The organism is Mixta mediterraneensis (genome assembly GCF_014946725.1).
GTDB classification, from domain to species: domain Bacteria; phylum Pseudomonadota; class Gammaproteobacteria; order Enterobacterales; family Enterobacteriaceae; genus Pantoea; species Pantoea mediterraneensis.
In genome coordinates this window covers 57,339-144,624 of record NZ_JACFXY010000012.1, presented here as the reverse complement: position 1 = coordinate 144,624, position 87,286 = coordinate 57,339, and the positions used below count along the sequence as shown (strand labels likewise).

Below are 87,286 nucleotides of genomic sequence, written 5' to 3'. Positions count from 1 at the left end.
GCTGGCGACAGCGCTGAAGCAGCGACGTTTTCCGCGCGATGTGACGCCGGACCATTCGATGTCCGGCGTCACATCGCGCGGAAAACGTCGCTGCTTCAGCGCTGTCGCCAGCCAGCGGGTGAGAAAAAGGTTTTCCTGTGCCGGCGAGAGAACGCCACCATCCTGTCTGGCCAGCGCAAGCGCCACCAGGGTGCACCATGCCAGGTAGTCCGATTTTCTGTCAGCATCACGCTGGCTCACTTCCTGTATCAAAAATTCATTTCACGAGGCAGCTGGCGTGGGCGGCCCCGGGTACTGCCCCCCGAACTGGAGCATTACTGTGAGCTAAATGTGTGTCTGACAAATGTACCTGCGACCGCGATCAATTTCTTCACACCCTTTCGCGATTCAAACGTCATTCCGGTAGATACTTAGCGCGTAATCATTCTATGCAAGCAAGGAGTCAGCGATGTTTATCGGCATCGATCTTGGCACATCAGGTCTTAAAGTCGTGTTGGTTAATGCGCACGGCAAAGTTTTAGCCAGCCAAACGGAAAAACTCAGCGTGTCGCGGCCTAAACCGCTGTGGAGCGAACAAGACCCGCAGGCGTGGTGGCAGGCATTAGACCGTGCGATGCAGACGTTAAGCCATACACATAATCTACGCGAGGTTGAAGCCATTGGATTGAGTGGGCAAATGCACGGCGCGACGTTACTGGATAAAGAAAATCGCGTGTTACGTCCGGCGATTTTATGGAACGATGGCCGCTGCGCGGATCAATGCCGGGAACTGGAACAGAAAGTAGCTGATTCGCGCCGCATTACCGGTAATCTGATGATGCCTGGCTTTACCGCGCCAAAACTACTCTGGGTGCAGCAACACGAAGCAGAGATATTCCAGCAAGTCGCAAAGGTATTGCTGCCAAAAGATTATCTGCGCTGGCGCCTGAGCGGTGACTTTGCTACCGATTTGTCAGACGCAGCAGGCACCCTGTGGCTGGATGTCGCGCAGCGTGACTGGAGCGATCAGATGCTGAATGCCTGCGGTCTGATGCGTGAACAGATGCCACGCCTGTATGAAGGCAACCATATCACCGGCACGTTGAATGCCGGACTTGCAGCGCGCTGGAAGATGAATGCGGTGCCGCTGGCGGCGGGCGGGGGAGATAATGCAGCGGGAGCGATCGGTGTTGGCATGACAGAGCCGAGGCAGGGTATGTTGTCGCTGGGTACATCGGGCGTGTACTTTGTGGTAAGTGACGGCTATCTCAGTAATCCTGAACGCGCAGTGCACAGTTTCTGTCACGTCCTGCCGCAGCGCTGGCATTTAATGTCAGTCATATTAAGCGCGGCATCGTGTCTGGATTGGGCAGCACAACTTACGGGCTGCGACGATGTGTCCCAGCTGTTGGCCGAGGCAGAACAGGCAAAAGCAGATGTACCGCCGCTGTGGTTTTTACCTTACCTTTCTGGCGAGCGTACACCGCATAACAATCCTGAAGCCAAAGGCTGTTTCTTTGGTTTTACCCACCAGCATGGTCGTGCTGAACTGGCTCGTGCGGTTCTGGAAGGGGTAGGATTTGCCCTGGCGCAAGGCATGGATGCGGTACACAGCTGCGGACTTAAGCCAGACAGTATTATGCTGATCGGAGGCGGTGCGCGCAGCGCATGGTGGCGACAAATGCTGGCAGATATTAGCGGGCAGACGCTGGATTATTGCTATGGCGGCGAAGTAGGGCCAGCGCTTGGTGCAGCACGTCTGGCACAGCTGGCGCTGAACCCCAGCGCCAACGCCCCCGCTCTGAAGCTGGCGCAACGCCATCAGCCGGATGCGCAGCGTTTTGAGCATTACCAACCGATGCGCGAGACATTTGCCCGGTTGTATCAGCAGTTGCTGCCGCTAATGGAGTAAATGTCCGGCTGTCTGTACATGCTGTACGCCGGTTAAGGGAAGATTTGCCCCCCTTAACCGGGAAATTCCGGTAAAAATCAAAAGGCAGAAGCGCCCGCCTTAGCCGATCGCGCCTAGCGCATCTTCCCTGCTCTGCTTCTTTGGCAATAAAAACAGCGTGGCAAGAATATCCAGCAAATAGATCAACGCCAGTAAGGTAATCGCCGCGACAAAAGAGTATTGGCTCGCCAGCAGACCAATCACGACCGGACCAAAACCGCCAACGCCTCGTCCCAGGTTGAACAACACGTTTTGCGCCGTGGCACGCGCCTGCGGCGGAAAAGTGTCAGAGATTAGCGCACCGTAGCCGCCAATCATGCCATTCACAAACATGCCCATCAGCGCGCCGGTAAACAGCATCACGGTGGGATCCCGCAGTTGCGCATAGATGATGACCATTGCCACCGCACCAAACTGATATAGCAGGAAAATTTTCCAGCGCGCGAAGCGATCCGCTAATACGCCGAACAACCCAATGCCAAACGTCATGCCAACCATGGTAACGGCGGTCCACAAACCTGATTTAGTCAGGCTAAAGCCGAAGTTAGAGGAGAGATAGCTCGGCATCCAGATCATTAATCCGTAATAACCAAAGTTCTGCACCGAGCAAAGAATAAAGATGCCGAGGCTGGCTTTTGCCGTGGTGCGATCGCGCACCAGCAGCCTGAGTCGTGCTGGAAACGACAGCGACGGCACATGTTTAACCCGCTGGGTATAACCTTCCGGCTCCCCCATACTGCGGCGAATAGCAAATGAGACAATCGCCGGTAGCAGACCAACCAGGAACATACCGCGCCAGCCAATCAGGCTCAGTAATGGCGGTGTGATAAGGGCTGCCAGCAATACGCCAAACTGCCAGCCAATGCCCACCCATGCCGAGGCGCGATTGCGCTTCTCTTCAGGCCAGGCTTCGGCAATCAGCGCCATGCCGATGCCAAATTCTCCGCCCAATCCCACCCCTGCCAGGGTGCGATAAATCAGTAAATCCCAGTAACCTTGCGCCACAGCACACAACCCGGTGAACACAGAGAACACCAGAATGGTAATGGTTAACACGCGAACGCGGCCAAACCGATCGCTGAGATGACCAAATACAATGCCGCCGATAACCGCGCCAATTAACGTCCAGGTCACTAGCGACCCGGCTTGCGAAGGATTGAGCGCCAGCGACACGCTGATGGCGGGCAACATAAAACCCAGGATCAGCAAATCGAATCCGTCCATGGCGTAACCGCTAACGGCAGCCAGCATCGCTTTCGCAGGCGTGACGCTCTGCTTAGGGTGGGGGGAAGGAGACATTAATCAGCACCTGATAGTGAAAAGTGCTGCAAGTATAAAGAGGCGGGACAGCGAGCTGCAACGGGAAACCCATGCGCCGGAACAGCGCATGGGGCAAATCTTATCAGAACGGCTTGTTGCTGCCGTCATCGCCAGACAACAGTTCATCCAGCCGATCGCCGCCCACGTGACGGAAATCCTGACCTTTAACGAAGTAAAAAATGATTTCACAGATATTCTGGCAGCGATCGCCGATACGCTCAATGGCGCGGGCGCAGAACAGCGCGGTCAAAACGCTTGGGATAGTTCGCGGGTCTTCCATCATGTAAGTCATTAACTGACGTACAATTCCCTCGTACTCTTTATCCACCTTTTTATCCTCGCGGTAGATATGGATCGCTTCGTTGAGGTCCATACGCGCGAAGGCGTCAAGCACGTCATGTAGCATTTGCACGGTATGACGGCCTAACGATTCCAGGCTTACCAGCAGCGGCATATGCTGTTGACCAAACTTCTCCAGTGCGGTGCGGCTGATTTTTTCTGCCACGTCGCCAATCCGTTCCAGCTCAGAAATGGTTTTGATGATCGCCATCACCAGACGCAGATCAATGGCGGTTGGCTGACGTTTGGCGATGATGCGTACGCAGGCTTCATCAATCTCCACTTCCATCATATTGATCTTCTGGTCGCCGTCGATCACGCGCTGCGCCAGTTCGCCGTCCAGATTGTGCATCGCGGTGATGGCATCAGTTAGCTGCTGCTCAACCATGCCGCCCATAATCATGACCTGGGTACGAATATGCTCAAGCTCCGCATTGAACTGACCGGAGATATGTTTATTCAGATTCAAATTGTCCATGACAATCTCCTGACAATCAGCCGTAGCGGCCAGTAATGTAATCTTCAGTTTGTTTCTGTGCTGGCGTGGTAAACAGCGTGTCGGTATCGCTGAACTCAATCAGTTCGCCCAGATACATAAATGCAGTATGGTCAGAGCAACGAGCCGCCTGCTGCATGTTGTGCGTTACGATCACCACAGTGTAATCCTGTTTCAGCTCGGTGATCAGCTCCTCAATACGTCCGGTGGAGATCGGATCGAGCGCCGAACAGGGTTCATCCAGCAATAACACCTCCGGGCGAATAGCGATGCCGCGTGCGATACACAGGCGCTGTTGCTGACCGCCGGAAAGACTGTAGCCGCTCTGATGTAGCTTGTCTTTGGTTTCATTCCACAATGCCGCTTTGGTCAGCGCCCACTGCACGCGCTCATCCATATCCGCTCGCGATAACTTCTTGAACAGGCGCACGCCAAAGGCGATATTGTCATAGATAGACATCGGGAACGGCGTGGGCTTCTGGAACACCATGCCGACGCGGGCGCGCAGCAGTGCGATGTCCTGATGCGAAGCCAAAATATTATCGCCGTCCAGCAGGATGTCGCCTTCAGCACGCTGCTCCGGATAGAGCGAATACATTTTATTGAAAGTGCGCAACAGCGTGGATTTGCCGCAGCCCGATGGCCCGATAAACGCCGTTACCTGATTCCTGGCAATATCCAGATTGATGTTTTTCAGCGCGTGGAACTTACCGTAATAGAAGTTCAGATTACGGACCTGAATTTTACCGGAAGATGAAGTCGCGATACTCATTGCTCGTCTCTCTTAAACGATGCCGCGCAAGGCAGCACCGGAAGTTAACCGTGTTTACCCCTGGCGAAAACCATACGTGCTACGATATTCAGCAGCAGTACGCACAAGGTAATAATCAGAACGCCAGCCCAGGCCAGGTTCTGCCATTCGGCAAATGGGCTCATAGCGAACTTAAAGATAGTGACCGGCAGGTTAGCCAGCGGCTGCATCATGTCGGTGCTCCAGAACTGGTTCGACAGTGCCGTAAACAGCAACGGTGCGGTTTCACCGGCAATACGGGCGATTGCCAGTAGCACACCCGTGATAATCCCCGATGCCGACGCCTTCAGCGTGATGGCCGAGATCATCTTCCATTTTGGCGTGCCAAGTGCGTAAGCCGCTTCACGCATGCTGTCTGGCACCAGACGCAGCATATTTTCGGTGGTGCGGATCACAATCGGAATCTGTAACAGCGCCAGCGCAATCACCCCGGCCCAGCCAGAGAAGTGCTGCATCTGCGCCACTACGATGGTGTAAACAAACAGCCCTACCACAATGGACGGCGCTGACAGCAGAATGTCATTAATAAAGCGGATCACTTCTGCCAGCCATTGTTTGCGTCCGTATTCCGCCAGGTATACGCCCGCCATAATGCCCAGCGGCGTACCGAAAAAAGCTGACCAAAAAATCAGCAATCCGCTGCCCGCTAACGCATTGGCTAAACCGCCGCCTGCGGTATTAGGTGGCGGCGTAGATTCGGTAAACAGCTCCCATGACACGCCCGTAAGGCCGCGTGAAACGGTGGTGTAGAGGATCCAAATCAGCCAGAACAGCTCAAAAGCCATCGTCAGTAGCGACAGCGTCAGCGCTATCTTATTTTTGGTACTGCGCCAGGCCCGCATTTTGCGGCGTGACTGTTCAAGCTCAGCACGCGCCTGCAATTCAATCGTTGTCATGAACGCGCTCCTTCACTTTTTGCCAGACGCATAATCATCAGCTTCGAAAATGCCAGCACAATAAAGGTGATAACAAACAGGATCAGCCCCAGCTCCATCAGAGCAGCAACGTGTACGCCCGATTCCGCTTCAGCGAATTCGTTTGCTAACGCTGAGGTGATACTGTTGCCTGGCATGAACAGCGATGCGCTGTCGAGTTGGTAGGTGTTGCCGATGATAAATGTCACCGCCATGGTTTCACCCAGCGCGCGGCCCAGCCCTAACATAACACCGCCAATCACGCCGTTTTTGGTGAACGGCAACACGATACGCCAGATCACTTCCCAGGTTGTACAGCCGATGCCGTAAGCAGACTCTTTCATCATTACCGGCGTTTGCTCGAATACGTCGCGCATTACCGAGGCGATGTAAGGAATAATCATGATGGCAAGGATTACCCCTGCGGCGAGGATACCAATACCGAAAGCCGGGCCGGAGAACAGCTCGCCAATAAATGGAATAGCGGACAGCACGTCACCGACGGGCGTCTGGAAGTATTCTGCGAACAGCGGGGCGAAAACAAATAATCCCCACATGCCGTAAACAATACTCGGAATGGCCGCCAGCAGCTCAATGGCAGTACCGAGTGGACGGCGCAGCCAGTTCGGCGACAGTTCCGTCAGGAATAAAGCAATCCCAAAACTCACCGGAACCGCAATAATCAGCGCAATAACAGACGTTACGATGGTGCCGTAAATCGGTACCAGCGCACCAAATTGTTCGTTTGGCGCATCCCAGCTTTTGGTCCATAAAAAAGAGAAACCAAATTTCTGTATGCCTGGCCAGGAGGAGAAAATCAGGGAGACGATGATGCCGCCCATCAGCAGCAGCACAATGAGCGCGGACAGTTTGACCAGCGCGCCAAAAATTCTGTCGCCTTGTTTGCCTGGGGCTTTGAATGCCGGCTTCGTTGCAGCCATAGAAGTCTCAGTCTTCAGAGGTTATCAGGGCGGCTTAACGCCGCCCAGGATGTCTGACCAAATCGGGTGTCGGGTCAGGGTCGTTCACTTACTGGTAAAGCGCTTTGCCAGAATCATCTTTGATGTTGGCTTTCCAGGCAGAACGGATCTGCTCGGTTACGCTGTCAGGCAACGTTGCGTAATCCAGGCTGGTGGCTGTTTTTCCGCCGTTTTTGTACGCCCAGTCGAAGAACTTCAGCACTTCGCTACCTTTACTGGCATTCGCCTGATCTTTGTAAACCAGAATGAAGGTAGTGGAAGAGATCGGCCATGCATTTTCGCCTTTCTGGAAGGTCAGGTCCTGCGCAAAAGATTTGCTCCAGTCTGCACCCTTAGCTGCGTTGCTGAAGCTGGTTTCGCCTGGCTCAACGGCTTTGCCATCGGCATCCATCAGCCTGGTGTAAGTCAGGTTATTCTGTTTGGCATAAGCATACTCAACGTAACCGATTGAACCTGGCAGACGCTGCACGAATGCTGCTACACCGTCGTTACCTTTACCGCCCAGACCGGTCGGCCAGTTAACGGTATTGCCTTTACCAATTTTGCTGTTCCACTCTTCATTCACTTTCGCCAGGTAGCTGGTGAAAACAAATGACGTGCCGGAACCGTCAGCACGGCGAACCACGTTAATGTTAGTTGCAGGCAGTTTTACGTCAGGGTTCAGCTTAACAATCGCAGGATCGTTCCACTTTTTGATGTTGCCCAGATAGATGTCGCCTACGGTTTTGCCATCCAGCGTCAGTTCGCCAGATTTAATACCCGGCAGGTTAACCGCCAGCACAACACCGCCGATCACGGTTGGAAACTGGAACAGGCCATTTTTTTGCAGGTCTTCATCTTTCAGGGGTGCATCTGACGCGCCAAAATCGACGGTTTTAGCGATGATCTGTTTTACGCCGCCAGAAGAACCAATGCCCTGGTAGTTGATTTTGCTACCTGTGGCTTGCTGATATTCTGCTGCCCACTTGGCATAAACCGGCGCCGGGAATGTCCCGCCTGCGCCAGTCAGATCGGTGGCTGCATAAGCAGATACCGCGCTTACGACGAAGGTGGCGGCAAGAATTCGGGCTACGGTGCTACGCATCAGTGTCATGTTCCCTCCAGGGGAGTTTATCTCAGGCTCAAAGCCGTTTTAGAAAGAGTCAGTGATTGCTGCAGGAGGGAAAATAGGACAGTTTGATGACAGCTAAATGTAGAAAATATGACAGTTGTATGACAGCGCGTAAAACTGAAGCGGGCCCTTACCGGGCCCGTTTTTTTATTCTACCGTAACCGATTTTGCCAAGTTACGCGGTTGGTCAACGTCAGTGCCTTTAATCAGCGCGACATGATAAGAGAGTAATTGCAACGGAACGGTGTAGAAGATGGGTGCAATGACCTCTTCTACATGCGGAAGTGGGATAATTTTCATCCCTTCGCTGTCACTGAAACCGGCATCCTGATCGGCAAATACATACAGCAAACCGCCGCGGGCGCGCACTTCTTCAATATTCGACTTCAGCTTTTCCAGCAGTTCATTGTTCGGCGCCACGACGATAACCGGCATATCAGCATCAATTAGCGCCAGCGGGCCGTGCTTCAGTTCGCCCGCCGCGTAAGCTTCCGCATGAATGTAGGAGATCTCTTTGAGTTTCAGCGCCCCTTCCATGGCAATGGGATATTGATCACCACGACCGAGGAACAGCGCGTGATGCTTATCAGAGAAACCTTCCGCGAGATTTTCAATCAGCGTATCCTGCGCCAGCATCTGTTCGATGCGACCTGGCAGCGCCTGTAAACCGTGCACAATGTTATGCTCAATTTCAGTCGCCATACCATTCAGACGTCCCAGTTTCGCCACCAGCATCAGCAATACCGTGAGCTGCGTAGTAAAGGCTTTGGTGGACGCCACACCGATTTCTGTGCCCGCTTTGGTCATCAGCGCTAAATCGGATTCACGCACCAGCGAAGAACCCGCTACATTGCATATCGCCAGCGAGCCGAGGTAACCCAGCTCTTTAGACAGGCGCAACGCCGCCAGCGTATCAGCGGTTTCACCGGATTGTGACAAGGTAATGAGCAGGCTGTTTTTACGCACCGCCGATTTGCGGTAGCGGAATTCAGAGGCAATTTCTACATCACACGGAATAGCAGCCAGCGATTCAAACCAGTAACGCGCTACCATACCGGAATTGTATGAAGTCCCACAGGCAATGATCTGAATGTGCTCAACCTGGCTCAACAGCGTTTCGGCCTGCGTCCCCAGCTCGCTGAGATCGACTTCGCTGTGGCTAAAACGACCGGTTAAGGTGTTTTTGATCGCTATCGGCTGCTCGTAGATCTCTTTCTGCATATAGTGGCGATAAATACCTTTGTCACCAGCATCGTATTGCACGTTTGATTCAATCTCTGGGCGGGACACTGGCTGGCCTGCACGATCCACGATAGTGACTTCGCGACGGGTGATTTCAGCAATATCGCCCTCTTCCAGATAGATAAAACGACGCGTCACTGGCAGCAGCGCCAGCTGATCGGAGGCAATAAAGTTTTCACCCACGCCGCGCCCTATCACCAGTGGGCTACCCGAGCGCGCGGCCACCAGCAGCGAGGGATCGCGGCTGTCCATAATCACCATGCCATACGCACCGCGCAGCTGGGGGATCACACGCAGAACCACTTCACGCAGCGATCCGCCCTGCTTCTGTTCCCAATGTACCAGATGCGCCACCACTTCGGTGTCTGTTTCTGAGGCAAACTGGTAGCCACGCTCAATCAACGCTTCGCGCAGCGGTTCATGATTTTCAATAATACCGTTGTGCACGATGATGATGTGCTCAGAAATATGCGGATGCGCATTGGCTTCTGAGGGTTCGCCGTGGGTCGCCCAGCGCGTGTGTGCGATCCCGCAACCACCAATCAGCGGTTGCTGTTCTGCGGCTTCCGCCAGTTTTTGTACTTTTCCTAAACGACGCAGGCGCGTGATGTGCCCTTGACGATCGACCACGGCCAGACCTGCCGAGTCATAGCCGCGGTATTCCAGACGGCGCAGACCTTCCAGCAGAATTTCTGCAATATCGCGTTGTGCTACTGCACCAACAATTCCACACATAATATTTTCCTGACGGTATGGCGCTTCGCCACTTTCGTTGTCATACAACCTGATTTCCGGCTTTGCCGGTTCCCCGAGCCTTGTAGAGAGTGGGGATTATAGTTTTGGTACTGCAACGGCTCGCACAGGGCGAGCCGTAAAAATTACTTTTTCTTTTGCGGACGTTGCCAGCCGGCTTTTTGATTCTGTTCTTTACGGTTATACACCAGCTCAGCGCCAGTAACGTCTTTCATTATTGTGGTGCCTGCGGCGATGGTGGCGCCAGACGCTACCGTTACCGGTGCCACCAGTTGCGTGTCGGAACCGACAAACACATCGTCACCGATAATCGTTTTGAATTTGTTCACGCCGTCATAATTACAGGTAATGGTGCCCGCGCCAATGTTCACGCTGGCGCCTATTTCAGCGTCGCCCAAATAGGAAAGATGTCCGGCTTTAGAGCCTTTCCCCAGCCGGGCTTTTTTCATTTCGACAAAGTTACCGACATGCGCAGCTTGTGCCAGCTCGCTACCGGGGCGCAGGCGGGCAAACGGGCCAACCGTACATTCCTGGGCGAGGTTTGCATCCTCGATCACCGAATAAGGACTGATGACACAATCATCACCGATCACGCTGTTTTTGATAATGCAGCCGGCGCCAATTTTGACACGATTGCCCAGCGTCACCTGGCCTTCAAAAATCACATTCGTGTCAATTTCAATATCGCGACCGTGCTTCAGCGTACCGCGCAAATCAAAACGCGCCGGGTCGCGCAGCATGACGCCCGCTAACAGCAGTTTTTCAGCTTGTTCGGCCTGAAAAGTGCGCTCTAACTTCGCGAGTTGCAGACGATTATTTACACCATCAGTCTCACTGATGCGCGCCGGATGGACTGCATTGATCGTCCGTCCTTCCTGATGCGCCAGCGCAATCACGTCGGTGATGTAATATTCACCCTGGGCATTATTGTTGGTGAGCTGCGCCAGCCAGCGTTTTAGATCGCCGCCGTTAGCAATCAGGATGCCGGTGTTAATTTCCGTAATCACAAGCTGTTCGGGGTTGGCGTCTTTTTGTTCAATGATACCGGTGATTGTGCCATTTTCTCGCACAATGCGGCCATATCCCGTGGGATTGTCTAATACGACGGTAAGTAATCCGATGCCGCCTTCTGGTTTTGCCTCACACAAACGCTGCAAAGTGGCTTCTGAAATTAATGGCACATCGCCGTAAAGCATCAGAATGTCTTCATCGTCGGCAAAAAAAGGTGCCGCCTGCTGCATCGCATGTCCTGTACCAAGCTGTTCTGCCTGTAAGACCCAGTTTAATGCGCTATCGGTTAACGTCGCTTTGAGTTGATCACCACCATGACCATAAACCAGGTGGACCTGCTGCGCCCCAAGGCCCCTGGCGGCGTCAATTACATGCTGAACCATGGGTTTACCTGCCAGCGTATGCAGAACTTTCGGCAGATCGGAATACATACGTGTACCCTTGCCGGCTGCAAGGATCACGACACTCATTGCGCAATTAGACATAACTATCCTGACTGAATTTTTACGGGTGAAAGTTAAACGGTTTAGTTCTGAGATTACTACATTTTTCTCAGGTCGAAATTAGGCGCACGCTTACTCAGGGCGTTCAGACAAAAAAAATGCCAACCCAAAGGGCTGGCATTTCATGACGCATAAAGCCGGATTACATCGCTTTTTTGGTCAGCTCGATCACGCGCAGTTTTGCAATGGCTTTCGCCAGCTCGGCAGAGGCTTGAGCATAATCCACGTCACCGTGGCTGCTGTTCATGTGCTCTTCTGCTTTACGTTTTGCTTCCAGCGCACGCGCTTCGTCAAGTTCGCTACCGCGAATGGCAGTATCGGCCAGAACGGTGCTGCTGCCCGGCTGCACTTCCAGCACGCCGCCAGAGAGATAAATAAACTCCTCTTCGCCGTGCTGTTTCACGATACGGATCATTCCAGGCTTAATGGCAGTCAGAAGCGGGGCGTGTCCTGGAAAAATACCCAGTTCACCTTCGCTACCTGACACCTGAATTTTCTGTACCAGACCAGAGAACAGTTGCTTCTCCGCGCTGACCACATCCAGGTGATAAGTCATAGCCATATCTTTCCTCCCGGGAAACCGTTATTACAGTTTCTTCGCTTTTTCCACGGCTTCTTCGATGGCACCAACCATGTAGAAGGCTTGCTCTGGCAGGTGGTCGAACTCACCTTCCATGATGCCTTTAAAGCCACGGATGGTGTCTTTCAGCGTCACGTATTTGCCTGGAGAACCGGTAAATACTTCGGCTACGAAGAACGGCTGAGACAGGAAGCGCTGAATCTTACGCGCACGTGCCACCAGCAATTTATCTTCTTCAGACAGCTCGTCCATACCGAGGATGGCGATGATGTCTTTCAGTTCCTGGTAACGCTGCAGCAAAGACTGCACGCCACGAGCAACGTCATAGTGCTCTTGACCCACAACCAGTGGATCCAGCTGACGGCTGGTGGAGTCCAGCGGGTCAACAGCCGGGTAGATACCCAGAGACGCGATCTGACGGCTCAGCGTGACGGTTGAGTCCAGGTGGGCGAAGGTGGTTGCCGGAGAAGGGTCAGTCAGGTCATCCGCAGGCACGTAAACGGCCTGTACGGAGGTGATTGAACCCGTCTTGGTGGAGGTAATACGCTCCTGCAACACACCCATCTCTTCTGCCAGCGTTGGCTGATAACCTACCGCTGAAGGCATACGACCCAGCAGAGCAGAAACTTCCGTACCGGCAAGGGTATAACGATAGATGTTGTCGATGAACAGCAGAACATCACGACCTTCATCACGGAATTTTTCCGCCATGGTCAGGCCGGTCAGGGCGACGCGCAGACGGTTACCCGGCGGCTCGTTCATCTGACCATACACCAGCGCAACTTTGTCGATAACGTTGGAGTCAGTCATTTCATGGTAGAAGTCGTTACCCTCACGAGTACGTTCACCTACACCGGCAAAAACCGAATAACCTGAGTGCTCAGCCGCAATGTTACGGATCAGCTCCATCATGTTTACGGTTTTACCTACACCCGCACCACCGAACAGACCGACTTTACCGCCCTTAGCGAACGGACACATCAAATCGATAACTTTGATGCCGGTTTCCAGCAGTTCCTGCGAGTTTGACTGCTCTTCATAAGAAGGCGCGGCGCGGTGAATAGAGGCAATTTCTACAGCGCTGCCGTCTTCTTCTTTCAGCTCACCTTTCATGTCGATAGGCTCGCCCAGCACGTTCATAATACGACCCAGGGTCGCTTTACCGACGGGAACCTGAATTGGCTTCTGCAGGTCAGTCACTTCCAGACCACGCTTCAGGCCGTCAGACGTACCCATTGCGATAGTACGTACAACACCGCCACCCAGCTGCTGCTGAACTTCCAGCACCAGACGAGCATCACCATTCTGAACCTCGAGGGCGCTGTACACTTTCGGTACCGCGTCCTGAGGGAATTCGACGTCAACAACGGCGCCGATAATCTGGACAATCTTTCCAGTTGCCATCTTGAATCCTCTACCTAATTCCAAACCTGGTTAAACCGCGGAGGCCCCCGAGACGATCTCGGTAAGTTCCTGGGTGATGCTGGCCTGACGAGCTTTGTTGTAAACCAACTGCAGCTCTTTGATCAGATTTCCGCCGTTATCGGTTGCGGCTTTCATTGCCACCATACGTGCGGCCTGCTCACTGGCCAGATTTTCCACCACACCCTGATAAACCTGCGATTCGACATAACGACGCAGCAGGGTATCCAGCAGCGCTTTCGGATCGGGTTCGTACAGGTAATCCCAGGTCTTCGCCTTCATCTCTGCTTCACCTTCCGCTGGCGGTAACGGCAGCAGTTGGGTAATAGTCGGAGTCTGAGACATGGTGTTATTAAATTTGTTGCTGACGACATACAGCTTGTCGATGCGGCCTTCATCATAAGCCTGCAACATCACTTTTACCGGGCCAATCAGTTCTGACAGAGAAGGGTTATCTCCCATGCCGTTGACTTGCGCCACGATGTTGCCACCAACAGAGCCGAAGAATGACATCCCTTTAGAACCGATAACCGCCAGATCGCTCTGAACGCCTTTATCAGACCAGGATTTCATATCTGCCAGCAGTTTTTTAAACAAGTTAATGTTCAAACCACCACAAAGCCCGCGGTCAGTAGAAACGACCAGGTAGCCGACGCGCTTGACGTCACGCTCTTGCAGGTAAGGGTGCTTGTATTCCAGATTACCTAACGCAAGGTGACCAATCACTTTGCGCATGGTGTCTGCATACGGACGGCTGGCCGCCATGCGTTCCTGCGTTTTACGCATTTTGGAGGCGGCGACCATTTCCATCGCTTTGGTGATCTTCTGCGTATTTTTTACGCTTCCGATCTTGTTACGTATCTCTTTTGCGCCGGCCATTAGCTTCTCCTCAAAGCCTTGCGGCTTGCCTTTTCAGACAAGCCGCCAGACATTACCAGGACTGGGTTGCTTTGAACGTGTCGAGGAGACCTTTCAGCTTCTCTTCGATCTCGTTATTAAAGTTGCCAGCCTGGTTGATTTCCTGCATCAGCTCGGCATGATCGCGCTCAGCAAAGGCCAGCAGTGCAGCTTCAAAGCTGCCGATTTTTGCAATTTCAACGTCGTTCAGGTAACCGCGCTCAGCTGCAAACAGAACCAGACCCTGCTGCGCGACAGACATCGGCGCATACTGTTTCTGCTTCAGAAGCTCGGTCACTTTCTGACCGTGGTTCAGCTGCTTACGAGTTGCATCGTCCAGATCAGAAGCGAACTGCGAGAACGCCGCCAGTTCACGATACTGTGCCAGCGCGGTACGGATACCACCGGACAGTTTCTTGATGATCTTGGTCTGCGCTGCACCACCCACACGGGATACGGAAATACCAGGGTTAACTGCCGGACGAATACCGGAGTTGAACAGGTTGGATTCCAGGAAGATCTGACCGTCGGTGATGGAGATGACGTTGGTCGGAACGAACGCAGAAACGTCACCCGCCTGGGTTTCAATGATTGGCAGCGCGGTCAGAGAACCGGTTTGGCCTTTCACTTCACCTTTGGTGAAACGCTCAACGTAATCAGCGCTTACGCGTGATGCACGCTCCAGCAGACGAGAGTGGAGATAGAACACGTCGCCAGGGAAGGCTTCACGGCCTGGTGGACGACGCAGCAGCAGTGAAATTTGACGGTAAGCAATAGCCTGCTTAGACAGGTCATCGTATACGATCAGTGCATCTTCACCGCGGTCACGGAAGTACTCGCCCATTGCACAGCCTGCGTAAGGAGCCAGGTACTGCAGTGCAGCAGACTCAGAAGCAGAAGCCACAACCACAATGGTATTCGCCAGCGCGCCATGCTCTTCCAGCTTGCGCACGACGTTAGAGATGGTTGAGGCTTTCTGACCAATCGCAACGTAGACACATTTAATGCCTGAATCGCGCTGGTTGATGATGGCATCGATTGCCATCGCGGTTTTACCGGTCTGACGGTCACCGATGATCAGCTCACGCTGGCCACGGCCGATTGGAATCATCGCATCGACAGATTTATAACCCGTTTGAACTGGCTGATCGACTGACTGACGGTCGATAACACCAGGTGCAATCACTTCAACTGGCGAGAAGCCGTCGTTGTCAATTGCGCCTTTACCGTCAATAGGTGCACCCAGCGTGTTCACCACGCGGCCCAACAGGCCACGACCAACCGGCACTTCCAGGATACGGCCAGTACACTTAACCTTCATGCCTTCGGCAAGGTCAGCATACGGACCCATCACCACCGCACCTACAGAGTCACGCTCAAGGTTCAGGGCGATAGCGTAACGGTTGCCCGGCAGGGCAATCATCTCACCCTGCATCACATCGGCCAGGCCGTGTACACGGATGATACCGTCACTTACAGAAACAATAGTACCTTCGTTGTGAGCTTCGCTCACGACATTGAACTGAGCAATGCGCTGCTTGATCAGTTCGCTGATTTCGGTGGAATTCAGTTGCATATGCTCCAGTCCCCTTAAGACTGCAAGACGTCTGCCAGACGCTCAAGACGGCTGCGTACGCTGCCATCAATCACCAGATCACCCGATCGGATGATCACGCCTGCCATCACAGACTTATCAATTTTGCAATTCAGCTTAACTTTGCGTGACAGACGTTTTTCCATCGCGGCGCTGATTTTAGTCAGCTGGTCGTCACTCAGCGTACTGGCAGAAATTACGTCAACTTCCGCGATCGCTTCATAGGCGTCACGCAGTTGAATAAATTGCTCCAGTACAGCCGGAAGCGCTGTCAAACGTCCGTTTTCCGCCATCACCTTAATCAGGTTCTGCGCGGGTTCATCCAGTTGATCACCACAGACTGCATTAAACGAAGCAGACAAAGCAACCGGCGCCAAAGCACCGGAAAGGAGATCTGCCATTTGTTCATTGCGAGCCACTTCTGCGGCAAACGCTAACATCTGTTGCCAGCGTTCAATACTTTGATGCTCAACAGCAAAGTCAAAAGCTGCTTTGGCGTAGGGGCGAGCTACAGTAATCAGATCAGACATCAGCCCCTCCCTCCTTACAGTTCAGCGACCAGTTTATCAACGATGTCGCTGTTAGCAGCTTCATCCACGGAGCGTTCGATGATCTTCTCGGCGCCAGCCATTGCCAGCAACGCGACTTGCTTACGTAATTCCTCACGGGCACGTTTACGCTCAGCTTCGATTTCGGCCTGCGCTTGTGCAACGATGCGATTACGTTCGTTTTCAGCTTCGGTTTTGGCTTCGTCCAGAATCTGCGCGCGACGCTTGTTCGCTTGCTCGATAATGACCTGGGCTTCTTCTTTCGCTTTTTTCAGCTGGTCGGTCGCATTAGCCTGCGCGAGATCCAAATCTTTCTTCGCGCGTTCAGCAGAAGCAAGGCCTTCAGCAATTTCTTTCTGGCGCTTTTCGATGGCAGCCATAATCGGCGGCCATACGTACTTCATGCAGAACGCGACAAACAGGATGAACGCGATGGCCTGGCCGAGGATTGTTGCATTAATGTTCACAGCACAATGCCTCTAATTAAGTATTTAACTTTTCTGCCGTTATCAGCGATAAGCGGCAGAATCCGTTCACCCGTGCACATAAGGCAGTGAGTGAACAAAGGGCTTTAGGCGACAGCAAACATCACGTAGAGACCCAGACCAACAGCGATCATCGGGATTGCATCCACCAGACCCATTACAACAAAGAACTGCGTGCGCAGCAGAGGAATCAGGTCAGGCTGACGAGCAGCGCCTTCCAGGAATTTACCTCCGAGGATGCCGATACCGATCGCAGCACCGATTGCCGCCAGACCCATCATCACAGCGGCAGCCATGTACAGCAGATCCATATTCAGGTTTTCCATGACAGTCTCCAGTTTGTTTCAGTTAAACGCTTAAGTTGTTGAGAAAAAAATCAATGTTCTTCAGATGCCATCGACAGATAGACAATCGTGAGGACCATGAAAATGAAAGCCTGTAGCGAAATGATCAGAATGTGGAAAATGGCCCACGGCACATTCAGAACCCACTGCGACCACCACGGCAACAGACCGGCAATAAGGATAAAGATCAGCTCACCCGCATACATGTTGCCGAACAGTCGCAGACCAAGAGAAACCGGTTTAGACAGCAGGCTCACACCTTCCAAAATCAGGTTGATAGGGATGAAGATCGGGTGATTAAAAGGTTGCAGCGTCAGCTCTTTCGTAAAGCCGCCTACCCCTTTCATTTTGATGCTGTAGAACAGAATCAAAATAAATACGCCCAACGCCATAGACAACGTGATGTTCACGTCTGCAGACGGCACGACGCGCAGCGCCGGCAGGCCTAAGAAATGCTCGCCGATATAGGGCAACAGATCGATAGGCAGCAGATCCATGAAGTTCATCAGGAAGACCCAGACAAAAATTGTCAGAGCCAGCGGGGCGATAAGTTTGCTCTTACCGTGATACATGTCATGCACGTTGTCATCAACGAAGCCGACAACCAACTCGATAGCCGCTTGTAATTTCCCTGGCACACCGCCGGTGACGGTCTTCGCCACTTTACGGAACAACACCAGGAAAACCAGCCCCAGCACCAGAGAGAAAAACATGGAATCGATATTTAATACCCAGAACGTCGCGGGAGCGTCGTGGGGATTCACTAACTCGAAAGTACGCAGGTCCAGCTGAAGGTTATTCAGATGGTGACCTATGTATTCTTGCGGAGTAGAGATTTCTCCTGCAGCCATGATGCCTCTTACCCTTTGTTGTTAATTACCGCCGGTGCCAACATCTGTATCACCAGCACCGATAACCAGGTTATGCCGAGAGGCCAGAAGGCCGCTCTGAACACACCTAACGCCACAATGAGCAGAGTAATGGTCGCAAACACTTTGGCTATTTCACCCAAAGCGAAGCTCCATGCAACTCGTCCCGAAGCCGGGGTTTGCCCTTGCAGGCGCCAGGCTAAAAACAAAAACAACACATTTGGCAGCCAGGCTGCCGCTCCGCCAGCGAGAGCTGAAACGCCCCAGATGACATCTTTCAGGGCAAAGAGTGCGCCGATGATGACAAACGTCACCAGCTGAATAATCAGCACGGTTCGGGCGTATTTCACACTGTAAAGAGACACTGACATGACGCTAATACTCTCCTGCCCCGTTAGGGGTATGTCGCGTGTCGTATAAGACTGCCTTTACTCATTTGAGTCAAGCAGCAAAAGCCGTGCAAATTATACGGGCCGCACCTGCGATTTCAATCGCTAAGTAGCGAAAAGGTGAATAATTATTTAAATTTCTTTCCGGACGGCTATTTTTCCAAACCTCTGTCCGACGGAATGTCCAGGCAGGCAGCCGAAAACAGGCTTGTATGTGGCTTTTAAAGCGTGCTTTAGATCACATAATAAGCATTTATTCCGCTCATACTTTTACGACTGAACAAGAATTGTCATTTTTGATATTAGAACAATATATTAACAATCAAATATTTAAATATAATACTCGCTTTCACGCAGCTTATTATCGATGAAAACACGCTATTGACACCAAAGAGGACAATAAAAGTGTGTAATTGATATTACGCACGTCAGGTTATTACTGAGATATATTTACGGGCGTGATTATCTGTATTCCAATAAACAGGACTATAAGTATTTTTTCTGATAAAAAATTGTGAATTAAAAGTTAAATGTAACAGACTTTTTCGGATAATTTCCGTCGGTTTTTTTACCTTATTTCTTCGCAGGTGTAATAAAAAAAGCATGAGACAAAAAAACTAACTGCTGTTTTTTTAGCCGGTGATTTTGCTAAGCCAAATCGTGAACCGGCTCTTAATCCACACTGTTTAAAAGATTATTCGCGGCCGATGATCACCAGATGGCGTTCACCGTCCAGCTGTGGCACCTTCAACTCAACAAGGGCATTCAGGTGATACCCTGATGTCAGCGTAGCGATCTCTTCATCAGGACGAACGCCTTTTAACGCAAAAAAGTGGCCTTCTGGCGCGGGCAAATGATGACACCAGTTAATCATGTCCTCAAGTGAGGCAAATGCGCGGCTAATGACGCCGTCAAATAGTGGTTCAGCAGAAAACGCCTCTACCCTACTCTGCACGGGCGTAATATTTTCCAGTCCAAGTTCATGCTGGACCTGACGCAGAAAACGTACCCGTTTACCCAGGCTGTCGAGCAGTGTGAAATGGGTATCAGGCATCACAATTGCCAGCGGTATACCAGGCAGGCCGGGGCCGGTGCCGACATCAATAAAGCGTGAACCTTTGAGATGTGGCGCGACAACAATGCTGTCGAGAATATGACGTACCAGCATCTGCTGTGGATCGCGCACGGAGGTCAGGTTGTAGGCTTTGTTCCACTTATCCAGCAATGCAACGTAAGCGAGCAGTTGCTGTTTTTGTTGATCGGAGAGGGTAATATTGGCCGCTTGCAGCAGCGTGGTGAGTTTGTTAATCACAGCGTGAGTCCAGTCAGCGGGGGCGAGCTGCCTCGCCCCGTTCCAGGTCAGGCGCTTTTGCGCAGCAGCCCTTGTTTTTTCAAATAAATAAGCAAAATAGAAATCGCAGCCGGTGTGATACCGGAAATGCGCGAAGCCTGACCAATGGTTGTCGGTTTATGATCGTTCAGCTTGGCGATTACTTCATTCGACAGGCCATTGACCTGACGATAATCCAGATCGACAGGCAACAAAGTACTCTCATTACGCTGCTGGCGATCAATTTCTTCCTGCTGACGCGCAATATAACCTTCGTATTTTACCTGAATTTCAACCTGTTCCGCCGCCTGTTGATCAGCCAGTGCCGGGCCAAAGCCGTCCAGGGTCATCATTGCCAGATAAGTCATTTCCGGGCGACGCAGCAAATCTTCGCCGTTGGCTTCTTTGGTTAACGGCGCGCTCAGTGCAGTATTCACGTTAGCAACATTGTCAGATTTTGGATGAACCCAGATGTCGCGCAGACGCTGACGCTCCTGCTCAATGGCTTCCAGTTTCTGATTAAATCGTGTCCAGCGAGCATCATCGACCAACCCAAGTTCACGACCGGTTTCCGTCAGACGCAGATCAGCATTGTCTTCACGCAGCATCAAACGGTATTCCGCGCGCGAGGTAAACATGCGATACGGTTCTTTAGTGCCAAGGGTGCAGAGATCGTCAACCAGCACCCCGAGGTAAGCCTGATCGCGGCGCGGTGCCCAGCCTTCTTTATCGGCAGACTGACGCGCTGCATTCAGACCCGCCAGTAAGCCTTGCGCAGCGGCTTCTTCATAACCGGTGGTGCCATTGATCTGCCCGGCAAAGAACAGACCGTGGATATATTTACTTTCCAGCGTTGGCTTAAGATCGCGCGGATCAAAGAAATCATACTCAATGGCATAGCCCGGGCGAACGATTCTGGCATTTTCCAGGCCCTGCATTGAGCGAACAATTTGCATCTGTACATCAAACGGCAGGCTGGTGGAGATGCCATTCGGATAAATTTCGGTGCTGGTCAAGCCTTCCGGCTCAAGGAAGATTTGATGCGCATTGCGATCGGCAAAACGCATCACTTTATCTTCTATCGATGGACAATAGCGCGGACCGATCCCTTCAATGATCCCGGCATACATCGGGCTACGATCAAGGTTATTGCGGATCACATCATGCGTCTTTTCGTTAGTGTGGGTGATCCAGCATGGTACCTGTTGTGGATGCTGCGCGCTGTTACCCATAAACGAAAAGACCGGCATTGGGTTGTCGCCATGCTGTGGCGTCAGCACGCTAAAGTCGATAGAACGGGCATCAATACGCGGTGGCGTCCCGGTTTTCAGGCGATTTACGCGTAGAGGCAAAGCACGCAGACGCTTTGCCAGCGGGATGGATGGCGGATCGCCAGCCCGGCCACCGCTGTAATTATCCAGCCCGATATGAATTTTTCCGTCAAGGAAAGTCCCGACTGTAAGCACTACGGTTTTAGCACGGAATTTCAGTCCCATTTGCGTCACCGCACCCACCACACGATCATTTTCAACAATCAGATCGTCAACCGCCTGCTGGAAGATCATCAGGTTCGGTTGATGTTCAAGTGCGGTACGCACTGCCTGGCGGTAAAGCACGCGATCGGCCTGTGCGCGGGTCGCTCGAACCGCAGGGCCTTTGCTTGCGTTTAGTATCCTAAACTGAATACCGGCCTGGTCGATCGCACTGGCCATCAAACCGCCTAAGGCATCCACTTCCTTCACCAAATGTCCTTTCCCAATACCACCGATCGCCGGATTACAGGACATTTGTCCAAGCGTATCAATGTTATGGGTGAGTAAAAGGGTTTGCTGACCCATTCGGGCAGCGGCCATTGCGGCTTCTGTACCCGCATGACCACCACCGATTACGATGACGTCAAAAGGATCTTGATAAAACATGGAGTGGTACCTCGTTGATGAACGGTCAGGGATCGTTGTCCTTGGGCCGTGGATTCTACTTAAATTCAGGACAGGGTGAAAGCGGTGGGATCGTCAGGGGTTAAAAAAAAAGATCTTTATTCTGTATATGATCTTTCTGTTAGATCTCTTATTAGGATCGCGCTCTCTTGTGGGTATCTGCCAAAAAGAGTGTTAAAACAAAAGCATGGTAACGATCGTTAGCTGTGAATGATCGGTGATCCTGATCCGTATAACCTGAGATCAAAACTGCACCTTATCCACAGCTCAAAAAACATACCTGGGTTGTTCGTGGGATAACTACCGGTTATACGCAGGAATAAAGAGGAGTTACCCACAACTGATCCGCTTTCAAATGGATTAAATCAGCATTTTCCACCAGGGATCGCAGATATTTCCCGATCCTCTGTCGGATCAAATCAGCGTTTTCCAGCCTGCGACCCACTCTTCTGCTGGATCTTCAGGAATCTCATGCTCTAATACATCAATTTCCAGTCGATCGCCGATACGTTGAGCACCACGTGCGATCAGTAACGCGTCTATATTACGGATCGCGCCACAAAACAGATCGTATTCGTGATTGCCAATACCAACAGCGCCAAAGCGCACCGCAGAGAGATCGGGTTGGCTTTCATTAATAGCATCGTAAAACGGAATCAGGTTATCCGGCAGCTCACCTGCACCGTGGGTAGATGACACAATCAGCCAGATACCCTTCTGCGGCACGTCATCCAGTTCCGGTCCATGCAGCAGCTGCGTTGAGAAGCCAGCTTCCTGCAACTTTTCTTCCAGATGTTCAGCAACGTATTCGGCGCTGCCCAACGTGCTCCCACTGATTAACGTAATATCGGCCATCATGCTCTCCCGAACTAAAGGCGAGCATTGTACGCTGTGATCAAGCCGTGATCCACCTGTGGAAAACAGGGTTAATAGATCAAATAAAGTGAACACAACCATTGGGAGACGGCGAGTTCACGTGGGATAAGGTTATACACAGGGCGGGCGAATAATCAGGGTTTGATCGTGCGCATGATCGGATTTTGCAGAGAAATCAGCGTTTCGGTGGACTGAATTTCATCGATGGTCTGGATCTTATTAATTAACACCTGCTGCAACGCGTCAATGGAGCGACACATTACTTTGATAAAGATGCTGTAATGGCCGGTGGTGTACCAGGCTTCTACCACCTCATCCAGCGCATTGAGTTTGCTAAGTGCAGCAGGATAATCACGGGCGCTTTTCAGGATAATGCCAATAAAACAGCACACGTCGAAACCCAGTTGTCGTGGATCGATTTCAACACGCGTACCCAAAATAATCCCGGCCTGCTTCATCTTCTCCACGCGGACATGAATAGTACCGGGGCTTACGTTGAACTGTTTTGCCAGCTCAGCATACGCGGTGCGTGCGTTATCGAGCAGCGCATTTAAAATGCCGCGATCCAGATTATCCAGTTGCAGATGTTCGGCCATTTTCACCCTCGTTATGTTTATTCTTCATTGAACAGAGGAGAATGTGCAGTAAAATGCGGGATTAGGCAATGTATCGGCAGCGGCGAGTGCCGCTGCCTGATCGGTTAACGCTTACGCCAGATCGTCACTTGTGCCTGCGTATGCTGGAATTTACGCGCGGTTTCACGAATGACAAAAGGCACATCCTGCGGCATACCGGTTTGCTCGAAATCGGCAGCCAGTAACCGTTGTAGCGCTTGCAAAGTGGTCAGCGCCTCGCCATTTTCGCGTATGCCACCAAGCCAGTTTTCCTTTGGCGTAAACTCTTCCAGCCAGGTATAGGGTGAAGAGAGCAACAGGATACCGCCCGAACGTAGCATTGGCGTAATGTCTTGCAGGAAACGCTTTGGCTGGCGCAGGCGATCAATCAGGTTAGAAGCCAATACCAGATCGTAGCATTGTGGCTGCGGTTTCAGGTTGCAGGCATCGCCCTGAACAAACTGGATCCGCTGCGCTATCTCGCTATTCAGTTTAAAATCTTTCAGCCGGACCTGACGGTATTCCACCAGCTCGCCTTCTTCCGGCACTACATAGCGGAAGTCTTCGCCAGTGGTAAGTTGAAGTGCGACATCAATGAAGCGAGCTGAATAATCCATGCCGACTACACGGTCAAAATGCCGTGCCAGCTCAAAACTGGCGCGACCGGTAGCACAGCCAATATCTAAGGCTGTGCCGCGCTGTGTCGTATGCTGCAGCGCCAGTTTTACCAGCGTTTCGGCGTAGTTTTCCACCCCGAAATAGCGCGGACCATACTGAAAATCAAGGTACTGGGACACCATGCTGTCGGTTTCATAAGGATTCAGCATCATGGTTTCTTCATGAGAAGACACGACATAACGGAAACCTGCATGCTGAAAGAAGTGACGACGGAAAGCGTAACGCGCTGATTTCAGAGCTTCATTACCCGTGGAAATCCAGCTGCCACCTTTAATGAGTGAATGTTTACCGTCAAAGGTTGGCGTAGAGAAGTCATCATATAAAGGATGGACTTTGAAGCCTTCGAAACCGTTGGTTGGCGTGGTTGTCCATTGCCAGACGTTGCCAACCACATCGAAAAAATCACCTTGTGGAAACTGATCGACAGGATTTGAAGAGGCCCAGTACGCCAGATTGACGTTGCCGGGCGCACTTTCCCAGTTTGGCTGATCGCCTTCGACCTGTTCGCGCAGTTGGACCCATTCTGCTTCGCAGGGAAGCTGGATAGATTTTCCTGTCTGATCGGCTTTCCAGCGGCAGAAAGCCGAAGCTTCCAGCTGATTGACTTCAGCGGGCCAGTCCCATGGCATCATCACTTCTTCAGTCATCAGACGTAGTTTTAGCTGATCGGGTAACTCTGGATTACCGACCCAGAAGGTTGGCCTATCTGCCTGGGCAAATTCACGCCAGCCCCAACCTTCCTCATCCCACCAGCGCGCATCCTGATACCCACCCGCACTGATAAATTCATAAAACTCAGCATTACTTACCAGCATTTTGCTGGCTTTGAACGGTTTCAGCTCCACATACTGCATGCCGTATTCGTTATCCCAGCCGTAGGTATCATCGGTTTTTCCTAAAGCGATACGACCACCAGGCATGTTTACCAGGGTATTAGCGGGAACGTCACTGCGAAGGTGGCGCGCATCTGGACAGACGGGCCATTGCGGTTGTGGTTTGACCCATTCAACCGGCAACTGGCGTATCAGTACGCTGGAGGTTTCCAGATGAATACGCTCATGCTCAATACCCATTAAAATCACCCATGCCGGGCTGTCCCAGTCAATGGGCAATTCCAGCGGCATGGTTTGGATAAATTCACTGACCAGCGTTTTGACGCTGCCGCGATAATCACGGACCGCTTCAACGGTCGGCCATTCATAATGGCTGTCATCAAGATCATCCCAGCTCATCTCATCAACACCGATCGCCATCATTGCTTCAATACGATCGTCTAAGCGTGAATCAATAAAACGGCCAGCCATCAGCTTATTAATGAAGAAAGTGGCGGTATGACCAAAATAGAAGATCAGCGGATGACGCAGCGGGATTGCTTTGGTGAACCAGGCGCGTTGATCCGCGAGACAGGTAAACAGATTTTCGTACAGTTCCCAGGTTTGCGTAAAATATGCCAGCAGCTCGGCACGTTTTTGTTCGACATTATGACCAGACAGCAGCAAAGTACGCGTCGGTGCAGGCAGATCGCGATGAGATTGGACCATTGTCACAAGGAGCTCCAGATTGCTGAGTGAGTAAAAGCAATTATTCACTATAGCAAATAAGGGTTTCTGCCAGATGACTTAGCGACGCCAGTGACGCAGCAGGCGGCTTTTCATGCCAGTATCGAAACGCCAGATATGATCAAAGATACGCAAAATGCCGGGCTTGCCGTGAGTGGACATCGCGACGGCATGAAAACGCTGCTGATGATGGCGCTGGCGCTGTTTAATGGCGCTGACGACCTCTTCCGGCAAACGCTGGGCGATAAAGTCAGAAACGATCACCGCGTCGGCTTCCTGCCAGGCAGGGCCTTCCATACGCTTTACGGTTGACGAAAGGCAAGCGGCGAGATCGGTGCCACCACGAAAACGCTGGCTGAGAAAGCGAATAGCCTGCTCCAGACCATCGTCCCCCGTTAATTCATATCCGATCACGTCATGGGCGAACAGCATAATGTAGCAACGACGGCGATCGGCCAGCGCGACTTTCAGTAATGCCAGACAAAAAGCTTTCGCGCAGCGTTCATTAAAGCCTCCCATCGAGCCGGATGTATCAACGCAGACAATGAACGGGCCGCGTGGCTGCTCCTCATGATGCTGGTGGGCAAACGGACGCATCGACACTTTTTCATGCCAGACATCGCCTTGCAGCTTGTAAGTCAGCAGCCGTTTTTCTACCAGACGGCGATAAAATTCCAGTTCCAGCTCGCTAATGCTAAGCGCTGCCAGTTCGGGAGGAAGCAAACGCAGCATGTCATCGCTTTGATGAATACCGCTAACTTCTTCTGGTACTGCAGCCGGTTCATGCACTAGATAATGAAAGGCTTCCACAGGCGCATCTTTCGACGGCACCGATTTAGCCTCGCGGCTGCGGCCCAGCTGCTGAGCCAGCTTCATCAGCTCCGGCTGCTGGGCCAGAAATTCACCGTATTGCAGCATTAACTGATAATCACTGGGTTGCAGCGACGTTTTGCTCATGTCCCACAAGCGGCCCGCTGCCGTTTCATCGTCACTCAGTATCGGTGCAAGTTGACCACTCAGCGCCATGCGCTGCTGCAATTCAGTCATCAGGCGCTCACGCTGCTGTTCCAGCAATTGCTCATTTAACGTCAGGGTCTGGAGCGTAAGGCTGAGCCGCCAGCGCTGCAAAAAAAGCGTATATTGCGCCGGGCTGAGTTGCTGAGCGTTGGTGTGATGGAGAAGTCGGTTTGCTTCATCAAGGAACGGGGAGGAGAGCTGCTCCAGCGTAGTCAACGTATCAGCGAGTTGGTGATTAAATTCAGCATGGCTGTATAACTGCACACGCTGAAAAAGCTGAAATTCCTGTGACAAGTTTTCCGGTACTGGCGTGGCCTTTAATTCTGCAATGATTTCTGTTTTCCAGCGTGGCACATCCCGTAGCAGCGCCTGCTTCAGACCCGGAAATTTTTTAAAAAACAGCGTTAATTGTGGCGTTGCCAGCAGCGCGATAATCAATTCTTCAATTAATTCGGCTTCCCCGATGGAAAGCAGTGTGCTGAGCGCTTCCAGAGAAATCATTTACGCGCCTGTTGCAGCTGTTCCGCGACATCCTGCAGGCTGGTCTCAACCCGTGCCAGCCAGTCGTCGCTGATAAATAAACAGCGTTGATGCTGGCTAAAAAGGTGACGCTGGGCGCGTAACTGGGCATCAAGCTCGTCCAGCGCGCTGATAATTTCCTCCGGCAGTTCGTTGCTGCTGCTGGCTCCTGGTAACGTCAGGCGTACGGTCTGCAAGCTAACGTCGCGTACCGCCAGGCAATGTTGGTTATCGACCAGTAAATCCAGCGACTGGGCAAAACCTATCCCATTGAGTTTGCCGCGAATATCGCCGCCTTTTTGTAGCCATTGATTCAACGCGTCACGGGCAATAACAAGGTGCGTCACCTGCATGTCATGTAGCGTCAGCGGTTGTTGCAGCATTAACGTTAAATGTTCATCAGTGAAGCTTTCGGGCAAATCGTAATGGGGCTTACGACTGAACATACCGCTGTGTTTTTCAAGCGTGATCGCTTGCGCCACGCTTTGCTGCTGTAATGCCATACGGCGCGCTTTAATTTGTTGCAGTTTGAGCAATAGGGATTGCTGCTGCCATGCGTGCTGCGTCATTAACTGGTCGATCTCACGATCCAGCAGCTGCATGGAGGCGACATCGTGCCACAGGCAATCCTTCAGCAGAATAAGATCAATGGGAGCAATGGTGCTGCGGCCGCTGTAAAACGCGCTGGCCTGCAACAAATGAATGGCTTTTTTCCAGCGACGATCGGAGATATAAGGCGCTTCCGGATGATTTTCTAACTGCTGGCGCAGCTGGTAAATCAGCTCAAAGACATTATCCGGCAAATTGACCTGGCTGATGCTCTGCTGCCATTGCCGGTATTCATCGTCGCTGATACGCAGCGATTCCGCGACGGGATTGGCATTTTCATCCTGCTGGTGGGTTAACATGCTGCGGAAGTTTTGCTTCTCATGCACGTTGTCCAGCCACAGGCGGATTAACATGCGATCATAGAGCGCCTCCAGCCCGCTGTCGGCTTCTGGCAGTTCGTTGGACGCAGCGACCAGCAGGCGCATGGGAATTTTTTCTTCGCTGTCGCCATTGCGGAAACGGCGTTCGTTAATCGCGGTTAGCAAGGTATTTAAAATTGCCGGACCGGCTTTCCAGATCTCATCAAGAAAAACGATTTCAGCGTCAGGCAAATAGCCTTTAGTAAGCCGCTGATAGCGTCCTTCATCTTTGAGTGCCTGAATCGATAGCGGGCCAAACACTTCTTCCGGTGTGGAGAAACGGGTCATCAGATATTCAAAGGCGCGGGCATTCTGGAAAGCATATTTCAGGCGGCGAGCTATCAGGCTTTTAGCAATGCCTGGCGGCCCCAGCAGGAACACGCTTTCACCGCTCAGAGTGGCCAGCAAACACAGGCGAATGGCGTGATGGCGTTCATACAAGCCTTTTTCTAACGCGTTGCTGAGGCGAGAAATTCTTTCAGCCAAAAGATGGGGTTGAACCATAATCACATCATTGTCCTTACGATCGTCGAGCCGCCGTGCTTTAGCGAACGCAATACTTTATAGATTATGATGCGTGAAAGCGTTGATAGCTGTCAGCTTTTTTGTTTCAGAAGGTTCTACCGCGTTAAAAACGCCCTTAAGTCACTATTTTTACGAGAAAAACAGCCAGATGGTGGATGACCATACGGTTTACAGGGATAGGATTTTTTGCGAATAGGTGCATACTGTGCGCTTTTTGATGGCTTGAGCGAGAGGTTTTATGCCTCTCAGGCTCCAACAAAAGACAACTCTATGAGCTCGGAAAATAAGCAGTCGCTCGGTGGATTAACGCTGGCCGCTATTGGTGTGGTTTATGGCGATATTGGTACCAGTCCGCTGTATACCTTGCGTGAATGCCTGTCAGGTCAGTTTGGTTTCGGGGTAGAACACGAAGCCATATTGGGTTTCTTATCATTGATTTTCTGGCTATTAGTGTTGGTGGTTTCACTTAAATACATCAGCTATGTGATGCGTGCCGATAATGCCGGCGAAGGTGGAATTTTAACTTTGATGTCGCTGGCGGGCCGCCATACCGGCGCGCGTGCTACGGCGGTGCTGGTGATTATGGGGCTGGTTGGCGGCAGCTTCTTCTACGGTGAAGTGGTGATCACGCCCGCTATTTCTGTGATGTCAGCGATTGAGGGGCTGGAAATTGCCGCGCCGTTACTTGAGCGGTTTATCGTACCGCTTTCCATCGCGGTGTTAACCCTGCTGTTTATGATTCAAAAGCACGGCACCGGCATTGTCGGTAAGCTGTTTGCGCCGGTGATGTTGCTATGGTTTTTGGTACTGGCGGCGCTTGGCATCAGCGGTATTATGAAGAATCCCGAGGTGTTGCAGGCGTTAAATCCAGCATATGCGGTTAATTTCTTTATCCACTACAAGTCTATTTCATTCTTTGCGCTCGGTGCGGTAGTGCTGGCCATTACCGGTGTAGAGGCGCTGTATGCGGATATGGGCCATTTCGGCAAAATGCCGATTCGTCTTGCCTGGTTCTCGGTAGTGCTGCCATCGCTGGGACTGAACTATTTCGGTCAGGGTGCATTATTGCTCACCGATCCTGCCGCGATTAAAAATCCGTTCTTTCTGCTGGCACCTGAATGGGCGTTAATTCCCATGTTGATCCTTGCCACGCTGGCGACGGTAATTGCCTCGCAGGCTGTGATTTCTGGCGTCTTCTCGCTGACGCGCCAGGCGGTTCGTCTCGGTTATCTTCCGGGTATGCGCATTATCCACACGTCAGAGAAAGAGTCTGGCCAGATCTATATCCCGACGATTAACTGGGCGCTCTATTTTGCGGTGGTGATTGTCATCGTTAGCTTTGAACACTCCAGTAATCTGGCTGCGGCGTATGGAATTGCGGTGACCGGCACTATGGTCTTGACCTCGATTCTGTCTTGTACGGTGGCGATTAAAAACTGGCACTGGCAGAAGCTGATGGTTGGATTGATCCTGTTACTGATGCTGTGTATCGATATTCCGTTGTTTACCGCTAACCTGATTAAGATTTTCTCAGGCGGCTGGTTGCCGCTTTGTCTTGGACTGGTGATGTTTATCGTTATGACGACCTGGAAAAGCGAGCGTTTTCGTCTGCTGCGTCGTCTACATGAACATGGTAATTCATTAGAGGCGATGATTGTCTCGCTGGAGAAATCGCCACCGGTTCGTGTACCAGGCACGGCGGTGTATATGTCGCGTGCGCTGAACGTCATTCCATTTGCGATGTTGCATAATCTTAAGCACAACAAAGTGTTGCATGAACGCGTCGTGTTACTGACTTTGCGCACCGAAGATGCACCTTACGTGCATAACGTGCGTCGCGTGACCATCGAACAGCTGTCGCCGACCTTCTGGCGCGTGGTAGCAAGCTACGGCTGGCGCGAAACCCCGAATGTAGAAGAAGTGTTCCATCGCTGTGGGCTGGAAGGGCTGAATTGTCGCATGATGGAAACCTCATTCTTTATGTCGCACGAGTCGCTCATCATGGGTAAACGGCCCTGGTATCTGCGGTTACGCGGCAAGCTGTTCCTGGCGCTGCAACGCAATGCGTTGCGCGCGCCGGATCAGTTTGAGATACCACCGAACCGTGTCATTGAGCTAGGCACCCAGGTCGAGATTTAACCGGATTCGCCTGCACGCTGGACGCCTCGGACTCGCGCAAGGTGGCGCATAACCACCGCCTTGCCGCGGGTAAAAAAACAACCTGCCTGCCATACAATGGCACGATGTGACGCACAAAAGGTAATCTCGTGCCGCAGCCGTTAAGGACTGATCCCGCTTCGCTGGTGATAAACCCATTAATGCTTCATCCCGGCTGGTTCAGCCCCGCTTTGCAGCCATCGCCGGTTACGTGATCGCCTTCAGTGAATAAAACATTTATCGATTTTTCGCAGTTGGAAAGCGTTTTATACGAAGTACCGCGCAGCTTATAGCGCGGCTTTCATTAACTTCGCCTGTTTTTAATCGATACGATCCTGCTAAGAACCTTGTGCTTAACTGTATACATCAAAAAAACTGTTCATGGAAAAAAGGAAACTGTATGAAAAAACAAGCCGTACTATTAGCCGTTGTGATGCTGACATCTACCTCCGTTCTGGCTGCACAAAATGGCGGATTTGTTGATCCTGATGCCCCGGCCGCCCAGGTCAAAAAAGGTGGATTTAGCGCCGATCACACCAGTGTAGTGACTGTTAAGCAGGCTGAAGAGATGAAGGATGACAGCTGGATCACCGTGCGCGGCCAGCTGGTAAAACAGCTTGGTGATGAAGATTACCAGTTCCGCGATCAAACCGGCACGATGAAGGTAGAAATCGACCACAAGCGTTGGGACGGGCAAACCATTTCGCCAAAAGACCATGTAGAGCTAACCGGCGAGCTGGATAAAGATTTCAACAGCATTGAGCTGGACGTTAAACACGTCAGGAAACTGCCTTAAAACCTGGATTCAGGGCCGCTTCGGCGGTCCAGTTTTTAATTTCAATCCTTCCCTAAAGCCAAATTCTCTCCTGCGGAAGCGAAACGTTTCGATAGCGATCACACTTCTTTTATCTGGTGATTGAGTTGCTTCTTACTTTTTATACACTGCCGCCAGCGAAACGTTTCGCTGTGGAGTGAATAGATGAAAAAAGGTCGCTTGTTAAACGCTGAACTCTCTCATGTGATTGCCCGTCTGGGACATACGGATACGCTCACGATCGCCGATGCTGGCTTGCCGATTCCGGCGGGGCCGCAGCGTGTCGATTTGGCGCTTACGCCGGGTATGCCCGATTTTATCCACGTGGTCAATGCTGTCACGCTTGAGATGCAGGTAGAAAGCGCCCTGATTGCAGAAGAGATTAAGCTGCACAATCCGCAGCTCCATAGTGCGCTGCTCGCCGTGCTCGAAGCCTTGCAACAGCACCAGGGGAATACCATCGCTGTACGTTACACCAGCCATGAACAGTTCAAACAATATACTCAGCGTAGTCAGGCGGTCATTCGCAGCGGAGAGTGTTCTCCGTATGCGAATGTCATCCTGAGCGCCGGTGTAACCTTCTGAGGGCGCTATGCAACCATTATTGCAACTCATTGGGATTGAAAAATCGTTTCCTGGCGTAAAAGCGTTAAAAGGTGCGTCGCTGGCAGTTTACCCTGGGCGCGTAATGGCGCTGGTAGGTGAAAACGGCGCGGGTAAATCTACCATGATGAAAGTGCTGACCGGCATCTACAGCCGCGATGCCGGATCGCTAAAGTGGCTCGGTGAAGAAACCACATTTAGCGGACCGAAAGCGTCGCAGGATGCAGGCATCGGTATCATTCATCAGGAACTGAATCTGATCCCTCAATTAAGCGTGGCGGAGAATATTTTTCTCGGCCGCGAATTTGTCAGCCGTTTTGGCCGCATTGACTGGAAACGTATGCATGCCGAAGCGGACGCGTTACTGAAACGGCTTAACCTGCGCTTTAACAGCCACAAGCTGGTGGGCGAGCTTTCCATTGGCGATCAGCAAATGGTGGAAATCGCCAGAGTGCTCAGTTTTGAGTCGCAGGTAATCATTATGGATGAGCCGACCGATGCGCTCACCGACACCGAAACCCTCTCGCTATTCAATGTGATTAACGAGCTGAAAGCGCAAGGCTGCGGCATCGTTTATATCTCGCACCGTATGAAAGAGATTTTCGAGATTTGCGATGACGTCACGGTATTTCGCGACGGCCAGTTCATTGCCGAACGTGCAGTCAACGATCTGACAGAAGAGAGCCTGATCGAGATGATGGTCGGACGCAAACTGGAAGATCAATATCCACGTCTTGAACAAGCGCCAGGCGATGTGCGTTTAAAAGTGGAAAATCTGTGCGGGCCGGGGGTGCATAACGTCAGTTTTACGCTGCACAAAGGCGAAATTCTTAGCGTGGCTGGATTAATGGGCGCTGGCCGCACCGAATTAATGAAAGTGCTGTACGGTGCTTTGCCACGTAGCAAAGGCAAAGTATGGCTGGATGCCTGCGAAGTGGTGACGCGCTCGCCACAGGACGGGCTGGCAAATGGCATCGTGTATATCTCTGAAGATCGTAAGCGTGACGGTTTAATTTTGGGCATATCGGTAAAAGAGAACATGACGTTGACTGCGCTGCGCTATTTCAGTCGCGGCAGTGGCAGCCTGAAGCATGCCGAAGAAGCGTTAGCGGTAGACGATTTTATCCGCCTGTTTAATGTAAAAACGCCGTCAATGATGCAGCCGATTGGCCTGCTGTCTGGTGGTAATCAGCAAAAAGTGGCGATTGCGCGCGGATTAATGACGCGGCCTGACGTGCTGATCCTTGACGAGCCGACGCGCGGCGTTGATGTCGGCGCGAAGAAAGAAATTTATCAGTTAATTAATCAGTTCAAGGCCGAAGGGCTGAGCATCATTTTGGTGTCGTCGGAAATGCCGGAAGTGTTAGGCATGAGCGATCGCATTCTGGTGATGCACGAAGGTTATCTAAGCGGCGAATTTACCCATGAACATGCTACCCAGGAAAACCTGATGGCGGCAGCCGTTGGCAAGCAACACAGCGAGGATTTAGTTGTATGAGTACCCAAACCTTACCTTCCAGTCGCCGCTGGTTTAGCAAAACCTGGCTGCTGGAACAAAAATCGTTGATTGCGTTAATTGTGCTGATTGCCGTGGTGGCAAGCCAAAGCCCGAATTTCTTCACCGTGGCCAATCTGTTCAATATTCTGCAGCAAACCTCGGTGAACGCCATTATGGCGGTGGGTATGACGCTGGTGATTTTAACGTCAGGCATTGATTTGTCGGTGGGGTCGTTACTGGCGCTTACCGGCGCGGTAGCCGCCTCGCTGGTGGGGCTGGAAGTCAATGCGCTGGTAGCAGTGGCCGCTTCGCTGGCGCTGGGCGCAGCCATTGGCGCGGTGACCGGCACGATTGTGGCCCGCGGCAAAGTGCAGGCCTTTATCGCAACCCTGGTAATGATGCTTCTGTTGCGCGGCGTTACCATGGTTTATACCAACGGTAGCCCGATCAATACCGGCTTTAATGACAACGCCGATCTGTTTGGCTGGTTCGGTATTGGCCGGCCGCTGGGTATTCCTACGCCGGTCTGGCTCATGGCGATAGTGTTTATCCTTGCCTGGTACATGCTGCATCACACGCGTCTGGGTCGTTATATCTACGCGCTGGGTGGCAACGAAGCCGCGACACGCTTATCCGGAATTGATGTAAATCGTGTCAAAGTCATTGTTTATTCTTTGTGCGGCATGCTGGCGGCGCTGGCCGGCACCATCGAAGTAGCGCGGCTTTCTTCGGCACAACCGACGGCGGGCACCGGTTATGAACTGGATGCTATCGCTGCCGTGGTCCTGGGCGGAACCAGCCTGGCCGGTGGCAAAGGGCGCATTATGGGCACGCTGATCGGTGCGCTGATCCTCGGCTTCCTGAACAATGGCCTTAACCTGATGAGTGTTTCTTCGTACTACCAGATGATCGTTAAAGCGGTGGTAATCTTGCTGGCGGTGCTGGTGGATAATAAAAGCAGTAAATAACTCTGACCTATACACAGGATGATTAGATGAAAAAGTTGACCGCATTGGCCGTCATTCTTGGCGCCACATTAAGTGCCAGCGCAATGGCAAAGGACACTATCGCGTTGGTGGTTTCTACGTTGAATAACCCATTCTTTGTTTCTCTGAAAGAAGGCGCCCAAAAAGAGGCCGATAAGCTGGGTTACAACCTGGTGGTGCTGGATTCGCAGAACAACCCGGCAAAAGAACTGGCTAACGTGCAGGATTTGACGGTTCGCGGCACTAAGCTGCTGCTGATCAACCCAACTGATTCCGATGCGGTCGGCAATGCGGTAAAAATGGCGAATCAGGCTAATATCCCCGTTATCACCCTGGATCGCGTTGCGACACAAGGCAGCGTGGTGAGCCACGTCGCGTCAGATAACCATTTTGGCGGTAAAATGGCTGGCGATTATATCGCGAAGAAAGTTGGCGAAAACGCAAAAATCATTGAACTGCAAGGTATCGCTGGCACATCTGCGGCGCGCGAGCGTGGTGAAGGCTTTAAGCAAGCTGCCGATGCCCATAAATTCCAGATACTTGCCAGCCAACCGGCTGATTTTGATCGCACCAAAGGGCTGAACGTAATGCAGAACCTGTTGCAGGCGCATCCTGATGTGCAGGCGGTGTTTGCCCAGAATGATGAAATGGCGCTGGGTGCACTTCGCGCGCTGCAAACCGCCGGTAAAACAGATGTGATGGTGGTCGGCTTTGACGGCACCGCTGATGGCGTTAAAGCCGTTGAATCAGGCAAACTGTCAGCAACCGTTGCGCAGATGCCAGACAAAATTGGCATGATCGGCGTGGACACCGCTGATAAAGTGCTGAAGGGTGAGAAAGTACAGGCTATCAACCCCGTTGACCTGAAACTGGTTATCCAGTAACACAAAGAAAAGCAGGGCATTGCGCCACCCTTCCGGTGGCGCACTCTTTCCGGATTATTTCCTATGAGCAAAAACGCAAAACTGGCCGTTCTTGGTAGCATCAATGCTGATCACATCCTTAATTTGACGCACTTTCCTCGCCCTGGCGAAACGGTGATCGGGAAGCAGTATCAGGTTGCATTTGGCGGCAAAGGCGCGAATCAGGCGGTCGCCGCCGGCCGCGCAGGTGCGGATATTGCATTTATTGCCTGCGTAGGAGGAGATGATATTGGCGAGCGTATTCGTCGACAATTAACCCTGGACAATATTGACGTTGCGCCAGTCGAATGTATTGAAAATGAATCAACCGGCGTGGCGATGATTTTCGTTAATGGCGAAGGCGAAAATAATATTGGAATCTATGCAGGAGCTAACGCGTCATTAACCCCGACTTATGTGGAACGCCATCAATCAGTGATTGTTCAGGCTGATGCGTTACTCATGCAACTTGAATCCCCCCTGGAAAGCGTGTTGGCGGCCGCGACCATTGCCAGCCAGCACCAAACGCAGGTGATCCTTAACCCTGCGCCGGCCACAACCTTGTCAGATGAACTGCTGGCGCTGATCGACATTATCACCCCCAATGAAACCGAAGCGGAAATTCTGACCGGTGTTGCGGTTAATAGCGACGAAGATGCGGCCCGCGCGGCTGAAGCACTGCATGCTAAAGGCATCAAAACAGTCTTGATCACGCTGGGCCGTCGCGGCGTATGGCTGAGTGAACAGAACAATGGTCAGCGTATCGCGGGGTTCAGCGTGAAGGCAGTGGATACTATTGCTGCGGGTGATACCTTCAATGGTGCGTTTATTACGGCACGTCTGGAGGGTAAAACGATGCACGACGCGGTGCGTTTTGCTCATGCCGCTGCGGCGATTGCGGTGACGCGTCCGGGTGCGCAGCCTTCCGTGCCGTGGCGCCCGGAAATCGACGATTTTTTGCAACAGCAGGATTAAGCGCTTGACCACCATGAAAGATGTCGCCCGTAAAGCGGGCGTTTCGACTTCCACTGTTTCCCACGTCATTAATAAAAATCGTTTTGTTAGCGTCGGTGTACGAGAAAAAGTTGAACTGGCAATTCGGGAATTGAACTACGCGCCATCAGCACTGGCGCGTAGTTTGAAGATCAACCAAACCCACACTATCGGGATGTTGATTACTGCGAGCAGTAACCCTTTTTATGCAGAAATTGTGCGTGGCGTTGAGGATAGCTGCTATGAGCGTGGCTACAGCTTGATTCTTGGGAACACGGCAGGCGATGAGGATCGCATGAACCGCAGCCTGGAAACGCTGTTACAAAAGCGCGTCGATGGCTTGCTATTAATGTGTACGGAAAGCCATCTGCCCTCCGCAGATATTCTTAATCGTTATCCTTCTATCCCTACCGTGATGATGGACTGGGCACCGTTCGAAGGACGGGGTGATATTATACAGGACAATGCCTTGCTCGGTGGTGAGCTGGCAACACAGCATTTGATCGACAGCGGCTATACGCGTATTGCCTGTATTGCAGGCCCGCTGGATAAAACGCCGGCACGTATGCGTCTTGAAGGTTATAAAAATGCCATGGAAAAAAACGGACTGGATGTTTTGCCTGGTTACGTGGTGGAGAGCGACTTCGAATTTCAGGGCGGTTACAACGCTATGATTGAACTGCTGGCGCTGAAAACGCCGCCACAGGCTGTTTTCACCAGTAATGATGCGATGGCAGTTGGCGTTTATCATGCATTGTATCAGGCAGGTTTACAGATTCCGCAGGATATGGCGGTGATGGGTTATGACGATATTGAACTGGCGCGCTATCTGTCACCACCGTTAAGTACGATTCATCAGCCTAAAAATGAACTGGGCGAGCTGGCGATTGATACGCTGATTCATCGCCTGCGCCATCCCGACGTCAGTCAGCAAACGTTGGTGCTGACGCCGGAACTGATTGTGCGCGGTTCTGCTTAAGACGCCTTCTTCTTTTTATCGCGATTGCTGATCAAATTGCGACCATCGCCATGACGCAACATCATGAACATCAGCGCCGACAACACCGTCACCACGCCCATGGTCAGGAAGGTAGAGTGAAATTGCTGTACCGTGCTGGTCTCAAACGCCTGATAGAAACGCAGCACCGCAGCGCTGACGGCCACGCCAAAACTGATCGCCAGCTGCTGCGTCACCGCCAACACGCTGTTCCCGCCACTGGCGTTATCATCATTCAGATCGGCCAGGGTGATGGTATTCATAGCCGTGAACTGTGTCGACATGGCCATTCCAAGAATAAATAGCGGTATGAGTAAAACGAAAATGTTTTCTGTGGGAGACTGCAGCGAAAATGTGGCGATCAACAAACCAATAATAACGGTAATGCTGACGAGCAAGCGGCGATAACCAAACCAGCGCAATAGTTGCGTCACCGTTGACTTTGCCAAAATCGAACCTACGGCAATAGGCGCCATCATGCATCCAGCAATAATCGCTGAATAGCCAAAACCGACCTGCAACATTAATGGCATGAGAAACGGTACGCAGCCGGTGCCGAGGCGCGAAGCGATATTGCCAATAATGCCAACAGAGAAAGTGCGGGTTTTAAACATTGGCAGGTTGATGAGCGGCGAAGAATGGCGGCGCGCATGCACTATACAGAGAAGAAGCAAGACTACGCCGGCAAACAATACGCCTGCTGCCAGCCAGGCAGAAACAATGCGCTCGCCAAACAACTCAATCCCGATCGAAATCATTACTAGCCCAACGCCAAACAGCAAAAAGCCCAGGAAATCAAAACGACGTTTAGGTGTAGTGAAATCCGGCATGTATTTACGTGCGTAAAATATGCCGAGAATGCCGATAGGAATATTAATCAGGAAAATCCAGTGCCAGGTGGCGTAGGTCACCATCAATCCGCCAAGCAGTGGGCCTAATATCGGTCCGACTAATCTCGGCATGGTGACGAAGTTAAGTACCGGCAACAATTCACTGCGGGGATAAGCGCGTAGCAAGGCAAGGCGCGCTACCGGCATCATCATCGCTCCACCGACACCCTGGATAACGCGCGAGATCACTAATATCGAAAGTGTCGGCGATAAGGCGCACGCCAGCGAACCTAAAGTAAAGAGAGAAACCGCGAGAATAAATATTTTGCGTGTGCCGTAACGGTCGGCGAGCCAGCCGCTGACCGGAATTAACATAGCGACGGTGAGCGTGTAACTAATAACGGCGGATTGCATGGCAAGCGGGGAGCGCTCAAGGCTGGTGGCAATAGCCGGTAAAGCAGTGTTGAGGATGGTGGCATCCAGTGCCTGCATAAAAAATGCCATGGCAGCTATCCATGGCAGACCGGCCATACTGCGCGCGGATCGGATCATTGAGTGTCCTTTTAATAGTTATCCAGCGGTAAGAGTAAAAAGGATAGCATTGGCTATAGGGTGCGGTATGCGGCTTTTTACTGTGTGGCTGGCTTTTCTGGGCGTTATTTCGACAAGAAACGCCTGCTTTTAACGCGTTCGGTTAAAAAAAAGACGCTCGGTAAATTTATTTAAAGAAATGCTTGTCAGCCCGTAAGAATTCCCTATAATGCGCCTCCACTGACACGGCACACCGGCTTACGGTATGACGTGCTGGCAGGTTCGGGAGACTGAGCCGCCGGAGAAAAACTTCTCAGAAAGAGGTTGACTCTGCAGGAGGAAAGCGTAATATACGCCACCTCGCGACAGCCGGTTAAGCCGCTGTACGCACTGCTCTTTAACAATTTATCAGACAATCTGTGTGGGCACTCGCAGGATTGATATCAGCGTCTCCGGACGTAAAAAATATCAAGTCTCTGCTGAGTGAACACGTAATTCATTACGACGTTAAATTCACAGAGCATCGCTGCGCCGTTCTTTAATGAACGGTGTCAGCAAATCAGACTTTTAATTGAAGAGTTTGATCATGGCTCAGATTGAACGCTGGCGGCAGGCCTAACACATGCAAGTCGGACGGTAACGGGAAGAAGCTTGCTTCTTTGCCGACGAGTGGCGGACGGGTGAGTAATGTCTGGGAAACTGCCCGATGGAGGGGGATAACCACTGGAAACGGTGGCTAATACCGCATAATGTCTTCGGACCAAAGTGGGGGACCTCCGGGCCTCACACCATCGGATGTGCCCAGACGGGATTAGCTGGTAGGTGAGGTAAAGGCTCACCTAGGCGACGATCCCTAGCTGGTCTGAGAGGATGACCAGCCACACTGGAACTGAGACACGGTCCAGACTCCTACGGGAGGCAGCAGTGGGGAATATTGCACAATGGGCGCAAGCCTGATGCAGCCATGCCGCGTGTATGAAGAAGGCCTTCGGGTTGTAAAGTACTTTCAGCGGGGAGGAAGGGATGAGGTTTAATACGCCTCGTCATTGACGTTACCCGCAGAAGAAGCACCGGCTAACTCCGTGCCAGCAGCCGCGGTAATACGGAGGGTGCAAGCGTTAATCGGAATTACTGGGCGTAAAGCGCACGCAGGCGGTCTGTTAAGTCAGATGTGAAATCCCCGGGCTCAACCCGGGAACTGCATTTGAAACTGGCAGGCTTGAGTCTCGTAGAGGGGGGTAGAATTCCAGGTGTAGCGGTGAAATGCGTAGAGATCTGGAGGAATACCGGTGGCGAAGGCGGCCCCCTGGACGAAGACTGACGCTCAGGTGCGAAAGCGTGGGGAGCAAACAGGATTAGATACCCTGGTAGTCCACGCCGTAAACGATGTCGACTTGGAGGCTGTGCCCTTGAGGCGTGGCTTCCGGAGCTAACGCGTTAAGTCGACCGCCTGGGGAGTACGGCCGCAAGGTTAAAACTCAAATGAATTGACGGGGGCCCGCACAAGCGGTGGAGCATGTGGTTTAATTCGATGCAACGCGAAGAACCTTACCTGGTCTTGACATCCACGGAATCTGGCAGAGATGCCTGAGTGCCTTCGGGAGCCGTGAGACAGGTGCTGCATGGCTGTCGTCAGCTCGTGTTGTGAAATGTTGGGTTAAGTCCCGCAACGAGCGCAACCCTTATCCTTTGTTGCCAGCGGTTCGGCCGGGAACTCAAAGGAGACTGCCGGTGATAAACCGGAGGAAGGTGGGGATGACGTCAAGTCATCATGGCCCTTACGACCAGGGCTACGCACGTGCTACAATGGCGCATACAAAGAGAAGCGACCTCGCGAGAGCAAGCGGACCTCATAAAGTGCGTCGTAGTCCGGATCGGAGTCTGCAACCCGACTCCGTGAAGTCGGAATCGCTAGTAATCGTGGATCAGAATGCCACGGTGAATACGTTCCCGGGCCTTGTACACACCGCCCGTCACACCATGGGAGTGGGTTGCAAAAGAAGTAGGTAGCTTAACCTCCGGGAGGGCGCTTACCACTTTGTGATTCATGACTGGGGTGAAGTCGTAACAAGGTAACCGTAGGGGAACCTGCGGTTGGATCACCTCCTTACCTGAAGATACCTTCCTGCGAAGTGCTCACACAGATTGTCTGATGAAAACGTAAAGAAGCAGTAAAACCCCGGCAGGCTTGTAGCTCAGGTGGTTAGAGCGCACCCCTGATAAGGGTGAGGTCGGTGGTTCAAGTCCACTCAGGCCTACCAGATTTTTCCTCATTCTGCGTTATGGTTCCGGCCCGCATACGTCAGTATGTTTCGTGAAACCACGCCTTACCTGAGAAAGAATTGTGGTCACGGGTTTTACCTGTTCGGGGCTATAGCTCAGCTGGGAGAGCGCCTGCCTTGCACGCAGGAGGTCAGCGGTTCGATCCCGCTTAGCTCCACCATCAACGCACGTTGATGCCCGAAAAAACGTCAGAATGCATTTTCGAGTGCATTGCGACGTTTTACTGCTCTTTAACAATCCGGAACAAGCTGAAAATTGAAACGACACGCCGTGTTCATTCTCCGTAATAAGAGTGAAATTAACGGTGTGTCCGGGTCTCAGCTTTGCAGTCTGCATGCGTAAAACGCCTGTGGGTTGTAAGGTTAAGCGACCAAGCGTACACGGTGGATGCCCTGGCAGTCAGAGGCGATGAAGGACGTGCTAATCTGCGTAAAGCGCCGGTAAGGTGATATGAACCGCTACAGCCGGCGATGTCCGAATGGGGAAACCCGGTGCACTCTGTGCATCATCGTAACATGAATACATAGTGTTACGAGGCGAACCGGGGGAACTGAAACATCTAAGTACCCCGAGGAAAAGAAATCAACCGAGATTCCCCCAGTAGCGGCGAGCGAACGGGGAGGAGCCCAGAGTCTGAATCAGCGTGTGTGTCAGTGGAAGCGTCTGGAAAGGCGCACGGTACAGGGTGACAGTCCCGTACACGAAGACACACAGGCTGTGAGCTCGATGAGTAAGGCGGGACACGTGATATCCTGTCTGAAGACGGGGGGACCATCCTCCAAGGCTAAATACTCCTGACTGACCGATAGTGAACCAGTACCGTGAGGGAAAGGCGAAAAGAACCCCGGCGAGGGGAGTGAAACAGAACCTGAAACCGTGTACGTACAAGCAGTGGGAGCACCTTCGTGGTGTGACTGCGTACCTTTTGTATAATGGGTCAGCGACTTATATTCTGTAGCAAGGTTAACCGTATAGGGGAGCCGCAGGGAAACCGAGTCTTAACCGGGCGACAAGTTGCAGGGTATAGACCCGAAACCCGGTGATCTAGCCATGGGCAGGTTGAAGGTTGGGTAACACTAACTGGAGGACCGAACCGACTAATGTTGAAAAATTAGCGGATGACCTGTGGCTGGGGGTGAAAGGCCAATCAAACCGGGAGATAGCTGGTTCTCCCCGAAAGCTATTTAGGTAGCGCCTCGTGAATTCATCTCCGGGGGTAGAGCACTGTTTCGGCTAGGGGGCCATCCCGGCTTACCAACCCGATGCAAACTACGAATACCGGAGAATGTTATCACGGGAGACACACGGCGGGTGCTAACGTCCGTCGTGAAGAGGGAAACAACCCAGACCGCCAGCTAAGGTCCCAAAGTCATGGTTAAGTGGGAAACGATGTGGGAAGGCCCAGACAGCCAGGATGTTGGCTTAGAAGCAGCCATCATTTAAAGAAAGCGTAATAGCTCACTGGTCGAGTCGGCCTGCGCGGAAGATGTAACGGGGCTAAACCATGCACCGAAGCTGCGGCAGCGGCGCGTAAGCGCCGCTGGGTAGGGGAGCGTTCTGTAAGCCGTCGAAGGCGGACTGTGAGGTCTGCTGGAGGTATCAGAAGTGCGAATGCTGACATAAGTAACGATAAAGCGGGTGAAAAGCCCGCTCGCCGGAAGACCAAGGGTTCCTGTTCAACGTTAATCGGAGCAGGGTGAGTCGACCCCTAAGGCGAGGCCGAAAGGCGTAGTCGATGGGAAACAGGTTAATATTCCTGTACTTGGTGTTACTGCGAAGGGGGGACGGAGAAGGCTGTGTCAGCCGGGCGACGGTTGTCCCGGTTTAAGCGTGTAGGCGTGTGTGCCAGGCAAATCCGGCACACTCTACGCTGAGGCGTGATGACGAGGCACTACGGTGCTGAAGTGACAGATGCCCTGCTTCCAGGAAAAGCCTCTAAGCTCCAGGTAACACGAAATCGTACCCCAAACCGACACAGGTGGTCAGGTAGAGAATACCCAGGCGCTTGAGAGAACCCGGGTGAAGGAACTAGGCAAAATGGTGCCGTAACTTCGGGAGAAGGCACGCTGGCGCGTAGGTGAAGGGACATGCTCCCGGAGCTGAAGCCAGTCGAAGATACCAGCTGGCTGCAACTGTTTATTAAAAACACAGCACTGTGCAAACACGAAAGTGGACGTATACGGTGTGACGCCTGCCCGGTGCCGGAAGGTTAACTGATGGGGTTATCGCAAGAGAAGCTCCTGATTGAAGCCCCGGTAAACGGCGGCCGTAACTATAACGGTCCTAAGGTAGCGAAATTCCTTGTCGGGTAAGTTCCGACCTGCACGAATGGCGTAATGATGGCCAGGCTGTCTCCACCCGGGACTCAGTGAAATTGAACTCGCTGTGAAGATGCAGTGTACCCGCGGCAAGACGGAAAGACCCCGTGAACCTTTACTACAGCTTGACACTGAACCTTGAGCCTTGATGTGTAGGATAGGTGGGAGGCTTTGAAGCGTGGACGCCAGTCTGCGTGGAGCCATCCTTGAAATACCACCCTTTAATGTTTGATGTTCTAACGTAGGCCCGTGATCCGGGCTGCGGACAGTGTCTGGTGGGTAGTTTGACTGGGGCGGTCTCCTCCTAAAGCGTAACGGAGGAGCACGAAGGTCAGCTAATCACGGTCGGACATCGTGAGGTTAGTGCAATGGCATAAGCTGGCTTGACTGCGAGCGTGACGGCGCGAGCAGGTGCGAAAGCAGGTCATAGTGATCCGGTGGTTCTGAATGGAAGGGCCATCGCTCAACGGATAAAAGGTACTCCGGGGATAACAGGCTGATACCGCCCAAGAGTTCATATCGACGGCGGTGTTTGGCACCTCGATGTCGGCTCATCACATCCTGGGGCTGAAGTAGGTCCCAAGGGTACGGCTGTTCGCCGTTTAAAGTGGTACGCGAGCTGGGTTTAGAACGTCGTGAGACAGTTCGGTCCCTATCTGCCGTGGGCGCTGGAAAACTGAGGGGGGTTGCTCCTAGTACGAGAGGACCGGAGTGAACGCACCGCTGGTGTCCGGGTTGTCACGCCAGTGGCACTGCCCGGTAGCTAAGTGCGGAAAAGATAAGTGCTGAAAGCATCTAAGCACGAAACTTGCCCCGAGATGAGTTTTCCCTGACCCTTTAAGGGTCCTGAAGGGACGTTGAAGACGACGACGTTGATAGGCCGGATGTGTAAGCGCAGCGATGCGTTGAGCTGGCCGGTACTAATGACCCGTGAGGCTTAACCTTACAACGCCAGAGGCGTTTTAGAGAGACCCGGTTTTCAGCTTGGTTCACGGACTGGTTCACGTGGTTGCCTGAGGGTGATGGCGTGAATAAAACAGAATTTGCCTGGCGGCCGTAGCGCGGTGGTCCCACCTGATCCCATGCCTAACTCAGAAGTGAAACGCCGTAGCGCCGATGGTAGTGTGGGGTCTCCCCATGCGAGAGTAGGGAACTGCCAGGCATCAAATAAGAGAAAGCCCTTTGCATATGCAAAGGGCTTTTTTACGTCCGGTTCCCGGACCGTTTTAACGCGATAAAAGCCAGTTGATAATGAAATCAGCAATAAGCTCAGGCTCGTTAATATCCAAAACAGGCAGGTGAAGCGAGATAGGTTGATCGCTCGCGACAGCAATGACCTGCTCATCAAGCAGGTCCTTAACAGATCCGTTAATACTCGAACGATATAACGCAATCTTTGGCACAGCTTCGTTTTTAAACCCTTCAACCAAAACCAAATCCAGCAAAGATGTCTCCATACGATCCACGAGATAATGCAGATCTGTCTTTTCTGTGGTTGTTTCACACATCAATGCCCAACGCTGTGAGCTGGCGACTATCACTTGATCGGCGCCCGCCTTTCTCAAAACGTAGCTATCCTTACCTGGCGTATCAATCTCCATATTGTGATGAGTATGCTTAATCAACCCGACACGCACGTCACGCGAGTTAAGTAAAGGAATCACTTTCTGCAATAGGGTTGTTTTTCCTGTGCCGCTCCAGGTGTCAATACCGATCGAATTCTGACCCACCCTGCCAAAGTAAAACTGACCCACCCCCTTTGAATCATTCGAGCGTTGTTGCTTTCGTTTTCTTCTGGAGTTGACCGCTTTTCAGCTTATCTTTCAGTCGATAGCTTTGGCCGCTGATTTGGGCGATATGCGCATGGTGAAGCAGCCGATCCAGCATCGCTGCCGTCAGTGTCTCGTCATCACCAAACGTTCCGGACCACTGCGTAAACGGCAGGTTGCTGGTCAGGATCACGCTGCCTGACTCATACCGTTTAGCGACTACCTGGAAGAACAGGTTCGCCTCCATTTTACCGAACGGCAGATATCCCACTTCGTCGATGATCAACAGCTTAGGTTTACCTACGACGCGGTTCAGGTAGCCCTTCAGGTCACCCTGACGATGTGACGCCATCAGTTGCAGCATCATGTCGGCGGCGGTAATGAACCGAATGCTTAAACCCGCCATCGCGGCCTTATAGCCAATGGCGGTCGCCAGGTGCGTTTTGCCGACGCCAGAAGGCCCGAGCAGGACAACGTTCTCCTGACGTTCGATAAATGTCAGACCCGCCAACTCCTGGATCTGACTTCGTGGAACGCCACTGGCATAGGCGTAATCGAACTGCTCCAGTGTTTTTATCACCGGCAGGCCTGATAACCGCAAAATGGTCTGGCGACGCCGTTCGTTCTGGCCATCATGCTGGAGCTGCAAAACGGCTTCCAGGAAGTCGGCATGCGTGCCGCTGTTGTCGATGGTCGCCTGTGCCACACCCGGCCACTCTGCCGGCAGGCGGTCGAGCTTGAGTTGCTCGCAGAGCGCGGCAATACGATCATGTTGAAGGTTCATGCTGGCACCTCGAGCAAGGCCTGGTACGTTGCCAGAGGATGTTGCAGGCTCTCGGTCGGCACCGGACGCTGGCTGAGCGCTGGGACAGGTGCAGGCAATGCCAACGTGACCTTCGGTAACGGCAATAGCGCAGCACGCTCGCGCGGCATGCGCTGCTCAGGCGGTACGCCTGTGGTGCCATGCACTCGTGTGTTCGCGACGGTGACCAGCCACTCGCCGATGCGTGTGTTGGCAGCAGGTACATCCAGTACCAGCCCGGCCTGCCGGAAGGTCGCGGTAAGAGGCACGATAAAGCTGTTCTTGAGGTAATGGTTAAACCGCTCAACCTTACCCTTGGTCTTGGCGCGATAGGGTCGGCAGACCTTGGGAGTAAAGGCATACTTCTCGGCGACGTGCATCAACTGCGGGTTCCAGCGATGCTTACCGGGGCCGTAGACATCGCGCTCAATGATGATGGCCTTGGCGTTGTCGAACAGCAGCTGATGCGGCGTCCCGCCGAAGAACCTGAGCGCAGACTCAATGCCGTCACACCAGGCAGCGGAGTCCTGGTTGCTGTAAAACTTGACGAAAGTCGCGCGGCTCCAGCCCAGCGTGGCGACAAAGGCCAGCAATGGGTTATGACCGAGTCTGATGATGGTGAAATCAACTTGCATCTGAAAGCCAGGCTCGGTCTCGAAGCGTGTTACCTCTTCAGTGACGGGCTGCTTAATGGGGTGCAGGAAAGCGGTCAGCATGCTGTAACCACCCTCGTAACCACGCTGACGGATCTCGCGCAGCAGCACACTGGCGGGGATCCAAAGGGGCCTGGCAGCTGCCACGCGCCCAAGGATATAGGTCTTGAACGGGTCAAGCTTGCAGGGTCTGGGTGCGCGAGGCTTGTAGCGCCTATCCGCCACGGGCAGCGGGCTACGAATATATCTGCGAACGGTCTCACGAGAGCATGAAAGCTGGCGCGCGATGGCGCGTATCGACATGCCCTGACGGTGTAAAACACTAATCTCCACTCTGGTCTCCAATGTCATCATTGGCAGTGCCTTAAAACTGCCATTTTTACCCTAGGTGGGTCAGATTTACATCGGCAGGTGGGCCAGTTTTACATCGGTAGCGACACCAGGCGGTAATCGCAAGTAAAGGAAGTGTCATTTCAGAAGATCTTCTGGCGTATTAATGTTCCGGAAAGCCAGTTCATTGTCGCTGAACTGAACCGCATGACCACCCTGTTCAAGAAGAAACGACATTAACCGCCGTTCGCCACGTTGCAGATAATCGGTGAGCGCCTCCACGACATCCTTGTGTATAAGCGATAATGTGGGATGATCACGTTCCTGTGAGCGTACCCATACGGCAGGCGCATTTCCTTTTTGCTGCCATAATTGCTGAACGTAATTAAGAGGGACGTCGGGTGTGTCGCAAGGGCAAAAAACAGCCCAGTCCCCAGAAATAACGCTGAGTGTACTCAGCATGCCGCCCAACGGGCCTAGATAATCTGCAACAGAATCTTTTACGACCTGATACCCCTTCATCTGATAGCGATCAATGTTACGGTTGGCGCTAACCATGACAATATCGACTTGCGGTTCAAGCCGCTGAAGGACATGCTGATAAAGCGGCACGCCATTAAGCAGCAGCAATCCTTTATCCTCACCACCCATACGGCGACCCTGACCACCGGCCAGAATAACACCGGTTAATGCTGCCATACTGTTGTCCTCGCTTTTGGTTTGCTGTTAATACTATTTTGAGGAGCCTGAGATGAAATGCCATCGCCTAAACGAGTTAATGGAATTGCTTCAACCGGCCTGGCAAAAGGAACCCGATCTTAATCTGGTTGTATTTTTACAGAAACTTGCGCAAGAGTCTGGCTTCAGTGGTCCATTAAGTGAATTACCGGATGACGTATTGATTTACCATTTAAAAATGCGCGACTCTGCCCAGTACGATGAGATTCCTGGTTTAAAAAAGGTTTACGAAGCTGATTTTAAAATGGCTTTACTGCGCGCGCGTGGTGTCATTAAGGATGGTGAGTAATGTATCCTTGCTGGCTAACAGCATAAGGCTACACAGGTAAGAAAATGAGCGACGCTGCTTTTAATTTTCAGACGCTGAATCCCGATATGATCCTGGATGCGCTTTGGGATGTAGGAATCCGTGTTGAATCGGGGCTGACGGCTCTTAATAGCTATGAAAACCGTGTCTATCAATTTGCTGATGACGATAAACGTCGCTATGTAGCAAAATTTTATCGGCCACAGCGCTGGCAGTCAGAACAAATCAACGAAGAACATCAGTTCGCGCTGGATTTACAGGCTGACGAAGTTCCTGTTGCGGCTCCCCTCGTCCTGCAAGGCAAAACCTTGCAGATACATGCGGGCTTCTGTTTTGCCGTGTTCCCAAGTCTGGGTGGACGACAGTACGAAACTGATAATGAAGAGCAAATGGAGTGGGTTGGACGCTTTTTAGGTCGCATTCACCAGACAGGGTGTAAGGCGTTATTTAAGCATCGCCCTTTGATAGGACTAGAGGAGTATCTTTATCAACCTCGACAGGTGCTGGAACAGACCAGCTTAGTGCCTGCTAAGCTCAAAGCTGCTTTGCTACAGACAATTGATAAATTGAGCGCCACGCTACAACAACGTTGGCACCACGCCTGGCAGCCGCTACGTTTACATGGCGACTGCCATCCCGGCAATATTTTATGGCGCGATGGCCCCTTATTTGTTGATCTGGATAATGCCCGAAACGGCCCTGCTGTACAGGATCTATGGATGCTAATAAATGGCAATCGTCAGGAACAGCGTATTCAGTGGAACATTTTGCTGGAAGCGTACAGTGAATTCAGCGATTTCGATATTAATGAATTGTCACTGATTGAGCCTTTACGCGCCATGCGCATGGTTTATTATCTGGCCTGGGTAGTGCGCCGCTGGCAGGACCCGGCTTTTCCACGCGCATTTCCGTGGATGACCGATGAAGATTTCTGGCGCAGACAGATTTCACTATTTACCGAGCAGGAGAAGCTGTTACAGGAACCGCCTTTGCAGCTCACTCCGCAATTTTAATGAAGAAGTCAGGAGAGTTTTTCACGATGAAAAAAATTTGGTTTGCATTGATAGGATTAACGCTGGCATTTAGCGCATCGGCTGCACAATTTGATGACGGAAAACAGTATGTCAGTTTGCAGAAGCCAATCGCAGGTGAACCACAGGTGATGGAGTTCTTCTCCTTTTTCTGCCCCCATTGCTATCAATTCGAACGTATTTATCACGTAAGCGATGCCGTGAAAAAGAATCTGCCAGCCGATGTGAAAGTAGTGGCATACCATGTTGATTTTCTGGGCGGCGAACTGGGTCCGATCACGACCCACGCATGGGCTGTTGCAATGGCGTTAGGCGTTGAAAACAAAGTGATTGCGCCAATTTTTGATGGCACCCAAAAAAGCCAAACCATCACGGATGCTGCCAGCTTAAAAGCGACATTCATCCAGGCTGCGGGCATTTCATCTCAAGATTACGATGCTGCCTGGAACAGCTTTGCGGTTAAAGCGCTGGTTGCTCAACAGGAAAAAGCCGCGGCAGACGTTAACCTACAGGGTGTGCCCGCCATGTTCGTTAATGGTAAATATATGGTGAATAATGGCGGTTTAGATACCAGCTCAATGGATAACTTCGTAGCGGATTATGCCAACGTAGTTAAATTCCTGGTTAATAAAAAGTAATTTCTGCCTGTTTGTGTGAACGCCAGCTAAGCTGGCGTTTTTTATTGGTAATAAATTCAGAACGGTATTCGCTATTTGTTAAGGCATAAATTTAATATCCACACAAGGGATCGCATAATTAAAAACCGCGATCGAGTCACGGATTTTATGTAACTCACTGTATTTATTGGATTAAGATTTAAGTGTAGACTTTATTTTGTGTAAATAACAATATGTTATGATTTTTACGCACAAAGTTATCCACAAGACGATCACTGCGATCCTTCCCCCAAATCCGTTAAATGCTGCTGTCATAGGCGGCCAAAATTCAACATTCCTCTCAAGCTGTGGCATCCTTATAGACCAACCCATGGCAACGAAGAATAGACAGACTTATGGCGCAAATAGCAGAAAATCCACTGATTCTGGTTGATGGCTCATCATATCTTTATCGCGCATACCACGCCTTCCCACCGCTGACCAACAGCGCTGGTGAGCCAACTGGTGCCATGTATGGTGTGCTTAACATGCTGAAAAGCCTGTTAACCCAGTACAAACCAGATCGTGTTGCTGTGGTCTTTGACGCGAAAGGCAAAACCTTCCGGGACGAGCTGTTTGAACATTATAAATCTCACCGCCCACCGATGCCTGATGACCTGCGCGCTCAAATCGAGCCGTTACATGAAATGGTTAAAGCGATGGGGCTCCCCTTGCTGGCGATCAGTGGCGTTGAAGCGGATGACGTAATCGGCACTTTAGCGCTTGAAGCAGAGAAAAAAGGCCGCGCAGTTTTAATCAGTACCGGTGATAAAGATATGGCGCAACTGGTCACGCCTGCCATCACGCTCATCAATACTATGACGAACACCATTCTTGGCCCGGAGGAAGTGGAACAGAAATACGGTGTCCCTCCCGCTCTGATTATTGATTTCCTTGCCATGATGGGTGATAGCTCGGACAACATTCCAGGCGTGCCGGGCGTTGGCGAAAAAACCGCACAAGCTCTGCTGCAAGGCTTAGGCGGCATGCAGGCGATTTATGACAATCTGGATAAAGTTGCCGATTTGCCATTCCGCGGGGCGAAAACTATGGCGGCGAAGCTGGAACAGAATCGTGAAGTAGCGTTTCTTTCTTATCAGCTGGCTACTATCAAAACCGATGTAGAGCTGGAGTTAACGTGCGAACAGCTTACGGTGAATGAACCGGATGTGGTTGCGTTGCAGGCACTCTTTAGCCGCTATGAATTCAAACGCTGGTTAGTTGATCTTCAGGATGGCAAATGGCTACAAGGCAAAAAAAGTAACCAGCAGGCGCAAAAGGCGTTGTCCGACGAGCCAGCCCAGCAGCAGAAGGAGACTGAGAGTATGCTCTCCGCTGATGGCTATGTCACCATCCTGGATCAGCAAACCTTTGAAAGCTGGATCGATAAGCTTAAAAAAAGTGACGTATTTGCTTTTGATCTGGAAACCGACTCGCTTGACACCTTAAGCGCCAGTATTGTCGGGATTGGCTTTGCTGTTGCGCCCGGCGAAGCCGCATATTTGCCTGTCGCTCATGATTATCTTGATGCGCCTGAACAGCTTGATCGTAATGCTGTACTTGAACAGCTCAAACCGCTGCTGGAAGATGACAAAGCTTATAAAGTTGGACAGAACCTGAAATACGATCGTGGTGTGTTGAAGAATTACGGTATTGAACTGGCGGGCATCCGGTTCGACACCATGCTGGAGTCCTATATTCTCAACAGTGTGGTTGGCAAACATGATATGGATAGCCTGGCAGCACGCTGGCTGAAACATAAAACCGTGACGTTTGAAGAAATTGCTGGCAAAGGTAAAAATCAGCTCACTTTTAATCAAATCGCTCTGGAACAGGCTGCACATTATGCGGCAGAAGATGCAGACGTCACGCTGCAATTGCATTTGAAAATGTGGCCGCAACTGGAAAAAGAAGCCGGTCCGAAAAATGTTTTCGAGCAAATTGAAATGCCCCTGCTGACGGTAATATCGCGTATTGAGCGTAATGGGGTGCTCATTGACCAAAACATTCTGGCGCAACATTCGAAAGAGCTTGCTGCTCGGCTGGCAGAACTGGAGCTAAAAGCCCATGAGCTGGCGGGCGAGCCGTTCAATCTCTCTTCAACTAAACAGCTGCAGGTCATTCTGTTTGAAAAGCAGGGCATTAAGCCAACTAAAAAAACACCAGGCGGTGCGCCTTCTACCAGTGAAGAGGTGTTAGCCGAACTGGCCCTGGATTATCCGCTGCCAAAAGTCATCCTTGAGCATCGTGGCTTATCCAAACTTAAATCGACTTATACCGACAAGCTACCGCTGATGATTAATCCGCTAAGTGGCCGCGTTCACACCTCTTATCATCAAGCGGTCACCGCCACAGGCCGTCTGTCGTCTACCGATCCTAACCTGCAAAACATTCCGGTGCGCAACGACGAAGGTCGCCGTATCCGGCAGGCTTTTATTGCCGCTAAGGGTAATCGCATCGTGGCAGCTGACTATTCACAAATTGAGCTGCGCATCATGGCCCATCTGTCCCAGGATAAAGGTCTATTAGACGCGTTTGCTCAGGAAGAGGACATTCACCGTGCTACCGCTTCAGAGGTGTTTGGCGTTGCTTTAAGTAAGGTGAGCGGTGAACAACGTCGCAGCGCAAAAGCCATCAATTTTGGTCTGATTTATGGCATGAGCGCTTTTGGCCTGTCGCGGCAGCTCAATATCGGGGCTGGCGAAGCGAAGAAATATATGGATTTATACTTTGAGCGTTATCCAGGCGTACTGCGTTATATGGAGAATACGCGTCAACTGGCAGCCGAAAAAGGTTACGTCGAAACTCTGGATGGACGCCGCCTGTGGCTGCCTGATATTAAGTCCAGTAACGCAATGCGGCGCAAAGCGGCTGAACGTGCTGCGATCAACGCCCCCATGCAAGGGACTGCGGCAGACATCATTAAGCGAGCGATGATTGCTGTTGACGGCTGGCTTGAGCAACAAAATAACGATTCGGTGAAGATGATCATGCAGGTACATGATGAACTGGTATTTGAAGTTAAGGTCGATGCGGTTGAGTCTGCAAGTCAGCAGATCCGCACATTGATGGAAGGGAGCATGAAGCTGGACGTGCCGTTACGGGTAGAGGTTGGCGTTGGAGATAACTGGGATCAGGCTCATTAATCTGACATAGACGTTGGCCGATGAAGACATTTTCATCGGTCATGTCAGCATCATAAGTAAATTGTTTACTTAAACGTTTCAGCCATGAAGTTATTGCTTCGGTGAAAAGCGTGCGGACTAACTGTCTCACGCCTAAGCATTTTTTTAATAATTAAACTACATCAGATGCTTGTTTTTGTGACGAGTCTTGTAAAAAAAATACCATTTAATGTAAGGCAGCAACAAAAAAACCTTTGTTGCTCAGCAAAAATCAGGTAAAGTTCAAGGCGTAGGGTACAGAGGTAAGATGTTCTATCTTTCAGACCTTTTACTTCACGTAATCGGATTTGGCTGAATATTAGCCGCCCCAGTCATCATGTGACTGGGGCGTTTTTTATTGGGCTTTTTGATCTGCGATACAGCGATCGCGAAGCCATTTTTATTTATTCTGCAACATCGCTATCTTCGTCTGTAGACGCAACGTCTGGTTTATTGAACCAGCTATCCAGCTTGTGGCGCACTTTATCCACACCTAACTTTTTCAGCGATGAGAATACTTCAACCTGCACATCGCCCATAAATGCCATTGATGCTTCCCGAACCCTATTTAGCTGCGTCTTGCGCGCGCCTGACGCCAGTTTGTCGGCTTTCGTTAATAACAGCAGCACTGGAATACCGCTTTCAACTGACCACTGAATCATCTGCTGATCGAGATCTTTTAGCGGATGACGAATATCCATCAGAACCACCAGGCCTTTTAGCGCCTGACGTTTTTGCAGGTATTCACCCAGTGCACGCTGCCATTTCAGCTTCATCGCTTCCGGCACTTCGGCGTAGCCGTAACCTGGCAAGTCAACCAGGCGTTTGCCTTCGCTCACTTCAAACAGATTGATCAGTTGAGTACGACCAGGCGATTTACTGGTACGTGCCAGGCTTTTTTGGTTGGTCAACGTATTGAGTGCGCTTGATTTACCGGCATTTGAGCGTCCGGCAAACGCGACTTCAATGCCGGTATCAGACGGCAAGTGGCGGATGTCAGGCGCGCTAAGTACAAAGCGGGTAACGTGATAATTCAGTTCAGACAAGGTAACACTCCAAAAATACGTATTCAGGCAATAGCGCTGATTATACGCGTTATGGCGCTAAAGTACTCAATGATGTCTTTTCTCACGCTTTTGTAAGATATTTGCCATAAATAATGGTAGTTATGTCGTCTTTTATTTTATTTTTAAAAATAAAATTAACTTACTATTCAATGCATTAAATAAAAAAATTGAACTTTTCGCAAAAATAGTAAATAAGTCTGGCTTGAGGGTTTTACTAATTGGACTACATTATTGAGCAGTGCATGGCAGCACCCATCAGGATGATGCGCTCAGGGAACTCAGGATGATGAAGAGCGAAGGAGGGGAAATGGCCAGGGATTGCGGGCCAGACAAGGAAAAGGAGAGGCTCAGGCGTTGAGCAGGCGCAGGATTAACCGGGACGTTACCAGCCAAAAAGGATTTAAAACACGATTCCTTCACATGAAGGTGTGAAATAAGGCGACAGCTTGAGCTGTCGCCTTTTTTCTTTGCCTGCTTTCTGCTAGATTTCGCCGCAATTCTATACTGAATAAAAAACGCTGAGATAAAACACTATGAAGCAACCTGCACGAGCTGCGAACGGCAAACCTGCCGCCAGGGCCAAACGCAAATCGCGTGAAGAAATAAACATGGAAGCACGTGACCGCAAACGCGATAAAAAGCATCGCGGCCATGCGTCAGGCAGTCGTGCCAATCCCGAAACCAGGACCAGTAAAGGCGGACGCCAGAACGATACCGTCAAAGATCCGCGTATCGGCAGCAAAAAGCCGATTGCTTTAGTTGCTGAAGACCAAACCGCACCGGCTAAAGTTAAAAAAGCCGTAGCCAAATCTGCGGTTGAGAAAGCCCGTCTGACTCCCGAAGAAGAGCTGGCGAAGCTGGAAAATGATCCTCGCCTGGATAATCTGCTTGATCGTCTTGAAAGTGGCGAAACGTTGTCCGCCGAAGATCAAGGCTGGTTAGATGCGGCGCTGGATCGTATTGACGAGCTGATGGAGCAGTTAGGTATCGCCATGGATGACGACGAAGATGAGCAGGCCGAAGAAGATATGTATCGTCTGCTGAAAGGTAGCTGAATCTTTTTGATCGGCATGCGTGAAAACGCATGCCGTACTTAGCAGATAAACAATAATGCTTTGGCCTGGATCAATTTTCGCGCTGCTACTGACATGTTATCTACTGTGGTTATTGATTAAACTACGACGCCTGTCGCGTTTGAAGCAACGTATACGTCGGGTTTCAACCCGCTCATCTTTCTCCTCTTCTGCATCGCGACCTTCTATCAGACGACGTCACCGGAAGGAGTAAGCATGTCATCGCAGCAGATTAAGTGGGAGCAGGCGTTAATTGAAAAATACAATTATGCCGGTCCGCGTTATACCTCCTATCCCACCGCGCTGGAGTTCAGTGAAAGCTACGTTGAAGCCGATTTCCAGCGTGCGGTGATACGCTACCCCGATCGCCCATTATCGCTCTACGTCCATATTCCGTTTTGCCACCGACTTTGCTACTTCTGCGGCTGCAATAAAATTGTGACGCGCCAGCTACACAAGGCTGATCGCTATCTGGATGTGTTAGAACAAGAAATCTGCCAACGCGCGCCGTTATTCCGTCAGCGCCGAGTGACTCAGCTGCACTGGGGAGGCGGTACGCCAACGTTTCTGAATAAAGCACAAATTACCCGTCTGGTTACCTTGCTGAAGCAACACTTTGACGTAGCGGATGATGCAGAAATGTCGATCGAGGTTGATCCCCGCGAAATTGCGCTGGACGTCATCGATCATTTACGTGCGCTGGGCTTCAGTCGATTAAGTATGGGCGTACAGGACTTCAATAAAGCGGTGCAGGAACGTATCAACCGCGTACAGGACGAGGACGTCATCTTCGGTCTGATGGAAAGAGCACGTCAGCAAGGCTTTAGCTCAACCAGTATCGATCTGATTTATGGCTTGCCGCTACAAACGCCAGACAGCTTCGCTTATACCTTAAAACGCGTTATCGACCTGAGTCCCGATCGTCTTAGCGTCTTTAATTACGCCCATATGCCTGCACTGTTTGCTGCCCAGCGCAAAATTAAAGATGAGGAGCTACCTACAGCGCAGCAAAAACTGATTATTCTGCATGACACTATCGCGACGCTGACGCAGCAAGGGTATCAGTTCATTGGTATGGATCATTTTGCAAAGCCGCAGGATGAGCTGGCAATCGCTCAACGTGCTGGCCTTCTTCACCGCAATTTTCAGGGCTACACCACCCAGGGAGACAGCGATCTGCTTGGGCTTGGCGTATCAGCGATTAGCATGATCGGCGACAGCTATGCGCAAAATCAAAAAGCGCTAAACGCGTGGTATGAAAACGTGACCCGTAAAGGGCATGGTTTATGGCGTGGCCTGACGCTAAGCGAAGATGACAACTTACGTCGCGACGTGATTAAACAGCTGATCTGCAATTTCTCATTAGATTTTAAAACGGTAGAAGCGCAATGGGATATTCGTTTTAGCGACTATTTCGCGGAGGATCTGGCGCTCCTGAAACCACTGATTGCCGATGGGCTGGTGGAGCAAAGCGCAACGGGCCTGTATGTGACGGGAACGGGGCGTTTACTGATTCGTAATATCTGTATGTGCTTTGATGTGTATCTGCGCCAGAAAGCACGTCAGCAGCAATTTTCTCGCGTTATATAAAGCAAAACGGCCGGAACAAAAATTATGCGCCGGCCGTTTATCTCTACACTACTCCATGCCGAGTTCTTTCAGTTTGCGCGTCAGCGTATTTCGTCCCCAACCCAGCAAACGTGCGGCTTCCTGTTTGTGACCTTGCGTATGTCGCAGCGCGGTAGTGAGCAGCGTGCGTTCCATCTCCGGTTGTGCTTCTGACAGCAGGTTTTGATGACCGGAACGTAGGGCGCGATCGGCCCATTGCGCCAGCAGGGTTGCCCAGCTATCAGGTAGCGACTGAACGGGATTTTCTGGCGTGCTGGATTCGAACAGCTCTGCGGGTAAATCCTGAATCAGTACTTCCTGGCCCGCCGCCATCACCGTTAACCAGCGGCAGGTATTCTCAAGCTGGCGCACGTTACCTGACCAGTGCAGACGCGTCAGCGCTGTTTCGGTTTCAGGATGCAGGATTTTCGCTTCAACCCCCAGTTCACGTGCGGCAATCTGTAAGAAATAACGCGCCAGGCGTGGAATATCTTCGCGGCGTTCGCGCAATGGCGGCAAATGAACGCGAATCACATTCAGGCGGTGAAATAAGTCCTCACGGAATTTACCTTCCTGCACGCGTAACTCAAGATTCTGATGCGTTGCTGCAATGATGCGTACATCGACCTTCACGGGTGCATATCCACCTACGCGATAAAACTGGCCATCCGCTAATACACGCAGTAAGCGGGTTTGCACATCTAAAGGCATATCGCCGATTTCATCTAAAAACAGCGTGCCGCCATCGGCCTGCTCAAAACGGCCCTGGCGAATTTGATTTGCGCCGGTAAAGGCCCCTTTTTCGTGGCCAAATAGCTCTGACTCAATCAAATCTTTGGGAATGGCCGCCATATTTAATGCAATAAACGGAGATTTGGCTCGCGGGCTGTGACGATGCAGCGCATGCGCCACAAGTTCTTTACCGGTACCCGATTCACCGTTAATCAGCACGCTAATTGACGAGCGGGACAGCCGACCAATAATGCGAAAGACGTCCTGCATCGCTGGTGCTTCACCAATAATATCGGTGGTCGGTCCGCTAACGGGCTGATTACGCGGCTGCTGCTGTTCCTGATAATGGCTGATTGCACGTTCGACCAGCGCGACCGCTTCATCAATATCGAAGGGTTTTGGCAGGTAATCAAACGCACCTTGCTGGTAAGCACTGACGGCCGCATCCAGATCGGAGTGCGCGGTCATGATGATTACGGGCAACATCGGATGACGCTGTTTAATCTGTTTCAGCAGCGTCAGCCCATCCATGCCCGGCATGCGAATATCTGACAATAAAACATCTGGGGTTTTGGTCGAAAGCGCATCCAACACTTCGTTAGCGCTGTCAAACGTGGCGCAGCTTAAACCGGCTCCAGTGAGCGCGCGTTCAAGCACCCAGCGGATGGAGCTATCGTCATCGACGATCCAGACTATCCCTCGTTGCATAGAAACCTCACTGGCGAATAGGCAAGTAAATCGAGAATTCGGTATGGCCAGGCCAACTGTTAAATTCTATTTTTCCTGAATGCTGATCGATCAGACTACGGGCGATTGAGAGGCCCAGGCCGGTGCCGCCCTCGCGTCCGCTTACCATGGGATAAAACAGCGTATCCTGCAGTTGGGCTGGAATACCCGGGCCGTCATCTTCAATATCGATGCGTGCCACAAGGCGATAGCGCGTGCCGTGCAGCGTTAACTGAAAGGCTGTGCGGGTGCGAATAATGATTTTCCCCCCTTCATCACCCAAGGCCTGAAGCGCATTACGTACGACGTTGAGTAAGACCTGTTCGATTTGATCCGGGTCGTGTGGCAACTCCGGTAGACTGGGGTCGTAATCCCGCACCAGCGAGATATTATCCGGCAACTCCATCGACACCAGATTCACTACACGCTCAGCGACCTGATGAATGCTTTGGGTTATGTGCATGCCCGGCTGCTGTGGCCCTAACAGGCGATCCACCAGGTTTCGCAACCGATCCGCCTGCTCAATAATGACTTTGGTATATTCATTCAGGGAGGGATCGGGCAGCGCGCGCGACAAGAGTTGTGCAGCACCGCGTAAGCCTCCCAGTGGGTTTTTAATTTCATGCGCCAGACCGCGAACCAAATCGCGAGCGGCTACCTGCTGGGCATGCTGTAATTGTTCCTGACTGAGGCGTCGTTGATTATCCATCGGCGCCATTTCCAACAGGATAAAGCCGTCAGGCAAGCGTTGCGCCGTCAGCGACATGATATGCGCACGACCATCCACAACCAGCGTAACTTCACTGTCGGTAAATCCCTGGCCTGCCTCAAGACTTTCGCGCATTACCTCAATATTCAGCGAAAAGTAGCCAGTTAATTCAGGTAACGGCGTGCCGAACAATTTACGAGAGCTTTGCGCCAGTAATTGCTGTGCTGCCGGATTGGCGTAATGAATAACCAGACCGTTATCCACCAGCAAAATACTGTTGATTAAGGAATTGAGAATCTGCCCTGCATCGGGCAGCGAACCAGTTGCCATACAGCGATCCTCTGCACTAATTAAGTGCATTGTAGTCTTTAAGCCAAATTTAAGGCGTATAAGCGGTGAATTCGCGGAGAAAAAAGCCCATCCGAAGATGGGCTGAAAGTTTCCACGGCAACATAAAACCTAAAATTGATTAAACGCTGTAGTAAAGCTCGAATTCTACTGGGTGTGGAGTCATACGAACGCGGTCATCGTCTGCTTTGCGCAGGACGATGTAGGCGTCAATCGTGTCGTCAGTGAACACGCCACCACGGGTCAGGAATTCACGGTCTTCGTTCAGTGCGTTCAGGGCTTCTTCCAGTGAACCGGCTACTTTTGGAATCTCAGCTTCTTCTTCCGGCGGCAGGTCATACAGGTTTTTGTCCATGGCATCGCCTGGGTGGATCTTATTGATGATGCCGTCAAGGCCGGCCATCAGCAGAGCGGTAAATGCCAGGTATGGGTTAGCCGCTGGATCCGGGAAGCGTGCTTCGATACGACGTGCTTTCGGGCTGGCAACAACCGGAATTCGGATGGAAGCCGAGCGGTTACGGGCTGAGTAAGCCAGCATAACCGGCGCTTCGTAGCCTGGAACCAGACGCTTGTACGAGTTAGTGGTTGGGTTCGCCAGGGCGTTAATCGCTTTAGCGTGCTTAATCACACCGCCGATATAGAACAGCGCCATTTCAGACAGGCCGCCGTACTTATCGCCAGAGAACAGGTTCTCGCCACCTTTAGACAGTGACATATGGCAGTGCATACCTGAACCGTTGTCGCCAAACATTGGCTTCGGCATAAAGGTGGCTGTTTTGCCGTAAGCGTGCGCGACGTTATGCACGACATATTTGTAGATCTGAATTTCGTCAGCTTTTTTGGTCATGGTGTTGAAGCGGGTTGCCACTTCGTTCTGACCGGCTGTTGCCACTTCATGGTGATGCGCTTCTACTACCAGGCCCATTTGTTCCATGGTCAGACACATGGCAGAACGGATGTCCTGTGATGAGTCAACGGGTGGAACCGGGAAGTAGCCGCCTTTCAGACCTGGACGGTGACCTTTGTTGCCGCCTTCGTATTCTTTACCGGTATTCCATGCTGCTTCGATGTCATCAATAGCAACGTGTGAGCCGGAAGTAGAAGAGCCGAAGCGGATGTCATCGAACAGGAAGAATTCGGGTTCTGGTCCGAACAGCACGGTGTCCGCGATGCCAGAAGAGCGCAGGAAATCTTCAGCGCGCTTTGCAATTGAGCGCGGGTCACGATCGTAGCCCTGCATCGTGCCTGGTTCAAGGATGTCACAACGGATGATCAGCGTAGAATCTTCGAAGAACGGATCCATTACCGCTGTGGTCGCGTCAGGCATCAGCACCATGTCTGATTCGTTAATACCTTTCCAGCCACCGATGGAGGAGCCATCGAACATTTTGCCTTCTTCGAAGAAGTCAGCGTTAACCTGGTGAGCAGGGATAGTAACGTGCTGTTCTTTACCTTTGGTATCGGTAAAACGCAGGTCAACAAACTTAACTTCATGCTCGTTCATCATCGAGAGAACGTGTTCAGCGGACATACTCAACTCTCCTGGAAATGGTCATTGTCTACATGGTGAGAGAACTTTGTTGCCTGAAATGCGTCTCTTGATACATCCATCCCTAACCAACAGATCTCGGCAAGCTCTTCAACCGTTGTCTAACTGTCGTTTTTGCTTAATTCATATAAAGCGAATTCTGTGCCAACTTTATCTTATCGCGCTAAATCGCGCTGTAACGCATTTTGCAGGCTTGGCGGACTGCACCATTATGGATGATATGCACTAAATTGGTGCTACAGGCTTAAATATAAGCACTAATTTGGTGCAATCTGCCAATTTAGTGCATTTTCTACACCGGGAACAGTGCGAGTTTCCGTCAATGCAATAATCTTTCAGTGAAAAGTGTGATCATGTTCAGTATTCCGCTTAATCCGTGTACAATAGCGCGCTATTTCTAATGCCTGAGGCAAAGCTGTGATCGAAAATTTGCGTAACATCGCCATTATCGCGCACGTTGACCATGGAAAGACCACCCTGGTTGACAAACTGTTGCAACAATCCGGTACCTTCGACGCCCGTACCGAAGCTACTGAGCGGGTGATGGACTCAAATGATTGGGAGAAAGGGCGGGGGTTTACCATCCTCGAAAAAAACACCGCCATTAAATGGAATGACTACCGTATCAACATTGTTGATACCCCAGGACACGCCGACTTCGGTGGTGAAGTTGAGCGCGTTATGTCCATGGTGGATTCGGTGCTGTTGGTTGTAGATGCGATGGATGGCCCTATGCCGCAAACCCGCTTCGTGACCAAAAAAGCGTTCGCGCATGGTCTGAAGCCGATTGTGGTTATCAACAAAATTGACCGTCCTGGCGCTCGTCCAGACTGGGTTGTGGACCAGGTCTTTGACCTGTTCGTAAATCTTGATGCCACTGACGAGCAGCTTGATTTCCCAATCATTTATGCTTCTGCGCTGAATGGTATCGCGGGTCAGGAATACACGGATATGGCAGACGATATGACTCCGCTGTATCAGGCAATCGTTGACCACGTTTCTCCACCACAGGTTGAAGTTGAAGCGCCGCTGCAGATGCAAATTTCTCAGTTGGACTACAACAACTATCTGGGCGTGATCGGCATTGGCCGCATTAAGCGCGGTAAAATTAAGCCAAACCAGCAAGTTACTATTATCGACAGCGAAGGCAAAACCCGTAACGGGAAAGTCGGTAAAGTGCTGGGCCACCTTGGTCTGGAGCGTATTGATACCGATCTGGCTGAAGCTGGCGACATCGTTGCGGTTACCGGCCTGGGTGAGCTGAACATCTCTGACACCATTTGCGATCCTCAAAACGTGCAGGCGCTGCCAGCGCTGAGCGTTGATGAGCCAACCGTAACCATGTTTTTTAACGTCAACACCTCACCGTTCTGCGGTAAAGAAGGTAAGTACGTGACTTCACGTCAGATCCTTGAGCGTCTGAATAAAGAACTGGTTCACAACGTTGCGCTGCGTGTTGAAGAAACCGAAGACGCTGACGCGTTCCGCGTATCAGGTCGTGGTGAGCTGCACCTTTCCGTATTGATCGAAAACATGCGTCGTGAAGGTTTTGAACTGGCGGTATCTCGTCCGAAAGTTATCTTCCGTGAAATCGATGGTCGCAAACAAGAGCCGTTCGAGAACGTAACGCTGGATATTGAAGAAACGCACCAGGGCTCGGTAATGCAAGCCATGGGTGAGCGTAAAGGCGATCTGAAAAACATGGATCCGGATGGTAAAGGCCGCGTACGTCTCGACTACGTGATCCCAAGCCGTGGTCTGATCGGCTTCCGTAACGAATTCATGACCATGACTTCGGGTACTGGTCTGCTTTATTCCACCTTCAGCCACTACGACGATATTCGTCAGGGCGAAGTGGGACAGCGTCAGAACGGCGTGCTGATCTCTAACGGGCAGGGCAAAGCGGTAGCATTTGCCCTGTTCAGTCTGCAAGATCGCGGCAAGTTGTTCCTGGGTCACGGTGCGGAAGTCTATGAAGGCCAGATCATCGGTATTCACAGCCGTTCTAACGACCTGACGGTTAACTGTCTGACCGGTAAGAAGCTGACTAACATGCGTGCTTCCGGGACTGACGAAGCCACCACACTGGTTCCACCTGTCAAGATGACGCTTGAGCAGGCCATCGAGTTCATTGATGATGACGAACTGGTAGAAGTGACACCACAGTCAGTCCGTATTCGTAAACGTCACCTGACTGAGAACGAGCGTAAGCGCGCCTCACGCGGTAGCAAAGAAGTTTAATTTTTCTGCTACAGCTACTCAGCAAAAAGCCTCGCACTGCGGGGTTTTTTTTCGCCTGCCATAATCTGAATTTTGCCCTGTTTCAGTCCTCCCCGCCAGTAAGGACATAACCCGCGTAGCGCTTGCTCATTGCTTTCTTGCACCCGCTTCCACTTCAAACTTTTCTCTTGGAGGTTGCCTGTTCAGCCTTGCCTTTTGCCGCTAGAGTGAATGATCCAGGGAACAGAAGGAGGCTTTATGCTGTACATATTTGATTTAGGCAATGTGATTATCGACATTGATTTCAACCGCGTGTTAGGCGTCTGGAGCGACTTAAGTTGTGTACCGCTGGCATCGCTGCAAAGTCATTTCCGGATGGATGAGGAGTTTGAGCAGCACGAACGCGGTGAAATCAGCGATGAGGCGTTTGCTGCTGCGCTGTGCGAGAAGCTGGAGATCTCCCTGAGTTATGAACAATTCACTGCGGGCTGGCAGGCGCTATTTGTTGGTGTGCGGGCTGATACCCTGGCGTTATTGAACAAGCTGCGTGCCAAAGGCCATCGCGTGGTGATTTTGTCTAATACCAATAAGCTGCATTGTGCTTTCTGGCCAACGCAATATCCCGATGTCCAGCAGGCGGTGGACAAGCTTTATCTGTCGCAAAATTTAGGTATGCGTAAACCGGAAGCGCGCATCTACCAGCATGTGCTGGATACAGAAGGTGTCGCTGCCGATCAGGCAATATTCTTTGATGACAACGCACAAAATATCGAAGCGGCGCGCGCGCTGGGCATTGAAAGCGTATTGGTAACCGACAGCAAAACCGTGCCGGACTGGTTTGCGAGCCAGCACTAAGCCATGATGTCACGACAATTCCGCCCTGGGCTACATGCTTTCTGGCTGTGGCTCAAGCTGCTTTGGAAGCGCATTAACGACGACAACATGACAACGCAGGCAGGGAACCTGGCTTACGTTTCGTTGCTGGCGCTGGTGCCGCTGGTAGCGGTGGTGTTTGCGCTGTTTGCGGCCTTTCCGGTATTTTCTGACGTCAGCGTTCAGCTAAAAAACTTCATCTTCACCAACTTTATGCCTGCCGCTGGGAATACGCTACAACGTTATATGGAGCAGTTTGTGGCTAATGTCAATCGTATGACGGCGGTTGGTGCAGTCGGCTTGATTGTCACCGCGCTGCTGCTGATGCATTCGGTCGACTCCGCGCTCAATACCATCTGGCGTAGTCATAAAAAGCGTCCGCTGGTCTATTCGTTTGCCGTCTACTGGATGATCCTGACACTGGGACCGCTACTGGCGGGAGCTAGCCTGGCGATCAGCTCGTATCTGCTGTCGCTACGCTGGGTAAATGTTAGCGGTGTAACCAGCCTGATTGATCAGATGCTGCGTATTTTTCCGTTATTACTGTCGTGGTTTGCGTTTTGGTTGCTGTACAGCATTGTGCCCACCAGGCGTATACCGCCGCGCGATGCGCTGATTGGTGCATTGGTTGCCGGTGCACTTTTTGAACTGGGTAAAAAGGGCTTCGCTCTGTATGTTACGATGTTTCCTTCGTACCAGTTGATTTACGGCGTGCTGGCCGTGATCCCAATCCTGTTTCTTTGGGTGTACTGGACCTGGTGCATTGTGTTGTTAGGCGCTGAAATTACTGCCACCCTGGGCGATTATCGCCAGTTAAAACAACAAGAACGAGAAAAATAACGAGAGGAAGTATGATTGCTTTGATTCAACGTGTACAACGCGCCAGCGTCAGCGTCGATCACGCTGTGACAGGGGAAATAGGTGCAGGTTTACTGATTCTGTTGGGCGTTGAAAAGGGCGATGACGAGAAGCGGGCAGAGCGTCTCGCTGAACGCGTATTAGGCTATCGTGTTTTCAGTGATGAGCAGGGCAAAATGAACCTGAACGTCAAGCAGGCGGGCGGCAGCGTGCTAGTGGTGTCGCAGTTTACGCTGGCGGCAGACACGCAAAAAGGCATGCGGCCATCGTTTTCCGCTGGAGCTGAGCCCGCTGTAGCGGAACGGCTTTACGAATACTTTAGCGACTGTTGCCGTCAGCAGGCGGTCACCACAGCAAATGGCCGTTTTGCTGCTGATATGCAGGTTGCGCTGGTGAATGATGGTCCTGTATCGTTTTGGTTGCAGGTGTGAGGTCGTTAGCCGAGCGGCAAGGGAACAGCCACGCAAGCTCCGAACGAGAGAAACATTTTATGTATCATCTTCGTGTGCCGCAAACAGCGGAAGAACTGGATATGTACTATCAGTTCCGCTGGGAAATGTTACGAAAACCGCTGCGCCAGCCGCAGGGTTCGGAACGTGATGCCTGGGATGCTCTGGCACACCATCAAATGGTCGTGGATGAGCATGGCGATCCCGTCGCCATCGGTCGGTTGTATATCAATGCGGATAACGAAGCCGCCATCCGCTTTCTGGCGGTTCATCCCTCTGTCCAGGGCAAAGGCTTAGGCACGCTGGTGGCGATGACCCTGGAGTCAGTGGCGCGTCAGGAAGGCGTGAAACGAGTCACCTGTAGCGCCCGCGAAGATGCAGTAGCGTTCTTTGCCAAGCTGGGTTACGTCAATCAGGGTGAAATCACGGCACCTCAAACTACCCCGGTACGTCAATTTTTGATGATCAAACCGGTGGTTACGCTAGATGACATTCTGCATCGAGCCGACTGGTGCGGACAACTGCAGCAAGCGTGGTATGAACACATTCCGCTCAGTGAAAAGATGGGGGTGCGCATCCTGCAATATACCGGGCAGAAATTCATTACGACCATGCCGGAAACCGGCAATCAAAATCCGCACCATACGCTATTTGCGGGAAGTTTATTCTCGCTGGCAACGCTGACCGGCTGGGGCTTAATTTGGCTGTTGCTGCGCGAACGGCACTTAGGCGGCACAATTATTCTCGCCGATGCGCATATTCGCTATAGCTATCCGATCAGTGGTCGTCCCGGCGCTACCGCCGATCTTGGTTCGTTGAGTGGCGATCTCGATCGCCTGGCACGCGGTCGTAAGGCACGTGTGCAGCTGGAAGTGGAATTGTTTGGCGATGATGGATGTGGCGCGGTGTTTGAAGGCGTTTATATCGTATTGCCCGCCGATCCTGACGGGCCGCTGGAAGAAGGTGGCTCAGGCGCTCGTATCAACTGACGTAAATTATAGAAGGGCCGAAATTTCGGCCCTTCTGGCTATCTTAGCTGGCCGGCCTGCATGGTCTGCTGCAGCTGCTGGCTGTCGGTGGTGACCGACAGCTTACCATGCACAGTTGGACGCAGCGGCGCATTCGCTTTTAGCGCAGCGTTCAACTGTAATTGCAAATTACTGTCGCCGTTCAGAGGAAGTACGGGCCAGCCCCAGTTTTGCAGCACGTTTACCGGAACGGCGCGCCCGGTCAGATTCAGCGATAAGGGACGAGCCGCTTGCTGTCCCACGCTGGCGGTGCCTTCCAGCAAACCTTTCCCGTTAAAGGCGCTCAACTCAGTCACCTGAATGTGTTGATCGTTAGCCGATAAGGTAATGGAGGGATGACGTAAATCGGTGCGATTAAACGTTGCTTCCGCCGCCGTCAGACTGACTTTGCCGCCCCAGATGCCCCATTGATGCCGCTGCGCCAGCAACAGGTTTTCACCGCTACCGTCCAGTGATGTCATCTGGAACGGGAACGACGGATTAATATCGATGATCAGGTTGCGATTTGAAGTCAAACGCGTCACTAACACACTATCCAGCCAGTCCGGTAGTGCGGCCTGCCAGCGGTCACGCCAGTCGCCAGGTAAGGTATATTCCAGCCCGGCGATGGCCAGGTTGTTCAGAGTCAGACGCTTATCGCTACGCGACCAGTTGCCGTCGGCACGAATGACGCCATTGACCCAGCGTGAGCTGAACTGAGTTAGCGCCACGCCTTGGGGCGAGAAATCCATATTAACGATCGGATCGTTTAGCTCGAAGCGGCCATGAATAAAGTTACCCGCATTCATTGCCAGCGATCCATCCTGGCTTTGCCAGTCATCCCCTTTCCAGGTGACATTTTTCAGCGTCAGGTCGAGATCGGTGACCGCCCAGTCCGGGCCCTGCAAACGCGCATCGGTCATATCCAGACGTTTAACAGAAATAGACGGCACGCGCTGTAAAGGTTGCAGGAAATCTCTCAGGCTGCTGGCAGTTTGCAGGCGAATGTCGTTCAGGCGCAGCTGGTTAATCTTCCAGTTGCCCTGCGCATCGCGTTCACCGTTACCGGTCATCGAACCGCGCGCCAGATCGACGCCAATATTGTTAAATAACAGACGGCCTTGCGTCACGCTGCCCTGAATTAATACGTTTTCGCCCGGCACACCGTTTAGCGTCATGGTGCTGGCGCTCATCTGGAACTGCGCATCGCGGCCCAGCATATCGCTGGAGGTAGGTTTCCATGGCACAATGCCGCCATTAACCTGCTGCGCAAATAGCGGCAGCGTGCTTTTCGGGCTATCAATGCGCATATTGTTAAGCTGCAGGCGATTTGCCTGAACCGGCAGCGCACTGCCTGAGGTCAGGTTTGCCAGGTTAATTTCACCGTCGCGTAATTCGACGCTGCTAAAATGCAAGGGATCGCTAAATTGCACCAGCGACAGGCCTAGATCGACCCGCTTTGCCACCAAAACCGCAGGCTGACCATCATGGCCAAAGCTGAAATTATCAAGGCTGATATGTGAAGGGGCAGAGAAATTGTGCTCAATTTTGCTCAGGGAGAGATGCCAGTCCGTTTTATCACTGACCCAACGGCTAAACCAACCCGCACCCCATTGTGTCTGCAGCAAGATATAAATAATCACCAGGCCGAGCAGTAGCAGCAACGCTAAGGTGAGGAAAAACTTTCCAAGAAATTTCATCGCATCCATCCCGAGTTATATCCGGTCAGAGGTTGTTATGCCTGAAATACCGTTACAGCTCAACCGGCTGGATGTAAATCTGAATAAATAGCAGGCAGGTTATAACCTGCCTTAAGGCTTATTTTTCCTGGGGAAAAATCAGGTTCAGTAAAATAGCGGTAATCCCGCCTGCTGCGATGCCGGAAGAAAGCAGGGTTTTTAGCCAGGCAGGGGCAAACTGAAGGATCAACGGCTGCTGAGAAACGCCCAGACCAACCGCCAGCGACAGAGCAATAATCATAATGGCGCGCCGGTTAAGCGGCTCACGAGAAACAATGCGCACACCAGACGCGGCGATGGTGCCGAACATTACAATGGTTGCCCCACCCAGTACCGGTTCTGGAATATGTTGTACAAAGCCGCTGACAGCCGGGAACAAGCCGAGCACGATCAGCATCAGCGCGACAACAAAGCCCACATAACGGCTGGCCACGCCGGTCAGCTGGATTACGCCATTATTTTGACCAAAGCAGGAGTTCGGAAACGTGTTGAATAGCGCCGAAACAAATGAATTCAGACCATTTGCCAGCACACCACCCTTGAGGCGTTTCATATAAAGCGGGCCGCTGACCGGTTGTTCAGAAACATCAGAGGTTGCGGTTATGTCACCAATGGTTTCCAGCGACGTTACCATAAATACCAGCATCAGCGGGATAAGCAGGTTCCAGTCAAAGCCTAAACCGTAATAAAGCGGGCTGGGTACAGCGATCAACTGCTGGCTGGCGGGAGCTGAAACCTGGGGCAGCATATCCATTGTCCAGGCAAGCAAATAGCCAACCGCCATGGCAATGACCAACGATGCCACGCGCAGATAGGCATTTTTTTGTCGATTCAGCAGAATGATCACCAGCAGCACTGCGCCTGCCAGCAACAGATTCTTAGGTGCGCCAAAGCTGTGATCGTTCATCGCGGCAAAACCGCCGCCAATGGAAGTCAAGCCGACCTGAATCAGCGAAAGGCCGATAATCATCACTACAATGCCGGATACCAGGGGCGTAATGATGCGGCGCGCCAGATGCAATACGCGTGATAAAACCATTTCGGTGCAAGAGCTACCATCAACGTACCAAACAGCGCTGCCATCATCGTTGGCACATCGGCGCCGCCATTTTTCAGCGCCATGCCGCCCATAATAAGCGGTGTGACAAAGTTAAAGCTGGTCCCCTGAATCGACAGCAAGCCGGAACCGATGGGCCCCCAGGTCTTGATTTGCAGGATTGATGCCACGCCGAAAGCAAAAAGCGACATGCTAATAATGTGCTGCGTATCCTGAGCGGGCAGACCGAGCGCCTGACAAATAAGCAGAGCAGGGGTGATAACCGCAACAAACATTGCCAGCAAATGCTGGCAAGCGGCAAACAGCGTTTGCGGCAGCGGTGGACGATCTTCAAGACGATAAATCAGCTCACTTTGGCTGGCGGGAAGGGGGTTTTGCTGCGACTTGGTGGACATCTTTTACTGTTCCCAGAAAAATAGTGTGGCGATTGTAATCATCCGCGAGGCAAAAGCAATCGTTTGCCTCGCGGCGATAAAAATACAGATTAGACATTGGTATAACGGGCATTTTCCGGCAACCAACGTTCAATCAGGGCGCTGGCCTGTTCAGGATAATGCTGGTGGAGATGACGCGCTACACGCTGTACTTCTGGCACCATTGCCTGATCGCGTAGCAGATCCGCCACTTTAAATTCTGCATTGCCGGTCTGACGTGTGCCTAATAATTCGCCGGGGCCGCGAATTTCTAAATCGAATTGAGCAATAACAAAGCCATCGTTGCTGTCGCGAAGCACCTGTAAACGCTTCTGCGCGGTTTTGCTGAGGGGCGCTTTATAGAGCAATACGCAATGTGAAGCGACTGCGCCACGTCCTACGCGACCGCGCAACTGGTGCAGCTGGGCTAATCCTAAACGTTCCGGGTTTTCAATAATCATCAGGCTGGCATTTGGTACATCAACACCGACTTCTATAACTGTGGTGGCAACCAGCAATTGCAACTCGTTAGCCTTAAAAGCCTGCATCACAGCCTGTTTTTCTGCTGGCTTCATGCGGCCATGCACCAGACCAATATTTAAATTGGGCAAGGCCTCCTTCAACGCTTCCCAGCTCGCTTCTGCTGCCTGTGCCTCCAGCAAATCAGATTCTTCAATAAGCGTACACACCCAGTATGCCTGACGACCTTCACGACAGGCGTGTTCGACACGGGCCATGATTTCATCGCGCCGGCTATCGGGAATCGCTACCGTGGTTACCGGTGTGCGGCCTGGGGGCAGTTCGTCAATGGTGGACGTATCAAGATCGGCGTACGCAGTCATCGCCAGGGTACGCGGAATGGGGGTGGCAGTCATAATCAGCTGATGCGGATGAAAGCCTTGCTCTTCGCCTTTCTCCCACAGCGCCAGCCGTTGATGAACGCCAAAGCGATGCTGCTCATCAATAATCACCAATGCCAGGCCGTTAAACTGCACCTGCTCCTGGAACAGGGCGTGAGTGCCGACTACCATTGCCACCTCACCACGCGCTATCGCATCCTGTTGCGCCTGACGAGCTTTACCTTTCTGCTTCCCTGCCAGCCAGCCAACTTCAATGCCGAGCGGCGCAAACCACTGGCGGAAATTATTCGCATGCTGTTCAGCCAGTAATTCAGTGGGTGCCATCAGCGCTACCTGCTTGCCGTAAGCAATGACGTTGAGCGCAGATAAGGCGGCAACCAGCGTTTTACCCGATCCGACATCGCCTTGCACTAAGCGCATCATCGGAAAATCATTCGCCAAATCTTGCTCAATCTCGGCGACGACCCGCTTTTGCGCGTGGGTGGGCGAGAAGGATAGCGCCGCTAGCAACCGATCGCTTAAATTATGGCGGGCGGGCATGGGCAAGGCGTAATAACGCTGAGCCCCGGCGCGGACTGCCAGCATGCTGAGATTGTGCGCTAAAAGTTCTTCAAGGATGAGGCGACGCTGCGCAGGATGGCGTCCGGCTTCCAGTTCACTGAGTTTCAAATCCGGCGGCGGACGATGCAAGGTACGTAATGCATCTGGCAGGCTGATCAATCCACCGCTTAATGCCTGCGGCAAAAGTTCGGCAATGGGGCAGCTTTCCAGCAAAGTTAACGCCTGATCGGTCAGGTTACGTAAGGTAGCTTGCCGAATGCCTTCGGTAGTGGGATAAACCGGCGTCAGCGTTTCTTCCAGCGCTACATTACTGTGTTCACCCTGGATACGATATTCGGGATGGATAATTTCAGCGCCGCGCTGTCCGCGTTTGATTTCGCCATAAGCGGTAACACGACGGCCCGGCGCAAGGCCATTTTTCATACCGGCATTGAAATTAAAGAAGCGCATTGTTAACACGCCGCTGCCATCGCTAATCTGACAAACCATCATACGGCGACGCCCGAACGTAATATCGGTGTGCAGCACTTCGCCTTCTACCGTAGCCCAGATACCGGGTAGCAAATCATCAATGGCATAAAGTTGAGTACGATCTTCGTAGCGCAGCGGCAGATGCAGCAACAGATCCTGGAGGGTGTGCAACCCCATTTTGGCCAGCTTCGCTGCCTGACTGGCGCCGACACCGGTCAGGATGCTGAGCGGAATGGCATCCAGCAGGCGGCCTTTCATTTTTTACCTTTGGCTTGCATGGCGGCCCACCAGCCAAAATCAGCTTCGACTTCGCCCTGGGAATTGATGTGTGGATAAGGCAAACCTTTCTGGTTAGCTACCCGGGCTAAGACCGGATAACCCCCTTCGAACAGCAGGCGCTGCTGTTCCGTTTCATCCAGCACGCTGTAATCGCGCTGATACAGGCCAGCGTTCTGTCGTTGACGCTGTGCTTCGTAAAGGATCAGGGCTGAAGCCACAGAAACATTGAGCGACTGTACCATACCGACCATAGGAATAATGATGTCCTGATCGGCCAGGGCCAGCGCTTCTGCGGTAATGCCGGTTTTTTCCTGTCCCATCAAAATGCAGGTCGGTTTGGTGTAATCAATGTCGCGGAAATCTACGGCGCTGTCAGAAAGGTGGGTTGCCAGCACCTGCATCTTCTGGGCTTTTAGCTGTTTTACCGCTTCGTTTATGTTGCGATGCGTGACCACTTTAACCCAGCTATTACTGCCTGCCGAAGATGAGGCCTGGGTGCGCATACGTTGGCCTGGCCAAACGGCGTGTACTTCATGAATGCCAACCGCATCGGCGGTACGGATCACCGCTGATACATTATGTGGTTTATGCACCTGTTCCATACAGACAGTCAGATCGTGCTGGCGTAAGGCCAGCATTTCCTGAATACGAGCAAAACGTTGAGCGTTCATGCACTAATTACGGTTGCGGTGAACTTTGATAACATCTGGCATCACGCGGATTTTACGCATGATATTGGCCAGATGGACGCGATCGCGCGCGGTCAGGCGAATAAAGGCGCTATAAACACGGCCATCACGCTCTTCGGTATTCAGGCTTTGAATATTGGAACCTGCAGTATTAATTGCCGCTGTCAGGTTGGCCAGCGCCCCCTGATGATTGAACATGTCGACCTTAATCTCAGCAACAAATTCCTGTTCGGTAACTTTGTCCCACTCAACCGGCATGAATTTTTCCGGTTCTTTCTGATAACCGCGAATGTTTCGACATGATTCGTGATGCACCACCAGCCCTTTTCCTGGGCTGACGTGCGCGACAATCGGATCGCCCGGAATGGGACGGCAACATTTTGCAAAGGTGATTAGCACGCCATCGGCACCTTTGATCGGTAATTTGCCACGCTTGCTGCTGCTTAGCGGCGTCATACCGGATTGCGTCAGATTTTTCGCGACCACCACGCTCATGGCATTGCCGAGACCAATTTCTGCCAGCAAGTCATCAAGCGAGGTCAACTTCATACGATCGATCTCTTGCCTGAAGTTCTCAGCAGGGACTTCCGCCAGCTTGCGGCTGCCGCCGAGCGCGTGGCTAAGCAAACGGCGGCCAAGGTTAACTGAGTCCTCGCGTTTGAGATTCTTCAGAAGCTGACGAATCTTGGCGCGTGCTTTCGAGCTGACGACAAAATTGAGCCAGGCGGCATTCGGACGCGCGCCCGGAGCGGTAATGATTTCGATAGTTTGACCGCTGCTCAGCGGCTGAGACAGTGGATAAGGCTGTCGATCAACGCGTGCGCCAACGCAGGCATGGCCAATATCGGTATGTACTGCATAGGCAAAATCCACTGGCGTGGCACCGGTCGGTAATTCGACGATGCGTCCTTCAGGCGTGAACACGTAGATCTCATCCGGGAAGAGATCTGATTTCACGCTTTCGATAAATTCAAATGAACTGCCTGCGCTCTGTTGCAGTTCCAGCAGGCTTTGCAGCCAGCGTTGAGCGCGGATCTGGGCAGTAGTTCCGCTTTCACCCGCCTGTTTATAAGCCCAGTGCGCAGCGACGCCCATTTCTGCCATCTGATCCATATCTTCTGTACGGATCTGTACTTCAACCGGCACACCGTGTGGGCCGATCATTGACGTATGCAACGATTGATAGCCGTTAGCTTTGGGAATGGCGATGTAATCTTTGACGCGTCCAGGACGCGGTTTGTACAGGCTGTGCATCTGCCCGAGCACGCGATAGCAGGTATCCAGATCTTTCACGATAACGCGAAAGGCATAAATATCCATAATCGAGTGAAATCGCTGCTCCTTCAGGTGCATTTTGCGGTAGATCGAATAGAGATGCTTTTCGCGGCCGCTGACGCGGCAGGGAATACCGGCTTCCTGCAGGCGACCATCAATTTCAGAAAGTATCTTCTGGATCATCTCCTTACGATTACCGCGCGCCGCTTTGACGACTTCTTTAATCACCCGATAGCGATTAGGATATAAGGCTTCAAAGCCCAGCTCTTCCAGTTCGGTTTTAAGGTGATGAATACCCAGACGGTGGGCCAGAGGGCTGTAAATCTCTAATGTTTCCAGCGCAATGCGGCGACGTTTATCTGGGCGCAATGAACCCAGCGTGCGCATATTGTGCGTGCGGTCAGCCAGCTTGATAAGAATGACGCGAATATCCTGCACCATCGCCATTATCATCTTGCGGAAGTTTTCTGCTTGCGCCTCTTTCTTGTCGCGGAACTTCAGCTTATCCAGCTTTGAAACGCCTTCCACCAGTTCGGCAACACTTTTGCCGAACAGCTGTTCCATATCCTGATAGGTTGCGGGCGTGTCTTCGATTACATCATGTAAAAGCGCGGCCATGAGCGTTTCATAGTCGAGCTTCATTTCAGCCAGAATACAGGCTACAGCGACCGGGTGGGTAATGTAAGGCTCGCCGCTGGAGCGTGTCTGTCCCTCGTGGGCATCACGCGCAACAAGATAAGCTTGCTGGAGGCGCTTGATATGCTCCTCTGGCAAGTATTTTTCAATCAGTTGATTGAGGCTTTCAAACAGATACAAGGTTGACCTGCAGCTTGCTGTTAACGACGACCTTCAGCGATAGCGGTAACAGCTTGTAATTCAGCGGCTTCCTGCTCTTGCTGTTCCTGACGATCACGCACATCCAAAAGCTGATTAGTGACCAAACCTTCTTCGATTTCGCGCAGTGCGATAACCGTCGGTTTATCGTTCTCTTCTGGAACCAGCGGATCTTTACCGCCTACCTGCATCTGACGTGCACGACGTGCAGCGACCAACACCAGGTCAAAACGATTACCAACTTTTTCTACTGCGTCCTGAACGGTTACGCGTGCCATAGGTGTGCTACTCCACAGATGAAGAAATGACTGGGCATCATACTGAAACTGTATTCAGACTGCCAATAGTTTGCTGATTAAAGCATCATGACGCGCCTTCTGACGCGCCATGCGCAAACGTTCTGCGCGAATGATGGTTTTCAGATCGGACAGCGCCAGATCAAAATCATCATTCACAATTAAATAATCGTATTCGGCGTAATGGCTCATTTCTGCCACCGCCTGCGCCATGCGACGTGTAATAACATCTTCGCTGTCCTGACCGCGGCCACGCAGGCGGCGATCCAGCTCGTCTTTCGACGGAGGTAACACGAAAATGCTGCGCGCGTTGGGCATTTTGGCACGAATTTGCTGTGCGCCTTGCCAGTCAATATCAAGGAAAACATCCACGCCAGTGGCAAGGACTTGCTCAATTGCTTTGCGCGATGTGCCGTAATAATTGCCAAACACGTTGGCGTGTTCGAGGAAAGCGTCTTCAGCAATCATCTGCTCAAATTCATGTTTTTCAACGAAAAAATAGTGTTCGCCATGGGCTTCGCCTGGTCGCATGCCGCGGGTGGTATGCGAAACAGACACCTGCGTATCATAAAGCGGCTGTGTCTTTAACAGTGCCTGAATCAGGCTGGATTTACCTGCGCCACTGGGGGCGGAAACAATATAGAGCGTGCCTTGAGCCATGGTTTTCTTGAACTGGATAATTGCGGAGTCGATTTCCTGCACAGTATACACAGCTTACTGTCAGCACGCAGCGTTTGCGCAGCGGTGGCGATAAATTTTTGCGTAGCGGCGCGCAACGAGAGGCTTTCATGATGTAACAGAAGGAGAACGCCTGCGTGGCATCCTTCATATCCGGTCATCACGCCTGGTTAAATGAAAAATAAAAGCGTTGAATGATGAAAACCGTCAGGAGACAGTGAATGAAACGGATTTTTATAATTTTTTTGGCGCTAATAACCCTCACATTTCCCGCCTTAAGTGCCGTATGTCCTGCCTGGACACCCATGCGTGCGCATAAGGAAATCAGCAGTCTGCAACAGCAATTACGCCAATGGGATGATGCCTACTATCGACAAGGTCTTAATTCAGTGACTGATGCTGATTATGACAGTCTGCAATACCGACTAACGCAATGGCAGCAGTGTTTTAAAGGGCCTGATTACCAGCCACAGCTCCCTTCCAGTGGTGCCACACTCCATCCTGTCGCACATACCGGTATAAAAAAGCTACGCGACAAGTTAGCCGTGGCGTACTGGATGCGGAACCATAATGATCTCTGGGTCCAGCCCAAGGTAGATGGCGTCGCTGTTTCGCTTGTATACCGCCATGGAAAACTGGTTTCGCTTATCAGTCGTGGCGATGGCTTGCGCGGCGAAGAGTGGTTGATGAAGGCGGCATCGATCCCAGCCATTCCGCTAAATATTGACAGCGAACAAGACGAAGTCATTTTGCAGGGCGAACTGTTTTTGAAGATGTCTGGTCATCAACAGGACAGCGCTGGTGGAAAAAATGCCAGGGCACAGGTTGCAGGCGCAATGATGAGTAAACAATCCAGCCCATTGTTGAACGACATTGGCATTTTTATTTGGGGCTGGCCGGACGGACCAGCAGATATGGCGGATCGTTTACACCAGCTTACTCAATGGGGATTTACCCTGGCGGGCGAGTGGAGCAAAAGCGTCAGGAATGAAGATGACGTTGCTGACTGGCGTGAACGCTGGTTCCGTTCGCCGCTGCCGTTTGTCACTGATGGCGTGGTCGTTCATCAGTCATCTCGTCCTGCCGGTAAAAACTGGTTACCCGGAGAAGGTGACTGGGCGGTAGCCTGGAAGTATCAGCCACCAGAAGTCAGCAGTGAGGTGCTTTCCGTTGATTTTTCGATTGGGCGAACCGGAAAAATAGCGGTGGTGCTTAATCTGCAGTCAGTTCAACTGGATGATAAAACTGTCAGGCGCGTAAATATTGGTTCGCTGCGTAGCTGGCGCGAACGCGATGTCATCGCGGGAGACCAGGTTATTATCAGCCTGGCGGGACAGGGCATTCCCCGGCTGGAGCGTGTGATCTGGCGGGTGGCGGAGCGTAATTACCCGCAACCGCCAGATGCAGCATCTTTCACCCCGCTGAGCTGTTATCAGCCGACTCCTGATTGTCAGAAGCAATTTCTGGCAAGACTCAGCTGGCTCAGCCAAAAGTCCGTGCTGGATATTCCGGGGGTGCAACGCAGCACCTGGCTGCGCTTGATGAAAATTCCTGACGTGACACACCTGTTTGCATGGCTGACATTAACTTCCGATCAAATTGCCGCCACGGGGATTTCTTCCGAGCGGGCACAGCAGATTTGGCGCAGCTTTAATCTGACACGGCAACAACCTTTACGGCGCTGGATCAGTGCATTAGGCATTCCAGTGCCGCGCAAGGCGCTTGATGCGCTGACGGATAACAGCTGGGATACATTGCTTCAGCGCGATAGAGAAGCATGGCAGAGGTTGCCGGGTATTGGTGCGGTATTAGCGCAGCGCATTGTCTTCATGTTGCAGGATACCGGGCTGCGATCGCTTATCGCTTTTTTGCAGCAACAAAGTATACCTGCAACGTCATCAGTGTTCGGGGTGGGGATAATTGAAAATAGGCAGGCCGAGTCGAAAACGCAGCGCCAGTAAGCGGGCCAGGAAACCGAACAGAAGCGTAATAATGACTACGGCCTCATGCGGCAGCGGGGTTTTTAACAGCAAGATATACATCCAGCCAGCAGCAAACGCGATACCTGCATACAACTCTTTCTGAAAAACCAGCGGGATACGGTTGCAGAACATATCGCGGAGTACACCGCCAAATACGCCGGTAATCACTGCACTAATCGCAGCGATTATCATAGCGTGACCGGTATCTAACGCAACCTGAGCACCAATGATCGAAAATACAACTAAACCAAGCGCGTCCAACACCAGGAACACTTTACGTAAATGGGTCATCAGCGGTGCCACCACTGTCGTCACTACCGCAGCGGTGGCAACAATCATAATATATTCAGGATGTTTGACCCATCCGAGCGGATAATGGCCCAGCAGAATGTCGCGTACCGAGCCGCCGCCAATGGCAGTTACGGAAGCGATGATTATCACGCCAAACAGATCCATTTTTCGTCTTCCGGCAGCAAGCGCACCGGTCATCGCTTCTGCCGTAATACCAATAATATAAAGAACAGTAAGTAACATAACGGGCTCCAGAAAGCCGGCGGCAAGGCTACGGCGTTCACTACTTAACAGCTACTGATTTTTTTGGCATTTAATGAAATGATTAAAATTTTCTTATGCAAAAAGCAAAAAATATTTTTAAATTTAACGAGATAAACATCTCCGTATCTGCATTGGCTTAAAAAAATTGTATGTTTGATAAGGAGGGAAGGTTATGGCGTATAGGCAAATTAAGCCAGGCGTTTAATGTATTGCTCACAGATACAGCGTTTGGCTGACGATCCATCCTTTGGCTTGCATCATCATGTTTCCAGCAAACGAATGAAAAATGATACACCCGGTTTTTCAGATCGCTTTGCGGCTGTCAGTACACCAACGCGCCTGCGTCGGTTTCTCTCGTGCTGCTGGCGTAAACTGATCGTTAAACGATGCGTTTATATAACGCTATTTACGCCAGCCTTGACGGGTAACCTTCATTTTTATGCAAATATATCGCTCATAGCCACGTTAACATAACGTATAAACTGCATACGCATTTCCCGCAATGCGATTAGTTGCCTGACATATCGGCTATTTCCAGACGATATAAGCCAATTTTCGCAGGGAAAGATTTTCTTGATTCGAACATTACCCTTGCGGCGGGATGTCAAAAAATGCTGTTAAGGCCAATGTGCTGCCGAGTCAGAAGGAAGGTTGAGTCGTTTTTACCAGACCACCAGCTCACTAATGTACCGCTTATGACATAAGCCTGCAGTAAGGGGGAGTAACAAGGTATTAAGCGTGATCGATAAAATGGTTAAGGCTTATAAGTTAAAGCTTTTACGTTGACTAAACATCGCGGCAAGAAAAATCGAGGATTTTTATAGGATTAACAGGCTGGAATGGTCTTAGCTGAATTAAAAACGTAGCGCTGTGAAAAGCCTCATACTCCGACATCAACCAGGGGTAAAAAGAAAAAGCGTGCTGATTAACAGCACGCGAACGCATCGTTTAGATGCCCAGAGCCCACCATACAGACTTGCTTTTATTATCCGTTTCTTGCGCGAATTTGAGAAAATGACTTTAGGCTAAAACGGTATTCAGGCTGGAACCATGAACGACCGTAGTAGCAATAGATCAACATACGTATTGAGGCCATCGCCATGTAACCCCAGATTGCGCATAATACCGAGGGTGTTAACCAAACAGTAAATAATGTTACACCAAGCCCTGCTAATACTGACGATGTTTCAGTAAAAGCAATGCGGGTATATTGTTTCTCACGCTGTAAAATTGCACGATAATGCTGACCCTGTGGGATAATAATAAATATCACTGAAACCATCTCTAGCATGACTGCCAGTTCGGGCTGGTTAAACATGCGGTTCAACAAATCGCCGCCGAGAAACAACACGGCACAAATTAACACGCCCAGCAGCATATTGCCCCAGTACAGGGTTGAAAGATCGTTTATCGACAACATACGATGGCGAATGAGCGAGTTAGAAAAGCCGCGGTCAGCCAGCGTATCGATAGCCAGTAATCCAGTAACAGCAATGGCAAGCAGGTTTAATTCATTCGCCTGTAGAATTTGTGCTAATAAAGAAAGTTGTAATACGCCAATGCCAATTATTTTAATAGAAGAGAGAAGTGACCATTTTGCACTTGTGAGATTTCTTTCTCGTATCGCCATCATATGCTCGTTATGGTACATGTACCAGTGCGGAGTTATTCTTTGTGTCACGGCAAGCTGTGATTGCCGTGACACCGTAAATTAGTGCAATTTTTCTGGCCGAAGTCCTGAAATACCTTGCCAGGCTTGCCATGTTATTATTGATTCAATCAAATGGTGCTCAGATAAAAAATAAATATCCCTGGAATATTCACGATTTCGTGTAATGGCAGAGTCTCCTGCAGTTAACAAAAAATCTGACAAATCACGAATAAATCCTGTTGTAGTTGTGTAGTCTCCTGCCAGCATCCTTCCGGCTATCTCAACAAACTCTTTTTCTGTTAACAAAGGATAGGTTGAGCGGTCCATTATTATTTCCTGCTGTTATTTTTATGGATATTGCTGTGTGTGAAATGATTTATACCGTTTTTTATTTAAATTAACACCATAAGAAAATTCTGATTGCGCAAACTCAGGAAAAAATGGTTTCACGCTATTCATGCTATTTATTAATTACTATAAAAATCCTTTATTAAATTTTGTGGGGATTTTTAACGTTAAAGGAAGAGGTTCCTTTTCATAAAATATGAAAAAGCACGCCAAATCAAACGATGCGGTTTACATCATGGGCAGGAACGCCAGGAATTTTCCGGGCGTCCATGCTTAAGCAGAACTGGCGAGAGGGTGAAAAACAGAAGGTAAGACTGATGATGTGTTAATGCATTTTTAAGTTAAAAAATTGAATTTTTTTTATTAACAACCAGAGAAAATTCAAGACTGGAAACGCATAGCCAACTGGTTTTATTGAGTAAGAATCGTATTAAGTTGCGCAAGATCCTGCTTAATTTGTTGAATAGATTGTGAAAATTTTTCATCAGACATTAATGGCAGACAGTAAACCGTGCTCAGCACTTCTGCGCCGTGCGCGTTGGCGATTACCCGCATCGGTATGTAAAGTTCTTTGCCTGTTCCGCTGTCTACCCAGTGATCCATCACCCCGAATGGGTTATGAGAGGTGAAGCGAATCCTGACGTTACCGGATGGTCCTCGCGCCCGCCAATGATTACCCTCCGGTTCCGGCGTGCCGCTGCATAATCCAGTAGCCCATCTGGAAAAAAATTCCGGCTTCCAGATAGTTTCATAAAGATCTAACCAGTTACGCGCGATAGTGATGCTAATGGTTTGTGAGGGCAGCATGGTATCTCCTGACACGGACAGAAAAAGCCATTAAAGCATGAGGAGGATAAAGGGAAAATGTCACAACGGTAGAAGTGTAGAACTGGCATAGTTTTGCGTAAAGTACGAGCAAGCAGGAGCGCTGCCCGTCAGCAATAAATCAGGTAAAGTTGCCGCGAGCCGAAACAGATTCAACCTCGCCACAGCCATCCGCGTGACGTAAGACAAAACTGTCAGATTGCGCCATCACTGCACAACTGTGATTGGGAAAAATACGTAGCAGGCTGCCAATAGCAGGCCGAACGTTTTGCCAGACAAGAAAGCCATGCTCTTCAGAAAGCTTACTAACATCATAGGTATTTCCCATCTCATCTACTGCTACGCCGAATCCGCTGGCGTTAGTGCCGTGCGGCCCTTTATCAGAGCTCAACATTTTTGATCCGGCATCAACAATGACGAAATGTTCATTTACTGCCACCACACGTGTAATGACGCTAAGCGCCAAATCATCTACCTGGCACAATCCCAGACGACAAGCGGTAAGATCGAGTAATGCATAATTTCCTGGACGGATTTCGTCTGTGCCTGGGACAACATCGGCAGCCAGCGCGGTGGGTGTTGACCCCACAGAGATTGGGCAAAAATCGAAACCAGCATTGTGAAGTTTTACCTGTAACGCATGCATCAGCTGTGCTTCTTGCTGCGCGATTATGCAAATCGCCGCAGCGTTCCCAGCCCCATAAGCGTGACCGGCGTGTGACACTAATCCGGCAAAGCGCAGCCCATATTTCCTAAGCGATTGTGCCAGTTGCAGCGCGTCATTGTTGTGTGGATTAACACCGATACGATGCAAACCTACATCGACCTTAATCATGATGCTAAGATCGCAATCGGGTTGCTGGCGCTGTGCTTCAGCTATCGCCGCGACGCCTTGCAACGCATCGACAATCAAAGTGATTTTCGCCTGATATTTCGCAGCCGTAAGCAATAGTTCAGCGATGCTCTCTGCCCGCACCACGGGGTAGGCCAGCAGCAGATCGCGCTCTCCGCCCAGTAAAAAACTAACGCCTTCACTTGGCTTCGAAACGGTTATGCCATGCGCACCTAATTCTCGCTGTCGGCGTGCGATGAACACACTTTTATGCGTTTAAATATGAGGTCGTAACGCTACGCCAGCCTCATCGGCTTTTGCCTGCATATGTCGAAGATTCAGTTCAAGCTGTTGTGCATTAATTTCGATGTAAGGCGTAAGACGATCGTCAAAGAGGGGGCGTTGCCAGTTGGCTGAGCTGTTCATATCCATACGATATTCCTGCATTCGCTAATGAAAAACAGCCATCATTCATTAATTCTGGCTTAAACACCAGTAAGCCTTTGGGCGCCGTTTTCTGCCAGCCGCCACCTAAACTTTCCATTAAAAAATTATCACCAGAGCGATAACTGAGCAGAACTTCTTTTTTTGTGGCGATGCGATACCTGTTGCCTTCTGCTAATGATCATTCTTCCACGCGACGTATGAGCAGGCATCTAATAACGTACCTTCCGGCATAAAAGGCGGCGCTGTTTTTGTCAAAGCTGTTTTTCGTTAATAATTACAGGCAACATGTTGAGAATAAAAATAAAAAGCAGGCACCGGGCCTGCTTTCGGATTAAACATAAAGTGATGCTTCGCCTGGCGGACGCGTTTTAAAGCGGCGATGCAGCCAAAGATATTGCTCTGGCGCACGCAGAATTTGATTTTCAATAACCTTATTCATGTAAGCCGCAGCCGCAGTTTCGTCATTGTGGGGATAATTTTCTAATATCGGCTCAATGATCAGCTGATAACCATCATTATTCGGATTACGAATGAGCACGATGGGAATCATCGCTGGTTTCGCCAGACGTGACAGAACAAACGTTCCGTTGGTGGTAGCGGCTTTTTCAACGGCGAACAGCGGTGCAAACGTACTGCCTTTCGGACCATAATCCTGATCGGGCGCAAACCACACGGATTCACCTTGTTTCAGAGCATGCACCATGCCGCGTAAATCGCGACGATCAATCATTGCCTTATTGGAACGCATTCGACCTTTAGTCTGTACATATTCCATGGCGCGATTATTGTGAGGACGATACATCGCCATCATGGGCTGGCACAAACCGCTAATACGGCCACCCAGCTCAAGTGACATAAAATGAACGCCAATCAGCATCACGCCACGCCTTTCATTCTGCGCAGAGTGCAGATTCGCGAGGCCCGACACATGAAAAAGCCGCTTTACTGCGCGATCCGACCAGAACCAGGCGATACCGGTTTCTGCCAGCGCCATGCCTAGCGAGGCGAAATTCCCGGCGATCATGCGTTCGGTTTCTTCTTCGCTGATGCGAGGAAAACAGAGTTGAATGTTGCGGCGAGTGATACGTTCGCGGCGCTGCAAAAAATGACGAGAGAGCTTACCTGCACCCGACCCAAGGCGGATTAAAACAGGATAAGGGAGCTGGACTAATAGCCAAAGCAAGCCAAGCCCGAACCAGGTGAACCAGTAACGTGGATGCAGCAGCGAGGTGCTAAATTTCCCGGTGATTTTCATTGCTAACCTTTATGAGATAAATGGATGTATCGCATAAAGAGCATTTCCCTAAGTCCCCAAGCGTTACAACTGTACTGATTTTTGACCAGCACTTTATCAAAAAGTGCCTTCAAAAAAAGATAAACTCCAGAATCTTCAGGATTGAGCAGATTCATGGATGAAACATTAAAGAGTTATTAAAGTGAAAGCTTGAAATTAAAAATGATAAAAAACAGCGAGTTAAGCGGGTCCGCGGTGATGTTTAAAACGTAAGAAATTATTTTTTAAGACCTGTCTGGAAATTATTTTTCATGAAAGCTTACGTGTTATTTACTTTTCTGAGAAAAAAGCAACTTAAATGAGAAGTAAAAATAAGCTGGACGTTTAATAAACAAGCCATCTGGGCGGCCTGACGCCGAAGCAGCCGTAAATAAATGTGCCGTATGCAAGAAGAAAAATGATAAAAATGCAATCTCTCCCGGTTTTTCAGAAAAGGTCAGAAATTATCATGCGCGGGAGGAGTATCATAAAATCGATTATTGTGGGCTAGTTTAATTTTTCTGGCCTAATTATTTAACTATAAGAACCTATCCCAAAAGGAATTGTCAGATCGTAAATATTGGCAATTTTTGAGGGCGAAGTATGGCGGGCAACAAGTGGCAGATCAGCGATGAACTCTGGGAGAAAATGGCTCCACTTCTCCCGGAACATAAAACCCACCATCCGCTGGGCACGCATCGTAGACGTGTTGATAATCGTGCCGCAATGAACGCCATTTTCTTTGTGCTCAGAACCGGTTGCCAATGGAATGCCCTGAATGCCACGGATATTTGCTCATCCAGCTCAGCCCACCGCCGCTTTCAGGAATGGCGGGATGCTGGAGTATTTGAACGCTTCTGGCAAAACGGGCTGCTTGCCTGCGAGAAGCGGGATGCCATTGACTGGTCATGGTTGTCGATGGATGGCTGCATGACAAAATCGCCCCTTGCAGGCTCAAAAAAACAGGTCGCAACCCGACTGACAGGGGGAAGCAGGGAGTAAAGCGGAGCCTGATGACCGACGGGAACGGGCTTCCGCTCTCGCTGGCTGTCGCAGGGGCAAATACCCACGACATAAAACTGGTTGAAGATACGCTGGACGCGCTACAGACCGGCAGGCCGGGTCGCAGGCTGCATCTGTGTATGGACAAAGGCTATGAGGCTGAATGGGTGGAAATTTGTTTGAAAGCTCGTCGTTATGAACCTCATATCCAGTCGGGGAAAGAGGAGTCTGAGGCAATTAAAAACAGCGAGTTCAGGGCTCATCGTTGGGTTGTGGAAAGAACGCATAGCTGGATGAATCGCTTTCGCCGCATACTGACGCGATGGGAGAAGAAAGTCGAAAACTACGAGGCGATGCTGCATTTTGCTTGCAGCATCATTGTCTGGAATAAAATCCTTTTGGGATAGGTTCTAAAAGTATAACACAGAACCTCCAGTGGATGGGAAGAAAAGAGCTCATAATGCTTATCACTGTTGGGCCGATTTGATAAAACTGTTAAATAACAAAAAGATCCTGGAATCTTGATAAATTTAATCAATATTTCCCACGACCATAGTCTTTCTGTTTTGCATAAAGCAGTGGAAACTCCCGATTTTTCCAGAGAGAAATGTTCTGTCAACGTTTATCCAGTATTACACTATTCTGTTATTTATTAGGCTGAATATTTGGATGAAGAGATTTTTTATTGGATTTATTTTAGCTATGGACTCGCGTCAGACAGATTGATTATTTTAACTATAAATTTATTAAAAATAAGCCAGGTTATTGAAAAGTCGCATGGCAAACCTAAGAAAATCAGCATACTTGTACAACGCATTAGTATAACCATGATTATCATTCAGGTTGGCGTTCATGGTATATTTCTTCTTTTTTATCATGTAGGTAGCCTTTGCGGAGTATCGATTAAAGAATACGCTGTTTATGGTAATTAAATAAATGTCTGCGTATCGGACGTTGCTAGCATATTGAATTGCGGCGGTAAATATTAATAGTACCGTTATTTTTAGCGTATTTACGGTTTCGTCTAAGAAAAAATACTGAATGATTACACTGGGCGATAAAGCTGAGCGAATATTCGCGTGCGAGTAAATTTATTCTCAGGGTAAAAATTTTAGCCATATGCCTGGAATAACGGGATAAAAACCTTGTGGGTTAACTGTCATTTTCTGCATCTTTATGCTAGCTCCTTATAACAAAAAAGCCCGACTAGGTGCGGGCTTTACTGATGATTTGCTGCTTAGCGATTTTTAGTGCGTCGTTACTCGATATTGAATCTGATTATTGAGTATCTCACCTGAAGTCTTTTTGCTTTTGGATAATGGTTTTGGCTAATGATCGAGGGGTACACACTTGTGTACACCCAAAAACCGGGTGCCCATTGGTGGTGATGATGTCGCTACCGATGTAAAACTGGCCCACCTGCCGATGTAAATCTGACCCACCTAGGGTAAAAATGGCAGTTTTAAGGCACTGCCAATGATGACATTGGAGACCAGAGTGGAGATTAGTGTTTTACACCGTCAGGGCATGTCGATACGCGCCATCGCGCGCCAGCTTTCATGCTCTCGTGAGACCGTTCGCAGATATATTCGTAGCCCGCTGCCCGTAGCGGATATGCGCTACAAGCCTCGCGCACCCAGCCCCTGCAAGCTTGACCCGTTCAAGACCTATATCCTTGAGCGCGTGGCCGCTGCCAGGCCCCTCTGGATACCCGCCAGTGTGCTGCTGCGCGAGATCCGTCAGCGTGGTTACGAGGGTGGTTACAGCATGCTGACCGCTTTCCTGCACCCCATTAAGCAGCCCGTCACTGAAGAGGTAACACGCTTCGAGACCGAGCCTGGCTTTCAGATGCAAGTTGATTTCACCATCATCAGACTCGGTCATAACCCATTGCTGGCCTTTGTCGCCACGCTGGGCTGGAGCCGCGCGACTTTCGTCAAGTTTTACAGCAACCAGGACTCCGCTGCCTGGTGTGACGGCATTGAGTCTGCGCTCAGGTTCTTCGGCGGGACGCCGCATCAGCTGCTGTTCGACAACGCCAAGGCCATCATCATTGAGCGCGATGTCTACGGCCCCGGTAAGCATCGCTGGAACCCGCAGTTGATGCACGTCGCCGAGAAGTATGCCTTTACTCCCAAGGTCTGCCGACCCTATCGCGCCAAGACCAAGGGTAAGGTTGAGCGGTTTAACCATTACCTCAAGAACAGCTTTATCGTGCCTCTTACCGCGACCTTCCGGCAGGCCGGGCTGGTACTGGATGTACCTGCTGCCAACACACGCATCGGCGAGTGGCTGGTCACCGTCGCGAACACACGAGTGCATGGCACCACAGGCGTACCGCCTGAGCAGCGCATGCCGCGCGAGCGTGCTGCGCTATTGCCGTTACCGAAGGTCACGTTGGCATTGCCTGCACCTGTCCCAGCGCTCAGCCAGCGTCCGGTGCCGACCGAGAGCCTGCAACATCCTCTGGCAACGTACCAGGCCTTGCTCGAGGTGCCAGCATGAACCTTCAACATGATCGTATTGCCGCGCTCTGCGAGCAACTCAAGCTCGACCGCCTGCCGGCAGAGTGGCCGGGTGTGGCACAGGCGACCATCGACAACAGCGGCACGCATGCCGACTTCCTGGAAGCCGTTTTGCAGCTCCAGCATGATGGCCAGAACGAACGGCGTCGCCAGACCATTTTGCGGTTATCAGGCCTGCCGGTGATAAAAACACTGGAGCAGTTCGATTACGCCTATGCCAGTGGCGTTCCACGAAGTCAGATCCAGGAGTTGGCGGGTCTGACATTTATCGAACGTCAGGAGAACGTTGTCCTGCTCGGGCCTTCTGGCGTCGGCAAAACGCACCTGGCGACCGCCATTGGCTATAAGGCCGCGATGGCGGGTTTAAGCATTCGGTTCATTACCGCCGCCGACATGATGCTGCAACTGATGGCGTCACATCGTCAGGGTGACCTGAAGGGCTACCTGAACCGCGTCGTAGGTAAACCTAAGCTGTTGATCATCGACGAAGTGGGATATCTGCCGTTCGGTAAAATGGAGGCGAACCTGTTCTTCCAGGTAGTCGCTAAACGG

The 87,286-nt window shown here is 51.3% G+C and carries 70 protein-coding genes, 2 tRNA genes, 3 rRNA genes and 3 pseudogenes (1 of these 78 running past the window's edge); 31 read left to right on the top strand and 47 right to left on the bottom strand.

Going from position 1 to position 87,286, the window contains the following annotated elements:
• Positions 1–240 (bottom strand): DUF2913 family protein (locus H2P46_RS18680; RefSeq protein ID WP_338103661.1); only part of this gene is annotated, 240 nt, incomplete at its 3' end.
• Positions 241–448: 208 nt separating this feature from the next.
• On the opposite strand from H2P46_RS18680, the gene xylB reads away from it, so the two are divergent.
• On the top strand, positions 449–1,891 hold the full coding sequence (xylB, locus tag H2P46_RS18675; RefSeq protein WP_193406354.1) for a xylulokinase: 1,443 nt from the start codon (positions 449–451) through the stop codon (positions 1,889–1,891).
• 99 nt (positions 1,892–1,990) lie between these two features.
• Here xylB and H2P46_RS18670 read toward each other — a convergent pair whose 3' ends face one another.
• From H2P46_RS18670 to ravA, 24 genes are all read right to left on the bottom strand, one after another.
• Positions 1,991–3,229: an MFS transporter gene (locus tag H2P46_RS18670; protein ID WP_193406353.1), complete on the bottom strand. Its 1,239-nt coding sequence runs from the start codon at positions 3,227–3,229 to the stop codon at positions 1,991–1,993.
• Positions 3,230–3,332: 103 nt separating this feature from the next.
• Positions 3,333–4,067, bottom strand: a complete 735-nt coding sequence (phoU, locus tag H2P46_RS18665) for a phosphate signaling complex protein PhoU (protein ID WP_193406352.1) — start codon at positions 4,065–4,067, stop codon at positions 3,333–3,335.
• A 16-nt stretch (positions 4,068–4,083) separates the two neighbouring features.
• On the bottom strand, positions 4,084–4,857 hold the full coding sequence (gene pstB, locus H2P46_RS18660; RefSeq protein WP_193406351.1) for a phosphate ABC transporter ATP-binding protein PstB: 774 nt from the start codon (positions 4,855–4,857) through the stop codon (positions 4,084–4,086).
• Between the two features lie 44 nt (positions 4,858–4,901).
• Positions 4,902–5,792, bottom strand: coding sequence for a phosphate ABC transporter permease PstA (gene pstA, locus H2P46_RS18655; protein ID WP_193406350.1), 891 nt, complete (start codon positions 5,790–5,792; stop codon positions 4,902–4,904).
• The gene (gene pstC / locus H2P46_RS18650) at positions 5,789–6,751 is read right to left on the bottom strand and encodes a phosphate ABC transporter permease PstC (RefSeq protein ID WP_193406349.1); all 963 of its coding nucleotides are present in this window, start codon (positions 6,749–6,751) and stop codon (positions 5,789–5,791) included. Before pstC ends, pstA begins: the two co-directional genes overlap by 4 nt.
• A gap of 88 nt (positions 6,752–6,839) precedes the next feature.
• Positions 6,840–7,883, bottom strand: a complete 1,044-nt coding sequence (gene pstS / locus H2P46_RS18645; protein ID WP_193406348.1) for a phosphate ABC transporter substrate-binding protein PstS — start codon at positions 7,881–7,883, stop codon at positions 6,840–6,842.
• Between the two features lie 165 nt (positions 7,884–8,048).
• Positions 8,049–9,878, bottom strand: coding sequence for a glutamine--fructose-6-phosphate transaminase (isomerizing) (gene glmS, locus H2P46_RS18640; protein ID WP_193406363.1), 1,830 nt, complete (start codon positions 9,876–9,878; stop codon positions 8,049–8,051).
• Positions 9,879–10,021: 143 nt separating this feature from the next.
• Positions 10,022–11,392: a bifunctional UDP-N-acetylglucosamine diphosphorylase/glucosamine-1-phosphate N-acetyltransferase GlmU gene (glmU, locus tag H2P46_RS18635; RefSeq protein ID WP_193406347.1), complete on the bottom strand. Its 1,371-nt coding sequence runs from the start codon at positions 11,390–11,392 to the stop codon at positions 10,022–10,024.
• Positions 11,393–11,552: 160 nt separating this feature from the next.
• Positions 11,553–11,972, bottom strand: coding sequence for a F0F1 ATP synthase subunit epsilon (locus H2P46_RS18630; protein WP_193406346.1), 420 nt, complete (start codon positions 11,970–11,972; stop codon positions 11,553–11,555).
• 24 nt (positions 11,973–11,996) lie between these two features.
• Positions 11,997–13,394, bottom strand: a complete 1,398-nt coding sequence (gene atpD, locus H2P46_RS18625; protein ID WP_193406345.1) for a F0F1 ATP synthase subunit beta — start codon at positions 13,392–13,394, stop codon at positions 11,997–11,999.
• 30 nt (positions 13,395–13,424) lie between these two features.
• Positions 13,425–14,291 (bottom strand): F0F1 ATP synthase subunit gamma, encoded by an 867-nt coding sequence (atpG, locus tag H2P46_RS18620; RefSeq protein ID WP_193406344.1) that lies wholly within the window; start codon positions 14,289–14,291, stop codon positions 13,425–13,427.
• A 52-nt stretch (positions 14,292–14,343) separates the two neighbouring features.
• The gene (gene atpA, locus H2P46_RS18615) at positions 14,344–15,885 is read right to left on the bottom strand and encodes a F0F1 ATP synthase subunit alpha (RefSeq protein ID WP_193406343.1); all 1,542 of its coding nucleotides are present in this window, start codon (positions 15,883–15,885) and stop codon (positions 14,344–14,346) included.
• A 14-nt stretch (positions 15,886–15,899) separates the two neighbouring features.
• Complete coding sequence (gene atpH / locus H2P46_RS18610) at positions 15,900–16,433, bottom strand: F0F1 ATP synthase subunit delta (RefSeq protein WP_193406342.1); 534 nt, start codon at positions 16,431–16,433, stop codon at positions 15,900–15,902.
• 14 nt (positions 16,434–16,447) lie between these two features.
• Positions 16,448–16,918 carry a F0F1 ATP synthase subunit B gene (gene atpF / locus H2P46_RS18605; protein ID WP_193406341.1) on the bottom strand — a complete coding sequence of 157 codons (471 nt, stop codon included), beginning with the start codon at positions 16,916–16,918 and terminating at the stop codon, positions 16,448–16,450.
• Positions 16,919–17,022: 104 nt separating this feature from the next.
• Positions 17,023–17,262 carry a F0F1 ATP synthase subunit C gene (atpE, locus tag H2P46_RS18600; protein ID WP_003849523.1) on the bottom strand — a complete coding sequence of 80 codons (240 nt, stop codon included), beginning with the start codon at positions 17,260–17,262 and terminating at the stop codon, positions 17,023–17,025.
• 50 nt (positions 17,263–17,312) lie between these two features.
• Positions 17,313–18,131, bottom strand: coding sequence for a F0F1 ATP synthase subunit A (gene atpB / locus H2P46_RS18595; RefSeq protein ID WP_193406340.1), 819 nt, complete (start codon positions 18,129–18,131; stop codon positions 17,313–17,315).
• A gap of 8 nt (positions 18,132–18,139) precedes the next feature.
• Positions 18,140–18,520 carry a F0F1 ATP synthase subunit I gene (gene atpI, locus H2P46_RS18590; RefSeq protein WP_193406339.1) on the bottom strand — a complete coding sequence of 127 codons (381 nt, stop codon included), beginning with the start codon at positions 18,518–18,520 and terminating at the stop codon, positions 18,140–18,142.
• A 712-nt stretch (positions 18,521–19,232) separates the two neighbouring features.
• Positions 19,233–19,850, bottom strand: coding sequence for a 16S rRNA (guanine(527)-N(7))-methyltransferase RsmG (gene rsmG / locus H2P46_RS18585; RefSeq protein WP_193406338.1), 618 nt, complete (start codon positions 19,848–19,850; stop codon positions 19,233–19,235).
• Between the two features lie 47 nt (positions 19,851–19,897).
• Complete coding sequence (gene mnmG, locus H2P46_RS18580) at positions 19,898–21,787, bottom strand: tRNA uridine-5-carboxymethylaminomethyl(34) synthesis enzyme MnmG (RefSeq protein ID WP_193406337.1); 1,890 nt, start codon at positions 21,785–21,787, stop codon at positions 19,898–19,900.
• 432 nt (positions 21,788–22,219) lie between these two features.
• Complete coding sequence (mioC, locus tag H2P46_RS18575; protein WP_193406362.1) at positions 22,220–22,660, bottom strand: FMN-binding protein MioC; 441 nt, start codon at positions 22,658–22,660, stop codon at positions 22,220–22,222.
• A gap of 155 nt (positions 22,661–22,815) precedes the next feature.
• On the bottom strand, positions 22,816–23,277 hold the full coding sequence (asnC, locus tag H2P46_RS18570; protein ID WP_193406336.1) for a transcriptional regulator AsnC: 462 nt from the start codon (positions 23,275–23,277) through the stop codon (positions 22,816–22,818).
• Positions 23,278–23,381: 104 nt separating this feature from the next.
• Positions 23,382–25,520 carry a 5-histidylcysteine sulfoxide synthase gene (gene ovoA, locus H2P46_RS18565; protein ID WP_193406335.1) on the bottom strand — a complete coding sequence of 713 codons (2,139 nt, stop codon included), beginning with the start codon at positions 25,518–25,520 and terminating at the stop codon, positions 23,382–23,384.
• A 72-nt stretch (positions 25,521–25,592) separates the two neighbouring features.
• Positions 25,593–27,050 (bottom strand): ATPase RavA stimulator ViaA, encoded by a 1,458-nt coding sequence (gene viaA / locus H2P46_RS18560; protein WP_193406334.1) that lies wholly within the window; start codon positions 27,048–27,050, stop codon positions 25,593–25,595.
• Positions 27,047–28,540, bottom strand: coding sequence for an ATPase RavA (ravA, locus tag H2P46_RS18555; RefSeq protein WP_193406361.1), 1,494 nt, complete (start codon positions 28,538–28,540; stop codon positions 27,047–27,049). Before ravA ends, viaA begins: the two co-directional genes overlap by 4 nt.
• Positions 28,541–28,831: 291 nt before the next feature.
• Here ravA and kup point away from each other — a divergent pair, with 291 nt between their 5' ends.
• The 8 genes from kup (at position 28,832) to rbsR (ending at position 37,493) form a co-directional block, all read left to right on the top strand.
• Positions 28,832–30,700: a low affinity potassium transporter Kup gene (gene kup / locus H2P46_RS18550; protein ID WP_193406333.1), complete on the top strand. Its 1,869-nt coding sequence runs from the start codon at positions 28,832–28,834 to the stop codon at positions 30,698–30,700.
• Positions 30,701–31,118: 418 nt separating this feature from the next.
• Positions 31,119–31,514: a YgiW/YdeI family stress tolerance OB fold protein gene (locus H2P46_RS18545; RefSeq protein WP_193406332.1), complete on the top strand. Its 396-nt coding sequence runs from the start codon at positions 31,119–31,121 to the stop codon at positions 31,512–31,514.
• Between the two features lie 183 nt (positions 31,515–31,697).
• Positions 31,698–32,117, top strand: coding sequence for a D-ribose pyranase (gene rbsD / locus H2P46_RS18540; protein ID WP_193406331.1), 420 nt, complete (start codon positions 31,698–31,700; stop codon positions 32,115–32,117).
• 7 nt (positions 32,118–32,124) lie between these two features.
• Positions 32,125–33,633 (top strand): ribose ABC transporter ATP-binding protein RbsA, encoded by a 1,509-nt coding sequence (gene rbsA, locus H2P46_RS18535; RefSeq protein ID WP_193406330.1) that lies wholly within the window; start codon positions 32,125–32,127, stop codon positions 33,631–33,633.
• Positions 33,630–34,601 (top strand): ribose ABC transporter permease, encoded by a 972-nt coding sequence (gene rbsC, locus H2P46_RS18530; protein WP_193406329.1) that lies wholly within the window; start codon positions 33,630–33,632, stop codon positions 34,599–34,601. Before rbsA ends, rbsC begins: the two co-directional genes overlap by 4 nt.
• Before the next feature lie 26 nt (positions 34,602–34,627).
• Positions 34,628–35,503, top strand: a complete 876-nt coding sequence (gene rbsB / locus H2P46_RS18525; RefSeq protein ID WP_193406328.1) for a ribose ABC transporter substrate-binding protein RbsB — start codon at positions 34,628–34,630, stop codon at positions 35,501–35,503.
• A gap of 63 nt (positions 35,504–35,566) precedes the next feature.
• On the top strand, positions 35,567–36,496 hold the full coding sequence (gene rbsK, locus H2P46_RS18520) for a ribokinase (protein ID WP_193406327.1): 930 nt from the start codon (positions 35,567–35,569) through the stop codon (positions 36,494–36,496).
• 4 nt (positions 36,497–36,500) lie between these two features.
• On the top strand, positions 36,501–37,493 hold the full coding sequence (gene rbsR / locus H2P46_RS18515; RefSeq protein ID WP_419776141.1) for a ribose operon transcriptional repressor RbsR: 993 nt from the start codon (positions 36,501–36,503) through the stop codon (positions 37,491–37,493).
• Here the strand turns inward: rbsR and mdtD are convergent.
• Positions 37,490–38,893, bottom strand: a complete 1,404-nt coding sequence (gene mdtD / locus H2P46_RS18510) for a multidrug transporter subunit MdtD (protein ID WP_193406325.1) — start codon at positions 38,891–38,893, stop codon at positions 37,490–37,492. The two genes, rbsR and mdtD, sit on opposite strands and share 4 nt — an antisense overlap.
• 547 nt (positions 38,894–39,440) lie before the next feature.
• On the opposite strand from mdtD, the gene H2P46_RS18505 reads away from it, so the two are divergent.
• The 5 genes from H2P46_RS18505 (at position 39,441) to rrf (ending at position 44,635) form a co-directional block, all read left to right on the top strand.
• Positions 39,441–40,982: ribosomal RNA gene (locus tag H2P46_RS18505) — 16S ribosomal RNA — on the top strand.
• A gap of 74 nt (positions 40,983–41,056) precedes the next feature.
• A tRNA-Ile gene (locus tag H2P46_RS18500) sits at positions 41,057–41,133 on the top strand.
• A gap of 106 nt (positions 41,134–41,239) precedes the next feature.
• A tRNA-Ala gene (locus H2P46_RS18495) sits at positions 41,240–41,315 on the top strand.
• A gap of 200 nt (positions 41,316–41,515) precedes the next feature.
• Positions 41,516–44,418: ribosomal RNA gene (locus H2P46_RS18490) — 23S ribosomal RNA — on the top strand.
• Between the two features lie 101 nt (positions 44,419–44,519).
• A 5S ribosomal RNA gene (gene rrf, locus H2P46_RS18485) occupies positions 44,520–44,635 on the top strand.
• The 16S, 23S and 5S rRNA genes sit together here with 2 tRNA genes alongside, the layout of an rRNA operon.
• Positions 44,636–44,699: 64 nt before the next feature.
• On the opposite strand, the gene mobB is transcribed toward rrf, so the two are convergent.
• The 4 genes from mobB to mobA form a co-directional block, all read right to left on the bottom strand.
• Positions 44,700–45,203, bottom strand: coding sequence for a molybdopterin-guanine dinucleotide biosynthesis protein MobB (gene mobB, locus H2P46_RS18480; protein WP_193406360.1), 504 nt, complete (start codon positions 45,201–45,203; stop codon positions 44,700–44,702).
• 34 nt (positions 45,204–45,237) lie between these two features.
• Positions 45,238–46,026 (bottom strand): IS21-like element helper ATPase IstB, encoded by a 789-nt coding sequence (istB, locus tag H2P46_RS18475; protein ID WP_193403211.1) that lies wholly within the window; start codon positions 46,024–46,026, stop codon positions 45,238–45,240.
• Positions 46,023–47,051 carry an IS21 family transposase gene (gene istA, locus H2P46_RS18470; protein ID WP_193406324.1) on the bottom strand — a complete coding sequence of 343 codons (1,029 nt, stop codon included), beginning with the start codon at positions 47,049–47,051 and terminating at the stop codon, positions 46,023–46,025. The genes istB (H2P46_RS18475) and istA (H2P46_RS18470) overlap by 4 nt, the downstream gene beginning before the upstream one ends.
• Positions 47,052–47,165: 114 nt before the next feature.
• Positions 47,166–47,726 carry a molybdenum cofactor guanylyltransferase MobA gene (mobA, locus tag H2P46_RS18465; protein ID WP_193406323.1) on the bottom strand — a complete coding sequence of 187 codons (561 nt, stop codon included), beginning with the start codon at positions 47,724–47,726 and terminating at the stop codon, positions 47,166–47,168.
• 52 nt (positions 47,727–47,778) lie between these two features.
• On the opposite strand from mobA, the gene H2P46_RS18460 reads away from it, so the two are divergent.
• From H2P46_RS18460 to spfP, 5 genes are all read left to right on the top strand, one after another.
• On the top strand, positions 47,779–48,054 hold the full coding sequence (locus tag H2P46_RS18460) for a YihD family protein (protein ID WP_193406322.1): 276 nt from the start codon (positions 47,779–47,781) through the stop codon (positions 48,052–48,054).
• Positions 48,055–48,098: 44 nt separating this feature from the next.
• A complete protein-coding gene (locus H2P46_RS18455; protein WP_193406321.1) occupies positions 48,099–49,085 on the top strand; it encodes a serine/threonine protein kinase in 987 nt (328 codons plus the stop codon).
• A gap of 26 nt (positions 49,086–49,111) precedes the next feature.
• Positions 49,112–49,741 carry a thiol:disulfide interchange protein DsbA gene (dsbA, locus tag H2P46_RS18450; protein ID WP_193406320.1) on the top strand — a complete coding sequence of 210 codons (630 nt, stop codon included), beginning with the start codon at positions 49,112–49,114 and terminating at the stop codon, positions 49,739–49,741.
• A gap of 374 nt (positions 49,742–50,115) precedes the next feature.
• Positions 50,116–52,905 carry a DNA polymerase I gene (gene polA, locus H2P46_RS18445; RefSeq protein ID WP_193406319.1) on the top strand — a complete coding sequence of 930 codons (2,790 nt, stop codon included), beginning with the start codon at positions 50,116–50,118 and terminating at the stop codon, positions 52,903–52,905.
• A gap of 286 nt (positions 52,906–53,191) precedes the next feature.
• Entirely contained in the window at positions 53,192–53,239 is a 48-nt protein-coding gene (spfP, locus tag H2P46_RS23535) for a small protein SpfP (protein ID WP_071892919.1), read from the top strand.
• Positions 53,240–53,327: 88 nt separating this feature from the next.
• On the opposite strand, the gene yihA is transcribed toward spfP, so the two are convergent.
• Positions 53,328–53,969, bottom strand: a complete 642-nt coding sequence (gene yihA / locus H2P46_RS18440) for a ribosome biogenesis GTP-binding protein YihA/YsxC (protein WP_193406318.1) — start codon at positions 53,967–53,969, stop codon at positions 53,328–53,330.
• 554 nt (positions 53,970–54,523) lie between these two features.
• Between yihA and yihI the strand changes: the two genes are divergently transcribed.
• Both yihI and hemN read left to right on the top strand, forming a co-directional pair.
• A complete protein-coding gene (gene yihI / locus H2P46_RS18435) occupies positions 54,524–55,045 on the top strand; it encodes a Der GTPase-activating protein YihI (protein ID WP_193406317.1) in 522 nt (173 codons plus the stop codon).
• 234 nt (positions 55,046–55,279) lie between these two features.
• Positions 55,280–56,653, top strand: coding sequence for an oxygen-independent coproporphyrinogen III oxidase (gene hemN / locus H2P46_RS18430; protein WP_193406316.1), 1,374 nt, complete (start codon positions 55,280–55,282; stop codon positions 56,651–56,653).
• 48 nt (positions 56,654–56,701) lie between these two features.
• On the opposite strand, the gene glnG is transcribed toward hemN, so the two are convergent.
• The 3 genes from glnG to glnA form a co-directional block, all read right to left on the bottom strand.
• Positions 56,702–58,111 (bottom strand): nitrogen regulation protein NR(I), encoded by a 1,410-nt coding sequence (gene glnG, locus H2P46_RS18425; RefSeq protein WP_193406315.1) that lies wholly within the window; start codon positions 58,109–58,111, stop codon positions 56,702–56,704.
• Between the two features lie 7 nt (positions 58,112–58,118).
• Positions 58,119–59,168: a nitrogen regulation protein NR(II) gene (glnL, locus tag H2P46_RS18420; protein WP_193406314.1), complete on the bottom strand. Its 1,050-nt coding sequence runs from the start codon at positions 59,166–59,168 to the stop codon at positions 58,119–58,121.
• Positions 59,169–59,307: 139 nt separating this feature from the next.
• Positions 59,308–60,717: a glutamate--ammonia ligase gene (gene glnA / locus H2P46_RS18415; protein WP_193406313.1), complete on the bottom strand. Its 1,410-nt coding sequence runs from the start codon at positions 60,715–60,717 to the stop codon at positions 59,308–59,310.
• A 435-nt stretch (positions 60,718–61,152) separates the two neighbouring features.
• On the opposite strand from glnA, the gene typA reads away from it, so the two are divergent.
• From typA to fabY, 5 genes are all read left to right on the top strand, one after another.
• The gene (gene typA / locus H2P46_RS18410; RefSeq protein ID WP_193406312.1) at positions 61,153–62,976 is read left to right on the top strand and encodes a ribosome-dependent GTPase TypA; all 1,824 of its coding nucleotides are present in this window, start codon (positions 61,153–61,155) and stop codon (positions 62,974–62,976) included.
• A gap of 237 nt (positions 62,977–63,213) precedes the next feature.
• Positions 63,214–63,810 carry a glucose-1-phosphatase gene (gene yihX, locus H2P46_RS18405; protein WP_193406311.1) on the top strand — a complete coding sequence of 199 codons (597 nt, stop codon included), beginning with the start codon at positions 63,214–63,216 and terminating at the stop codon, positions 63,808–63,810.
• 3 nt (positions 63,811–63,813) lie between these two features.
• The gene (locus tag H2P46_RS18400) at positions 63,814–64,668 is read left to right on the top strand and encodes a virulence factor BrkB family protein (protein WP_193406310.1); all 855 of its coding nucleotides are present in this window, start codon (positions 63,814–63,816) and stop codon (positions 64,666–64,668) included.
• A gap of 11 nt (positions 64,669–64,679) precedes the next feature.
• Positions 64,680–65,117, top strand: coding sequence for a D-aminoacyl-tRNA deacylase (dtd, locus tag H2P46_RS18395; RefSeq protein ID WP_193406309.1), 438 nt, complete (start codon positions 64,680–64,682; stop codon positions 65,115–65,117).
• 59 nt (positions 65,118–65,176) lie between these two features.
• Positions 65,177–66,124: a fatty acid biosynthesis protein FabY gene (gene fabY / locus H2P46_RS18390; RefSeq protein WP_193406308.1), complete on the top strand. Its 948-nt coding sequence runs from the start codon at positions 65,177–65,179 to the stop codon at positions 66,122–66,124.
• Between the two features lie 38 nt (positions 66,125–66,162).
• On the opposite strand, the gene H2P46_RS18385 is transcribed toward fabY, so the two are convergent.
• From H2P46_RS18385 to gmk, 7 genes and pseudogenes are all read right to left on the bottom strand, one after another.
• On the bottom strand, positions 66,163–67,842 hold the full coding sequence (locus tag H2P46_RS18385) for an AsmA family protein (protein ID WP_193406307.1): 1,680 nt from the start codon (positions 67,840–67,842) through the stop codon (positions 66,163–66,165).
• A 118-nt stretch (positions 67,843–67,960) separates the two neighbouring features.
• Positions 67,961–69,333: pseudogene (locus H2P46_RS18380) on the bottom strand (nucleobase:cation symporter-2 family protein).
• An 89-nt stretch (positions 69,334–69,422) separates the two neighbouring features.
• The gene (gene recG, locus H2P46_RS18375; protein WP_193406306.1) at positions 69,423–71,501 is read right to left on the bottom strand and encodes an ATP-dependent DNA helicase RecG; all 2,079 of its coding nucleotides are present in this window, start codon (positions 71,499–71,501) and stop codon (positions 69,423–69,425) included.
• A complete protein-coding gene (trmH, locus tag H2P46_RS18370; RefSeq protein ID WP_193406305.1) occupies positions 71,498–72,193 on the bottom strand; it encodes a tRNA (guanosine(18)-2'-O)-methyltransferase TrmH in 696 nt (231 codons plus the stop codon). Before trmH ends, recG begins: the two co-directional genes overlap by 4 nt.
• 3 nt (positions 72,194–72,196) lie before the next feature.
• Positions 72,197–74,302 (bottom strand): bifunctional GTP diphosphokinase/guanosine-3',5'-bis pyrophosphate 3'-pyrophosphohydrolase, encoded by a 2,106-nt coding sequence (gene spoT, locus H2P46_RS18365; RefSeq protein WP_193406304.1) that lies wholly within the window; start codon positions 74,300–74,302, stop codon positions 72,197–72,199.
• A gap of 20 nt (positions 74,303–74,322) precedes the next feature.
• The gene (rpoZ, locus tag H2P46_RS18360) at positions 74,323–74,598 is read right to left on the bottom strand and encodes a DNA-directed RNA polymerase subunit omega (RefSeq protein ID WP_193406303.1); all 276 of its coding nucleotides are present in this window, start codon (positions 74,596–74,598) and stop codon (positions 74,323–74,325) included.
• A gap of 54 nt (positions 74,599–74,652) precedes the next feature.
• The gene (gene gmk / locus H2P46_RS18355; protein WP_193406359.1) at positions 74,653–75,276 is read right to left on the bottom strand and encodes a guanylate kinase; all 624 of its coding nucleotides are present in this window, start codon (positions 75,274–75,276) and stop codon (positions 74,653–74,655) included.
• A gap of 239 nt (positions 75,277–75,515) precedes the next feature.
• Here gmk and ligB point away from each other — a divergent pair, with 239 nt between their 5' ends.
• The gene (ligB, locus tag H2P46_RS18350; protein ID WP_193406302.1) at positions 75,516–77,255 is read left to right on the top strand and encodes an NAD-dependent DNA ligase LigB; all 1,740 of its coding nucleotides are present in this window, start codon (positions 75,516–75,518) and stop codon (positions 77,253–77,255) included.
• On the opposite strand, the gene H2P46_RS18345 is transcribed toward ligB, so the two are convergent.
• From H2P46_RS18345 to lpxP, 6 genes and pseudogenes are all read right to left on the bottom strand, one after another.
• Entirely contained in the window at positions 77,193–77,810 is a 618-nt protein-coding gene (locus H2P46_RS18345) for a trimeric intracellular cation channel family protein (protein WP_193406301.1), read from the bottom strand. The genes ligB and H2P46_RS18345 overlap by 63 nt on opposite strands.
• 1,006 nt (positions 77,811–78,816) lie before the next feature.
• Positions 78,817–79,461 carry an oligosaccharide flippase family protein gene (locus H2P46_RS18340; protein WP_193406358.1) on the bottom strand — a complete coding sequence of 215 codons (645 nt, stop codon included), beginning with the start codon at positions 79,459–79,461 and terminating at the stop codon, positions 78,817–78,819.
• Between the two features lie 81 nt (positions 79,462–79,542).
• Positions 79,543–79,809, bottom strand: coding sequence for a hypothetical protein (locus tag H2P46_RS18335; RefSeq protein WP_193406300.1), 267 nt, complete (start codon positions 79,807–79,809; stop codon positions 79,543–79,545).
• A 432-nt stretch (positions 79,810–80,241) separates the two neighbouring features.
• Positions 80,242–80,637 carry a polyketide cyclase gene (locus tag H2P46_RS18330; RefSeq protein WP_193406299.1) on the bottom strand — a complete coding sequence of 132 codons (396 nt, stop codon included), beginning with the start codon at positions 80,635–80,637 and terminating at the stop codon, positions 80,242–80,244.
• Between the two features lie 139 nt (positions 80,638–80,776).
• Positions 80,777–81,919 (bottom strand): annotated as a pseudogene (locus tag H2P46_RS23340) (alanine racemase).
• A gap of 346 nt (positions 81,920–82,265) precedes the next feature.
• Positions 82,266–83,189, bottom strand: a complete 924-nt coding sequence (gene lpxP, locus H2P46_RS18320; protein ID WP_193406298.1) for a kdo(2)-lipid IV(A) palmitoleoyltransferase — start codon at positions 83,187–83,189, stop codon at positions 82,266–82,268.
• Positions 83,190–83,810: 621 nt separating this feature from the next.
• On the opposite strand from lpxP, the pseudogene H2P46_RS18315 reads away from it, so the two are divergent.
• The 4 genes and pseudogenes from H2P46_RS18315 to istB (H2P46_RS18300) all read left to right on the top strand — a co-directional run.
• Positions 83,811–84,616, top strand: a pseudogene (locus tag H2P46_RS18315) (IS5 family transposase).
• A 258-nt stretch (positions 84,617–84,874) separates the two neighbouring features.
• Positions 84,875–85,141, top strand: a complete 267-nt coding sequence (locus H2P46_RS18310; RefSeq protein ID WP_193406297.1) for a hypothetical protein — start codon at positions 84,875–84,877, stop codon at positions 85,139–85,141.
• A gap of 544 nt (positions 85,142–85,685) precedes the next feature.
• Positions 85,686–86,714: an IS21 family transposase gene (gene istA / locus H2P46_RS18305; RefSeq protein ID WP_193403210.1), complete on the top strand. Its 1,029-nt coding sequence runs from the start codon at positions 85,686–85,688 to the stop codon at positions 86,712–86,714.
• Positions 86,711–87,286 carry the 5' portion of an IS21-like element helper ATPase IstB gene (gene istB / locus H2P46_RS18300; protein ID WP_193403211.1) on the top strand. Its footprint extends 213 nt past the window's final position, so the window shows 576 of its 789 coding nt (coding positions 1–576); it begins with the start codon at positions 86,711–86,713; its stop codon lies off the right edge, out of view. The genes istA (H2P46_RS18305) and istB (H2P46_RS18300) overlap by 4 nt, the downstream gene beginning before the upstream one ends.

Coding starts and splice junctions, on each gene's coding strand:
- xylB (WP_193406354.1), top strand. CDS start 449: ATGTTTATCGGCATCGATCTTGGCACATCAGGTCTTAAAGTCGTGTTG.
- H2P46_RS18670 (WP_193406353.1), bottom strand. CDS start 3,229: ATGTCTCCTTCCCCCCACCCTAAGCAGAGCGTCACGCCTGCGAAAGCG.
- phoU (WP_193406352.1), bottom strand. CDS start 4,067: ATGGACAATTTGAATCTGAATAAACATATCTCCGGTCAGTTCAATGCG.
- pstB (WP_193406351.1), bottom strand. CDS start 4,857: ATGAGTATCGCGACTTCATCTTCCGGTAAAATTCAGGTCCGTAATCTG.
- pstA (WP_193406350.1), bottom strand. CDS start 5,792: ATGACAACGATTGAATTGCAGGCGCGTGCTGAGCTTGAACAGTCACGC.
- pstC (WP_193406349.1), bottom strand. CDS start 6,751: ATGGCTGCAACGAAGCCGGCATTCAAAGCCCCAGGCAAACAAGGCGAC.
- pstS (WP_193406348.1), bottom strand. CDS start 7,883: ATGACACTGATGCGTAGCACCGTAGCCCGAATTCTTGCCGCCACCTTC.
- glmS (WP_193406363.1), bottom strand. CDS start 9,878: ATGTGTGGAATTGTTGGTGCAGTAGCACAACGCGATATTGCAGAAATT.
- glmU (WP_193406347.1), bottom strand. CDS start 11,392: ATGTCTAATTGCGCAATGAGTGTCGTGATCCTTGCAGCCGGCAAGGGT.
- H2P46_RS18630 (WP_193406346.1), bottom strand. CDS start 11,972: ATGGCTATGACTTATCACCTGGATGTGGTCAGCGCGGAGAAGCAACTG.
- atpD (WP_193406345.1), bottom strand. CDS start 13,394: ATGGCAACTGGAAAGATTGTCCAGATTATCGGCGCCGTTGTTGACGTC.
- atpG (WP_193406344.1), bottom strand. CDS start 14,291: ATGGCCGGCGCAAAAGAGATACGTAACAAGATCGGAAGCGTAAAAAAT.
- atpA (WP_193406343.1), bottom strand. CDS start 15,885: ATGCAACTGAATTCCACCGAAATCAGCGAACTGATCAAGCAGCGCATT.
- atpH (WP_193406342.1), bottom strand. CDS start 16,433: ATGTCTGATCTGATTACTGTAGCTCGCCCCTACGCCAAAGCAGCTTTT.
- atpE (WP_003849523.1), bottom strand. CDS start 17,262: ATGGAAAACCTGAATATGGATCTGCTGTACATGGCTGCCGCTGTGATG.
- atpB (WP_193406340.1), bottom strand. CDS start 18,131: ATGGCTGCAGGAGAAATCTCTACTCCGCAAGAATACATAGGTCACCAT.
- atpI (WP_193406339.1), bottom strand. CDS start 18,520: ATGTCAGTGTCTCTTTACAGTGTGAAATACGCCCGAACCGTGCTGATT.
- mnmG (WP_193406337.1), bottom strand. CDS start 21,787: ATGTTTTATCAAGATCCTTTTGACGTCATCGTAATCGGTGGTGGTCAT.
- mioC (WP_193406362.1), bottom strand. CDS start 22,660: ATGGCCGATATTACGTTAATCAGTGGGAGCACGTTGGGCAGCGCCGAA.
- asnC (WP_193406336.1), bottom strand. CDS start 23,277: ATGGCCGAACATCTGCAACTGGATAATCTGGATCGCGGCATTTTAAAT.
- viaA (WP_193406334.1), bottom strand. CDS start 27,050: ATGATTTCTCTGGAAGCGCTCAGCACACTGCTTTCCATCGGGGAAGCC.
- ravA (WP_193406361.1), bottom strand. CDS start 28,540: ATGGTTCAACCCCATCTTTTGGCTGAAAGAATTTCTCGCCTCAGCAAC.
- kup (WP_193406333.1), top strand. CDS start 28,832: ATGAGCTCGGAAAATAAGCAGTCGCTCGGTGGATTAACGCTGGCCGCT.
- H2P46_RS18545 (WP_193406332.1), top strand. CDS start 31,119: ATGAAAAAACAAGCCGTACTATTAGCCGTTGTGATGCTGACATCTACC.
- rbsD (WP_193406331.1), top strand. CDS start 31,698: ATGAAAAAAGGTCGCTTGTTAAACGCTGAACTCTCTCATGTGATTGCC.
- rbsA (WP_193406330.1), top strand. CDS start 32,125: ATGCAACCATTATTGCAACTCATTGGGATTGAAAAATCGTTTCCTGGC.
- rbsC (WP_193406329.1), top strand. CDS start 33,630: ATGAGTACCCAAACCTTACCTTCCAGTCGCCGCTGGTTTAGCAAAACC.
- rbsB (WP_193406328.1), top strand. CDS start 34,628: ATGAAAAAGTTGACCGCATTGGCCGTCATTCTTGGCGCCACATTAAGT.
- rbsK (WP_193406327.1), top strand. CDS start 35,567: ATGAGCAAAAACGCAAAACTGGCCGTTCTTGGTAGCATCAATGCTGAT.
- mdtD (WP_193406325.1), bottom strand. CDS start 38,893: ATGATCCGATCCGCGCGCAGTATGGCCGGTCTGCCATGGATAGCTGCC.
- istB (WP_193403211.1), bottom strand. CDS start 46,026: ATGAACCTTCAACATGATCGTATTGCCGCGCTCTGCGAGCAACTCAAG.
- istA (WP_193406324.1), bottom strand. CDS start 47,051: ATGATGACATTGGAGACCAGAGTGGAGATTAGTGTTTTACACCGTCAG.
- mobA (WP_193406323.1), bottom strand. CDS start 47,726: ATGGCAGCATTAACCGGTGTTATTCTGGCCGGTGGTCAGGGTCGCCGT.
- H2P46_RS18460 (WP_193406322.1), top strand. CDS start 47,779: ATGAAATGCCATCGCCTAAACGAGTTAATGGAATTGCTTCAACCGGCC.
- H2P46_RS18455 (WP_193406321.1), top strand. CDS start 48,099: ATGAGCGACGCTGCTTTTAATTTTCAGACGCTGAATCCCGATATGATC.
- dsbA (WP_193406320.1), top strand. CDS start 49,112: ATGAAAAAAATTTGGTTTGCATTGATAGGATTAACGCTGGCATTTAGC.
- polA (WP_193406319.1), top strand. CDS start 50,116: ATGGCGCAAATAGCAGAAAATCCACTGATTCTGGTTGATGGCTCATCA.
- yihI (WP_193406317.1), top strand. CDS start 54,524: ATGAAGCAACCTGCACGAGCTGCGAACGGCAAACCTGCCGCCAGGGCC.
- hemN (WP_193406316.1), top strand. CDS start 55,280: ATGTCATCGCAGCAGATTAAGTGGGAGCAGGCGTTAATTGAAAAATAC.
- glnG (WP_193406315.1), bottom strand. CDS start 58,111: ATGCAACGAGGGATAGTCTGGATCGTCGATGACGATAGCTCCATCCGC.
- glnL (WP_193406314.1), bottom strand. CDS start 59,168: ATGGCAACTGGTTCGCTGCCCGATGCAGGGCAGATTCTCAATTCCTTA.
- glnA (WP_193406313.1), bottom strand. CDS start 60,717: ATGTCCGCTGAACACGTTCTCTCGATGATGAACGAGCATGAAGTTAAG.
- yihX (WP_193406311.1), top strand. CDS start 63,214: ATGCTGTACATATTTGATTTAGGCAATGTGATTATCGACATTGATTTC.
- H2P46_RS18400 (WP_193406310.1), top strand. CDS start 63,814: ATGATGTCACGACAATTCCGCCCTGGGCTACATGCTTTCTGGCTGTGG.
- dtd (WP_193406309.1), top strand. CDS start 64,680: ATGATTGCTTTGATTCAACGTGTACAACGCGCCAGCGTCAGCGTCGAT.
- fabY (WP_193406308.1), top strand. CDS start 65,177: ATGTATCATCTTCGTGTGCCGCAAACAGCGGAAGAACTGGATATGTAC.
- H2P46_RS18385 (WP_193406307.1), bottom strand. CDS start 67,842: ATGAAATTTCTTGGAAAGTTTTTCCTCACCTTAGCGTTGCTGCTACTG.
- recG (WP_193406306.1), bottom strand. CDS start 71,501: ATGAAAGGCCGCCTGCTGGATGCCATTCCGCTCAGCATCCTGACCGGT.
- trmH (WP_193406305.1), bottom strand. CDS start 72,193: ATGAACGCTCAACGTTTTGCTCGTATTCAGGAAATGCTGGCCTTACGC.
- rpoZ (WP_193406303.1), bottom strand. CDS start 74,598: ATGGCACGCGTAACCGTTCAGGACGCAGTAGAAAAAGTTGGTAATCGT.
- gmk (WP_193406359.1), bottom strand. CDS start 75,276: ATGGCTCAAGGCACGCTCTATATTGTTTCCGCCCCCAGTGGCGCAGGT.
- ligB (WP_193406302.1), top strand. CDS start 75,516: ATGAAACGGATTTTTATAATTTTTTTGGCGCTAATAACCCTCACATTT.
- H2P46_RS18345 (WP_193406301.1), bottom strand. CDS start 77,810: ATGTTACTTACTGTTCTTTATATTATTGGTATTACGGCAGAAGCGATG.
- H2P46_RS18340 (WP_193406358.1), bottom strand. CDS start 79,461: ATGGCGATACGAGAAAGAAATCTCACAAGTGCAAAATGGTCACTTCTC.
- H2P46_RS18335 (WP_193406300.1), bottom strand. CDS start 79,809: ATGGACCGCTCAACCTATCCTTTGTTAACAGAAAAAGAGTTTGTTGAG.
- H2P46_RS18330 (WP_193406299.1), bottom strand. CDS start 80,637: ATGCTGCCCTCACAAACCATTAGCATCACTATCGCGCGTAACTGGTTA.
- lpxP (WP_193406298.1), bottom strand. CDS start 83,189: ATGAAAATCACCGGGAAATTTAGCACCTCGCTGCTGCATCCACGTTAC.
- istA (WP_193403210.1), top strand. CDS start 85,686: ATGATGACATTGGAGACCAGAGTGGAGATTAGTGTTTTACACCGTCAG.